72 protein-coding genes, 2 tRNA genes and 1 pseudogene are annotated in these 91,954 nt (G+C 45.8%); 38 read left to right on the top strand and 37 right to left on the bottom strand.

The window, feature by feature from the left end:
* Positions 1–163: 163 nt before the first annotated feature.
* A tRNA-Pro gene (locus CLV42_RS30880) sits at positions 164–237 on the bottom strand.
* 193 nt (positions 238–430) lie between these two features.
* Here CLV42_RS30880 and CLV42_RS30875 point away from each other — a divergent pair.
* From CLV42_RS30875 to CLV42_RS30860, 4 genes are all read left to right on the top strand, one after another.
* Positions 431–2,884 carry a glycoside hydrolase family 2 TIM barrel-domain containing protein gene (locus CLV42_RS30875; protein ID WP_170117716.1) on the top strand — a complete coding sequence of 818 codons (2,454 nt, stop codon included), beginning with the start codon at positions 431–433 and terminating at the stop codon, positions 2,882–2,884.
* Between the two features lie 142 nt (positions 2,885–3,026).
* Positions 3,027–4,268, top strand: a complete 1,242-nt coding sequence (locus tag CLV42_RS30870; RefSeq protein ID WP_245901778.1) for a multidrug effflux MFS transporter — start codon at positions 3,027–3,029, stop codon at positions 4,266–4,268.
* Between the two features lie 32 nt (positions 4,269–4,300).
* Entirely contained in the window at positions 4,301–5,053 is a 753-nt protein-coding gene (locus CLV42_RS30865; RefSeq protein WP_106605795.1) for a hypothetical protein, read from the top strand.
* A 78-nt stretch (positions 5,054–5,131) separates the two neighbouring features.
* A complete protein-coding gene (locus tag CLV42_RS30860; protein ID WP_106605805.1) occupies positions 5,132–6,193 on the top strand; it encodes an ATP-grasp domain-containing protein in 1,062 nt (353 codons plus the stop codon).
* Between the two features lie 51 nt (positions 6,194–6,244).
* Here the strand turns inward: CLV42_RS30860 and CLV42_RS30855 are convergent, their stop codons facing one another.
* The 15 genes from CLV42_RS30855 to CLV42_RS30780 form a co-directional block, all read right to left on the bottom strand.
* Positions 6,245–6,541, bottom strand: coding sequence for a hypothetical protein (locus tag CLV42_RS30855; protein WP_106605794.1), 297 nt, complete (start codon positions 6,539–6,541; stop codon positions 6,245–6,247).
* A 29-nt stretch (positions 6,542–6,570) separates the two neighbouring features.
* A complete protein-coding gene (locus CLV42_RS30850; RefSeq protein WP_106605793.1) occupies positions 6,571–7,056 on the bottom strand; it encodes a hypothetical protein in 486 nt (161 codons plus the stop codon).
* A gap of 508 nt (positions 7,057–7,564) precedes the next feature.
* The gene (locus tag CLV42_RS30845; RefSeq protein ID WP_106605792.1) at positions 7,565–9,004 is read right to left on the bottom strand and encodes a sigma-54-dependent transcriptional regulator; all 1,440 of its coding nucleotides are present in this window, start codon (positions 9,002–9,004) and stop codon (positions 7,565–7,567) included.
* A 1-nt stretch (position 9,005) separates the two neighbouring features.
* A complete protein-coding gene (locus CLV42_RS30840; protein ID WP_170117715.1) occupies positions 9,006–11,000 on the bottom strand; it encodes a tetratricopeptide repeat-containing sensor histidine kinase in 1,995 nt (664 codons plus the stop codon).
* Between the two features lie 94 nt (positions 11,001–11,094).
* A complete protein-coding gene (locus tag CLV42_RS30835) occupies positions 11,095–12,501 on the bottom strand; it encodes a sensor histidine kinase (protein ID WP_106605790.1) in 1,407 nt (468 codons plus the stop codon).
* A gap of 179 nt (positions 12,502–12,680) precedes the next feature.
* A complete protein-coding gene (locus CLV42_RS30830; RefSeq protein WP_106605789.1) occupies positions 12,681–14,948 on the bottom strand; it encodes a tetratricopeptide repeat-containing sensor histidine kinase in 2,268 nt (755 codons plus the stop codon).
* A gap of 126 nt (positions 14,949–15,074) precedes the next feature.
* Positions 15,075–15,533, bottom strand: coding sequence for a thioredoxin family protein (locus CLV42_RS30825; protein ID WP_106605788.1), 459 nt, complete (start codon positions 15,531–15,533; stop codon positions 15,075–15,077).
* Positions 15,533–17,824, bottom strand: a complete 2,292-nt coding sequence (locus CLV42_RS30820) for a TonB-dependent receptor (protein ID WP_106605787.1) — start codon at positions 17,822–17,824, stop codon at positions 15,533–15,535. The genes CLV42_RS30825 and CLV42_RS30820 overlap by 1 nt, the downstream gene beginning before the upstream one ends.
* A 165-nt stretch (positions 17,825–17,989) precedes the next feature.
* Positions 17,990–18,982: a hypothetical protein gene (locus CLV42_RS30815; RefSeq protein ID WP_106605786.1), complete on the bottom strand. Its 993-nt coding sequence runs from the start codon at positions 18,980–18,982 to the stop codon at positions 17,990–17,992.
* A 515-nt stretch (positions 18,983–19,497) separates the two neighbouring features.
* Positions 19,498–19,821: a hypothetical protein gene (locus CLV42_RS30805; protein WP_245901777.1), complete on the bottom strand. Its 324-nt coding sequence runs from the start codon at positions 19,819–19,821 to the stop codon at positions 19,498–19,500.
* A 75-nt stretch (positions 19,822–19,896) separates the two neighbouring features.
* On the bottom strand, positions 19,897–20,250 hold the full coding sequence (locus CLV42_RS30800) for a hypothetical protein (RefSeq protein ID WP_106605785.1): 354 nt from the start codon (positions 20,248–20,250) through the stop codon (positions 19,897–19,899).
* 36 nt (positions 20,251–20,286) lie between these two features.
* Entirely contained in the window at positions 20,287–21,039 is a 753-nt protein-coding gene (locus CLV42_RS30795; RefSeq protein WP_106605784.1) for an SDR family oxidoreductase, read from the bottom strand.
* A 50-nt stretch (positions 21,040–21,089) separates the two neighbouring features.
* The gene (locus CLV42_RS30790) at positions 21,090–21,830 is read right to left on the bottom strand and encodes an SDR family oxidoreductase (protein WP_106605783.1); all 741 of its coding nucleotides are present in this window, start codon (positions 21,828–21,830) and stop codon (positions 21,090–21,092) included.
* A 94-nt stretch (positions 21,831–21,924) separates the two neighbouring features.
* A complete protein-coding gene (locus tag CLV42_RS30785; RefSeq protein ID WP_106605782.1) occupies positions 21,925–22,872 on the bottom strand; it encodes a helix-turn-helix domain-containing protein in 948 nt (315 codons plus the stop codon).
* A gap of 75 nt (positions 22,873–22,947) precedes the next feature.
* Positions 22,948–23,244 carry a putative quinol monooxygenase gene (locus tag CLV42_RS30780; protein ID WP_106605781.1) on the bottom strand — a complete coding sequence of 99 codons (297 nt, stop codon included), beginning with the start codon at positions 23,242–23,244 and terminating at the stop codon, positions 22,948–22,950.
* Between the two features lie 442 nt (positions 23,245–23,686).
* On the opposite strand from CLV42_RS30780, the gene CLV42_RS30775 reads away from it, so the two are divergent.
* Positions 23,687–24,724, top strand: a complete 1,038-nt coding sequence (locus tag CLV42_RS30775) for a DUF6340 family protein (RefSeq protein ID WP_106605780.1) — start codon at positions 23,687–23,689, stop codon at positions 24,722–24,724.
* Positions 24,725–24,792: 68 nt separating this feature from the next.
* Here the strand turns inward: CLV42_RS30775 and CLV42_RS30770 are convergent, their stop codons facing one another.
* Positions 24,793–25,482 carry a DUF2461 domain-containing protein gene (locus CLV42_RS30770; RefSeq protein WP_106605779.1) on the bottom strand — a complete coding sequence of 230 codons (690 nt, stop codon included), beginning with the start codon at positions 25,480–25,482 and terminating at the stop codon, positions 24,793–24,795.
* Between the two features lie 188 nt (positions 25,483–25,670).
* Between CLV42_RS30770 and CLV42_RS30765 the strand changes: the two genes are divergently transcribed.
* The 3 genes from CLV42_RS30765 (at position 25,671) to CLV42_RS30755 (ending at position 27,890) form a co-directional block, all read left to right on the top strand.
* Entirely contained in the window at positions 25,671–26,171 is a 501-nt protein-coding gene (locus CLV42_RS30765; protein WP_106605778.1) for a hypothetical protein, read from the top strand.
* A gap of 89 nt (positions 26,172–26,260) precedes the next feature.
* Positions 26,261–26,827, top strand: coding sequence for a Crp/Fnr family transcriptional regulator (locus tag CLV42_RS30760; protein WP_106605777.1), 567 nt, complete (start codon positions 26,261–26,263; stop codon positions 26,825–26,827).
* 88 nt (positions 26,828–26,915) lie between these two features.
* The gene (locus CLV42_RS30755) at positions 26,916–27,890 is read left to right on the top strand and encodes an MBL fold metallo-hydrolase (RefSeq protein ID WP_106605776.1); all 975 of its coding nucleotides are present in this window, start codon (positions 26,916–26,918) and stop codon (positions 27,888–27,890) included.
* Between the two features lie 52 nt (positions 27,891–27,942).
* On the opposite strand, the gene CLV42_RS30750 is transcribed toward CLV42_RS30755, so the two are convergent.
* Positions 27,943–29,475 (bottom strand): aminotransferase class V-fold PLP-dependent enzyme, encoded by a 1,533-nt coding sequence (locus CLV42_RS30750; RefSeq protein WP_106605775.1) that lies wholly within the window; start codon positions 29,473–29,475, stop codon positions 27,943–27,945.
* Positions 29,476–29,477: 2 nt separating this feature from the next.
* A complete protein-coding gene (locus tag CLV42_RS30745) occupies positions 29,478–30,140 on the bottom strand; it encodes a DUF4395 domain-containing protein (RefSeq protein ID WP_106605774.1) in 663 nt (220 codons plus the stop codon).
* A 197-nt stretch (positions 30,141–30,337) separates the two neighbouring features.
* Between CLV42_RS30745 and CLV42_RS30740 the strand changes: the two genes are divergently transcribed.
* The 5 genes from CLV42_RS30740 to CLV42_RS30720 all read left to right on the top strand — a co-directional run bounded on the left by CLV42_RS30740 (position 30,338) and on the right by CLV42_RS30720 (position 35,129).
* Positions 30,338–31,375 carry a sensor histidine kinase gene (locus CLV42_RS30740; RefSeq protein ID WP_106605773.1) on the top strand — a complete coding sequence of 346 codons (1,038 nt, stop codon included), beginning with the start codon at positions 30,338–30,340 and terminating at the stop codon, positions 31,373–31,375.
* On the top strand, positions 31,368–32,045 hold the full coding sequence (locus tag CLV42_RS30735; protein WP_106605772.1) for a LytR/AlgR family response regulator transcription factor: 678 nt from the start codon (positions 31,368–31,370) through the stop codon (positions 32,043–32,045). Before CLV42_RS30740 ends, CLV42_RS30735 begins: the two co-directional genes overlap by 8 nt.
* Before the next feature lie 274 nt (positions 32,046–32,319).
* The gene (locus tag CLV42_RS30730) at positions 32,320–33,075 is read left to right on the top strand and encodes a hypothetical protein (protein WP_211303563.1); all 756 of its coding nucleotides are present in this window, start codon (positions 32,320–32,322) and stop codon (positions 33,073–33,075) included.
* 388 nt (positions 33,076–33,463) lie between these two features.
* Positions 33,464–33,997 (top strand): carboxymuconolactone decarboxylase family protein, encoded by a 534-nt coding sequence (locus CLV42_RS30725; RefSeq protein WP_106605803.1) that lies wholly within the window; start codon positions 33,464–33,466, stop codon positions 33,995–33,997.
* A 295-nt stretch (positions 33,998–34,292) separates the two neighbouring features.
* Positions 34,293–35,129, top strand: a complete 837-nt coding sequence (locus CLV42_RS30720) for a helix-turn-helix domain-containing protein (protein WP_106605771.1) — start codon at positions 34,293–34,295, stop codon at positions 35,127–35,129.
* A gap of 235 nt (positions 35,130–35,364) precedes the next feature.
* Here the strand turns inward: CLV42_RS30720 and CLV42_RS30715 are convergent, their stop codons facing one another.
* On the bottom strand, positions 35,365–35,979 hold the full coding sequence (locus tag CLV42_RS30715) for a protein rhiA (protein ID WP_106605770.1): 615 nt from the start codon (positions 35,977–35,979) through the stop codon (positions 35,365–35,367).
* A gap of 330 nt (positions 35,980–36,309) precedes the next feature.
* Here CLV42_RS30715 and CLV42_RS30710 point away from each other — a divergent pair, with 330 nt between their 5' ends.
* The 4 genes and pseudogenes from CLV42_RS30710 to CLV42_RS34480 all read left to right on the top strand — a co-directional run bounded on the left by CLV42_RS30710 (position 36,310) and on the right by CLV42_RS34480 (position 39,488).
* Complete coding sequence (locus CLV42_RS30710) at positions 36,310–37,143, top strand: phosphatidylinositol-specific phospholipase C/glycerophosphodiester phosphodiesterase family protein (protein WP_106605769.1); 834 nt, start codon at positions 36,310–36,312, stop codon at positions 37,141–37,143.
* 241 nt (positions 37,144–37,384) lie between these two features.
* Positions 37,385–38,377, top strand: a complete 993-nt coding sequence (locus tag CLV42_RS30705; RefSeq protein WP_106605768.1) for a PDDEXK nuclease domain-containing protein — start codon at positions 37,385–37,387, stop codon at positions 38,375–38,377.
* A gap of 160 nt (positions 38,378–38,537) precedes the next feature.
* Positions 38,538–38,915 (top strand): annotated as a pseudogene (locus CLV42_RS34485) (DUF1016 N-terminal domain-containing protein); the annotation flags it as partial.
* Positions 38,904–39,488, top strand: coding sequence for a PDDEXK nuclease domain-containing protein (locus CLV42_RS34480; RefSeq protein WP_317048024.1), 585 nt, complete (start codon positions 38,904–38,906; stop codon positions 39,486–39,488). The pseudogene CLV42_RS34485 and the gene CLV42_RS34480, both read left to right, overlap by 12 nt.
* 83 nt (positions 39,489–39,571) lie before the next feature.
* Here the strand turns inward: CLV42_RS34480 and CLV42_RS30695 are convergent.
* Positions 39,572–39,660, bottom strand: a tRNA-Ser gene (locus tag CLV42_RS30695).
* A gap of 134 nt (positions 39,661–39,794) precedes the next feature.
* Between CLV42_RS30695 and CLV42_RS30690 the strand changes: the two genes are divergently transcribed.
* The 5 genes from CLV42_RS30690 (at position 39,795) to CLV42_RS30670 (ending at position 46,994) form a co-directional block, all read left to right on the top strand.
* Positions 39,795–40,871 (top strand): fatty acid desaturase family protein, encoded by a 1,077-nt coding sequence (locus CLV42_RS30690; RefSeq protein ID WP_106605766.1) that lies wholly within the window; start codon positions 39,795–39,797, stop codon positions 40,869–40,871.
* 112 nt (positions 40,872–40,983) lie between these two features.
* Positions 40,984–42,246: a beta-ketoacyl-ACP synthase II gene (gene fabF, locus CLV42_RS30685; protein WP_106605765.1), complete on the top strand. Its 1,263-nt coding sequence runs from the start codon at positions 40,984–40,986 to the stop codon at positions 42,244–42,246.
* A 413-nt stretch (positions 42,247–42,659) separates the two neighbouring features.
* Positions 42,660–45,533 carry an excinuclease ABC subunit UvrA gene (gene uvrA / locus CLV42_RS30680; RefSeq protein ID WP_106605764.1) on the top strand — a complete coding sequence of 958 codons (2,874 nt, stop codon included), beginning with the start codon at positions 42,660–42,662 and terminating at the stop codon, positions 45,531–45,533.
* Between the two features lie 125 nt (positions 45,534–45,658).
* On the top strand, positions 45,659–46,135 hold the full coding sequence (locus CLV42_RS30675) for a DUF6452 family protein (protein WP_106605763.1): 477 nt from the start codon (positions 45,659–45,661) through the stop codon (positions 46,133–46,135).
* Positions 46,101–46,994 carry a DUF6048 family protein gene (locus CLV42_RS30670; RefSeq protein WP_106605762.1) on the top strand — a complete coding sequence of 298 codons (894 nt, stop codon included), beginning with the start codon at positions 46,101–46,103 and terminating at the stop codon, positions 46,992–46,994. Before CLV42_RS30675 ends, CLV42_RS30670 begins: the two co-directional genes overlap by 35 nt.
* Here the strand turns inward: CLV42_RS30670 and CLV42_RS30665 are convergent.
* Positions 46,991–47,446, bottom strand: coding sequence for a GNAT family N-acetyltransferase (locus tag CLV42_RS30665; protein WP_106605761.1), 456 nt, complete (start codon positions 47,444–47,446; stop codon positions 46,991–46,993). The genes CLV42_RS30670 and CLV42_RS30665 overlap by 4 nt on opposite strands.
* A gap of 672 nt (positions 47,447–48,118) precedes the next feature.
* Here CLV42_RS30665 and CLV42_RS30660 point away from each other — a divergent pair.
* The 3 genes from CLV42_RS30660 to pbpC all read left to right on the top strand — a co-directional run bounded on the left by CLV42_RS30660 (position 48,119) and on the right by pbpC (position 57,752).
* Positions 48,119–49,615, top strand: coding sequence for an ATP-binding cassette domain-containing protein (locus tag CLV42_RS30660; RefSeq protein WP_106605760.1), 1,497 nt, complete (start codon positions 48,119–48,121; stop codon positions 49,613–49,615).
* Between the two features lie 147 nt (positions 49,616–49,762).
* The gene (locus CLV42_RS30655) at positions 49,763–55,264 is read left to right on the top strand and encodes an alpha-2-macroglobulin family protein (RefSeq protein WP_245901776.1); all 5,502 of its coding nucleotides are present in this window, start codon (positions 49,763–49,765) and stop codon (positions 55,262–55,264) included.
* Positions 55,265–55,367: 103 nt separating this feature from the next.
* On the top strand, positions 55,368–57,752 hold the full coding sequence (gene pbpC / locus CLV42_RS30650) for a penicillin-binding protein 1C (RefSeq protein WP_106605758.1): 2,385 nt from the start codon (positions 55,368–55,370) through the stop codon (positions 57,750–57,752).
* Here pbpC and CLV42_RS30645 read toward each other — a convergent pair.
* Positions 57,746–59,005, bottom strand: coding sequence for a replication-associated recombination protein A (locus CLV42_RS30645; protein ID WP_106605757.1), 1,260 nt, complete (start codon positions 59,003–59,005; stop codon positions 57,746–57,748). The genes pbpC and CLV42_RS30645 overlap by 7 nt on opposite strands.
* A 37-nt stretch (positions 59,006–59,042) precedes the next feature.
* A complete protein-coding gene (locus CLV42_RS30640) occupies positions 59,043–59,573 on the bottom strand; it encodes a hypothetical protein (protein WP_106605756.1) in 531 nt (176 codons plus the stop codon).
* A 142-nt stretch (positions 59,574–59,715) separates the two neighbouring features.
* Here CLV42_RS30640 and CLV42_RS30635 point away from each other — a divergent pair, with 142 nt between their 5' ends.
* The 4 genes from CLV42_RS30635 to CLV42_RS30620 all read left to right on the top strand — a co-directional run bounded on the left by CLV42_RS30635 (position 59,716) and on the right by CLV42_RS30620 (position 63,005).
* Positions 59,716–61,776: a M13 family metallopeptidase gene (locus CLV42_RS30635; protein WP_106605755.1), complete on the top strand. Its 2,061-nt coding sequence runs from the start codon at positions 59,716–59,718 to the stop codon at positions 61,774–61,776.
* A 174-nt stretch (positions 61,777–61,950) separates the two neighbouring features.
* Positions 61,951–62,184, top strand: coding sequence for a hypothetical protein (locus CLV42_RS30630; RefSeq protein ID WP_106605754.1), 234 nt, complete (start codon positions 61,951–61,953; stop codon positions 62,182–62,184).
* Positions 62,185–62,212: 28 nt separating this feature from the next.
* The gene (locus CLV42_RS34230; RefSeq protein ID WP_211303562.1) at positions 62,213–62,518 is read left to right on the top strand and encodes a YHS domain-containing protein; all 306 of its coding nucleotides are present in this window, start codon (positions 62,213–62,215) and stop codon (positions 62,516–62,518) included.
* A gap of 79 nt (positions 62,519–62,597) precedes the next feature.
* Positions 62,598–63,005 (top strand): hypothetical protein, encoded by a 408-nt coding sequence (locus CLV42_RS30620; protein ID WP_146154530.1) that lies wholly within the window; start codon positions 62,598–62,600, stop codon positions 63,003–63,005.
* A 365-nt stretch (positions 63,006–63,370) separates the two neighbouring features.
* Here the strand turns inward: CLV42_RS30620 and CLV42_RS30615 are convergent, their stop codons facing one another.
* On the bottom strand, positions 63,371–66,607 hold the full coding sequence (locus tag CLV42_RS30615) for a TonB-dependent receptor (RefSeq protein WP_106605801.1): 3,237 nt from the start codon (positions 66,605–66,607) through the stop codon (positions 63,371–63,373).
* Between the two features lie 469 nt (positions 66,608–67,076).
* Positions 67,077–67,598: an Lrp/AsnC family transcriptional regulator gene (locus CLV42_RS30610; RefSeq protein ID WP_106605752.1), complete on the bottom strand. Its 522-nt coding sequence runs from the start codon at positions 67,596–67,598 to the stop codon at positions 67,077–67,079.
* 179 nt (positions 67,599–67,777) lie between these two features.
* Between CLV42_RS30610 and ppsA the strand changes: the two genes are divergently transcribed.
* Entirely contained in the window at positions 67,778–70,207 is a 2,430-nt protein-coding gene (gene ppsA / locus CLV42_RS30605) for a phosphoenolpyruvate synthase (RefSeq protein WP_106605751.1), read from the top strand.
* Positions 70,208–70,262: 55 nt separating this feature from the next.
* Here ppsA and CLV42_RS30600 read toward each other — a convergent pair whose 3' ends face one another.
* The 5 genes from CLV42_RS30600 to CLV42_RS30580 form a co-directional block, all read right to left on the bottom strand.
* The gene (locus CLV42_RS30600) at positions 70,263–71,360 is read right to left on the bottom strand and encodes a M57 family metalloprotease (protein ID WP_106605750.1); all 1,098 of its coding nucleotides are present in this window, start codon (positions 71,358–71,360) and stop codon (positions 70,263–70,265) included.
* Between the two features lie 199 nt (positions 71,361–71,559).
* A complete protein-coding gene (locus CLV42_RS30595) occupies positions 71,560–72,993 on the bottom strand; it encodes a hypothetical protein (protein ID WP_211303561.1) in 1,434 nt (477 codons plus the stop codon).
* 125 nt (positions 72,994–73,118) lie between these two features.
* Positions 73,119–75,890 (bottom strand): TonB-dependent receptor, encoded by a 2,772-nt coding sequence (locus CLV42_RS30590; protein ID WP_106605748.1) that lies wholly within the window; start codon positions 75,888–75,890, stop codon positions 73,119–73,121.
* 229 nt (positions 75,891–76,119) lie between these two features.
* Positions 76,120–76,530 (bottom strand): hypothetical protein, encoded by a 411-nt coding sequence (locus CLV42_RS30585; RefSeq protein ID WP_146154528.1) that lies wholly within the window; start codon positions 76,528–76,530, stop codon positions 76,120–76,122.
* A 140-nt stretch (positions 76,531–76,670) separates the two neighbouring features.
* Positions 76,671–77,507 carry a UDP-2,3-diacylglucosamine diphosphatase gene (locus CLV42_RS30580; RefSeq protein WP_106605746.1) on the bottom strand — a complete coding sequence of 279 codons (837 nt, stop codon included), beginning with the start codon at positions 77,505–77,507 and terminating at the stop codon, positions 76,671–76,673.
* Positions 77,508–77,756: 249 nt separating this feature from the next.
* Between CLV42_RS30580 and CLV42_RS30575 the strand changes: the two genes are divergently transcribed.
* The 8 genes from CLV42_RS30575 to CLV42_RS30540 all read left to right on the top strand — a co-directional run bounded on the left by CLV42_RS30575 (position 77,757) and on the right by CLV42_RS30540 (position 84,847).
* Entirely contained in the window at positions 77,757–78,410 is a 654-nt protein-coding gene (locus CLV42_RS30575) for a DUF47 domain-containing protein (RefSeq protein WP_106605745.1), read from the top strand.
* A 50-nt stretch (positions 78,411–78,460) separates the two neighbouring features.
* Positions 78,461–79,465: an inorganic phosphate transporter gene (locus tag CLV42_RS30570; RefSeq protein WP_106605744.1), complete on the top strand. Its 1,005-nt coding sequence runs from the start codon at positions 78,461–78,463 to the stop codon at positions 79,463–79,465.
* 187 nt (positions 79,466–79,652) lie between these two features.
* The gene (rfbA, locus tag CLV42_RS30565; RefSeq protein WP_106605743.1) at positions 79,653–80,522 is read left to right on the top strand and encodes a glucose-1-phosphate thymidylyltransferase RfbA; all 870 of its coding nucleotides are present in this window, start codon (positions 79,653–79,655) and stop codon (positions 80,520–80,522) included.
* Positions 80,523–80,680: 158 nt separating this feature from the next.
* On the top strand, positions 80,681–81,709 hold the full coding sequence (gene galE, locus CLV42_RS30560; RefSeq protein WP_106605742.1) for a UDP-glucose 4-epimerase GalE: 1,029 nt from the start codon (positions 80,681–80,683) through the stop codon (positions 81,707–81,709).
* Positions 81,710–81,754: 45 nt separating this feature from the next.
* Positions 81,755–82,717, top strand: coding sequence for a transketolase family protein (locus tag CLV42_RS30555; protein WP_106605741.1), 963 nt, complete (start codon positions 81,755–81,757; stop codon positions 82,715–82,717).
* Positions 82,718–82,794: 77 nt separating this feature from the next.
* Positions 82,795–83,346 carry an RNA polymerase sigma factor gene (locus CLV42_RS30550; RefSeq protein ID WP_106605740.1) on the top strand — a complete coding sequence of 184 codons (552 nt, stop codon included), beginning with the start codon at positions 82,795–82,797 and terminating at the stop codon, positions 83,344–83,346.
* A gap of 102 nt (positions 83,347–83,448) precedes the next feature.
* Entirely contained in the window at positions 83,449–84,369 is a 921-nt protein-coding gene (locus CLV42_RS30545) for a hypothetical protein (RefSeq protein WP_106605739.1), read from the top strand.
* Between the two features lies 1 nt (position 84,370).
* Positions 84,371–84,847: a hypothetical protein gene (locus tag CLV42_RS30540; protein ID WP_106605738.1), complete on the top strand. Its 477-nt coding sequence runs from the start codon at positions 84,371–84,373 to the stop codon at positions 84,845–84,847.
* Positions 84,848–84,924: 77 nt separating this feature from the next.
* Here CLV42_RS30540 and CLV42_RS30535 read toward each other — a convergent pair whose 3' ends face one another.
* From CLV42_RS30535 to CLV42_RS30510, 6 genes are all read right to left on the bottom strand, one after another.
* Positions 84,925–85,671, bottom strand: a complete 747-nt coding sequence (locus CLV42_RS30535; RefSeq protein ID WP_245901775.1) for an MBL fold metallo-hydrolase — start codon at positions 85,669–85,671, stop codon at positions 84,925–84,927.
* 17 nt (positions 85,672–85,688) lie between these two features.
* Positions 85,689–86,978, bottom strand: coding sequence for a rod shape-determining protein RodA (gene rodA / locus CLV42_RS30530; protein ID WP_106605737.1), 1,290 nt, complete (start codon positions 86,976–86,978; stop codon positions 85,689–85,691).
* A 6-nt stretch (positions 86,979–86,984) separates the two neighbouring features.
* Entirely contained in the window at positions 86,985–88,940 is a 1,956-nt protein-coding gene (gene mrdA, locus CLV42_RS30525) for a penicillin-binding protein 2 (RefSeq protein ID WP_106605736.1), read from the bottom strand.
* 201 nt (positions 88,941–89,141) lie between these two features.
* Positions 89,142–89,651 (bottom strand): rod shape-determining protein MreD, encoded by a 510-nt coding sequence (locus CLV42_RS30520; RefSeq protein ID WP_106605735.1) that lies wholly within the window; start codon positions 89,649–89,651, stop codon positions 89,142–89,144.
* Positions 89,648–90,535, bottom strand: coding sequence for a rod shape-determining protein MreC (gene mreC, locus CLV42_RS30515; protein ID WP_170117712.1), 888 nt, complete (start codon positions 90,533–90,535; stop codon positions 89,648–89,650). The genes CLV42_RS30520 and mreC overlap by 4 nt, the downstream gene beginning before the upstream one ends.
* Before the next feature lie 65 nt (positions 90,536–90,600).
* Entirely contained in the window at positions 90,601–91,623 is a 1,023-nt protein-coding gene (locus CLV42_RS30510) for a rod shape-determining protein (protein ID WP_012787871.1), read from the bottom strand.
* Positions 91,624–91,954: the final 331 nt, after the last annotated feature.

The raw sequence follows: 91,954 nt of genomic DNA, 5'->3' as shown, positions 1-91,954 counted from the left end.
TCCACTAATGCGAAATAGCCGTCCTGTATGGGTCCTTTCATCCTAACGCAAAATTAGAAAAATTCGTCTCGCTTCACAACTTTTGGCCTTGATCCGTAATCCATGCAATTGCTACAAAATGTAGCAAAAACAAAAAAGGAGATCATTTCTGATCTCCTTTCTGTCGGGGCGGCAGGATTCGAACCTGCGACCTCCTGCTCCCAAAGCAGGCGCGATACCGGGCTACGCTACGCCCCGAACCCGTTAAACATCTCGCTTTGTTGCCATCGCTTTCGATGTTTGGGATTGCAAAGGTAGATGATTTTTTGATATATCCAAAAATGATTCAAAAAAAATATCAGATTTTTTAAAATAACTTTCGGACGTGGTCAGTGACATGCATCCCCGGAAAGAGGAAATGCGCATCTGCACTGGAGAAATGAAGAATACTATGAGCCTTGCGAAACTTTTATGGCTGGGCAGCCTGATGCTCGCCCTGCAATCCTACGGACAAACAAAAAAACTGCCGCTGGTAAGAGAACAGCTGTTCGACGACAACTGGCGGTTCAAAAAAGATAGTCTGACCGGAGCGGAACAGCCTGACTTTCCCGACGCCGGCTGGCGGACCTTGCACCTTCCGCATGACTGGGCGATAGAAGATCTTCCTGGCCAAAACGATAGCACCATCATCGGCCCTTTTTATAAATACAGTCCGGCAAAAGAACATGGCGCCTATGTCGTAGGTGGCACGGCCTGGTACCGCAAGCCATTCACTTTACCTGCCCTTCCGGCAGGACAAACCGTTGCCATCCGCTTTGACGGCGTATACATGGACAGCGACGTCTGGATCAATGGACACCACCTGGGGAACCACCCCTATGGTTATACGCCTTTCACCTACGACCTGACGCCTTACCTGGCTACTCCCGGACAAAAGAACGTCCTGGCCGTCCGGGTAAAAAATGAAGGACTTAACTCCCGCTGGTATACCGGGGCAGGTATCTACCGGCACGTACACCTGGTCATGGCCCCTCCCGTACACCTGATAAAAGACGGCATCTTCATCACCACTCAGGAAGCCGGCAAACAAAAAGCGGTGATACAGATAGCCACTGCAGTGACGGGCAGCGTGACAGGTGCCGCTCAACGCCTGCTGCAGATCCGGCTGAAAGATAGTACCGGCCAGGTGGTTGCATATGCATCTCAGCCGGTTAACATTGCCCCGGGCGATACAACTACGGTCATCAGGCAACTCACTGTGAACAACCCGGCCTTATGGTCGCCGGGAAGGCCCTACCTCTATACCACGGAGATCCGACTAATGGATACCCTTAATGTAAAGAACACTGCCACCGCAGACCGGCTTGAGATCAAAACAGGTATCCGGCAGATCAGGATCAATGCCACCAGGGGGCTGACCATCAATGGTGAGAAGGTTCTGCTGAAAGGCGGTTGCCTTCATCATGACAACGGCCTGTTAGGTGCGGCGGCCTTTGACCGGGCAGAAGAAAGGAAAGTGGAATTGATGAAGGCTTACGGATTCAACGCCATCCGCACCAGCCATAATCCCCCTTCTGAAAAATTCCTGGAGACCTGCGACAAACTCGGCATACTGGTCATCGACGAGGCTTTTGATATGTGGGAAGACCAGAAGCAGCCGCAGGACTACCACCGTTTCTTTAAAGCATGGTGGCAGCGCGATCTGCAAAGCATGATACTGCGCGACAGGAACCATCCGAGCGTCATTATGTGGAGCATTGGCAATGAAATACCTGAACGGGCGGATAGTGCAGGACTTGCGATCACCCGGCAGATGGTGAAGGCAATACACCATATGGATAGCACCCGGGCTATTACAGCTGCCGAGAATGATTTCTGGGAAAGACCGTATAAATGGACGGCTACAGATGCCTCATTCGCCCTGCTGGACGTTGCAGGATATAATTACCAGTGGCGTAGTTATGCTATAGACGAAAGACGTGTGCCCGGTCGTGTGATGTTCGGATCGGAAACCTTCCCGGCAGATCTGTATCATGCCTGGAACCAGGTGCAGGGACTCCCCTTTGTAATCGGCGACTTCGTCTGGACGGCTATGGACTACCTGGGAGAAGCGGGTATAGGACACAGCACCTATACCGGCAACGGCACAGGAAGACGCACCCATCCATGGTTCAATGCATGGTGTGGCGATATAGACCTTATTGGCAATAAGAAACCTCAATCTTATTTCCGGGATGTGGTATGGGGCAGAAGCATGGTGGAAATGCTGGTACATACCCCCATCCCCGAAGGAACGAAAGAAAAAGTAAGCCGCTGGGGATGGCCGGATGAAGTACCTTCCTGGACATGGCCGGGCATGAACGGTAAAAATATGCAGGTACGGGTCTTTACAAGAGGAGAGAAAGTCGAGCTCGTATTGAACGACTACCGGGTGGCGACAAAAACCGTATCAGACAGTACACCACTTACGGTGACATTCAATATTCCATATACCCCAGGCGTGCTGACGGCCTTTGTATACGACAGCAAAGGCAATGAGATCGGCGTCAAAACGCTGGCGCTGGCTAATCCTCCGCAGGCCATCAAATTAACGGCCGACCGTACACAAATTACTGCAGACGCAAATGAACTTGTGTACGTGAATGTGGATATTGTGGATAACCTGGGAAGGATTGTTCCTGATGCCAATTTACCGTTAAAGATCAGCGTCAGCGGACAAGCCACCCTGGCAGCTGCAGGTAGTGCCTGTCCGGACTGTCCGGCAAGTTTCCAACAACCGGCGCTGACCACCTTCAGAGGACGCGGATTAGCCATTTTAAGAGCCAATGGGCGGTCAGGCAATATAACACTCCAGATCGAAGGGCAGGGGCTTAAAACGGCTAAAATTGACATCCGGGCAAAATAAGCCTGCTTGTTCTCTCCGTCTTCTCTGCTTCTTCTCTGCTTGTTCTCTCACTGTACTCTCCCCTTCCCTCATCCTATCTTGACATAGTTAGATTGGGATTTCCCGATATGTTTAGATAATTTTGCACCCTTAAATACGAATAATGGAAGCTACTATGACAACCCGCCGGTATTGGTCACTGATACTTATATTGGGAACAATGACGGCACTGGGGCCATTTTCAATCGATATGTACCTTTCCGGCTACCAGGCTATTGCGATAGACTTGCACACGACGACAGCCAGGATCGGACTTTCCCTTGCCAGCTATTTCATCGGCATATCTGCCGGACAATTGCTATATGGTCCACTTCTGGACCGCTTTGGCAGAAAAAAACCGCTTTACGCAGGCCTGGTCGTTTACATCCTGGCTTCTGCCGGTTGTATCGTGGCGAAATCACTGGATTTCTTTGTGGCGGTACGTTTCATCCAGGCTATCGGTAGCTGTGCCGCTGCAGTAGCCTCTGTTGCCATGGTACGTGACTTCTTCCCTATAAAAGACAGTGCAAAAGTATTTGCCCTGCTTATGCTGGTAGTGAGTGCGTCTCCGATGCTGGCACCGACTATCGGCGGTTATATCACAGCGGCCTGGGGCTGGCAGATCATATTTGTTGTACTGGGTCTTATGGGATTTTTCCTGATGCTGACTTGTATTTTCTTTCTGCCGGAAAGCCATCAGCCGGATACCTCCATGTCACTGAAACCAGCTCCGATTATTAATGGCTTCTGGGCAGTTATGCGGGAGCCACAGTTTTACACTTATGCGTTGACGGGAGCACTTGCCTTCTCCGGATTATTCGTATATGTGTCTTCCTCCCCGGTCGTATTCATGGACATCTTCCATGTATCTGAAAAGCATTTCGGCTGGATCTTCGCAGGCTTGTCAGTCGGACTTATTGGCTCCAGCCAATTGAACAGTCTGACCTTACGTTATTTCCGCAGTGAGCAAATTATCCGTGTAGCCCTGCTGGGACAAACACTCGTAGGCGTTGCGCTCTGTTTTGGAACCTATATGGGATGGCTGGGATTAGGCTCCACCATTTTCATACTGTTCCTTTTCCTGAGTTGTCTCGGATTTGTTTATCCGAATGCTACTGCACTTAGTATTGCACCTTTTAAAAAGAATGCGGGAAGTGCGGCTGCACTGATGGGCGCTCTGCAGATGGGCATTGGCGGACTTGCCTCTACCATCAGCAGCTTGTTTGATATGACCACCGCTGTACCTATGACCGTTATTATGGCGGCTACAGCTGTGCTATCACTTACGATGTTACTCATAGGACGTACACGCATCACGAATCCTGTTTTGCTGCAGGAAGCTGGTGAGGCTGCGGTCATTCACTAAAAGATGCTATCTTGCAGTCAGCCATATATCCTATGAAAAAGACTTTCTTATTTCTGCTTGCCCTTCTGAGCTTTCAATGCAACAGGCATTCTGCCAATAAGAACTTCGATCTGAAGATCAATGTAGATATTGGTAACTACAAGTATACACGTCATCCTATCACGGAAGCAGAGTTCCATGTGTTGAAGACGAATATCACGAAGACATGGCCTCAGCAGATATTAGCCACCAGCAGAAGTACGACGGGAAGCGATCATGAAGCAACACCGGTGTTGCAATCAAAGTATTCCGCAGAAGAATATATCCGCATCGCTAATGATATGGAAACCTTCAAAAAAACGCTCCTTGCTCCCGGTCAATACCTGAAAACAACTGCGGCTTCACCGGAAATAGCCGTGCTGGAATATAACAAGGTCTTTGCGCCATTATCTGATGAATGCATCGCCGAACCTGTGAACTATAGTGATCTGATCACAACCGCCATGCAGGGTATTCTGGCCGACAATAATATCAAACTGGAGGTCTGTTATGGTTTCAAACAGACCTCCACCTTTGAAACCAAGTATACGATCTACGCCAAACTGGATCACACACTGCATACGGTTACGTTCTCCAATACCAAAGGGTGCACTCCCGACAACACCGCCATTTACCTCTTACTGAATAAAGTACTGATGAGCACTGATATAAAAGAGCGGCTGGTCAGATACAGCGATCATAACAGCCTGATATTTGTGCAGCCGGCCAGGTATGAAAGACTGACAAGAAGACTTGCACAACCCTGATAACGCCGGACCTACTGCAGCCAGATGAATGTAAAATTTTATACATTCACGTTATAAACACGTTAGAAAAAGATGACCATGTCAATAACCGGAACCCCAGTCGCCCTGCTCTATCAGGCGCAGCAGCCACCTGCCAGGAATGGCATCCTCAAGCCTATGAAACCCGGAGGCTATTCAGACAGTGGTGCAGACATTGCCTATGCGCTACGTGAAAAACAAGTGCTGGTAAGTACACCTGTGACCCATCCGCAATTGGCTATCGACCTGGATTGGGTATTCCCCGACACGGAAGCGGGTATACTGCATGCCCTGGCTAAAGGGGCACAGGTATTGTGGCTGAATACGATCTTATACAATGGGCATCCTGTGGAAGCGTTTCTGAAAAAAGGCATTGCCGCAGTAGGGCAACTGCCCCGTAATACAGACCTGTACGATGATAAGTGGATCACCAATAAACTGCTGCAAAAAAACAATCTCCCTATTCCACCGGCCGTTCTGATCAGCAAAGACAACATGTACGATTACCAGCTGCCCTTTTCCTTTCCGGTAGTGGCTAAACCCATACGTGGCAGGGGAAGTGAGGGTGTACGTGTTGCTGATACCCAGGAAGAACTGGACGCAATACTAGGAGAGATGCTGGCGGTAGAAAACTACGGCAGCGCCGTTTATGTAGAAAAATTCCTGCAAGGACAGGAAGTGACAGTTACGGTGATGCCACCAGGTAAATATGAGTTCAATGGCCTATGCCAGGAAAAGATCAACTACTGGAGCCTGCCGGCCGTAGAACGTTTTAATCACCAGGACGGCGTAGCCCCCTACAACGGAAGTGTTGCAGTTGTCCATAACAGCAGGGTGCTGGACGATGCACAACTGCAATCACAAAAGGTCATTGCTCTCTGTAAACAGTGCGAATCTGCTGCGGCGTTAGTAGGTGCAAAAGCTCCTGTGAGAATAGATTGCCGGCAGGATGAGCAGGGGAATTACTTCATCTTCGATCTGAATATGAAACCTAATATGACCGGCGCCGCCCGCCCGCACAGACAGGATCAGGACAGCTTATCGGCATTGGCGGCACGGAAAATAGGCTGGACCTTTCCAGATCTGCTGGTGAACATGCTGCGACAGCAATGGCGTTTGTAACACACCTGCCAGCGCAGCAGCTATGATGTTTACATGTTATCTACACGGAGACTATCTGATCTTCAGCTTTTCCAGCATTTCTCCGGTAAAGGCATCAGAGGAAGCACCGTAACCCGTTACCAGTATACCTTTGATACCATTAGTAGATTCAATGGCATATACGGCTGCTTCATCTGAGGGATCAGTATTGCCTTCATAACGATACACGTCTACAATGCTGAAATCACTTACGCCTATCTTATTTCCCTCATTTACCAGGTAATTTCCTTCCAGGTTAAAATCAACGGTAAATCCCTGCCGTTTCAGGGAATTAATGGCATTGGAGACGGTGTCATAATGGTGTTCCATATCTGTTATTTTGAATGATAGAAATATAATTATTTATAGCCCGCCGGGCTTTTCTTCCATATTGCCTGCATCTTCAACAGCTTAATCAGATAGATGATCAGTAAAACAAGTTCCACTCTGAAAGAAGCGATATAACTACCGGTGCCGAACATGGTATACAAACCTACAAACAGGCAGACCAGAATACCTATCGCCGCGTCAACCAGGCCTACTTCGATCGCCCATTCCTTTTCAAGCAATAAGCCATAAGCCACCACTCCTTTTAAGAGGAACAACACGACTACTGCCAACATAATGAAAGAACGTTTGTCTGAGCTTTCCAATCCATACAAGGACACATGATAGTCGTTCTCCAACAGGAACATCATCGGGTACATTGCCAGCGCAGCTATTCCCGTGAATAAAAAGAGATAACTGAATATCTTCAACCACCAGGTCAACAGTGTTCTTCTTCTCGGCAACAATAGTTCCTCCAGATCATCCAGCTTGTCTGCTATAATAGATTTATCTTCCATATGCGCAGGTATTAAGGGTTAGTCCAGACAAATATACGAACTACCGCTGCAGCCTCCCGCAAAAAAAGGACCGTTCCTGGAGAGAAACGGCCATTAACAATCAAGCTCCACTGTATGAATAAAAGGAAGGATATACTTTGAAATTAATATCGCAGCGCATCACATTCCATGTTAGCATTCCATAGTCGATAGACGAATAGTTCATAGTAAATCACCGGTTCGTATTCCTGGCTGGTTAACTATGTCTGATTGGGCTGATGTTCATTTCCAAGCGTTATCTTCTATGAACTATTGCCTATCGTCTACAGATTGCTCACTTTCCTTATAAGCTGCTGACTGATTGCTGTCGCACCCTGTCAATACACACGTTCATCCTCTTTACCTATGAGTATCCTGTCCGTTGATCCCTGTCTTTTACTGTTTGTTGATTTCTCTACAAAACTACCCTCATAGCACCTGAATGTCAATTGCCTAATCACCTGTTCTGTTGTACTTTTTATGGAGAACGCTATAATGTATGTCTTTTCACAATACCCAGTTTCTTCATCTTTGAAGCCAGTGTAGAAGGCGGCAGATTCAGTAATTCCGCCGCTCCACCCGGACCGGATATTTTGTGATTACACTTCTTCAGTACAGTAAGTATATGTTCTCTTTCTAATTCTACAATTGTCTTAATATCTTTTTCAGCACTCACCACGACCGTTTCTTTCTTGGCAGATGTAGGCAGCGATACTTCTTTGATCGTGCTTTCGCGCGCCAGCAGCACGCTTCTCTCTATCAGGTTTTGCAATTCACGCACATTGCCCGGCCAGCTGTAGTCCATCAGTTGCTTCAATACTACCGGTGTTACATCTTCTACCATCTTTCCTGTAGCAACAGCATATAAACGGATGAAATGGGAGATGAGTAATGGGATGTCTTCACGGCGTTCGCGCAGGGCTGACAGCATAATAGGGAATACGTGCAACCTGTAATACAGATCGAGGCGGAAACGTCCTTCAGCGATCTCTTTTTCCAGGTTACGGTTAGTAGCGGCAATGATACGTACATTCACTTTCAGCGGTCCGTTACCACCAATCCTTTCAATTTCCTTTTCCTGCAATACACGCAATAGTTTCACCTGCAGGTCTGCCGGCATGTCGCCTATTTCATCCAGGAAAATAGTACCGCCATCTGCCCTTTCAAACTTCCCGATCCTCTTCTCTAATGCACCTGTAAAGGCGCCTTTCTCATGACCGAACAGCTCTGATTCTATCAGGTGCGTGGGCAGGGCAGCACAGTTCACTTTCACGAATGGCTTTGCTTTGCGGGGCGACAGCTTATGGATACAATTTGCCACACCTTCCTTACCGGTACCGGTTTCTCCCAATATCAGCACAGAAGTATCCAGCGGAGCTACCTGGCGGATCAGCTCAAACACACGTAACATAGGATTGCTTTGCCCGATAATGCCTTCAAAGTTGGGAATAGACGGCAGATTGTTATGCTGTGCCTCTATCACTTTATCTGGCAGGAAAACGGGCAGACGTGAAGGCTCGGCCTGCTGTTCATTATCTGGCTGTATTTTTAGGGCGCGATGATGCTCGTAACGGTAGCGGGCAATATCCAGTGTCACCAACAGATCTTTCTCCCTGAACGGTTTCACAATAAAACCGTAGGGCTGGGTTACTTTTGCAGCCTCCAGCACCTGGCGGTTGCAATTGGCAGAGAGGTATACAAAAGGGATGTTTACTTTATTCAGCTCAACGGCCAGATCTATACCAGTCTGGTCTCCCTTCAGATAGATATCCAGCAATACAAGGTCTGGCCTTTCCGTTTCTATGATCTCCAATGCCCGGTGTACAGAACGAGCCACGCCTGAGACCTTATAGCCAGCACGCTCCAGCGTCAACCGTATATCGCCCGCAACAATCAGCTCGTCTTCTACGATCATAATTTTTTCTTCCATACTAAGCAGTTTTGTTTACTAATTTCAGTAAGCCGGGAACCTTTTCCCTGGTGTGTTGTGGTTTAAATATCATAACGACGGTTACTCCATCCTTATTCTTAACAGATAGCTTTCCCTCCAGTTGCTCGCTCAATGTTTCCATGAGAACGATGCCCATGGAAGCATGTCTTCTTATTTCAAAATCTGCCGGTAGTCCTTTCCCGTTGTCTTTCACTACCAGCAGGACATTATTATCTGCGCTATGGTGCAGGTTAACTGTTATGGTTCCTTCACTACCGGCCGGGAATGCGTATTTGAATGAATTGGTGATAGCCTCATTCAGGATCAGTCCGATGGGAACTGCCTGACAAACCTCCAGGTAAACATTTGCTATTTGCAAATCAAAAGAAATCTGCTGTAATCCGGCAAAGCTATCTTTAAAATATGCAACAAGTTCCCTGATATATATATCCATATCAACTACCGCCGTACTTCCGGACAGGTACAATTTCTGATGAATGAGAGAAATAGCCTGCATCCGGTGCCGGCTTTCCTGGATGGCAGCCAGCGCATTTTCATCGTCCAGGTGAGCCGCCTGCGCGTTCAGCAGTCGCATGATGATCTGCAGGTTATCCCTCACCCGGTGATGGATCTCTTTTACAAGCCACTCTTTCTCTGCCACCAGTTTTCGTTGTGTACAGAGTAGTACATGCAGGGATTTATGCTGCTCATGAATCTCATGCTGCTGCAACTGCAATTGCCGGTTGACGTTTTGTTTCAGCTGATAACGGTTATAACCCAGTATCAGCAATACCACCAGCATCAATGTCCCTCCTATGATCACATTTCCTTCCAGGCGGGCCCGCTGCAGATCGCTCTTTTGCAGGAGTCCCTGACGGGTCAGTATTTGTATGCGCTGCTCTTTCAGCAGCAGGTCCTGATCCTTCTTTTCAATATCATATTGCATCTGGAGCTGTACGATTTCCCTTGTTTTTTCTTCCCCATAGAGGGAGTCCTGCAGTAATTTATATTGCTGATAATAGACAATCGCATCAGGATAATTTCCCAGGGCAGAATCTGCCCGGAAAAGATACCGGTAGTCATTTAGCAGCTCCCTGGCATATCCTCCTTTTTTACAATAGCGCTCATAAAGCTGACCATACCATTTCACATTATTATAATCCTTTATTGCCAGGAAATAGTTGATTACAGCATTATATATTTGATCCTGCATATAATGGTCAGGGCCGAATGCTTTGGATAAACAATGCAATCTTTTCACCTGAACATACGCCTCTTCATAGCGCCCCAGACTGACATAACCGGCGGCCAATCCTGCACATAGGGTGATCCTGTCTTCGTCGGAACTGATCTTGTACCGTTGCTGCATATCCTTCAGTATGTAGATCGCCTCTTCCGGCCTTCCCAGTTGTTGCAGCGTATTGGCTACATTGGGAAGCAGGGTAAGAATGGATGTGGTATCGTTCCACTTTTTCGCTACACCCAATGATTTCTTAAAATATGTCAGCGCCTGTGCATAATCTGCCAGGTGATAGAAGGTAAGTCCCAGCCGATTGTAAATCGTGCAAAGCATCAGTGTCGTATCCTGCTGCTTTTCTGCAGTTCTTACCGCCAGGAAACCATTCTTCAATGCAATTTTATAATCACCCATCTGGCTATTCACATTTCCCAGCAGGTCATAAATACCCTGCAATGCGGGATACTGGATTTCCTTGTAAATGGTCAGGGCCTCTTCCAACGTCGACAATGCCGGCAGCAGTACTCCCTGGTGATTATAGCAGTCGCCCAGTATCTGTAATGCCATTGCCTGCTTAAGCGGATTGGCAGCCATCTTATACAACGGAACGGCCCTTTCATAACAGGCAATTTTCTGCGTCAGCCCCTCCTCCGAATAGGTATCATACCCTCTACCAAGTTCCATCCAGGCATCTCCGATGCCTTCGGGAATGGGATACTGTACCTGCTGCCTGGAAGAAAGCGACTGGATCGAGCTCATTTGCGCAACTGCTACAGTGGGGCATGAACACAATATCACAAAATAGAGCCGCAATACCCATGTACAGCAAGCGCTAATATGATCCCCATTTTTTTCAGGCATAATTCGTGATTTCCTCCTTAAATTCCAGCGGTCCGGTAAAAGCTTGTTTTTCCCGGTATTTAAAGTTGACAGTAATTATTACACCGTTATGGCGCTGTATGTTCAATGTTCCCTCCAATTGTTCACTTAAAGTATTAATCAGTGTCATTCCCATTGACTTTTTACGGGGCACTCCATCCTCCGTCTGGAAACCATTGCCGTTGTCTGCAACAACAAGTGTCAGCTGTTGATCGCCTGTCTGCTGCAGGGAAACGAGGATAGTACCATTGCCTGTAAAAGCATATTTAATAGCATTGGTAATCGCTTCATTCAGGATCAGTCCTACGGGTACTGCCTGCGATACGTCCAGCTTTACAGGAGCGATCTGCAGGTTGAAACTGATCGTGTTCATGCCGGTGAATCCGTCTTTGAGGTATATCACCAGCTCATGGATGTAGGCATGCATGTCTATCAGCGCCATATTCTCCGACTGGTACAGCCTCTGATGGATCAATGAGATAGCCTGCATCCGGTACCTGCTTTCCCTGATGGCATTCAGGGCATCTTTATCGTCCAGGAAGGCGGCCTGTGTATTCAACAGGCTCATAACGATCTGGAGGTTATTCTTCACCCGGTGATGGATCTCTTTCAGCAGCCATTCCTTTTCCTCCAGCAGTTTATCCTGGGTGCTGATCAGCTCCTGCAGGGACAGGTTCTGCTGATAAATTTCCTCCTGCTGCTGTTTCATCTGTTTGTTGCTGCGCAATTTCAGCTGGTACCGGTTATATCCCAGCAAGAGCAATAGCAGCAACATACCCGCTCCGCCAATGATCACGTTCCTGATAAACCTGGCGCTTTGCAGCCTTGCTTCCTGTAGCTGTGCTTCGCGCGTCAGCAGTTCGATGTTCTGTTGTTTTAGTTTCAGCGTCTGATCCTTCTGTTCCGTTTTAAACTGGACCTCCAACTGGTTCAGTTGATGGTGTTTTATGATATTAAATAAGGAATCATGTAACGCTTTATATAACTGGTAATGCCGGATGGCATCCTCGTAACGCCCCATGGCAGAATCAGCCTTAAACCAGGTAGCATAACTCCGGGCAAGCACCTCCAGCCGGCCATCCCTTTCTGCGGCTGCCGCTAATGCAGCAGCATATCGCCGAACGGCCTCGTATTGTTTTTTATGCTGATAATACCTGATCAATCCTGTATATATGGTTATGCTATCTGTCACTTCGTTTTCCATCTCTGTAAAGGATGCATGGCGGGTAGCTGCCCTTGACAGGGCAATATCATTCCCGGCATCTGACACCTTATTTAAAAGCTGTTGCAGCTTTACTTCTGATGGAAATAGCTTGTTCAGTGCCATGCACTGTAACAGACAGCCCATCATGCAATAGGAAAGCAACAGTAGCCTATTCATAAGTTAATTATTTTAATACGTCTCTCCTACGACCTATGTTTGCTGTTGTTAGTGCTAATTCTTCTTGTTCTATATCGGAACGGCTAGCTGGCATTATATTTTAAAGATTGGCTTGATTGCTTGAGGGACAGGAAAAATACAACTTTTTTTACGTCCAGGCAATGTCTGACATGACTCTCTTATCCGATTTGTTGTTTAAATGACACTATTACCGATACTCCTTCGTCCTCCTGGATGCTAATAGTACCCTCCAGTTGTTCTGCCAGTGTTTCCATCAGACGGGTGCCCATAGAGCCTTGTGTAAACACATCAAATCCCGGCGGAAATCCCTGTCCGTTATCAGAAACACTGAGTATTAACTGATCCTCCGGTTGACGAAGCAAAGATATAATAACAGTCCCCTGCCCGTTCTTATTAAACGCATACTTAATAGCATTTGTAAGGGCTTCGTTGAGTATCAGTCCGACCGGTACTGCCTGGGATACGTCCAGTTGTACTGGTGTAATCTGCAGATCAAAATAAATCCGCTGTACCTCCTCAAAATTATCTTTCAGGTAACCAATCAACTCACGGATATAGGTTGGCATATCTATCAATGCCATATTTTCCGACTGATATAATTTCTGATGGATCAGGGAAATAGCCTGCATCCGGTGTTTGCTTTCACTAATGGCCTTCACAGCGTCTGCATCGTGCAGGTAGGCCACCTGGGTATTCAGCAGGCTCATAACAATCTGAAGGTTATTCTTTACCCGGTGGTGGATCTCTTTGACCAGCCATTCTTTTTCCTCCAGCAGTTTGTCCTGCGTGGTGATCAGGCGCTGCAGAGCAAGGTTCTGTTGATAGATCTCATCCTGTTTCTGCTGCAGCTGTTTATTGTTCTGCTGTTTCATCAGGTAGCGGTTGAAACCAAGCACCAGCAACAGCAATAGCATAAAGGCACCGGTGATGATCACATTGCGCGTAAGCCTGGCCTGGTTCAGTGCTGACTGTTGTAATTGCCCCTGCCGGGTCAGCAGTTCAATATTCTGTTGTTGCAGTCGGATATCTTTGTCCTTTTTATCGATGTCAAACTGCACCTGTAACCTGGCAATCTGACCTGCCTTTGCTACATGAAATATTGAATCATTCATGATCTTATACTCCTGGTAATGTTTGATAGCGGCAGGGTAATTCTTTAATGCGGAATCTGCCTGAAACCAGCGTAAATAGTTCTGGGATAGCACATTGACCAATCCTATATTTTTACATACGTTATCCTGGAGTGAACAATAGTAGGAGGCCTCAATGTATTGCCGGGTGGCGAGGTAGTATTGGACCAATGCTTCATAGATCATGGTCTGATAATAATTATATGCTGACATCTGTCGCGAGAGGCTTTGCAACTGCGGAATAAAGGCCTTTGCCTTATCATACTGATGCATTGCCGAGTAACATTTCACCATATTGGCAGAGATCCAGAGGCGATCTTTAAAGATGGGTTGCCGGTATATTTCAACGATTTTATTCAATAATGCGAGCGCCGCTTCCGGTTGTCCGGTTTTGAGATAGGTGCCAACAATATTAGTGCTTACCATCAGGAAAGAAACAGTGTCTTTATAGCGATTGGCAATTTTCAGTGCCTTGCGCAGGCTCTCCTGTGCATGTGTATAATCGCCCAGCTGATAATAAGTAATACCCAGCCTGTTGTAAATAGTACAGAGCTGCAGGCTGCTGTCATGCTGTTCTTCCGCCGTTTTTACCGCCATCAGCCCATAGGTCATTCCCAGGCTATAGTCGCCGGTACCTGTGGCAATAATCCCCAGCAGATCATACACACCTTGCAGGTCCTTTCTTCCTGTTTCCTTATACAGTGCGAGCGATTTATTTAAAAGGACCAGTGCCTCTTTGAATTTCCCCCAACAATGGTAGCAATCGCCGGTCATTTTCAGGGCATAGGCCTCCTTTTTCTTATCACCGGTTCTGTGGTACAGCTCTCCCGCCTGCTCATACAAGCGGATTTTCTCTTTCAGTTGTGATTCTTCATCAATTGAATAACAGTCGCCGTATTCCATTAATACATCACCCAGATCGCCCGGGAGGTCGGCAGGCTCTAAGATGGTCCGTGCTTTCAGGAGGGCCGTTTTCCCTTCATCAAACATTCTCTTTTCCCGGTAAGCTTTGGCGTAATAATAATAGCACCTGGCCTCCCAGCGAGGGTCTTTCACACGATAATTGATCCGGGCGGCTTGTCCTATATATAATAGTCCGCTGTCCAGATCAGCGGTATTTTCACCTTTCTTACCCACGTAAACATCGGCAAGCTGTAATAATATGTTGATCTTTTGTGTATCGGCATTGGCGTTCAACAGCTTATGCTGTAATATAGGGACAGAGGTATCAGGCTGGCCCATACACGATAGTATGCCCCAAAGCATCATAAGGAAGACCAGCGCTAGCCTATACATAAGTTAAATAGTTTTTGTCCCTGCAGCTGTAGGCCGATACAATAATCCGATATTGTTTTTAATAATTCTTTCTATTCGATAATATGTACAAGAGAACCGATAAAAGGGCAATTGGCGGGCGGGGATTTATTCAATAGTATGAAGAAACGCAAGCAGCGATTTGTCTTTCAACATGCCAGTATAAAAGGCTTTCACCCTGTAGGAAGTATCCAGCACTACCCAGGCAGGATAGGCTGCATGATGCTCCATCAGCTTCACAGCCAGGGCATGTATGCCCTGTGTACCGTAGGGAATAAAGGAATAGGTAGTATCGTTAAACACAATGGGTTGACGACTTTCCGCATTCAGGGTTACGTAATAATATTTCTCAGACAGCAGTTGTTGTAGCGCAGGAGAACGTTTGATCTGCATGTCCTGCATCTTACAATAGCTGCACCAGTCGGTATAGATCTTTATGACAATGGGTTTCGGATGTATTGCCATATTATCCTGCAGATAGGTAAAGGTAACCGGCCCCTGTTGTGCAAGGACCGGTGTTGTTAGCAATGTGCTATATATGATGCAGATGAAAAACGCTCGTATCATTATTTAAACAGATTATATCTCACACCCAGAAATCCCCTGGCGCCCTGCAATGGAGCATAGTTGTATTGAGTGTCGAATGTATATCCGTTGGGATTATTCACCGGATCATTCACATGTTTATCGAAGGGATCAAAAGGTCTCATCAATGCATATTTAGGTACGTAGTTCAGTAGATTCTTTACACCACCGTAGACCTCCCATCCTTTGGCAAACTTCTTAGTGACCTGTGCGTTGGCCAGCAGGAACCAGGGGGAGTATTCGGGTCTGTAGTCTTTAGGTTGTATGGGCAGGCGCATGGGGCCATTCCAGTTGCCGGTAAGATCTACTCCGAAACCTGCGGGCAGGCTATAGCTGATAGTAAAAGTACCGGCCCATTTAGGAGCATCTATTTGCCTGCTTTTTAGCGGGATACCTGCCGCATTTTCATCCACCTGGTATACGTCCATGTAGGTGATACCAGCCAATACTTTTAGCGGAAAGGCAAAGGCGGCATCCACATTCAGCGAGACACCCTCTGATACCGCATGCCCCCGCAGATTATTATAGATGATCTTATCGGGATCGGTATCAAAATCGCCTGTGATCTTGTTGGTGAAATAAGAATAGAAGCCGGTAGCATCAAGGTTGATGAAAGCAGTATTCATCGGGATCTTCAGCACATAGTTCAGGTTGGCATTGTAAGACTTTTCAGGCTTTAGTGCTTCGGCGATGACCACCTGCCGGGAACCAGTCAGTGCGGCATGGTCTTCCGTAAACAGGTTTACTACACGGAAGCCAGTACCCAGGCTGGCCCTGAGGGTATTATTTTCATTGGGCGTCCACTTGTAGGCGATACGGGGAGAATGGATGCTACCGTGATTTTTGTCATGGTCGTAGCGATAACCCAGCAGGAATTTATGCTTCCTGGCAAACGACCATTCGTCCTGTACGAAGGCGCCCGGCAAAGGTGTTTTAGCAGGCATATTGATCTTGCCATCCTCCGAAAGAGTACCAGGTGTATTGTCGTCATACCAGGTATAGCGGAAAGAGATGCCTGTCAGCAGGTTATGTTTTTCACCCAGTTGTTTATCCCAGTAAAGCTGCGTAAATCCTACATGCTGTGTAGCCATGTAGGGCATCTTACCATAGTAGGAGTTCTGCTCATGCCTGTTGTAGGAGTATTGCAGCATGATCTTTTCTTTTACCGGGAGCTGGTACATCCCGATCAGTTCCACTCTTTTGGTATAAATACTTTCTCCGTAGATGCTGTCGCTACCACGCCAGGCTTTGCTCCATCTCATGTCGCCACCCCAGCGGTCCTCATATACATATCTGGCAGCGATACTGGCCTGCCGGTTTTCCTTCCGACGGAAGGCCCACTTATTAAAGAGGGAGATACGGTTCTGTAAGGTCAGGTCGGTGAATCCGTCACTGTTATTATCTTTTGGGTGCTGGTAATTAAACCAGCTGAGGCCAAACAGTCCGGAGGCACTACCTGCTTTCACCTTCATGGCAGCGTCTATATTATACTCTCCCCAGCTGGAACTAAATACGTCTGCGCTGATGACGGGCGCGTTTAACGGATTTCTCGTGATTACATTCACGATACCTCCCATTGCTTCAGAGCCGTACAAGGAAGAGCCGGGGCCTTTTACCACTTCTATGCGTTCCACCATGCTCATAGGAATGCCGCTCAGGCCATATACGGTAGACAATGCGCTCACAATGGGCATGCCGTCTATCAGGATCATGGTATAGGCGCCTTCCATCCCGTTGATGTGAATATCGCCCGTGTTACAAACATTACAGTTCAGCTGGGGTCTTACACCATTCACCATACCGATGGATTCCAACAGGGAGGGAGAAGGATTTTTCTGAAAGTATTTAGGGGTGTACACTTCCACGGGTATAGGACTTTCCGCCCTGCTGACGGGCTTCAGGGTACCGGTGACTACCACATCATTCAGTTTGGTGACGTCCTGTTGTAGTCTTATATGTAATGAGATCTTCCCACCTGCGGTAACAGTCACTTTCCTGGAATAGGCCGTAAAGCCGGTAGCGGAGGCTCTCAGTGTATAAGTACCTGCTTTCACATTATTCAACCTGAAAAAGCCGGTAGAATCGGTGGCCGCACCTGCTTTATTTTCTGCCAGGTAGACATTGGCCAGGAATACTGGTTGTCCGTCGGATAGTACATATCCGCTGATACTGCCATTAGGAGATTGCGCCATCCCTGCCGGGGGAAGCACCAGGCAAACAACGGATATCAATAAAGATATTTTTAAATATACGAAAGTATAAGTACGGATCATTTCTTAATATTATTTAGCCTTGTCTAAATTATTATTTTAGACAAATCTAATTATTTATTCGGAAAATGGCACTCCTTAAGTTAATAATCCGGGAAAGTAGATTGAATATCAATCCCTACCGATATAAATATACCGGCAAGTACAAGGCATTTAAAGTGGAATGTGTTATTTCCTGCTCAGCAATTCCTGGACTAAAGGAATGTAAGCGCTCTTGGGAAAGTTGGTTTTGAAGTAATAAAAAAGTTCAATCTGGGTACCATTTCCCTTATAACGGTCAGGGATATTGGCCAGGAACTCATTACCTGCCATCATTTCGTGTAAGTTGATGGGGGCATAGGCGTAGAGCTTATAAGGCTCATCGAATCGACGCCAGAAATCTGTCATAGCAGCGTCCCCCCTGATATATCCTTTTTTGATGAGGTAGCACTTTTTAGCGATCAGCTGCTCCACACCGGGGCTGGAAACGTATTTTACATCAAAGGGATCGTATAGGTCTGTGGCGTCCTGGATAAGCTGTTTCAGTTCTTTTTCGTTCAGGGACTTGTTTTTCCTGTTAGCAGGATCCTCCAGGTATTTGCCGGCGCTGTTTAACAGGCAGTATATCAGCCGGCTTTCGAGGGTGGTCACCATACTTTCATAGAATCCTACTGAGACCTGTCCCTTTCTGAGGTGTACCAGCAGGGGCGCTTTCAGGTCGAAGAGGGTTGAGCGCATCCCCCAGAGGGCCCCGTTGACAGATCTGGCCGTATCCATGACATGGTCCATAGCGCTGCTCAGCTGGTCTGGCGAAAAGGGCGTATTATTATTGAACAGGTCATGCCCGGCGGCATTGTTGCCTGAATAGATCTTTTTATCTGCGCTGCCTTCCCGGCTGATGCCAATATCCACAGAATCGCCCGGTTCTACATAGAGGACGGATTTTACGTATTTATTCTCTATGGTGATATAACCTGGTGCCTCCATCGGCACTGTCAACGTAAACTGGTGATTGGTTACTTTGCCCGCGCTTTGTTTATAAAGTGAATTGAAATAGGTTCCTATAGGCTTGTAGACAAATACATCTATACTATCAGGAGCATCCGGTACCTTTCCTGTAATAACAACCTGTTGCGCGAATGCGGTGAATGGAATCAATAGGATAAATAGTACTTTTCTCATATCATTTTCTGCTTATCAAATCGGACCCTCTAAGCTGCCGGGTAACATTTCAGTTGGCCATTAATTTACACAAAAAAAAGAAATCCCCGGGATGAATATACCGGGGAGCCTGCTTTTTTTCTAATCCTTCATCATTTTTGTCTATGGAAACTTCTGCATCGATGGAAAATAAAGCAGGAAGGCATAGGGCATAGGATAGATATAAGAGCCTTGTTTTGAATGCGAATTAATTATAATACAAAGCTACATCCCCGCTGCATTCCGGATACTGACAACCATCATCCGTTGTTGTGATACTGGTCTGGCCATCCGGCTCCTTCCGGAGTCAATAAAACAGTATAGGATGAATACCGGCCGGGGGGCTCATGATAACTTTAAGGCTATAATAGGTTTGGGAGGGGTATCTGGTCGCGGGGAAGGCGGAAAAGGTAAAAGCACCCCTTATAAAGGAATGCTATGTCAATTTTACGGGGAAGGTGATTGACAAACACCTGTTATCGAAGTATGAATGGGGATTAGTAGCTGGCTTGTCCGATATCCAGCCTGTCGATCTTTCCCGCTGCATTGATATGGAACTTAAAGTAGGTCTTGAAATCGCCCCACTGATCGCTATGAAACCTGCCATAGAGGTCCAGCCCATTGTTTTCCACCTTATCGATGCTGGTGAAGCGTTCATGTCCGATTGCTTTTTCAAAGAAGCTTTTGAAGTTCATTTTATTACCATCGTCATATAGTGCAGCGTCTGTTGTAAATAAAGCGAACCATGCTTTGCTGTCGGCAGCTTGCAGTGCGTCGATCGCATTTTTAACGGTGGTATTGGTCAGTTTATCCGTGTTCATTGTATTGGATTTACTTTGTGCCTTAGTGGTTAATACGCATATTATCAATGCCATTGTATAGATGAAGGTCCTCATTTAGTTGGTTTTAGCGAGTGGATGTTGTAAAAAAATAACGACAAGGTTCATCATGAGGAAGGGCAGTTCTATAGCAGCGCCTTTCAGGTCTTTTAAAGATAACTGCAGACAGAGTATCAGTAAAATAGCAGCTGCCATGAGAAAGTTTCCTGTTACAAAGGTTCTTGGGAATAAGATCAACACTGCGCTTAACATTGTCACGATCCCATTGACTAATACAGCGGGCCTGTTGAACTGAAAACGGCTCAGCATAGTTGTCATTTCCGGTTTACCGGAGATCATTGCCCATCCCTGCTTTATCCCCATGAACACTATCACCAGGACCAACGCTGTACTTAATATTTTGACGAACATAGTAGCTGTTTTTTCAAGTGAATGGCGAGCGGAGTCTTAGTTTGTGGCGCCACCGTTTACTAACAGATGTTGACCGGATACGAAAGAAGACAGATCACTCGCGAAGAATTCAGCAATATTAGCCACATCTTCTACTTCTGCCAGACGGCCCATCGGACAGCTGTCCAGCAGTTGTTTCCTTAATTCAGGATATGATGCAGGATCTGCGAAGATGCCGGAATGGTCTACTGCGAAAGGAATGATAGAGTTCACGGTAACCCCTCTGTACCCGATCTCTTTAGACAGAATATCTACCAGGTAACGAGGAGTTGTTTTGCTACCGCCATATACAGCCATACCTGGAACCGGGAAGGAAGTGGTGCTGGATGCGATATAAATGATACGTCCATTATCTTCTACATGTTTTGCAGCCTGCTGCATCGTGAAATAGGAACCTTTGGTATTGATAGAGAATACACGGTCAAACTGTTCTTCTGTAAATGCTGTTACCGGCGTATCTACCAGTTCTATACCTGCGTTTGCCACTATGATATCGATCTTTCCGAAAGCAGCTTTTGCTTCTGCGAACAGGCGTTCTATATCTTTTACTTTACTCACATCCGCCTGTATAGCGATCACATTAGCGCCCATGGCTTTGATATTGCTGACTACTTCTTCTGCAGATGCTTTATCCCGGGAATAATTGATGACGATGTCTGCGCCCAGTGCCGCATAACGCTCTGCGATGGCCTTACCTAATCCTCTTGCTGATCCTGTAATGAGTGCTACTTTACCTTTTAAGCTATTCATGATTGACATTTATTTAAAGTGTTATTGTTTATTGTTAATCGATATTTTAATTAAGCCATACCACCGTTTACGCCTATGTTTTGTCCGGTGATCCAACTTGCGGCATCACTTGCCAGGAACGCCACTACTTCTGCGATTTCTTCAGGCTTACCGATACGGTTAAAAGCAGCCATAGATGCCAGCCGGTCTATCACTTCCTGTGATTTTCCATTCATAAATAAGTCGGTGCTGGTTGGGCCAGGAGAAACAGAGTTCACATTGATACCTCTGGCGCCCATTTCTTTTGAGAATACACGGGTTAATTGTTCTACGGCTGATTTAGTAGCTACGTAGGTAGCGTAGGTAGGTATCATCACCCTGTTCACGGTAGTGGAGAAGTTGATGATAGATCCATTATCCGCCAGTCTGGTGGCTGCTTCGCGGAGTGTATTAAATGTACCTTTTACATTGATATCAAACTGACGTTCGAATTCTTCGTCTGTCGTATCCTTGATGGGTTTAAGGATCATGACGCCGGCGTTATTCACCAGTACATCGATCCTGCCGTAATGTGCGATAGCTGCATCGAACAGGTTCTTTACATCTGCACTCTTGCTGACGTCCGCCTGCACAGCTATAGCGTCGCCACCTTTTTCTTTGATGTCTGCTACAACCTGATCAGCGGCATCTTTACCACCGGCATAATTGACAATAATTTTCGCTCCTTCTGATGAAAGTTTGCGGGCAATGGCAGCGCCGATACCTCTTGAAGCGCCTGTTACTAAGATTACTTTGTTTGTTAGTGTGTTCATGTTGCTCTGTTTTTGTTTGTCGTTGTTGACATAACAAAGATGGAACATAAACACGCCCTAAAATTGCAAGATGTACACTATTAGTTGCAAAAATCTAAGACACCCCTGTTCCGAGGTGTTTTCTATATAAAACGGGGGTGGTATCTGTATATTTCTTAAAGTAATTACTAAAATGCGCCGTCTCTGCAAACCCAAGCTGATCAGCGATCTGCTTAATAGGGGTAGCAGAATTCTGTAGTAATGATTTAGCTTCTGTAATGGTCTTATCAATGATCCAGGTGCTGACGGATTTACCCGTTTTCGTCTTGATCACGTTATTCAGGTAGTTGGGATGCAGGTTTTGTTCGTTGGCGTAGTCCTGCGCCCGGAAAACACGTTTAGCCTTTCCTGTGCTTAGCTCACGGTAATGTTTTTCCAAGGTTCTTTTGAAGTTCTTCACGATCTGGGAGCTACGGTTACCTTCGTAGATCGGGTTGTAATCTTCCCAGAAGTATTCTTTGATCTTTAATAACAACACCACAAACAGGTTACCGATTATCTTATTCTTATAAGGAGAGTTCGAGAAGTACTCTTTATAAATCTGCAGGTATAGCGGTTCAAACTCCGCAAATACGGCCGGCTCCAGCACCCTCGCAGGGACCGTTTCTGCCAGCAGGAAAGGAAACTCCTCAAATATATTGGCGTGGACGTTTTCCTTTAAGAAAGACTCGCTCATGGTCACCAGGTAGACTTCCTTCAAACAATACCACTCAAAGGACTTGTAATGCCCCGGATTGGTAAAATATATAGTATTGGGCTTCGTATTAAACTCCAGATCGTCCGTGGTATATCTCCCCTCCCCATCCTTTATAAACAGAAAAGAGTAAAAATTGGCCCGGTATACGCAGGATTTAAAGGGCAGTTCCCCATGGATGTCCATCAACTTGTGGATCGTAAAGTCATTCTTTGGGTCGATCAGGTCCACCGGCAACCCGAGATACTCATAATTCTCGATCAGATTGTTAAAAACGGGGGGCCTGTCTGTTGCTTTCTGCCTGGTCATGGTAACGGAGGAGGTTTAGATGGGGTTAAAGTTACAAAACGTTTGCGCCATCTTGCAACATATAACCCCTAATCATTATAAAACCTCTTTTGCACTGGCTGCCAGGGTCAATACTTCAATCTGGGGAGGGAGTACAAGGCCGCTATCATCCCGCTGCTGCTGGAAGGCCTTGAAGGAGGGTGTATTTAACACCGCAGCCTGGATGTCTTCATTTTTGTAGTGGGAGATGTGGGTGAAGATGTTTTCGTTGGTGTAGACGGTGTATTGAAAGTCCTCCATTCTCCGGAAATCCTGCATAAAGGTTTCGATATTCTGCAGATTCTGTGCTACGAAGGAAGGCTTTACGGTGTAAGTTACTTTTACTGCTATCATGGTTTTATACGTTTTATATAGAGATAGACAGTCGGGGGTATAAAAACGTGACGGGATCTCCAAAGTTTTATTGCACTCTCCTAACAGTGATCATTTACCGCTGAGTTAAATTGCGGGCATATTGCAGTAGATCGCATAGTTTACCTGTAGACCACTGCCCTATATACAGCTTTTTTCGCTAAAAGAGTTCTGTCTGCGCAACAGAACTCTTTTGGTTTTTTATATGGATCGGTTGCTATGGTTTTTATCCGTGATCTTCAAAGTTTGAGGGCCCATTCTCAAGCATTACTGGTGTTGTGCCCCCCAACCCATAAACCACCTCATATACACATATTCTAATATTTATTACTATCTTGGCAGAAATGCAATATCAACTATCGTAAACGGGGTCATTAAATATTTCACTATCAATTAATTAACGTTCGGGAGAAATCACCTATCTATGAAAAAACTATTCGCTGTTCTTGCGACTTCGGTCGCACTTTATTCCTGTAGCTCAACAAATCTCGTCTACATCAGCGTTCAACAGCCAGCTCCTGTCACCATCTCTCCAGATATCAAAAACGTAGGGATCGTTAACAGAAGTAACGTTGCAGACAAAAACAAAGCCCTGGACATCATCGACAAGGTACTTACAGTGGAAGGCGATAGCCTTGACAGACAAGCCGCCCAGGCAGGCGTGATCGGATTGGCGGATGAACTGATCAAAAATAACAGGTTCAACAATGTGACCGCTTTTAATAGCATCGACCTGAGAACAAACGTCCCTGGACAATTCCCCACTCCTTTAACATGGGACGTAGTGGAGAAGATCTGCCGGGAAAAACATCTAGATGCATTGTTCTGCCTGGAAATGTTTGACACAGATTCAAAAGTGAGCTATGCCGCAGTTCCCATATCAATGAAAACACCGCTGGGCAATATCCCCGGTATCGAACACCACGCTAACATGCTTACTACTGTGAAAACCGGTTGGCGGATCTACGATCCCGTTGAAAGACTGATACTGGATGAATACCCTATTACCAAAGACGTTTCATTCACCGGTAAAGGCATCAACCCTGTAGCTGCTGCCGGCGCCATTATCAACAGGAAAGAAGCATTGCTCGACGTTAGCAGAAAAACCGGGCAGGATTATGCCATGAGATTAGTCCCCTATTGGATAAGAGTGACCAGGGACTATTATGTAAGAGGCACCGATAACTTCACCATCGCTACACGTAAAGCGCGGACAGGCAACTGGGATGGTGCTGCCGAATTATGGAAGAAAGAGACCAACTCCTCCAGCAGGAAGGTTGCCGGCAGGGCATGTTACAATATGGCCATCATCTGTGAAATAAACGGTCAGCTGGACAAAGCCATAGAATGGGCACAGAAAGCCTATGAGAACTATAACAACCGCCTGGCACTGAGGTATGTCAACATACTTAAAAACAGAAAGGCGAATAATAATGTGTTGCAATATCAGCAACAAAGCTAAGGTGCAAGGTCTATGGGAAAGCTGACTTTCCCATAGACCTGTCCTTTTGAACCTAAAACAGCCCCAGACTATAATGCTTCCCCATTAATATCCGTCGTCAGCACATCACTCATATAATCGAAAAACGGGCGCATATGCTTGAATGTCTGATTCGCTTCTTTCAGGAACTCACCACTCAACACCACCTCGTCCGGAAAATGCCGGACCAGCAGAAATTGCTTATAGCGTAACAGATCGATCCCCTCATGATCAGCAGCAAACCCTTTAGGCGCAGTTTTCAGCTGCTCACCTTTCAGCTCTCCAAATGTCGAAACAAAGGATTTGGCTTTCAGAATTTTCCGCAGCGGAGCCGGGTCAAATGCAATGTCTTCCCTGATCCGTTTAAGGTCTTCTGTACTGGGACCAAAGAAACCACCTGCAACAAAGCTATTTCCAGGCTCAATATGGAAGTAATACCCACCCCGGCGATACTTGGTCGCACGCTTGAAGCTACCGCTCCAATGGGTCTTATAAGGCGTTTTATCTGCAGAAAAACGGGTGTCTCTATAAATACGGTACAAACTTTTCTTACCCGAAGGCGTTTCTATTTCATCATGTGCGTTAAGTGCCTGTAATAATGCTTCGGCGAAGTTTTCTACAATGGCCACCTCCTGCAGAAAAGTATCCTTATGCGCATTGAACCATTCCCTGTTATTGTTCTTCTTTAGTTTATTCAAAAAATCAAAGCCTGATGGAAGTAATAATGCCTGCTTGGCCATAATATCCGGTTTAAATTTCCCTGCAAAGATACTAACACAAAAAACGATATTTCGCGAATCTGCATCCCATTAGCGATATATCACTAAAAAACGCTTTTCAAAAAAAGCACTATCTTACTGTCTGACAGCCATTTAACCAAATGGCATTCCCCTTGTCATCCTTTCCCGAACTCCTAATACTTACAACTATGATTCAGCTCACCACATTAGGCTACATCCACACAATCATCGGTGTATTGGCCCTCATCCCCGCATTCATTTCACTATTTTCATATGGCGTGATCGCCCCCCAGAAAAGAGCCGGGAAAATCTATATTACACTGACGGCATTAGCCTGTCTGACCTCCTTCCCGATCATGAAGAGTGGCCATTTATCTCCCGGACATTTCCTGGCTATTATGATCCTGGTGATGCTTCCGCTGGCGTATTATGCCTCTTCTATAAAATTATTCGGCCAAAAATGGCAGTACATCCAGGTGGTCCTGATGTCGCTCACATTGTTTTTCTCACTGATACCTGCATTCGTAGAAACGCTTACACGGCTTCCATTAGGGCATCCATTTGCATCCGGACAGGATGACCCTGCACTTAAACCTGTACTGGGAGTATTGGCCCTTATTTTCGTCGTAGGTATATGTTATCAGCTATATAGGCTGAAAGCACAAAACAGGGGACTTCAATCAGTATAGCCATTCATAGCAGTAGCAGGCAGCACTACCTGCTACTGCTATGAAACAACCCAACACGACATAATACAGGTATTCTTTAAATTTGTAGGATGTCGCACCCTTTAAGAACACACATAGAAGCTGTTTCTAAACTGACAGATGAAGAATTTGACCATATTCTATCTCACTTTACCCCTGTAAAACTCAAAAAGCACAGTTCATTGGTAAGGGAAGGCGATCTCGTAAAACACGAATATTTCGTATTGAAAGGCTGCCTCAGATCGTATATCACCGACAACACCGGGAAGGAGTTCACTTATCAGTTTGCGGTGGAAACCTGGTGGATCTCAGAAAGGGAGGCCTTTATGAAGCATACGCCGGCATCTACTGCTATTGAATGCCTGGAGGACTGCCAGCTGCTGGCTTTATCATATGAAGACCGCGAAAAACTGGGCAGGGAACTATGGAAATACGAGCACTATCTGGCTGTCAAATCCAACATGGGATATGTGGCATTGCAAAAGAGATTACAACTGATGATCATGGGCAGCGCTAAGGAACGCTTTGAAAATTTCGTCCACCAATATCCACATCTGTACAACCGGATCCCTAAAACGCATATCGCCTCTTACCTGGGCGTTTCAAGAGAAACCATAAGCCGTTTATACCGGAAATAACGGCACATTTGTCACAATTTTTAAGTGACAAATGTCCTTTCACCCCGGAGATCACTACAGGAAATTTGTGTTCTAATTTTTAAAGACAATGAAATTTCTAAGTGCATTTTCCTTGAAAGGATTTTTAGCGTTATCACTACTGAGTGTCATATTTGCGGCTAAAGCCCAGACAACAAGTTCCCAGCTTCCTGAACAGCCAGGCTTCTACCGCATGCAGCTCGGTGACTACCAGGTCATCGCGCTTTCCGATGGCACCATTCCCCTGAACCTGAAAACCCTGTTACATGAAACCAAACCCGGAGAAATACAGGAATTGCTGCGGAATAACTTTCTTGATACTGTTGCCGAAACTTCCATTACCGGTTTCCTTATTCTGGCAAACAACCAACAAATACTCATTGACGCCGGCTGCGGCAGCTTCTTCGGCCCCACCCTGGGTAAATTAAAACAACATCTCATTGACGCAGGCTTTCATCCTGAAAACATCACCGCTGTACTGCTCACACATCTGCATACAGATCATGTAGGAGGACTTATAGAAGGGGATAAAATGGTCTTCCCCAATGCGACTATTTATATCAGCAAACAAGAAGCAGCATTCTGGTTAACAACTGGCAATAAGGAAAAGGCCAACAAAAGGGCACAACCGTTCTTCGATCCGGCGCAGACTGCGATCTTGCCTTATCAGAAAGCCGGCAAGGTAAAGACTTATGATCCAGGAGCACAATTGTTTCCAGGCATCACATCTATCAACGCTACCGGGCATACGCCCGGGCATAGTTTCTATATGATAGCAAGTAAAGGACAAAAGCTCATGTTCTGGGGAGATGTGATACATGCAGGAGCCGTTCAATTCTCAGATCCTGCTGTAACAATTGATTTTGATGTCGACCTGTCTGCTGCTGCAGCTGCCCGTCGCAAAGCATTCAATGAAGCCGTTAAAGATGGCTATTGGATTGCGACTTCGCATCTTTCCTTTCCAGGAATCGGACATTTAAAAGCGGTTGGTAAACAGTATGAGTGGGTGCCAGCTAACTATACGACAATATTTACAGATAAATAAAATAAAGAGGGAGCACCTTGGCTATTGAAGTGCTCCCTCTACTTTAAAGCCCCTATACGGCGATATCCATCCACCGTGCAACATCAAACCAGTCTGCAACTTTCTTGTGTTCCCAGCCCGCATCTCCTTTAAAGAAATACTCATTTGAACTGCTATCATAATAATAATCCTTCTCCCATTCCTGGATATTAGCGACAGTGATCTCAATAGCATCAAGTATAAAGTTTATCTCGGCATTCGTCATGGTAGGATGTATGGATAGCCTGACCCATCCGGGCTTACATGATAAATCTCCGGCACGGATTGAATCGCGTATCGCATACGACCGGGCCTTGTCAACATCCAGCAGCATATGTCCGTAGGTTCCTGCGCAGGAGCATCCACCCCTCATCTGAATCCCGAATCTGTCATTAAGCAGCCTGACCACCAGGTTATAGTGTGCCCCGGTTACCATAAACGAGATCACGCCCAAACGTTTTGTTACATTAGCCTGCAATATCTGTATATGCTTCATATCAGATAATCGCTGGAAAATAACCGCCAGCAGTTCCTCTTCCCGCTTCAGCATATGGGCTACGCCCATTTCTTCCTTCAACCGGATACACATTGCGGCCTTTATTCCCTGCAAAAACGGAGGCGTTCCGCTATCTTCGCGTTGTTCGATATCTGTTACATATTCCCGCGCGCCCCAGGGATTGGTATACTTAACAGTCCCTCCTCCCGGTTGATCAGGGACCGCGTTACTGTAAAGCTGTCTGTTAAAGAGCAATACACCAGGCGTACCCGGTCCGCCCAGGAACTTATGACACGAAAAATAGATCGCATCCAGGTGCGCACCACTTTCAGCAGGATGCATATCTATCTCACAATAAGCTGCCGAACAGGCAAAGTCTACAAAGCACCATCCACCATGTGCATGAATAAGTCGGGCAATTTCATGATAGTCAGTCCGGATACCCGTAACATTAGAACATGCTGTTACAGCTGCAATTTTATACACGCGGTCTTTGAACTGCTCCAGTAAAAAACGGAAGTGTGCCATATCCACATGCCCGTCTTCTCCCATCTGAATGATCTCTACTCTTGCTATTGTTTCAAGCCAGCTGATATGATTGCTATGATGCTCCATGTGTGTCACGAAAACTACAGGCTGCAATGCTTCATCGCATGATAGCCATTCCCCACCTGTATACGTAGCAATGCGCTCCGGTACTCTCATGCCTAATATACGTTGCAGTTTGTTTACCGCTGCTGTCATTCCGCTGCCGCAAAAGAGTAACACATCATCTGCACTCGCGTTAACATGTTTTTTAATGACGTGTTTTGCTTCCTCATAAGCGTTGGACATCGAGCTTCCGGTAACAGTAGTTGTTGTGTGGGTATTACCAACGAAAGGAAGTATTTCCCGCTGTATATAATGTTCAATAGGACCATAACACCTTCCGCTGGCAGTCCAGTCGGCATAAATGATCCTCCTGATGCCAAATGGCGATTCAAAGTGCTGTTGAAGACCAATGATATTCTCTCTGTAAGAAGAAAAGTAATCTTCCAGTCCGCTTTCACGGCTCATAGATAACGGTACCATATCTACCTGATTTTAGCGGTGGCAGGGGTTTTAAACAGATCGTGCGGTGGCTTGCTATAGCGGGCATTGAGTTGACTGGATGCAAAGAAGATCAGGCCAATAAATAGCAACAATACGGTCAACTGTACTACAGACACTTTCTGTATTTCCTGCCTCGACCTGACATCGCACACTTCCCCCGGGCAATGCTGTACTTTCTTCCTGTTAAACCACGGATAAATCTTGCAACCGAGACAGATACCAAAAGCCGCCTCGAAAAACAGGAATAACAGGCAAACCATGCAAACCGAACCGGTAATAACGCTGTAGGCATTAACAATGATGAAGAAATAGAACATGGTCGCCGATAGAACAATCCCAATGATCCAGGCGAATCTCTTTTGCGGCGCACCAACGTATTCAGGTACCTGATTACGGACTATCAGACGTCCGGCTATCATCAGAGGGGAGAACCTGGGATTGATCAATACACGAATCAGCAAGTCGAGTAAGAAAAATGTGAGCACATACTTTACAAGTATGAAATTGCCGTCAAAGAGGATAAACATCAATGATGTATAAACGGCCAGGAACAGGATGCCTGCTGCCGCCCTGATCTCTCTTTCGTTCAGAACAGGAATATCGTATCCTTCTACTATTTCTCCGAATTGTAAGAACTTGTTCATGTTTTAATTAAATTGAAGGTGAGGGATGGAGTTGTCAGCCATTGACGATACAAGAATAGCCAATCGGGCTGATTGGTGTAATGCCCGGTCAATGAACAACGCCTCGTGGTCAACGAACGACAGAATTGGGTCAATTATCCCTGTGGAGTGATGAAAGCAAGAACATTTTATCGACATTTACCCCATCAAACTTCAATATGAAGCTCCTATCCGGCATAAAACGATCTGAATTATACGTCTGGCTGGTGCCCGCATTTTTATTACTGAACCTCCTGGGCAGCATAGCAGGACACAGCAGTCAGTTACTACCAAGGGCTGTCAATGAAACCTGGTTAGCATGTTATGTGTCTGTGCTGAATTATCGCCTGCTGGAACATACTATACCAGGTATGAGCCTGAAAAGGTTCTTCCGGTCATTCCTGCTCGTGCTGCCGTATTTCTTTGCTTACTCCCTGGGTATTTTTCTCTGGAGAGCATTTGGAGTAGGATTACATATTTATACGGTGTTGGACAACACACTTACGACAGACAAAAGGATCGGTGAACTGACAGGATATAGTATTGGATCAATTATATTTTTCGGCGTAATCAGGCATCTTTTCAATTATATAAAGCTGAAGCAATCAGCGCAGCAACTACAGATAGCAAGCCAGCAGGCAGAGCTTAATTATCTCAGGTCACAAACCAATCCCCATTTCTTATTCAATACACTAAACAATATCTATTCGTTGGCCAGAGATAAGTCAGACCTGGCGCCTGAGTCTATTTTGCGATTATCCAAGATCCTGCGATATATGTTATATGAAACCAGCGCACCATACGCCGCTATTGAACAGGAGATCAAAATTATTGACGATTATATTGAGTTGGAGAAACTACGCTACGACGAATCACTGCATGTTAATTTCAATCATGATCTGGAAGACAGGAAGCAAAGCATTCCCCCACTGTTGCTGATCCCGCTGGTTGAAAATGCCTTTAAACATGGTGTATCAGAAACCAGGGATCGTCCATCGGTCACTATCCATCTCTCTGTAAAAAACAGAACACTGCTTTTTACTGTTGAAAATTCAACCGGCGAGCTGGCAGAAAATAATAAAGTGAAGGAAAATATCGGGTTGTCCAATCTGCGTCGCCAGCTGGCATTGTTATACACCAATTACAGTCTTGATGTACAGTCCGGAGATTTTACGTTTACAGCTACCTTGAAAATAAATCTCGACAGTCATGTCTAAAATAAAGTGCATTATCATCGAAGATGAGCCGCTGGCAGCAAAGGTGCTAAGCGACTATATATCAGCCGTTCCGTTCCTGGCATTACAAAGAACTTTTAAAGATGCGATCCTTGCTGCTGAATTCCTGTTACACAATGAGACAGACCTCATTTTCCTGGATATTCATCTGCCAAAGCTAAAAGGCATGGCTTTTCTGAGAACACTTGTCAATCCGCCATCTGTAATAGTTACCACCGCCTATCATCAATATGCTGTAGAAGGGTTTAACCTGAATGTAACAGATTACCTGTTGAAGCCTTTTGAATTCGAACGCTTCCTCACTGCTGTGAATAAAGTAAATGCCGAGTATCGCCGGACAGCAGGGGATACCAAAGATTTTATTTTCGTGAACGTACAAAAGCGGAAGGTCAAAATATTGTTCTCGGAGATTTTGTATATCGAGAGCCAGCGCGAGTACATTAAAATCGTTACGACCAAAAGTGAGTACCTGTCCAAGATGAGCACTAATGAGATCGAGGAGGTACTACCGGAGCATCTTTTTAAGCGCATCCATCGTTCTTTCATTGTATCCGTTAACCAGATTGATTCATATACTGCCGAAGTGGTGGAAATAAAAGGGATACCGATTCCTATTGGGAGAGGGTATAAGGACGTTATTGATAACTTATAGTATAACCGGCACACCTGTTTAAACATCGCATCTCCACCACGGCATCAATCCTGCCCCCTGTTATTATCAGGCCCCATCTTAATACACGGTGAATATCTTTTTTCGATATTCTCTAAACCTTATTCGACTCGCATTTGCCATTGTCAAATGCCACCCGAATTATCATTGAATGCTATACAATTCCCCTCGTCTCCGTCTTAGATAACCATTAATCTATCCCGAAAATGCGGTCGACAAGTTATATTACTTTTATATCTCATCAAAATCATCTCAAATGGCAAAACAAACATCTATCATTCCTTTTACCGGTAAACTCGGTAATCTCATCGGCTATGAGCGCAACGGTGAATACTTCCTGCGTAGCATGCCTGAAATAGTACGACAAACCCATGCCACCCGGCGTGCTGCCCGGCGCTTTGGCATGGCCAGCAGGAAAGCTGCGCTGATTCGCCATGCTTTCTACGACGATCTGGATATCCGTTGTGACAGCGGCCATATCAATCGCCTGAACAAAGCACTCATCGCAGCAGGAAGCAATCATGCAGCTATCACAGGCTTCCGCTTTAATCAGCATACGGGAGCTGACCGTTTCTTTACTGTGGCGCCCACGCTTTTCCGGAATGGTACTTTGCATATTCCATCCCAAACCATCGCTCAATACAAGGGCATCGCCGCACTGGAAGTAAAAGTGATCGCGGCGCGTATTGATTTTATCAGAGGTCAGGTTACGGGTACAGCAACGGCTACCCTGAGGATCAATCCGGATATGCTTTTCGAAGAAACAAATATACCACTGGATGTTCCCGGAGCGGGAACGCTTGTAGTCACCTTGCAGGTGAGAGGTATGCACAAAGACTGTGTATCAGGTAACAGGCAATACCTGGCAGCCGATATTATTGCTGTGGCAGCGGCGCAAACACAGAAGTGCTTTAGTAAACCCACTTACCCCAGGAAGACCTTATTGCGGGTGCAAGCAACTCCAGATTATATATACGCACATGCCCACCCGTCCCTAATTCAGCGTGAATAAACGATCCCTGCCACCTGGATGTATTTTGATGAGCAAAACCCTATACCCCATTTAATATCATATCTCGCCCCACAGCCGCAGTTTGCCCCTGCAGTAGACCGGCTATTACCGGATCTTCCCTCAATCCTACTTCTGCTTAAATTCTACCGCAATTATACAACCGGAGATCAACACCGGATCAACTCCACCTCTAATCCTGTGTTACTATATACTTACTCCCTTCTTCACAGGTAGCTCCCCCTGTTAAACAGCCATTCAATCCACACGACCTAACCTGTCTATCAGCGAGGTTGCTGGTATTAGGAAAATTGGCAAGTCTTAGGGAATTAAATACATTTTTCGGAGGGTGAATGGAATGCAATTTTGTACTGTCAATAAATACAAAGCAATGAAAACATTTAAAGTACCAACCCGCGAAGAAGTCAGCCCTGCCAACCAGGTCATATTTGATACTCTTAAAAAGAAGTTAGGCCGGGTTCCTAATAGTTATGCGTTCATGGCAAGTTCCGAAAATGGCTTGGCTACCTATCTTGCATTGTCTAATGCAAAGAGTTCCCTTACCATCCAGGAAAAAGAAGTTATTAACCTTATGGTTAGCGCTATAAACGGCTGCCATTACTGTATCAGCGCCCATACGGTGGTTGGGAAACTAAACGGCTTTACAGATGAACAAATCCTGGAAATACGTCGTGGTAACATAAGCTTTGATGCAAAGCTCGATGCATTAGCCCAGTTCGTGAAAGAGGTGACCAACAAAAAAGGGAATGCCAGCCAGCAAGCTATTGACAATCTTTTTGCGGCAGGGTATACCAACGAAAGCCTTGTTGATATACTAATGATTATCGCTGAAAGAACATTTAGTAATTACCTGAACGCTATAGTGAAGGTCCCGATCGACTTTCCTGTTGCACCTGAAATTTAAGACAATTGTTGTGTGTAGTTGTACTGAGAGATACCGGTATCACCCGGATATTATTCAGTGTCTTACAAGGCCGGCTTTTATAAGCTGGTCTTGCAAGACATATCGCGGTTGCCGCTATCTTTTCTGCACTGCTTGCGTAAAATATTTTAATGCCCTGGAATGTTAAATTCCACCATGAAAACGGTGAAAAACACCATATCATGGATATGGGATATCCTAACTTTATAGGAGCTTATATCATTCACTGAAGCCGAAGTTATAGATAAGCTGAAAATTTTAAGGATAACATAAGCTAATGAAGTTTTCACACATTGACCAAAGATCAGGCGGCATAATTCACTTGTTGGAAGATGAAGTATTTTCTGGCAAGAGAACAGAAGCAGCGGCAGACCGGCTTTTTACAATTGCCTTAAATAGCGGTCCGGCCCAGCAGGTATACATTGACAACATTGCATATATTTTCCCCTCGGGGTGCTTATTGCCCCTGTTTTCAAATCAGTCATTCACATTTGAAGAACCCCGGCAGATTACCGCCTGGCAGTATAACCGGGACTTTTATTGTATTGTTGATCATGATAATGAAGTAAGCTGCGCAGGTTTTTTATTCTTTGGATCTTACGGCCAGCTATTTATTACGCTGGATAAATCTAATCAGAGAAAACTCGAAATACTGAAAAGCATCTTCATCGAGGAGTTCGAAACAGACGACAGTACAAAATCGGAGATGCTAAAAATGTTATTAAAAAGGTTAATTATCATTGGTACAAGATTAGCCAAAGAACAATACATCAAAGAGCAGCCGGTTGAATCTGATAATTTCGACATCGTAAGAAAGTATAATTTATTAGTAGACAGGAATTTCAAAACACAACACCAGGTACAGTTCTATGCCAATGAGCTAAATAAATCCCCCAAGACATTATCTAATTTATTCGCACGTTATCATTATAAATTACCATTACAGATCATTCATGACCGAATAATTGACGAAGCAAAAAGATTATTATATTACACCGATAAGTCAGCGAAAGAAATTGCCTATGAACTTGGCTTCGAAGACGCGGCACATTTTAGCCGGCTCTTTAAAAAGATAACGGGGCAAAGCATATCGGAGCATAAAAAGGAGAGATGATGCCATTTCCAATTCCATAACATTCCCTATTACCCGAAACCGTTTCCACATGATTAAAGCATCTTATTACCTGATCACATCGGTTGGCCAACCACGTTTTTTCCTGATCGTCAGAACTATTAGCTAAAAAAACTGTTCTCTGTTAAAAAAAGCGTATAATGGAACCCTTCTTATGTAAGCGGCTATTTGTTCTGACAAAGGTTATGATGCAACATCTAGGCTTACCAATAACCCTTTAATCCTGGCCCTGGGAGATGGTCCAGGTATTATCCATATTAAGCGTTACATCCATTGTAAAAATACCATACGGAAAATCAACCTTCACCGGATTGATAAATTCGGTAGGATCCATCACCTGCCCTTGCTGAAAGTCACCAAATGTTACCCAATATTCTGCACCAGGTGAAAACAAAAAAGTCATATTAGGCTGGGCCTGTACAGCAAACGTACCTGCACCTGACATACCTATTCCCACGCTGGCCTGGTTAATGGCAGTAATATTGTCGGCGGTAACGCTAAGCATGCCCTGCTGGTGCCAGTTCTTCTGACCTGCAAATTTGTAATTGCCGCCTTCTTTGGTGAGCGTTACTGCGTTATTTTCAGTCATACTTGTCGGTAAAGCCTCACCGGCATTAAAGATAACTCCCGGCGCCAGTATGCCGGTTTTAGCCCAGAAAAAATAAACATCGGTATTCCAGGAAATGGGCAGCTTCGAATGTGAGTTGGCGAATTGAACAAGCCACGCGAGAACGAAAACACCATGGTTTGGACTGTTTGGGTCTCGCTGGAAGATGCAAAAATTGCCGGGGGAGTCAGTGTTGTTGTCAAAGTTAATGGTGTAAGTGGCCATGGTGAATGATTCGTTTATGGATAAAAGATAGGTAAAAAATCTGGGCAATAGCGCTTTTGATGGCGTTAACGCGGTTCCCGACCTCCCCCACACAAGGCATACCCCCTCTGGCCACATAATTTAAAAAATAACTTATGTAATATCATTGCTATGTTTTATCTTAACGATGTTTGGGGATAAACGCAATTGATCGTTGGTATTTATGACCTACCCGGGATAGCTGCTAACATTAATTTAAGATTTCCATAACTATAATTTCACGAATGATCGGTGAATACCATTCATTCAAAAGGTAAGTTTGCGTAATATTTATTAAACCTACAACGTACAATGACTGCATTCAAAAAAATGGGGCCATTCAGCATATTTATGCTGTGGATGTCAATGCTTCTGCCCCAAATATCCCTATCCCAGCATGTAACTGTCCTTGAGAATGCATACGCTCATAATGATTATTGGCATAAGCGCCCTGTGTTCGATGCCCTGGACAATGGGTTCACTTACATGGAGGCAGACATATACCTTAGGAAAGGGCAACTTGTGGTAGCGCATTTTTTACCTTCCTTACAGCCGTCCAGGACAATAGACAAATTATACCTTGATCCATTGAAGTCTTTTTTCGAAAATGACACGATGGGGCTTACGCATCCGCCTATTACGCTGATGATAGATATAAAAAGTAGTCCGGAAAAAAGCTATCGCTCACTGGCGCTGTTATTACAAAATTACAAACCGCTGTTATCCTATTATGAGAATGGAACGTTATGCAAACGTGCTATTACTGTTGTAATAACCGGCAGGAAACCTGTCTGGACGATAGCGCACCAGGATTGCAGATATGTATTTATTGACGAAAACCTCATACAGATGGCTAAGGAGAAGAATTCCGCAAATCTATGCCCCATAGCCAGTTGTCATTATAATCGGATATTTGGCCGGAATGACCGGGAAACGATATCAAAGAAGGAAAAAGATGCGCTTTGCAGGTATGTGCAAATAGCACATCAAAATGGCAAGAAAGTAAGGTTGTGGGCCTCCCCTGAAAATGTTGGTGTCTGGAAAGAGCTCTTGAATTGTGGGGTAGACCTGATTAATACAGATAACCTGGTTGAACTGAAAACCTTTTTATTGAACAGATACCAGGACTTTGCCAGGACGAAGTAGATAAAAACACCACAATATTCCTTAAACAAAAAAGCCTTCGGAAATATCTGAAGGCTTTTTTGTTTCTGCAAGCTGCGGCGGACAGCTTTCGAACCGATTCAATAATTATCTTTTTGATATTCAGTATTTTATGGCTTTAATTATATCTCCCTCGACTTGGTAATTGTTAATAAATAAAATAATTTCGTTAATAGTATTTCAATGAAGACTTTTGGGAAATCATGGTAAAACAGCGTAATAGATGAGTCGTAAAATTGAGAATCTGAATCATTCTTTGTACGATGCTATTGCTCGTACAATCGCAGAAGCAAGGAAAACTGTTTATAAGAGTACTAATACGATACTGCTGAAAACGTATTGGGAAATTGGACGACTCATAATTGAAGATGAGCAGAATGGCGAAAATAGAGCTGCGTATGGAAAGGCGGTCCTGAAAAGTCTTGCCTCCAGACTTACATTAGAGTTTGGAAAAGGTTTTGATGAGAGCAACCTTAGAAATATGAGGAATTTTTTTCTGGCATTTGAGATTTGGGACGCAGTGCGTCCTGAATTGAGCTGGACTCATTATCGCATAATAAGCAGAGTTGAAAATCAGTCACTTAGATCGCAATTGATTAGCCATGCTATTGAAGGAAATTGGAATAGCCGCACACTACAACGCAACATTGATAGTCAATATTTAGGAAGGCTGCTTAAGCTTCCTGAAAATAAACCTACAGAGGCTGTACATTTTATAAAGGACCCTTATCTATTTGAATTTTTGGGGTTACCGCTGGATAAAGAACAAACGGAAACTAAAATAGAATCTGCACTTATCAACCACTTGCAAAGATTTTTAATGGAGTTAGGTAAAGGTTTTGCATTTGTGGCCCGCCAACAGCATATTGTAACTGATACCTCTGACTTTTATATTGACCTTGTTTTCTATAACTATTATTTAAAGTGTTTCGTATTACTTGAGTTAAAGACACATAAACTTACTCATGAGGCCATAGGTCAGATGGATATGTATGTAAGAATGTACAACGATTTAAAAAAAGGAAATGATGATAATCCCACGATTGGCATTATTTCATGTACAGAAAAGGATGAAACTATAGTAAAATATTCTGTACTGGCAGAGAACCAGCAATTATTCGCCAGTAAGTATAGACTTTATCTTCCTGATGAAAATGAGTTAAAGCAATTAATCGAAGAAGATAGGATTAAGCTTGAACTTGATAGAGAGAAGTGACATATTTGATTTGTTATTGAACCCACTTTAGAAGGCAATTCACAAACTTCCGTTCTACTCTAAGTACTTCAAACATATCGCTGAGCGTATCCCCTCCAGGCAAAGCTCCATGTATTAGATCCATTAAGAATTCGAACCTTCTTAATAGTCATATGGCCAAAGACTTTATAAAGAGATTGCTGCAAATCTGAAAAATGGAGGTGTTACTTCTCTTAGGGAAAGGCATCTCTACATTTGTAAAGACTTTTATAAGGTATATTCCGACATTTTGCGGACACCGTCCGCAAAATTGTATTTATCTGATTCACATGGTGTTAGGATTTTGCGCTTATTGTCCGCAAAATCGATAGGAACTCAATCTGAAGCATCAGGAACAGATAATAAGTCGGCCTCAAATCTGTTATTAGAAAGACTTAGTTTTTCTCATTTCATTGAACTGCTTAAATTGGATACTACGTTGAAACGTGAATTTTATGAAGTGGAAACAATTAGAAATAACTGGAGTGTACGCGATCTGCAACGGGCAATGAACAGTATGCTATATGAGAGGACTGGACTAAGTACTAACAAACATGCCGTATTAAATAGCAATGTGAAACAAGCGGATTTGAAAGCTGAGAATATATTTCGTAACGCTTACATGCTTGAGTTTTTAGGTTTCGAAGAAAAAGATATATATACTGAATCAGACCTTGAACATGGCATAATTACTCATCTGCAAACTTTTCTTTTGGAATTGGGTCGGGGCTTTTGTTTTGAAGCCAGACAAAGACGTATAACTTTCGATAATACACATTATCGTATAGATCTGGTATTTTATCATCGTATATTAAAGTGTCATGTCCTTTTAGATTTAAAGATTGGCGAATTTACACACGCAGATGCCGGCCAAATGAATGTCTATCTGAACTATTACAAGGAGAATGAAATGAATGAAGGGGATAATCCGCCGGTAGGCATCATACTCTGTGCAAGCAAGAACGAGAACCTGGTTAGATATGCGACCTCCGGTTTACCACAGCAAGTTTTTGTATCTAAGTATCTTATTAATCTGCCCAGTGAAGATGAATTGGCAAAGATAATAGAAGAAGAGCGAAGGAAATTGGGATAGTCTAAAACTGGCAAAATATCACTATAAAAAAAGTGGGTACAATTAAGCGCTTTTGCTCGATTATACCCACTTTTACTTAGTTGCGGTGAGAGAGGGATTCGAACCCTCGGTACAGTTTAACCCGTACGACGGTTTAGCAAACCGTTCCTTTCGGCCACTCAGGCATCTCACCGAATCAATTTCCCCGTTAGGGGTTGCAAAAATAGGAATTATTTTATCTTATCCAAAAGTTTTTTGTCATAAGATTTATTCAATTTATTCGTTTACCTTAATAGAACCAATGCGATCAGACCTAAACAACTGTTAATGAAAACATTCACAGGTGTACTCACCGATCCTGTATACGTTAGCCCGAAGGGGCCGGACAATACCTTCCAGAGATTCCTCAAATCCATGATCCGCGATGAACGCGATCTGCCCTTCGTTTACCTGACACTGGAACTGACATTAATATTACTGCCCCTGGCCATTATTTTATACCTGCCAGTCCCTGGATGGTTATGGTGGACCGCCGCCATTGTTTATCAGGTACTGAACAATTTTAGATACAAAGGCTCCTTCGGACTGATGCTGCACTGTACCAGTCACCGGGCATTCTTCAATAAAAAATACGGCTTTCTGAACCATTACCTCCCCTGGGTGATAGGACCATTGTTCGGACAAACGCCGGAAACTTATTACAGCCACCATATCGGTATGCACCATCCGGAGAACAATATGCCTGAGGATGAAAGCAGCACCATGGCTTACCAACGTGATTCCTTCAAAGACTTCGGCAAATACCTGACAAGTTTCGTATTTACGGGTATCATCACCCTCTGCCAGTATTTTATCCGCAAGCACCGCCAGAAACTGATGGTCAAAGCCGCCAGGGGAGAGCTGATCTTTTTCCTGGGCTGTATCGGACTGTCCTTTATCAGCTTCCCGGCTACGCTAACGGTATTTATCATTCCCTTTATTATCTCCCGGATCATTATGATGGTGGGCAACTGGGCGCAACATGCCTTCATTGACGCCAGTGAGCCCGAAAACTCATATAAAAACAGTATTACCTGTATTAATACCAAATACAACCATACATGCTGGAATGATGGCTACCACATCAGCCATCATGTAAAACCCTCCATGCACTGGACGGAACATCCGGTTTTTTTCCGGGAAACACTGTCTGAATACATCGCCAATGACGCTATCGTATTTGACGGCATCCACTTCCTGCACGTCTGGGTCTACCTGATGAGAAAACGCTATGACCTCCTGGCCAGGCATTTTGTGAATATCGGGAACCGATTTAACACAGATGAGGAAATTATCATATTTCTCAAGGCCCGTACACAAAAAATAGACCTGGCAGCAGTGCCCCTAACCAGCGCCGCGGCCTGATAAATTGCCTCCCTTTTTATTTATATGACACATAAATCTTATGAATATGCGTAATCATAAGAATAAGTGACTAAATTTGCGCTCTAACTTTCGATTTTAAAGTCAAAGCATTATGCGCACTGTTACGTTAAAAAGGGTTGTGGTTACCGGGCTGGGGGCCTTAACGCCTATCGGAAACGATGTAAACACATTCTGGAATAATCTTAAATCGGGTACCGGTGGTGCTGGTCCTATTACCCGTTTCGACACTACGGAGTTTAAAACCAAGTTCGCCTGCGAATTAAAAGGTTTTGATATAGAAAAATTCATGGAGAAGAAGGAAGCCCGTAAAATGGACATGTTTACGCAATATGCCATGGTGGCTGCCCAGGAGGCTGTTGAACATGCTGGTCTGCACCTGGATGGTGTAGACAAGACACAAATCGGTGTGATCTGGGCGTCTGGAAACGGTGGTATGCAGACCTTCGAAGACCAGATCGTTGAGTTTGCTCAGGGCAACTTCATTCCTAAGTTCAATCCTTTCTTTATTCCGAAATTGATCTCCGATATCGCAGCAGGTCAGATCTCCATGAAATATGGTTTCATGGGTGTGAACTACTGTACCGTATCTGCCTGCGCTTCTTCCAGCAGTGCACTCGTAGATGCGTTCAACTATATCCGCCTGGGTAAAGCAAATGCCATCGTAGCCGGTGGTTCCGAAGCACCTGTTACCCGCGCCGGTATTGCTGGTTTCAATGCCCTCAAGGCACTGTCCACCCGTAATGATGATCATGCTACCGCTTCCCGTCCGTTTGATACAGACCGTGATGGTTTCGTAATGGGTGAAGGCGCTGGTGCGATCATCCTGGAAGAGTATGAGCACGCTGTGAAAAGAGGTGCTACCATCTATGCAGAAATGGTAGGTGGCGCTATGACCGCTGACGCTTATCACCTGACCGCTACCCATCCTGAAGGCCTCGGCGCCCGCCTGGGTATGCAAAGAGCACTGGAAGATGCTGAGCTGAAACCTGAAGATGTTGATTATATCAACGCACACGCTACTTCTACCCCACTGGGTGATGTAAGCGAACTGAAAGGTATCACCGGCGTATTCGGCGATCACATTACCAAAGTGAACATCAGCGCTACCAAATCAATGACCGGTCACCTGCTGGGTGCTGCCGGCGCCATTGAAGCGATCGCTTGTATCAAGGCAACGCAGTTCGACCTGGTCCCTCCAACCATCAATACTTCCGTATTGGGTGAAGGTATCCCAACCAACCTGAACCTGACCCTCGGTAAGGCACAGGAACGTACCGTAAATGTTGCCATGAGCAATACCTTCGGTTTCGGTGGTCATAACGCGATCGTAATATTCAAAAAATACAAGGCTTAATTAAGCCCGATCATATTAATAATGGAAGAGCGAATTACGTCTGTGATTCGCTCTTTTCATGTCTCACGCTCTCAACGCCTGGTATACGTCTGGTATACGGCATGTATAAAGCGTACTTTTTCTTTTCCCTTCGGGGAAGATCTGGTAGTCAACGCCTGATAAAACAAACATTCAACCTACCACCAGACAAGGCCGGCCCTCTCAATTCCTCATTTAGCCCCTCAGATCACCCTTTTCAAGACAATTTTTTTCACCACTTCCATATATCCACCATTTTGCACTTCTCCTGATATTCAATCCCTTACTGCTGATGCACACTAAAATTTTTAGTAAACTCGTAATTATGCCGTAGTTTAGTAGTCTAAAATAGTCCGTAGCACACCTCCCGGTGAACCACGGCTTTTTAAACCGATATGGCAAAGAAGAAAGAGAATGTAATAACGCCCGACCCGGCACCGGTCACGGCAGATGACCATATAGCAGTGTTCGGCGCCAGGGCACATAACCTGAAAAATCTGGACCTGCAGTTACCCAAGAATAAACTGGTAGTGATAACGGGCATCAGCGGAAGCGGAAAATCCTCCCTTGCGTTCGATACCATTTATGCTGAAGGACAAAGGCGATACATGGAGAGCTTCTCCGCCTACGCCCGCCAGTTTATCGGTGATATGGAAAGACCCGACGTGGATAAGATCACCGGCCTCTCCCCGGTCATCTCCATCGAACAGAAGACCACCAACAAAAACCCCCGTTCTACGGTGGGTACCATTACGGAGATCTATGACTTCCTCCGTCTGCTTTACGCACGTGTAGGCCTTGCCTATTCATATAATACCGGCAAACGCATGACCCGCTTCTCCGAAGAAGAGATCCTGGACCATGTGTTCAAAAACTTTCCGAAGAAAAAGCTGGTAATTTTGGCTCCGTTGATCCGTGGTCGTAAAGGACACTACCGCGAGCTGTTCGAACAACTCCGTAAACAGGGCTACCTCAAAGTACGCGTCAACGGCGAGATCCTTGACCTGAAAGAACGTATGCAGGTAGACCGTTACAAGATCCATGACATTGAACTGGTAGTAGACCGCATCCAGGTACAGGATGATGCCCGCACCCGTATCAGCCAGAGCGTACAGAAAGCCCTGCAGATGGGTAAAGGCCTGCTCTTCATCATGGACAACGACAGCGGAAAGGTCAGCCAGTACAGTAAACAACTGATGTGTGAGGATACCGGCCTCTCCTACGAAGAGCCATCTCCCAACACCTTCTCCTTTAACTCCCCCTACGGAGCCTGCCCCCGCTGTAAAGGACTGGGCACCATCTACCAGATAGATATGGATACCATCATTCCAGATCCTGCCATTTCTATCAATGACGGTGGATTAGCACCCCTCGGTGAAGCCCGCGATACCTTTACCTTCAAACAGGTACAGCAGCTGGCGCGTAAACATAAATTCTCCCTGACAGTACCCATTTCCGAACTGCCGCAGAAGACCTTAAACCTCCTGCTGTTCGGCGACGAGAACGGTAAGCTGGAAATGGACATGGAATTTGGCGACGGCACAGAAACGTACAACGACGAGTTTGAAGGAGTGATCAATACCGTACGCCGCTATTTCAACGATACCTCCTCCGACGCTGTACGTAACTGGGCCGAAAGCTTCATGAAGCTGCACACCTGCCCGGAATGTAACGGTACCCGCTTGAAAAAGGAGAGCCTCTTCTTTAAGGTGGATGAGCGGAATATCGCGGAACTGGGCAGCATGGACCTCGACAAGTTACAGGACTGGTTCAAAGACCTCGAAAAACGCCTGGATAAGAAACAGAACGTTATCGCCAAAGATATCCTCAAAGAGATCCGTGAGCGGCTGGGCTTCCTGCTCAACGTAGGCTTGAACTACCTCACCCTCTACCGCTCCACCCGCACACTGAGTGGTGGCGAGAGTCAGCGTATACGCCTGGCTACACAGATAGGCTCCCAGCTGATGGGCATCACCTACATCCTCGATGAACCCAGTATCGGGCTTCACCAGCGGGACAACATGCAGCTGATCGATGCCCTCCGCAACCTGAAAGAGATGGGTAACACGGTAATAGTTGTGGAACACGATAAAGATATCATGCTCCATGCCGACTACCTGGTGGACATTGGTCCCGGCGCTGGTGTACACGGCGGACAGATCATCGCCCAGGGCACGCCTGCGCATATATTAAAAATGGACACGCCTACCGCCGGCTACCTGAACGGTAAACGCGTAGTACCGGTACCGGCTGAACGCCGTAAAGGCAATGGTAAGGTGCTGGAACTGAAAGGCGCTACGGGCAATAACCTGAAAAATGTCAGTGTGAAATTCCCCCTCGGAACATTCATCTGCGTTACAGGCGTATCCGGTAGCGGAAAGTCCACCCTGATCAACGAAACACTGTACCCTATCCTCAGTAAACATGCCTACGACTCCAAGATGGAGCCAATGCCTTACAAAAGCATCAAAGGCCTGGAGAACATTGATAAGGTAATAGAAATAGACCAGTCCCCGATCGGACGTACCCCACGGAGCAACCCTGCTACCTACTGCGGATTCTTCACGGACATCCGCCAGCTGTTCTCCCAGGTACCGGAAGCCAAAATCAGGGGTTACAATGCAGGCCGTTTCTCCTTCAATGTGAAAAGCGGACGCTGTGATGTTTGTGAAGGCGGCGGCATGCGCGTGATTGAAATGAACTTCCTCCCGGATGTATACGTACACTGTGAGAAATGTAACGGACGCCGCTACAACAGGGAAACACTCGAAATCCGGTATAAAGGGAAATCCATCTCCGACGTACTGGATATGACCGTAGATGAAGCCGTGGAATTCTTCCAGCCTGTCAACTACATCTACCGCAAGATCAAAACCCTCCAGGATGTTGGCTTAGGCTACATCACCCTGGGGCAATCGGCAGTAACACTTTCCGGAGGGGAAGCCCAGCGCGTGAAACTGGCTACTGAACTTTCCAAGAAAGATACCGGCAAAACCATCTATATCCTGGACGAGCCTACTACAGGTCTTCATTTCCAGGATATCCAGTTGCTCCTGAACGTTCTCAATAAGCTGGTAGACCGGGGTAACACGGTGCTGGTAATTGAACATAACCTGGACGTGATCAAAATGGCCGATCATATTATCGACCTGGGGCCTGAAGGTGGCGCCGGCGGAGGTACGATCCTCTGCAGCGGTACACCTGAAGAAGTGATCAACTGCAAGGACAGCCATACTGCCCGCTTCCTGAAGCCGGAACTGAAAAATTAACAGCCGGCCTACCATATTTATTACTTCCGCCTTCTCAGGCAGATATGATATAACTCCCTTTCCGCGGGTGATTAATTTCACCTGCGGAAAGCGGAACTTGTAAAGGGAACTCGTAATTTGCAGGCATGAAATACATTTCTGGGATTATAGCAATACTACTCTTGTCAGTATTTGCGGCCTGTGAAGATGAAACCAAAAGTTGTGACCAGACCCTGATCAGTTCTCTGGGCATGAACTTTAAGAAGGACACATTGCAAGGCTTTTTAGTGAAAGATACCATCTGGCCAAAGGTGACCCTGTTTGCACTGGGAAAAGACTCTATCGTCAGGAAACAGCCAAGATCGAGCGTGTTTATGTCATTAGATCCACTGGCAGACAGCAGTAGGTTTTACCTGAAGCTGGATTCCACCATGATACCCGACACCCTGACCTTCCGATATAAAAGGAAAAAGAACTTTGTGTCGCCGGGATGTGGATTTGCCACTTTCTTCACCATTGATACGGTGATCACCACTTTTCACACCATCGACTCTTTACATATTAATAACAGGGAAGTAAACAGCACGAATGATACGCACATTTCTTTATTCTTTATCTATTAGTCTGGCCGGCCTGCTCACACAAGCTGCTCAGGCTCAGGTAAAACCTGCGGGAGATACCAGTATCAAAAAGACGGCTGTTGATACCTCTGCTCCCAAGCCCGCGCAACGTCCGGCAACAGCTGCTCCCTTAAAAGCTGCTCCCTTAAAGAAGGCAGTGGACACCTCCGGACATAAAACAGCGCAACGTCCGCCGGCAACTCCTGTTCCGGCAAAGAAACCGGATTCCATCTATTACGTTCCCGGCGGCCTCCGTCTGGGTATAGATATCAGCCGTTTTGCCCTGCACTTCTTCCAGCCCTACAGAACTGATGTAGCCGTACAGGCAGACGCACGTATCAATAAAAAGCTCTATGGCGCCTTCGAGCTCGGTTATAACCGTACCTCTCACAGCGACACCAGCTATACCTATAAAGGTAGTGGCGCATATGCCACCGTCGGTGTAGATTATGATTTCCTGAAAAAGAAAGATCCTTCTGAAAAGAATATGGTATACGGCGGTATCCATTATGGCTTTGCCCGTAATACTTACGAAGTGCCTGCCTTCAACATCCACAATAAATACTGGCAATCCGTAACACCCGGCTCATTCCCTAAAACAAACATGACCGCCCACTGGATCGAGCTGACATTCGGTATGCGTGTGGAAGCATTGCCGAACTTCTTCCTGGGATGGGCAGTACGTGAAAAGATCATGCTCAGCAACAATGCCGCCGAAGGTTTTGACCCTATTGTCATTCCGGGCTTTGGCAGCGGCTCTAAGAGTTCGCAGTTCGATCTGACTTACACGGTATCTTATTACCTGCCGCTGTACAAATTAAAGATCCGCGAATCCAGGGAGCCTAAAAAGAAGAAGGACTAAACTTCCCTGATCATCTCAATATGCGGGATGTTATCTTCCAGGTACATCTCGCTGCTTTGTTTGAAGCCTAAAGAAGCGTAGAACTTCTCCAGGTATTGCTGTGCACCTATTTTAATAGGTACCTTGCCAAACCGTTCTTCCACAACAGCGATAGAATGTTCCATCAGCTTTTTGCCAAAACCGGACCTTCTGGCGCGTGGAGATGTTACCACCCGTCCAATAGAACACATGTCAAACTTGATACCCGGACCAAATACACGGGTATAGGCTACCAACTCATTGTCCAGTTCATCATCGAATCCCATGATATGCACAGCCAGCTGGTCGGCATTATCCATGTCCTGGAAAACGCAATTCTGCTCGACCACAAACACCTCACTTCTGAGGCGTAATACGGCATACAACTCCTGCGTGGTTAACGCTTCAAATGTCTTGGTAATCCAGTGTATCATAAGATTGTTGTTTATTGATTTGACAGCCTACCCTCCTCTATCAAAAATCGCGTGTTCACAAATGTAATTAACAAAACACAATAGGACTCCGCAGGAGTCCCGTTGTTTGTAGCGCGGGGTTGAAAACCCCGGGGATACGGGGTTGTAAACCCGGGGATGCGGAATGCCAACAAAACACAATAGGACCCCATAGGGGTCCCGTTGTTTGTAGCGCGGGGTTGAAAACCCCGGGGATACGGGGTTGTACCCCCCGGGGACGCGGAATGCCAACAAAACACAATAGGACCCCATAGGGGTCCCATTGTTTGTAGCGCGGGGTTGAAAACCCCGGGGATACGGGGTTTACAACCCCGGGGGATGCGGGATGCCAACAAAACACAATAGGACCCCATAGGGGGCCCGTTGTTTGTAGCGCGGGGTTGTAAACCCCGGGGATACGGGGGTGAAAACCCCGGTGGATGCGGAATGCCAACAAAACACAATAGGACCCCATAGGGGTCCCATTGTTTGTAGCGCGGGGTTGAAAACCCCGGGGATACGGGGTTGTAACCCCGGGGATACGGGGGTGAAAACCCCGGGGATGCGGGAGGGGTCCCGTTGTTTGTAACGCGGGGTTGAAAACCCCGGGATAAAATAATAATTTAGCCCCGAATTTCGAGAAACAACAACATCATGAGTACCCATGCCATTCCATTCCTATCGCTTGAACACATCACTGTTCGTTACCTGGATAAAACCCTCTTCACCGGTCTGGACTGGCATATCAATGCAGGAGAACAATGGGCGATCACCGGCCCCAGTGGCTCCGGTAAATCCGCCCTCCTCAACACGATAGCGGGTAAGTTCAACGTGATCAATGGCAGTATCCATCATCATTTCAGTGAAACCTACCGCCGGGAACATACCATCACCGACCCATACTTCAGCTACAGGGACCTGCAGGCGTTGGTGGGACACCATCATACCTTCAGGAACCGCTCCAATACTACGACCGATTTCTACTACCAGCAGCGGTTCAACAGTATGGACTCTTCGGATGCGCCTACCGTACGGGAATACCTCTACGGAGAATCTGGCGGTACACCCGAACAAACGCCCATCCTGGAACCGCTGAAGATCCCGGCATTGATGGATAAGGAGCTGATCAAGCTCTCCAATGGAGAAACCCGCCGTGTGATGATTGCCAAATCATTGTTAAAACAGCCGGTATTGCTGATGTTGGACAATCCTTTCAGTGGTCTGGACGTTCAGACAAGAAAGCATTTCAGTGATATGGTGAACAGGATCATTGCTGGAGGTACAACCGTATTGCTGGTCACTTCCCCTACGGAAATACCGGAAAATATTACCCATGTGCTGACGCTGGACGAAGGCCGTATAACAGGAAAGTACACACGGGAAGAATACGGGAAGATACCCCAGGCGGCTACGGCCCAGGGTTGGCAGGTAGATGAGGAAAAGATCAGGGCGATTGTGAAAAACACGCCATCGCCATATGACACCATCATCAGGATGGAGCACATAAAAGTGCAGTATGGCGAACATTTGATCCTCGACGATGTTAACTGGATAGTAAAGCCGAATGAAAAATGGGCTTTACTCGGTCATAACGGTGCAGGGAAATCGACCTTGTTAAGCCTGATCAATGGCGATAATCCGCAGGCCTACGCACAGGAATTGTATCTGTTTGACAGGAAGAGAGGCAGCGGAGAAAGCATCTGGGATATTAAAAAGAAGATAGGCTTTGTATCACCCGAATTGCACCAATACTTCCAGGCTGGCAGTAATTGCCTGCAGGTGGTCGTATCAGGATTCTTTGATATCATCGGCAGCAACCGCCAGGGCACTGCCGAACAACAGGAACACGCCGCTGCGTGGATGGATATACTGGACATTGCAACATATGCAAACCAGGCTTTTAAAGGAGTTCCCGAAAGTGTACAGCGACTAACCCTCCTGGCCCGCGCCCTGGTAAAAGAACCCCCATTACTCATTTTCGACGAACCCTGCCAGGGATTGGACCAGCAACAGAAGGATCACTTCAAACATGTTATCGATATCCTATGTGGTGTGATGGATCTGACCCTTATATTCGTTACGCACTACCAGGAAGAGATCCCGGCAGCAGTAACCAATGTACTAAAACTGGAGAGGGGAAGATCCATATAATTAAATAATAATACATTTAGTTTACCTTTATATCTTAAACAGCATTTAAACCTCATGGGTCCCAAAAAACGTTTGGCGGTCGTCTCCGCCTTCGCTGTATGCCTACTCATTACTTGCATTACAGCCTGTAAAAACACAAAAACAGTCATGAACCCTGCCCTGGCCAAATACATTGAAGCCTATACTGCCGGGGTTATTTCGAGGCAAAGTACAATCCGGGTACAACTGACCAGCAATGTGAATGTTACTCATACGCAGAATGAACCTGTGGAAGAGGAACTCTTCGATTTCAGCCCCAACATCAAAGGAAAGGCTTATTGGGTAGATGCCACTACGGTCGAGTTCAGGCCCGATGCCAATCTCGAACCCGGCAAGAACTACAAGGCTACCTTCAAGCTGGGTAAGGTCATGAAGGTGGAAAAAGACCTGAAGGAATTCGACTTCGAATTCCTCGTCATCAAGCCTTCTTATGCCATAGAAGAATATGGCCTGAAAGCGGCAGGCAGCAACGTCCTGAATAAAATGACCTTCTCCGGTGCTATCAGCACTGCCGATACCGAAGATCCACAAAAGATCGAAAAGGTGGTAAATGCGACCTATGAGGGTAAAAAAGTAGCTATTACCTGGCAGCATAATGCGGCCGATAAAGTATCCACTTTCACCATCGAGAACCTGGTACGTGCAGATAAAGGTGGTGGCTCCCGTAAACTGGAACTGAACTGGGACGGTAAACCACTGAACGTGGACCTCTCCGGCAAAAAGACAATAGAAGTACCCGCCATCTCCGACTTCAAAGTGCTGGACGTACGCGCAGTGGCCGAAACAGAACAATACATACTCGTACAGTTCTCCGACCCTGTGAGCGTTGCACAGACACTGGATGGTCTTATCGGTGTGAGCGGTGTGAGCGATCTCCGCTTCTCCATTGATGGTAGCGAGGTGAAAGTGTTCGCTCCTAAAAGACTGGAAGGCGACTATAACGTCGTAGTGAATGAAGGTATCCTGAATGTGGCCGATAGCAAACTGGAACAGAGCTTCTCTGCCAATATCGTCTTTGAAAATACCCAGCCTTCCGTGTCCATCCCCGGCAAAGGAGTGATACTACCGGAAAGCAATAAACTGGTAATGCCTTTCGAAGCAGTGAACCTCAGTGCGGTAGACGTTACCATCATCAAAATCTACGAGAACAATATCCCGCAATATTTACAGCAGAATAGCCTGGACGGTAGCGCGGAATTACGCCGTGTTGGACGTCCGGTAGTGGAAAAGACCATCCGCCTGGATGCTGATAAGTCACTCAACCTCCACAAGCGTAACCGCTTCTACCTCGATATGGAGAAACTGCTGCGTACAGAACCAGGAGCTATCTACCGTGTGACCATAGGTTTCCGGAAATCCTACTCCCTCCTCGGATGTTCTGCCGCGCAAACTGAAGATGGTACCAGCCGCGAAGCTGAAAGCGATGAAGAATATTATAGTGGTTATTACGATAACGAAAAAGTGGATGAAGACGACGATTTCTGGCGTCGCTACGACAACTATTATCCATTTGGTTATTCCTGGGATGAGCGCGATGATCCTTGCTCCAACTCCTACTACAATAAAGACAAATGGGCTTCCCGCAACGTCTTCTCCTCCAATATCGGCCTTACTGCCAAAAGAGGAAATGACAACAGCATGCTGATTGCCGTAACAGATATCCGCGATACCAAACCAATGATCGGGGTGGAACTGGAACTACTCGACTATCAGAACCAGGTCATCTTCAAAACCAAGAGTGATGGTGACGGTCTCGCTACTTTCGATCTGAAACGTAAGCCTTATCTCCTCGTCGCCAAAAAAGATGATGAAAGAGGTTACCTGAAACTGGATGATGGAAACTCTCTGCCACTAGGCCGTTTTGATGTGAAAGGTGAAGAAGTACAGAGCGGTATCAAAGGCTTCCTGTATGGTGAACGTGGCGTATGGCGCCCAGGCGATACCCTGTTCCTGACCTTCATCCTGGAAGATAAAGAACAGAAACTGCCACCTAATCACCCGGTAACACTGGAACTGTACAATCCTAAAGGACAGTTATACAGACAGCTGAACGGGCTGCAGTCTGTGAACGGCTTCTACCGCTTCACTACCGCTACCTCTCCGGATGATCTAACCGGTAGCTGGACAGCGAAAGTAAAAGTAGGTGGTGCCGTATTCACCAAGAACCTCCGCATAGAAACTGTTAAGCCCAACAGGCTGAAAATAGATCTCAACTTTGGTAAGAATACGACCCTCTCAAAGACTTCTCCGACTGAAGGTACATTGAATGCACGCTGGTTATTCGGCGCTGCTGCACAGAACCTGAAGGCGAAAGTGGACGTATCCCTGACACAGCAGGCTACCAGCTTTAAGAACTTCAAGGATTATCATTTCGATGACCCTATCACACACTTTGAAGCGGAAAGCAAGACCATTTTTGAAAGCAGCCTGGGTGAGAGCGGCACTGCACCTGTAAAGGTGGACCTGCCACTCGGAAAACTGGCGCCCGGTCAGCTGAAAGCCAGCTTCGAGATCAAAGTATTTGAGCCAGGTGGCGATTTCAGTATCGACCACTTCTCCATGCCATACAATCCGTTCGCGTCTTATACCGGTATCAAAATGCCGGAAGGCGACCGTATGACAGGTATGCTGCTGACCGACAAAGCACATCCTGTCAGCATCGTGAACGTAGATGAAAATGGTAACCTCCTCAGCGGTAACCAGGAAGTACAGGTAGAACTGTACAAGATCCGCTGGCGCTGGTGGTGGGATGAGAACAGTGAAGATGAGTTCAGCAACTTCACACAGGATAGCTACAACCAGCTCCTGAAGAAAGAAACAATGACGCTGCACGGCGGTAAAGGTACCTGGAACCTCCAGATCAACTCTCCTGACTGGGGCCGTTACCTCGTACGTGTAAAAGACCTGAAAAGCGGTCATACCAGCGGTCAGGCAGTATATATCGACTGGCCGGGATGGGCTGAAAGGGTGCAGAAAGAGAATCCATCCGAAGCATCTATGCTGGTGTTTACATCAGATAAAAGCGACTACAATGTAGGCGAAGATATCACCCTCACTATTCCGAGCAGCGAAGGCGGCCGCGGACTGGTCAGCATAGAATCTGGCAGCAAGGTGTTGAAAACCTTCTGGATCGAGACACAGAAAAGCCAGACCGTTTACAAGTTCAAGGCAGAGAAAGAAATGGCGCCTAACATTTATGTGAACGTCAGCCTGCTACAGAAACATGCCAACACCAAGAACGACCTGCCGATCCGTATGTATGGCGTGATCCCGATCACTATCAATGATGCGAATACCATATTACAGCCGGTGATCACCATGCCTGACAAACTGGAGCCTGAGCAAAATGCCAGCATCACCGTATCTGAAGCTAAAGGAAAGGCCATGACCTATACCATCGCACTGGTGGATGAAGGCTTGCTGGACCTGACCCGTTTCAAAACACCAGATCCGCACAGTGCCTTCTATGCACGTGAAGCGCTGGGTGTGAAAACATGGGACCTGTTCGATTACGTGATCGGTGCATGGGGTGGCGACTTAGAACGCATCCTGAGCATTGGTGGTGACGAAGGACTGAATAAAAATGCAGGTAATGCGAAAGCCAACCGCTTCAAACCTGTTGTGATATACATGGGGCCATTCACACTGAAAGGTGGCAAACAAACCCATAACTTCAAACTGCCTCCATATGTCGGTTCTGTGAAAGCAATGGTAGTAGCAGGTCAGGATGGTGCTTACGGTGCTGCTGAAAAAGTAGTGGCTGTGAAGAAACCGCTCATGCTGCTGACGACACTGCCACGTGTACTGGGACCTTCAGAAACGATCCAGTTACCGGTAACTGTTTTCGGACTGGAAAACAATATCCGTTCTGCAAAAGTAACGCTGGCTACCAGCGCGCTGCTGGAAGTAGTAGGCGAGCGTACCAAGACGGTTACCTTCGCTCAGCCAGGTGAACAGATCGTTTATTTTGATGTACGTGTAAGACCACAGGTAGGTATCGCTAAAGTGAAAGTAACTGCTACCAGCGGTGCTGCAAAAGCAGAAGACGAAACCGAATTGGAAATACGTAACCCGAACCCGGTCATTACTACTATACAGGAAACAACCCTGCAGGCAGGTCAGAGCTGGAGCACTACCTATAAAGCTGCGGGTATGGCCGGCACCAACACCGGCGTACTGGAAGTATCCACCATTCCGGCATTGAACCTGGCGAAACGCCTGAACTACCTGATCCAGTATCCGCATGGATGTGTGGAACAAACCACTTCCAGCGTATTCCCTCAACTGGCATTGAACCAGCTGATGGACCTGAAGCAAAGTGAACTGGCAAATGTTGACCGTAATATCAAAGCAGGTATCAACCGCCTGAAAGGCTTCCAGACTTCTGATGGAGGTATGAGCTACTGGCCGGGTGAAGGACAGTCAGACGAGTGGGGTACCAACTATGCCGGTCACTTCCTGGTGGAAGCACAGGCGAAAGGTTATGAACTGCCTGCCGGTATGCTGGACCAGTGGAAGAAATACCAGCGCAACAAGGCTGGTTCATGGGCGCCTTCTACTACCAACTTCTATGGTGGCGACCTGACACAGGCTTATCGTCTGTACTTGCTGGCATTGGCTAAAGTACCGGAACTAGGTGCAATGAACCGTCTGAAAGAATTCAAGTACCTGTCTAACGAAGCGAAATGGAGACTGGCAGCAGCCTATAAACTGGCTGGTCAGCCGGAACTGGCCAATACCCTGGTAAGGACATTGCCTACAGAAGTGAAGCCATACAATCAACTGGGCGGCACCTTCGGTTCCGACCTGCGCGATAAAGCCATGATACTGGAAACGCTCACCATCCTGGGACAGCGTGCACGTGCCAATGAGCTGCTGAAACAGATAGCGTCTAACCTCGCACAGGATAGCTGGTACAGTACGCAGACCACCGCTTATGCGCTGATTGCTGTTGCCAAATATTGTGGTGTGAACAGCAGCGGCAATAAGATGACCTTCAGTTATACACTGAATGGCGCCAGCAATACTGTCAACGGTAGTTCTTATGTAGCACAGGTACCTGTCAGCTTCGCCAGCATGGCAGATGGTAGCGTAAGCATCCAGAACAAGGGACAGAATGTACTGTATACCCGCCTCATTCTCCAGGGCCGTCCGGATGCGGGTCAGGAACCAAATGTGCCTAACAATCCTGATGTATTGGATATCCAGGTGAAATACAGCACCCGCGATGGTAAAGTCCTTGATCCGGCATCGCTGCGCCAGGGAGCAGACTTCCTGGCTACTGTCACCATCCGTAACCCGGGTAAACGCGGTTATTATGAGCAGATGGCATTGACAGAGGTATTCCCTAGCGGATGGGAGATCATCAATACCCGTCTGATGGACAATGACAGCACCTTCCGTTCATCACCATATACCTACAAGGATATCCGTGATGACAGGGTATACACGTACTTCAATATTGAAGAAAACAAAACACGCACCTACAACGTGCTGCTGAATGCGGCCTACCTCGGCCGTTATTATCTGCCAGCCGTATCCTGCGAAGCGATGTATGATAACACCATACACGCCTTCCTGCCGGGCAAGTGGGTGGAAGTGACGAAATAAGGAACTAACACTTTGAAAGCCGTTTAGTGAAGTGGAAGGAGCTGTAAACAGCTACCGGAAACTTAGCTAAACGGCTTTCTCTTTAAATCCCTAATTTTACCCCATGTGGTTCCGAAAACGAAAATGGTGGCTTCTTGCTACAGCCCTGCTCCTTATCCTTTATATCTTTTCCATACCTTCCCGTCTCTTCACTACGCCTACCTCATTCGTGATCGAAGACAGTAACGGAGAGCTGCTAAGTGCTACTATTGCCACAGATGGACAATGGCGTTTCCCCGCAGACAAACAGGTACCCGACAAATTTGCCAAATGCATTGTAGCCTATGAAGACAAACGTTTCTATCATCATTGGGGGGTAGATATACTGGCATTAGGCCGTGCTATCAGGCAAAACATCAGCAGGAAAAGAGTGGTCAGCGGTGGCAGTACGCTTACTATGCAGGTGATCCGCCTATCGCGCAATCAGCCCCGTACACTGCTGCAGAAGCTGATAGAAGCCATCATGGCTACCCGGCTGGAATTCTCCTATTCGAAGAAAAGTATCTTATCATTATACGCAGGCAATGCACCTTTCGGCGGAAACGTAGTAGGACTCGAAGCTGCGTCCTGGCGCTATTATGGCCGTAGCGCCGCACAGCTGTCCTGGGGAGAAACAGCAGCGCTGGCGGTATTACCCAACAGTCCTGCACTGGTACACCCCGGCCGTAACCGGCAGATCTTATTGCAGAAACGTAATCAGCTGCTGGATAGATTACAGCAGAACAAAACAATTGATAGTGAGACCTGTCAGCTGGCCAAGCTGGAACCCTTGCCTGATCAGCCGAAGGCATTACCACAGGATGCACCTCACTTACTGGACCTGTTCAGAAAAGACTACCAGGCCCAAAAGGATAATGAAGCCGTTACACGGATCAGAACAACACTGGAAGCATCGCTGCAGCGGAATGTCAGCAATATCGTAGAACGTTATCATAGCATCTATAAAGCGAATGGCATTAACAATGCTGCCGCCATTGTACTGGATGCAGAAACCGGCAATACACTGGCTTATGTGGGCAATGTGTATCATCCGGAAGATCCTGAAACGGAAAGCCATGTGGATATTATCCAGGCCCCACGTAGCCCCGGCAGTACACTGAAACCCTTCTTATATGCCGCCATGCTGAATGATGGGATGATATTACCGCATTCCCTGGTACCAGATGTACCTACACAGATAGCCGGTTATACACCGCAGAACTTCGACCTGGGGTACGATGGTGCAGTACCTGCCAGCAAAGCCCTTGCACGTTCACTCAATATTCCGGCGGTAAGAATGTTACAGCAATACCGTTATGAAAGACTACATGCATTGCTAAAACAGATGGGAATGACCACCCTGACGCAGCCTGCTGACCACTATGGCCTTTCGCTCATCCTGGGAGGTGGCGAGGCTACCTTATGGGAACTGTCTGGTATGTACGCCAGCATGGCCCGCACACTGTTGCACCTGGATCAGTATAACGGGAAGTATGATGCAGATGATATCCATCCACCAAACTATATACAAGGCACTAAACTGGTATCAAAACATGCGCCGGCAAACAGTGGTGTGCTGGATGCAGGCGCTATCTGGTATACCTTTCAGGCAATGGAAGAGGTAATGCGCCCGGGAGAAGAATTACTCTGGCAGCAGTTTGCCTCTTCACAACGTATTGCATGGAAAACAGGCACCAGCTTCGGTTTCAGGGATGGCTGGGCGGTTGGCGTTACGCCACAATATGTGGTAGGTGTATGGGTCGGTAATGCAGACGGTGAAGGCAGACCAGGACTGATAGGTGTGTCCACAGCGGCACCGATACTCTTTGATGTGTTCCGCTTATTGCATACGGGTAGCTGGTTTAACACACCTTACAATAAATTGCAAAAGATAGAAGTGTGCAGACAAAGTGGCTACAGGGCCAGCGATCTTTGTCCGGAGAAAGATTCTATTGCAGTACCTGTCAGCGGACTACGTTCAGGTTTATGTCCTTATCATCAACTGGTGCATCTTGATCATACAGGCAAATGGCGCGTTACAGCAGATTGTGAACCACCTTCTCAGATGCAGCACGTTCCCTGGTTTGTATTACCGCCAGCCATGGAGTTTTACTATCGTACGAAACATAACTACCTGCCACTGCCGCCGTACAAAGCAGAATGCCTGGCCACACTCAATGCCGACAAAGCACCGATGGAGCTGATCTATCCAAGACCGAACGCACGCATTTATGTACCTGTGGAAATAGACGGTACGCCGGGAGAAGCCGTATTCACTGCTACGCACCGCAATACGACAGAGAAGATCTACTGGCACCTGGATAACAATTACATTGGTACCACACAGGAATTCCATCAGTTAGCACTCCACCCTCCGGCGGGTAAACATACCATCACATTAGTGGATGAGCAGGGAGAGCAGATACATGTATCGTTTGAGATATTGGAGAAAAAAGGAGAAGATCAGTAACCGTACTTCTCCTTCCATAAGCTGCGCAGGTGTTTTCTCATTTCATCCTCTCGTGCATTCTTACCGGGATCATAGAGCTTCATGCCTTTGATCCTGTCGGGCAGGTACTCCTGCGGAGAGAAGTTGTTCTCATAATCATGGGAGTATTCATATCCCTTATGATAGCCCATGTCCTTCATCATCTTCGTAGGCGCATTACGTATATTCATGGGCACCGGCAAATCGCCGGTCTGTGATACGACAGACATGGCATTATTGATGGCCATATAGGAAGCATTGCTCTTCGCAGAAGAGGCCAGATAGGTAGTACATTGGGACAGGATGATCCTTGCCTCCGGATAACCGATCATGGTCACCGCCTGAAAACAACTGGTAGCCAGCAATAATGCATTAGGATTGGCATTGCCGATATCCTCAGATGCCAGTATCACCAGGCGCCGGGCAATGAATTTTACATCCTCGCCTCCCTCTATCATTCTAGCCAGGTAATATACAGCAGCATTGGGATCGCTTCCGCGGACAGATTTGATGAATGCAGAGATGATATCATAATGTTGTTCACCTGTCTTATCATAGATGGCCACACGCTGCTGTGCAATGTCCATTACCTTCTGATCGGTAATGACAATGGGCATTTCATTCTGCAGCGTATTTACCACCAGCTCAAACAGGTTAAGCAGTTTACGGGCATCACCACCGGAGATATTGAATAAGGCCGCGGTTTCTTTCAGTTCTATCTGTTTGCTGCCCAGCCACTCATCCTGTTTCATAGCCTGATGTAACAGCTGTAGCAACTCCGATTCGCTGAGTGGTTTGAGTACATATACCTGGCTACGCGACAGCAACGCGGAATTCACTTCAAAGGAAGGATTCTCTGTAGTAGCGCCAATCAGGGTAATGATACCTTTCTCAACAGCGCCCAGCAGGGCATCCTGTTGCGATTTATTAAACCGGTGGATCTCATCAATGAACAGTACTGCATAGCCCTGTTTGCGGGCTATCTCGATCACTTCACGTACTTCTTTTACACCAGCAGAAATAGCACTCAGTGTATAAAAGGGTACATCCAGCGTATGTGCAATAATGTTGGCAATGGTGGTCTTACCCACACCGGGAGGGCCCCACAGGATCATTGAAGGGATCTTTCCCTGCCGCAGGGCGGTACGTAATATACTATCCTTACCGGTCAGGTGTTCCTGTCCCACCAGCTCATCCAGTGTCTCCGGTCTTATTCGCTCAGCTAATGGTTCCATTATACAGTGATATTAAATGTTTTGGATGCTGATGATATCAGGCATCCAGGTCAAGGTCAATATGTTTATCATCTTCCTGCTTTTTCTTCCATTGTTTCAGGAAAGACAGGGATAACAATGCATTCGTTACAATAGAGCCGCCGTACAAGAGCAGAAAGATCTGCATGCCAGTGATTATTTTCCCCATTAACCCCTTCATGGAGTCGAGTTGGCGGAGCTGTTCGTCAGACATCTGGCTGCTTATTTCCTGTATGTACAGGTCTTTATATACAGAGATGGCAACGGAGCCGATCAGCATAAAGGCGCCTATTAATATCGAGTAACCACCCATAATACGGATACCGCCGGGTGTATTTTCTTTCAATGTAAAACCGGGTTCCTGGAGGCTCCTTTGCAGATAAGCTGAAAGGATGCCATGGATAAAAACCCCGCCGAACATAACAATGGAGACTAATCCCTGGCCGAATGCACCCATCAGCATGGAGGTGAAATTCAGCAACAGAAAGAATCCCGTGATGAACAAGTTAATCCCTGTCAGCGCTTTAAACAATTTAAATCTAAAAGTCATGTATTCCATTTTTACAGATTACAAACCTACTAAACAACCGGCAAACCACCCAGTATACTACCATACCTGCTGCCGTCTATAAAAAAGCGGTGCGTCCGCATGGGATGTTTTAGTTATATTGAGCTACTAAACCTGTTTACATATGAAGAGCACATACGCTTTACATCTTCCATTGCTGGCAGCTGTATCCCTTATGGCGGCATGCAACACCAACACCACAAAACAGTCGCCGGCAGGAGCAGACACAACCAAAGTCCCCGCTTTCGAAGTAAGTTCAATTGACTCAACCGCAAAGCCTTGCGATGATTTTGACCAGTTTGTAAATGGCAACTGGAAGAAAAACAACCCCATTCCCTCTACAGAAAGCCGTTGGGGTGCTTTTAACGTACTTGATAAGGAAAATAAAGAAGTGCGCTTAAAAGGTATCATCCTTGCCCTGGCAGAGCAAAAAGACCTCAAAAAGGGAACGGAAGAGCAACAGATCTCCGACTTTTATCGCTCATTCCTGGACACCGCTACTATCGAAAAACTGGGTATTACGCCCCTGCAGCCTTACCTCGATAAGATTGATGGCATCAAGGACCTCAAAGATTTTGCAAAAGTATCCGGCGAGTTTGAAATGATCGGTATTCCCGGCGTTGTGAACTTTGGCATCGATGCAGATGGCCGTAACAGTAAGATGAATGCGGTATACCAGGTACAGGACGGTTTAAGTCTTGGTGAAAGAAGCTATTATGAAAGGCCAGACTCCAGCACTGCTGAAGTGCGTAATGAGTTTGTGAACCACATCAACAAGCAATTCTCACAGGCAGGATTTAAAGACGCCGACCCGGGTAAGACCATCCTGGATTTCGAAACCAAAGTAGCTAAGCTCCAGCTTACCAACGTGGAACTGCGCGACCCTGTTGCTACTTACAACAAAGCGCCCTATAGCGAATTAAAGAAACTGGCCCCGGATTTTGACTGGGATGCATTTACAGGCGCACAGAGTATCAAAACTGATACTATGATCCTGCAGAACAAAAAGTACCTGACAAGTATATCCACGCTGTTAAAGGGCACATCTCCTGAAACACTCAAGACATGGCTGCGCTGGCAGGTATTATCCCACTTCGCAAGCTATCTGCCTAAACCAATAGACGACGAAAATTTCCACTTCTTCGCTACTGTAATGCGTGGCGCTAAACAACAGCGTCCCCGCCTGGAACGTGCTGTCCGTGCTACTGATGGTATCATGGGTATGCCGCTGGGAAAAGTATTTGCCAAGAAATATTTCCCTGAAAGCTCCAAACAGAAGGTGTCTGAAATGATCGAGAACGTACGTGCCGTATACGGACAGCGTATCGACAGCCTGACCTGGATGAGTGCTACTACCAAAGAGATGGCGCACAAGAAATTGGCGTCCTTCACTTATAAGATCGGTTATCCTGATAAATGGAAAGATTACTCTACCATTGATATCAAACCAGGTAGCCTGATTGAGAACCTCGTTTCTGCCGCTCACTACGGCCATAAAGAGGCGCTCGATAAGATCGGTAAACCAGTAGACAAATCTGAGTGGGGCATGACACCTCAGACGGTGAATGCATACTACAATCCGCTGAACAACGAAGTGGTATTCCCTGCAGGTATCCTCCAGCCGCCATTCTTCAATGCAGATGCTGATGATGCTATCAACTATGGTGGTATCATTGCGGTGATCGGTCACGAGTTCACCCATGGCTTTGACGACCAGGGTTCTCAGTACGATGCAGAAGGTAACCTGAAAAACTGGTGGACAGATGCTGATCGTAAGAACTTCATGGCACTGGCACAGCGCTATATCAACTATTTCAACAGTATTGAGGTGCAGAAGGGCTTCTTCATCAAGGGAGCACTCACCATCGGTGAAAACATTGCCGATCTGGGTGGTCTGACCCTGGCCTACAGCGCACTGGAGAAATCGCTGAAAGGCAAACCTGAACCAGCCAAGATTGATGGATTCAACTGGAAACAGCGTTTCTTCCTGGGATGGGCGCAGGTATGGCATGCCAATAGCACAGAGGCAGCCCTGCGCAACCAGATACTGACAGATCCGCACTCTCCTGCCAGAGAGCGTATCAACGGACCGCTGCCTCACCTGAAAGCCTTTTCTGATGCCTGGGGTTGTGCCCCCGGTAGCAAAATGTGCCTGACTGATGATAAACGTGTGGTGATCTGGTAAACTACCTTACTTGAAATAATAAGGGGGGCTCGTGTAAAACCGGGCCCCCTTTGTCTTTTTAAGTAAGATCACTGCATTTATGCAAACCGGCCATCAATCTCCGGGATTTATACAACACTTTCTATTCATTATGTCTTAATTTTGTCTATTATTCACCGGATTAAATCAGTAACAATGACCGGCATTTTGAAACAATATCGCATAGAGATCCGTAATATATTGATCCTCGCCCTGGTGGTGATGCTCCTGCCATACTTACCTAAACTGGGAGTCTTCCTGACAACCACCACTACAGGCGCTATCATTGCCCTGAGCCTGGCAGGCAGTTTAGTACTGGCTTTCACGCTGAAAATATACTTTCGCATATTGGTAATGCGTATTAATAAAGACAACGAAACCGTTGCCTGATTCTTTTTAAACGCAACCCGATATGACGATGAAACAACTACTCAATATCTCCTATACACTTTTCCTGGCAGCATTGATGACTGCCTGTGGTAATTCCGGTACAAAGCCGGCTAAAGACAGTGCGTCTGTTGCTACTCAACCTGCAGAACAGGCGCCCGCCCAGGATGCTGCTATTGCCGGTAAATTGCCAGATCCGGTATGTGGTATGCCTTATGATACCATGTATAAGGAATGGACCGTATATCAGAACGATACTATTCATTTCTGCTCCCCGACCTGCAAGCGGGTGTTTGAGAAGAATCCGGAGAAGTATGCAGGCAAGCTGGGACTGTAATCGACCGTCGGCCCTTTTTTATCTCTTACCCAATGTAACTTAGTTCAGTTTTTTGCGTTCTAATTACAAACTCCTATGCATGAGATCACTATTAACCAGCTTGCTGCTACTCATGTTATTTTGCAGCTGCGAGAAAAATGACGTAGAACCCACGCCTGCGATAGACGTCACCGGCGCCTGGCAACTGTCCCAACAGTTATCAATGCCAGATACCGTTTGGCAGGATATCGCCTCCGGAGATTCCGCTTATTATGTCTTCGGAGCCAATGGCCAGTTCGTTTTTGAAGCCAAAAGTTACCACCTCACAGGTACCTATACAGTCATCCCTTCCGGCGATAAGATAAAACTGATCGTTACCGGCAAGGATTCCGTTTCCCAATATCTCCTGGTGGAAAAACTAAACGATACCAGCATCCGGATAGATGACTGGTTAATTGGTGTCAACAGACAGCAGACCAGCCGCAAATTCATCCTCATCAACAAGTAAATCACTCATAAGCAATACAATATAAAAAAAGTCCCGGGATAATTCCCGGGACCGTCGATTAAAACAGCTTATGAAAATCTACGCTTACGTTCAAATTATATTATAAAGTTACCCCCCTGGTGTTACGCGAGTGTTATGGGTACATTATCAGCGTATTAACAAATTTAAAGAAGGCCTTAGCTCCTGAGAACCAATGCCCCTGGCTGCATTTTCCACACAACACTTCTCCTCCAATATATCACGCCCGATTGATGCCGAAGCGCCCAATATAGCGACCGGAATAATGTCTGTATTTCCCTTAAAACAAATCAGGGATAACGCATCGCTGCATTATCCCTGATTTCCAATTATTAATTGCTAATCGCTTAGAAACTATATCTTAAGCCCAGCTGCATCTGGTGTCTGCTACCAAAGAAATCTCTGGAGTAAGGCGTACCAGGGTTAGACCAGGTATATACCGGATAAGCGGTTGGAGAACCTGCAGCCTTGCTGCTCAGACCCACGCTTGAAGTAGAGTTGAATGCATTTGAAGTGAAGTACTGAATACCCCAATCCTTGTTCAACAAATTGGTCAGGTTGATGATATCGTAAGTCAGGGTCAGGGTATGAGTAGTCTTACCTGCCTTGAAGTTGAAGTCCTGAGTGAAACGGAAGTCAGCTTGTGTATTCCATGGAGTACGGACGCCGTTACGCTCTGTAAACTGTCCTTTACGGGTGCTCAGGTATTTATTGCCTTCTACGTAAGAGAAGAACGCATCAGCCATGCCCTGGTTTTCAGGAGTGAAGAACTTACGGGCTTCAGCCTGATCTTTCGGAATATATACTAAGCTAACCTGCTGTGGTGTACCCTGGATGGTTGCATTCACGAAACCATAAGAGAATGGTGTACCAGAAGAAGTATTGAAGAACAGGGCGAAGTTAGAAATGAAACGGCCCTTGTGTTCCCAATCCAGTTTATAGTTAGCAGTAGCCACGATACGGTGACGGATGTCGAAGTTGGAGTAAGCCAGTTGCGGATTGTTAGGATTCAGCGCCTGGTTCAGCTGCCAGTTAGACTCCATAGAGTTACGGATACCGTTGGTGATGTCTTTAGACTGACCATAAGTATACGCTACGGAGAAATTCAGACCAAAATCAAACGCCTTGCTCGCCTGACCGGTTAAAGCATAGCGGTAACCTTTGTGTGTGTTAGACAGCAGGTAAGCATTGGTAAACTTAGGATTGATCTTGCTACCGCTAAAGATAGGCTGTTGCTTCTGTGTATCGTAGATGTTATAAGTAGGATTATCTACCAGGTTAACCTGCTGGAATTTCAGATCATTGATAGTTTTGGTATAGATACCTTCTACTGTGAATTTCCACCTGTCTGCTGTAGAGTAATCCAGCGCCAGGCTGCTTCTCCACATCTGCGGCATCTTAAAGTTGTTGTCGATCAGGTCCACCTGTGTAGCGCCGGTTGCATCGTGTACGTTAACACCCTGTGCAGCTACGAACTGTGCACCACCCTGTGGATCAACTTTCACCGGATTGCTACCTGGGGCAGGAGTGGTGGCTGCGTTGAAACGTTTGTCATATGCACCATAGGTAGTACCGTTGTTGTAGTAAGCATAACCTAACCATGCGAAAGGAATACGACCGGTGAACAGGCCAGTTCCTCCACGCAGTACCAGGCTCTGATCACCATTGATGTCGAAGTTGAAGCCCAGGCGTGGGGAGATCTGGATGTTATTCAGGTATTTATTGTTGATATTTTTAGGCTGTGTGTAGCTATAGGTAGTACCGAAGTTAGGATCTACCGGAGCACCTGTAGTCTTATCGCTCAGGGCCTGTTTGTTAGGCAGGCTGGTATAATCGAAACGGATACCAGGAGTCAGTTTGAAACGGTCAGTTACCTGGATCTCATCCTGTGCATACAGGCTGTACATACCGATCTTGAATTTCGCAGGAGGATTCGACATGATATAATCACGGGAATTGTCTGTGTAATTAAAGTTAGCACGTACACGGCTCGGCGCATCAGCCAGGAAGGCATTGATACTATCATAATCCACACGGCCATTCCATGAGTTCACAAAACCATAAGTGATGTTGTACAACTCATTGTGCGTACCGATGGTGATGTTGTGGTTGCCTTTGAGGATGCTCACGTTATCGGTGAATTCAAAAGTCTTCTGTTTCATGTTGAAGACAGCTGCCTCACGGTCTGTACCTAAGAAGATAGTACCACCTCTGGATTTGATCTGGATCTGTGCCAGGGATGGATCAGAAGTCGGCTCACGATAATCATGAATACTTGAATAACCGATGATCAGGCTATTTGAGACAGTATTGCTGAAACGGCTTTTCAGTTCCGCCACGGTAGAATTCTGATTATTCACCTGTTTGTAGTCGATACCGCTGAAACGGAAGTTCTGCTGGTCACGCTCCAGGTTAGTGGCCTGTGAAGTGATGGTATTGTTACGCAGTGACAACTGGTGTTTATCATTGATGTTCCAGTCCAGACGGTTGAAGAACTTATTGGAGTTAGCATAAATAGATGTGTTGCCATAAGTTCCGGGATCGTATTTACCAGATTTAGTCACATCAAGGCTCAGCATGTGCTGACGGATCTGTTCTGCTTCCTGCACGGTGATTATTGGCATATCCGCGGAACCTGCACCCAGGATAACCGGGTCACGGCGGCGTGCAATTTCTTCGTTCGTAAAGAAGAATAATTTATCCTTGATGATAGGGAAACCTAATCTTACACCAGTCTGGTAGTCATGGAAGTCGGAAGGCAGTTTGGAACCATCACCGGCATTGTTCTTACCGATCAGACTAGCATTACGGCCGAAACCGTATACTGAACCATGGAACTCGTTAGTACCGCTACGGGTTACCGCGTTGATACTACCACCCAGGAAGTTACCAATCTTCACATCGTAAGGAGCCAGGTAAACCTGGATATCCTGGATCGCATCCAGTGATACCGGGTTAGAACGGGTGCTGCTACCAGGCTGACCAGAGCTGTTAGACTGTCCACCCAGTGAAGGGCTGAAGCCGATCGCATCGTTGTTGATAGCACCATCCAGTGTTACGTTATTATAACGGTAGTTGGTACCCAGGAAGGAGTTGTTGTTACTCTGTGGAGTACCACGTGTAAAGTCCTGGAAGCTACGGTTAATGGAAGGAAGGGTTTTTAACTGGTTCTGGCCTACTTTAAAGCCAGCACCTGCTTTGTTGGCAGTATTGCCTTTTACCACTACTTCGCTCAGCGCAGTAGTAGCGTCAGTCAGCTGAAAGTTGAAAGTGCTGCTACCCAGTGACAGGTTCAGGTCACGACTTTCTTCTGTTTTATAACCAATGAAGGAAACTGTTATAACATACGGGCCACCTGGATTGATGTTGTTGATCAGGTAACGGCCATCCGCGTTGGTCTGTGATCCATAACGCGTTCCGGTTGATGTGTTCACCGCCAGTACTGTTACACCTGGCAAGGCCTCGCCTTTACTGCTTACTATCTTCCCGGAGATCTGGGAAGTAGTGATCTGTGCTCTTAGGTTGGCTACAGACAGTACAAGGATACTTACGAATAACAATAATGAATAGAATTTCTTATTCACGTCTTTTGAATTTTGACGCAAACGTATCCCTGCTACATTACGCATATGTTAACACAATATTAAATTAATGTTAACACACAGACGCACGTATCATATTCAATGACTTACGAATTAAGTCATTGAACTATGTGAGCAATATTTCTGTCCGGCTTGTTAAATTTTCTACTCGTTTTCCAGGTATAGATACAGGAAGCATGAGTTATGAAACAGACAATGTTCTATTCATACAAGCTTATCAGCATGCAGTAACAAAAGAAGGGAATTCGCAATAGGTCTCCATTTTGTTCGCATATTCTCCAAAAATAAAATTCGTGTGTTAAGCGAGTGTTACCGTAATATTAACTTTCACAATCAAGTATGTTAAGATTTTCATAATGTAACCTTTCTTTTCCCGTAGCCGTTTTACATACAGCATCTCTTGCATATGAAAACAATCTTTAAAGCCTGACCTATATACTGTACTGTGGCATCAACTGCCCCCTTCATCTTTTTTTCCTGGCTTTGTTGTTTTGATGATCTGCCCTGTGTTTAGTGACAGGGCAGTTTCATGTTTAGGTTCTGCTATTACAAAAAGGCTGTTGATCCGGCTAACGGCATCCAGCCGGGAGAGCTTGTTGGTAATAAACATTTCGTATTCTTCCAGATCTGCCACCATTACTTTCAGCAGATAATCATACGGTCCGTTGATCTTATAACATTCCATTACTTCCGGGAAAGCATTCACTTTTGATTCAAACAGCAGAAAGATATCATGCCCATGCTCCTTCAGGGTGATATTTGCAAAGGCCGTCACATGTTTTCCCATCCGCTTCCTGTCCAGGATAGCTACATATCCCTTTATATATCCTTCACATTCCAGCCGCTTGATCCTTTCAAAAATGGAGGTGACTGATTTTCCCAGCCTGGCCGCTATTTCTTTATTGGTGAGACGAGCGTCTTCCTGTAACAGATCCAGTATGTGCAGGTCGGTTTCATCTAACGTGAAATGCATTGGGGAATATTTTACTAAAAGTACGTAGAATAAAGACACTACTTCAGAAAAAAAATCATGATTCACAACCCTTTATAGATTTGTTTTCGCCTTTAGCAGGCATCTGCATTTCTAGTTGCAATAATGATGACCTTTATCCTGACGCGCCAACTAATCATACACCAAAATTTATCTCATTAATGGAAACAAGAATTGTGATTCCTCTACAGGCATTAGGCCTGGAGGATATCCCTATCGTAGGCGGAAAATGCGCCTCGTTGGGAGAGATGATCGCCAACCTTTCAAAAGCAGGTATTAATATTCCCTCCGGATTCGCTATCACTACTACCGCATATTATCAATTCCTACGTCAGAGTGGCCTGGAAGAATATATCCGCGAGCAGATCGAAGGCATTGATTTCGATTCACTGGTTACATTACGCCGGGCAGGCCAGCGGATCAGGCAGGCCATCAGCAACACCAAATTCCCGCACGAACTCAGTACAGAGATCATCAGCGCTTATATGGACCTGTCAAGAGAATACGGACAGGACATCACTGACGTAGCCGTGCGCTCTTCTGCCACCACAGAAGATCTTCCAGACGCCTCCTTTGCCGGTCAGCAGGAAACGTATCTGAATGTACGTGGACCTGCCGCACTTATAGATGCAGTACGCAACTGTTTTGCCTCTCTCTTTACAGACAGGGCCATCAGCTACCGTCAGAACTTCGGATATGATCATTTCAGCATCGGCCTCTCCGTCTGTGTACAGAAAATGGTCCGTTCTGACCTTGGCGCTGCAGGCGTAGCCTTTTCCCTGGATACAGAATCCGGATTTAAAGATGTTGTGGTGATCAACGGGTCATTCGGTCTGGGAGAAATGGTTGTACAGGGAGCCGTATCTCCCGATGAGTTCATCGTATTCAAACCCGCGCTCAATGGTAAGTTTACCCCTATTATTGAGAAGCGCCTGGGCATCAAAGACAAAATGATGATCTATGGGGAAAGTAACGACCAGCGTACGAAAGTGATACCCGTTGAAAGAGGCAATCAGCAGCGGTTTTGCCTGAGAGATAAACAGATCATGCAGCTGGCAGAATGGGTATGTAAAATTGAAGACTACTATACACAGCTTAAAGGTAAATGGTGCCCGATGGATATCGAGTGGGCCCAGGATGGATTGAGCAATGAACTGTTCATTGTACAGGCCCGTCCGGAAACTATCCATTCCCAGAAAGAACATCACACCATTACTTCATATGCTATTGAAAGCAATGCCACGCCCTTGTTGAAAGGGATAGCGGTAGGAGATAAGATCGCCTCCGGAAAGGTCAATATCCTGTTCTCTCTTGACAAACGCGTCACGGAAGGAACAGAATTCAAAGCCGGTGATGTGCTGGTAACAGACATGACCGACCCTGACTGGGAACCTATTATGAAAATGGCGGCGGCTATTGTTACCAATAAAGGCGGCAGGACCTGTCATGCAGCGATCGTAGCCAGAGAAATGGGCATCCCGGCGATTGTTGGCTGTGGTAATGCAACAGAATTACTATCCACCGGACAGGATATCACTATCAGCTGTGCGGAAGGAGACGAAGGTATTATCTATGACGGCCTGATCCCGTTCAAAGAAAACTCCCTCGACCTGCGGGAACTACCTGAGATCAAAACAGCACTGATGCTGAACGTAGCATCGCCCGCCATGGCGTTCCAGTTCTCACATCTGCCCAACAAAGGTGTAGGACTGGCCAGGGAGGAATTCATCATTAACAATTACATAAAGGTCCATCCCCTTGCACTGCTGCATCATAAGTCACTGAACGATGCAAACCTGACCGCTGATATCATGCAGCTGATCAGAGGTTATGATAATGAGGAGGCTTACTTCGTACAGAAGCTCGCTTATGGCATTGCCAAGATTGCAGCAGCTTTCCATCCGGGGAAGGTCATTGTACGCTTCTCTGACTTTAAGAGCAATGAATACTACAATCTTTTAGGCGGCAAATATTTTGAACCTAAAGAAGAGAACCCGATGATCGGCTGGCGTGGTGCATCACGATACTACTCCGACAAATACAAAGCTGCCTTTGCATTGGAGTGTAAGGCCATCAAGAAAGTAAGGGAAGAAATGGGACTGAGGAATGTCGTGGTAATGATCCCCTTCTGCAGAACTGTAGAGGAACTGCTAATGGTGCTGGACACGATGAAAGAGTACGGTATAGAAAGAGGTCGGAATGGACTAGAAGTATATCTCATGGCAGAAATACCATCCAATATCATGATGGCGGAAGAATTTGCCGCACATATTGATGGCTTCTCCATTGGTTCCAACGATCTTACACAACTCACACTAGGCTTGGATCGCGACTCTTCACTGATCGCAGGCCTGTACAATGAGCGTAATCCTGCCGTGTTAAGAATGATCAGTATGCTGATCACTGCAGCAAAAAAACAACATGTCAAGGTGGGCATCTGCGGGCAGGGTCCATCTGACTTCCCGGACTTTACAAAGTTTCTGGTGGAACAAGGTATTGACAGCATTTCAGTAACCCCTGATGCGCTGACTAAAACCGTGAAAGCCATCCATGAAGCGGAAGAAATGAAAGAGCAGATCCCTTACATATAGTCTATATAAGCAGAACAGCGGGCACTGTGATGGTACCCGCTGTTACTGCGCCTATCTATTGAATAGTGATTGTCTTGCTTGCCCAACTGCTTACACAGTTAGCCGTGGTAATCCTCGTCTTGAACACATAAGTGCCGGGCGCCAGGCTAGGCACCTGGAACTCGATATCAGAATCGGTCGAGGTATAGTTATAACCGGTGGCGCTATTTGTGATCTGCCATTCTATAAAATTAATTGGCCCCCTGTACGAAGGATACAGTGTACCGGAAGCTTCTCCTGAAGAAACTACAGATGGTCTGTTGATGAATGTCTGCAGATTACAGGAATTAAGCGGATACAATGTATTTACCGCTAACTTGTCATAAGAGCTTAACAGTACATTACCATTATTGCTGGTATTAAAGGCTGCCCTCATAACAGAATTAGGATCCTGTACAGTAATGTTAGGGAAATAATTTGCTCCGACATAATAACCATCCTGACTGTTAGGTTCCCCGTTAATATCCCAGTCAGTGTGACGTAATCCCAACATATGCCCCATTTCATGTGTCAATATCCAGCTGATCTGGTTTGAAGTTAAACCCAATGCATTAATATAGTTCTGGTTGATAAGTATGTTGTAACCTGGTACACCGTTCAGATCCGGTAGTCCGGGGAAGTCAGCCGATCCCAGCGTAGTTCCTGGCAGGGACATAAAAATAAGGTTCCAGTCATATCCCTGATCCGTTTGGAACAGCATATGAAAATTTAGGTTGGAACCTGCCGAGTTCCACTCATACAATGCCCTGTTCAAAGCAGAATAGTACGTACTATTAGACCACCATGGCTGTGATGTATATATCCTGATGTTGTTAAACGATAATGACTGGTCTGAGTGAGCATGACGGTCATTGGGATTTACAACAGGAATGTGGAATGTGTCCAGGAATTTCTTTGCAATTATGATGTCGTTTTCTACAACAAAGATTGAATCATAGCATCTTACAGAAGATCTTTTAAATCCTAGTTTCTCAATCTTTGCAAGGTACTTTTCATCAATACGTTCCTGGTCTTCTTTTGGCGTTGCGGTCTGAGAGATGTCGTTTTTCTTACAGGCTACAAAACAGAACAAGAATAAGAGCGCTACAGTCAGTAGCGAAGAAGTGATTTTCATCTGAGGGCTCAATTAAAAGTTAACAAAATAAATTAGGGTATATCACTAATTAAATTAGCGTATATCCATTAAAGCGAATATTAAGAAATCGTTAAGACACATCGGAGAAAGCGGATATCAGGATAACGAGATAGGGTATTAACAAAAAAGAGGGACAGACAAAAGTCTATCCCTCCTGATAAGCAGTTATATACAAAGATTACTCTTTTACGTATACTGTTTCGTTTGGAGACCAGTTGATCCAGGATTGTTTAGTCCAGGGATTAGCAGGATCTACCGCACCAACATAGTTCACTTTATCGAAGAAAGAATCGAACTCAGTACCGAATACAGCAGTTTTTGCAGTTTTCAGTGCGAATTCAGTGTTGGTAGCTTTGTAAGAAGCAGCAGCTGGAACTTTGGCGAATACATCACCCAGTGTTTTCAGTGTATCGTTCTTGCTAGCTGTAGTCATGATCAGGTTCAGGATAGCAGTACCATTCAGGTAGCTTGCATCTTTGGTATCAGCATCGAAGAATACAGGACCGATAGCAGCTGCACCCGCACCACGAGCACTAGATATAGGGCTTACGCCACCCACCTGGAATATAGAGTTAGTGATTTTAGAGTTACCAGCAGCCAGAGAGTCCTGAGCAATTTTACTTTCAACATCATTTGCAACCGGATAACCAGAGAATACAGAGTTAGCTACAGTAAAAGTAGTACCTCTTCTCCATCTTGCACCAGCATAGAAATAATCGCCGTTACCGGTAGCAGCACCAGGACCAACGATAGTCAGGTTAGAAATGATTGGGTGAGTGAAAGGAGTGCTGGTGTTTGCACCGTTCAGGTTATCAACTTCCAGACCGTTTGACAGACTTACTACGTCAGAAACAGCTGGATCCAGTAAAGCTACGCAGAACTGCAGTTTACCTTTGAAACCGCTATCCATATCGAAGTTATCATCCAGTGTACCGTAAGCAACCAGGTATTTACAGTTTACATTACCACCGAACCACTCGAAAGCATCATCGCCGGAGTAGCTAACCTGTACGTGGTCAACTGTAGTACCAGCACCAACAGCGTAGAAAGTAACACCGTTTACTTCGCTATCAGGAGTGCTGGACAGTGCGATACCACCAAATTCAACCCTAACATACTGGAGAACACCAGAGTTGTCATTATCATCACCCTGAGCAGCACCGGTAGGGTTACCATAAGTCAGGCTAACAGTAGCATCAACTTCCTGTAAACCTTCTACGTTTCTTTTATCGATAGCTCTGTTTGTACTTGCTTTACCTAACAGGATGATACCACCCCAGTCACCTTTCTTACGTGCACCTGGAGCCTTAGCAGAAGTGAATACGATCGGAGCATCAGCAGTACCTTTAGCGATCAGCTTAGCACCTGCAGTGATGATCAGTGTACCACCGGTAGTTGTAGTAACAGTTCCACCGAGAATGGTTGTACCTGGCTCGATAGTCAGTGTAGCGTTGTTTACAACATACACGTATTCCTTCATCAGGTAAATAGTATCTTTTGAAAGAGTTCTGTTGGCAGAAATTTTACCTTTTAATTCAACGGTTGATTTCGGTTTTTCCGGTGTTGGATTTACTTTATCATCGTCTTTACATGCTACAAAAGTTGTTGCCATTGCAGCGGCCATAAGCAAAACCGACGTTTTCATTTTTCTCATAGAATTTGAAATTAAATTTTTACCAAAAAAATAGATTAAATGTTATAGGAATATTAGCAGTGTGTTACTAAATAATCAACTTATTAATGGAATGTGTAAGAGAAACTCAATGAGAAGTTTGTCCCATATTTGTATGAATAGAATACATAGTCTGTCCCCTTTGAATAGCTCTTCTTGCTGTCCCTGTTCTGGTATAAGAGATATGGGTTGTTCAATATATCAGAGATATTCAATTTGATTTCTGCATTCTTCTTAAACAGGCGTTTGCTCAGTTGCAGATCGAGCAGGTTCCTTGAATTTTCAAAGATATCCAGCTTATTGCTGCTGTCATCTCCCACGATAGTGATCCTTGGACCGATCCTGTTATACAGGATGGTCACGCCCATATCATTATTAGGATTGTTGATCTGTAAGCCGGCATTGATCAGGTAAGGAGACTGACCAGGCATACGTCTCGTTTCACCGTTGATGTTACGCACTGTCTGGCTGGGATTCTTGATAGAAGAATGGATGTATGCTCCGTTTGCAAACACATATGAATTCTTTCCCCAGTTGCCCATAGCAAACTCAAGGTTCTTACGTACTTCCAGTTCTGCACCAAAAGTATTTGCATCATCCAGGTTAATATAAGTACGATCGTTGTTATCGAGACTATACCATGACTCAGAAATAGGATTCTTGAATTTCTTATAGAAAACAGCTACTGCAAAAGTCTCTCCGGCTTTAGGATACAACTCGTAACGCAGGTCGATGTTGCTGATACGCGTCTGCTTCAGTTTTGGGTTACCGAAAACTGCGGCAGTATTCTGAAAATCGAAGAAGCTGAAAGCTGCGATCTCTCTAAACTCTGGTCTTGCAACCGTGTTGGAATAGGATAACCTCAGATTTGATTTATCATTCAATGCATATACGAAGTTAGCAGATGGCAGGAAGCTGCTGTATGTAGTATCTGTAGTATAAGCGCCGGAACCTACAGTAGTTTTCGGTTTCAGCTGCTGGTTGTAAGACTCGTAACGCAGGCCCCATATTACTCTTAACTGTTTTGTAATGAAGTTATCGAACATGAAGTATCCTGCTGTCAGATTAGAATGTGCATCGTAGATACCGGAAGGAGAAGTATTATCCAGCAGATAAATACCATTACTGCCCAGGTTCTCGTTAGAGAACAATTCGTAAGGCTTAGCAGCCAGTTTATCATATGGGAATCCTGGTGCAGATTGATATGATAATGGTCTGTAGCTGGAGAAGCGTTTCCTGTATTGTTCGAATCCACCGATCTTCAGAGAATGGTCCTTGTTATCTTTTAACAGGGGGAACTGATAAGAAGCACCAGCATTGAAAATATCGTCGTTCACTTTGAAGTAACCACGGGAAGAACCACCATTTACCGGCTGATTGATGATAGCATGACTATCAGTATAGTTGGAGATACGGATGTCTGGCTCCTGACGGTTGGTGTTGGAATAGTTCAGCATCCATTCCAGTCTTCTGTTATTGCCCAATCCGTGTTCACCCTGTAATGTAGAAGACAGGATATAACGTTGCACGAGGTTCAGCAGGTAAGACTGTGACAGATAGTGGAATGGAGGATTAGGATCTGTAGCCACCTGGCGCAGCACCGTATTATTATCAAGAATACGGTTATACAGGTTCTTGAAAGAGATCTTGCTGTTCTTGTAGCTGTATGCAAAGTTTGCCACAGCACCTAAAGCACTTGAATATTTATTGCTGGTATCAATGTTATGACGTTTATAAACGTGGTTGTCTATATCATAATCATTACGTTCTGCAAACTCGTTACGTTCACTGTGCGTGTGTGTAACAGAGAATATATAACCCAGCTTACGTTCGCCATAGTATTTGGTATTACCTGCGGTCAACTGTAAGCTTGTACCAGGAGCAACGGTAGTCTTATTTACTTTCCAGTTGTTATTAAAAGACTTGTTCAGATCATCCTGTGCTTTTCCTGATACATTGTTAAAATCTTCAGCAGTAGCGGGAACGCCTGAAGGCAGTTTTCTTGCACTGTTACCCAATGTCCAGTAATCACCGGAACCTCTCATACCTGACTGTGCATCTTTAAATGTAGACAGTGTATTTACTGACATACCAATAGAAGCGGTAACAAATTTCTCATCAGGGAAATCTTTTGTATTCACCTGGATCAGACCACCTGCAAAGTCGCCTGGTTTATCAGGAGTAGCGGTTTTGTTGATCACCATGTTATCGATAAGACCAGAAGGGATGATATCGAAAGAGAAAGATTTTCTGTCAGGTTCTGTACTTGGCAGCAGTACATTGTTCATAGTAGCGTTGTTATAACGGTCTGTCAAACCACGTACTACTACGAATTTATTATCCTGTATACTAGCACCACTTACACGTTTTAGTACTTCACCAGTATTTTTATCAGGAGATGCTTTGATCTGTTCTGCAGAGATACCGCTGGATACAGCTACGTTGTTCTTCTGCGCAACATATAAAGCATTGATGGTTTCCTGTTTGAAAGAACCTTTGATCACGACTTCCTTCAGGTCCTTTGACTTAGGTTCATCCATGATAATGGGTAACACGGTAGGAGCACCGGGTTTTATCACCACCTCGCTTACCGCTTTAGTCTGATAACCCATGTATTTAAATTCCAGCGTGTAAGTACCCGGAGCGAGACTTAAGGTATAACGGCCTTCCACATCGGTAACCGCACCTGTACTTGTACCTTGTACAATAACGGTAACGCCTATGAGGGCTTCACCAGTTTTCTGGTCAGTTACTTTACCTGTGACTTTGCCATTATCTACAGCAAACGCGGAAAGGAAGGAGCTCAAAAGAAGGCACACACACAACAGTGCAGACATAGAATGTTTCACGATATAGCTGATTCTGTTAGTTGATAGAATTACTGGCGCAAAACTATCGTGGGTGTGTTACCGCAGTGTTACAGGAAGGTTACCAGAATGTTAATTGTTAAGGAATAATTAAAAAATAGTTAAGGCGTTCAGGTTAGTATAGATAGTTTTAGGATAGTCAAGGTTCATAGGATAGTAATAATAAATAAGTTAGGGACGGTAATGCTACAACATCGGCCTAGCAGGCAATCTGCTGAGGGCCCTGACGATTATTATTCAATAACCTTTCAAGCGTGATATCAAGCTGCGCGTTATATTCATTATTATGTGTTCTTCCATCAGAAAAAGAAGCAATTAACTGGAACAGGTGCATACTTTTATTTGTAAAAGGCTTATTGTCCTTATTACAAAGCTCCAGTGTAAAATTGAATTTATCTTCCAGTTCTTCTTCAAACTCTCTCAGGCTTAAAGTTTCATCTATCGGAAATTCAATCAGCATTTCTTCATGGAAGCCGGCTTCTCCCAGGGTATCAAATGCGTTCGCCGGCGAATTACGCATGTAAACAGCAATGTTACAGGAGAGCAGTCGTTGGAACTGCATCTGTAACAGTGACACTGTCATTAGAGGATGTAACTTCAATACTTTCATCTTACTATTTATGTGAGCATTACCAGTCGGATCACTGAATATTATAATGTTACAAACTTAATAGCTCAGTATTAAGTGAATATTAAGCAGTTGTTATTATATCATAAATAAATGTTAAATAACAAGCATTTATATATGAGCTATTGTTGAGGGAAGCTGATTGCCTTGGAAATATCTCCCCAGGGCATATTTGAGGCTTCATCTTCTTCTTCCGGTAATACAACACGGGTTTTTGATACGGGGTATTGGTAGAGCGACCACTGGCCATTGGTATATTCCAGCGAGGTGAGACTTTCCACCCAGTCGCCGGAGTTCAGGTAGGTAACGTTTTTACCATTATGCTCCATTTCTTTGATGATCGGCTGATGGATATGCCCGCAGCACACCACATCGAATCCTTTATCGATCGCTATTTCGGCAACCACCTGCTCAAAATCGGAAATAAACTTCACCGCCTGTTTTACACCATGTTTCACCTTTTTGGAAAAGCTCATCTTTTCCCTGCCCATACGCTCTAATATATTATTAACCAGCCTGTTAATAATTATCAGCAGATCATATCCCTTTCCACCCAGTTTAGCCAGCCACTTTGAGTTCTTCATAGTCACGTCATATACGTCTCCATGGAAGAACCAGTGTTTTTTGCCATCCACCTCAAGGATCAGTTTATTGTCGATAACCAGGTTACCCAGCCCGAAACCGGCGTATTTTCGCAGGGCTTCATCGTGGTTACCTGTCAGGTAGTATACTTCAGTACCCTTTCCGGTCATTTTCAGGATCCGGCGGATCACTTTGGTATGCGCTTTAGGAAAATAACGCTTGCTAAACTGCCAGATATCAATGATATCCCCGTTCAGTACCAATATCTTAGGATCGATACTATCCAGGTATTGGACCAGTTCTTTAGCATGACAACCGTAGATTCCGAGATGTACATCAGATATTACAACAATATCAAGTGGGCGCTTATCAGACATTTTTAATGAGGATTGAACCGAAAAAACCGGGCAGTTGTTAGGTTTAGTGAAAAATAGTTTAGTCCGCTGAAAACGGCCACAGGTGTAGGAATAACCTCTTCACAAGCAGCCTTTTTTCACAATACAAAGAAAAAATTGCTATATTACTTTTATATTAATCCAGTGTTAAGGAATCATTAAGGATAATTTTTTCTTGGAGGTATTGCCTACGGAAAGCTATTTTTGCGGCAAATTTTTCAAACAAAGAGTATGGGAGGCTTCAATTCTTTTGTAAAGTTATTTATACCAAAAGACAGGGTTTTTTATTCGTTATTCGAGGATGTAGCTGCCAATCTGGTGGAAATGGGAAAAGTGCTGGTTGAACTGGTTTCTGCTACAGACATGGCGGTACGTAAGGACAAAACCCATCTGATTGAGCGGCTCGAGCACAAAAACGATGATTTTACGCATCGCATCTTTGTGGAACTGGGGCAGAACTTCATTACTCCATTTGACCGTGAAGACATTCACCACCTGGCGGCTACGCTGGATGACGTGGCTGACTATATCCACGGTTCTGCCAAAAGACTGGACCTTTATAAAGTAATGGAAATCAACGATAGTGTTCGCAAATTGGCTGAACTGATCTACCAGGGCACCCTGGAACTGCATAAAGCCATCCCTGAACTGCGTACTATGTCCAACATGCGTAACATCACGGATGCCTGTGTAAAGATCAACAGCCTGGAAAACCATGCGGATGATATCTATGACATGGCCATCGCAGATCTGTTCGAGAAAGAAGCCAACAATGCAGGAGAATTGCTGAAAATGCGTGAACTGTACCAGGCCCTGGAAATTGCCACAGACAAATGCGAAGATTGCGCCAATGTGATTGAGTCAATCATCATAAAATATGCTTAATCAATAGATTAAGCATATCCGCCTGCCTATTTAATGCAAACTACTTTCTAATGACCTTACTTGTCTCGATCATTATACTGGCGTTCATATTTGATTATATTAACGGCTTCCATGATGCGGCTAACTCCATAGCCACCATCGTATCCACAAAAGTGCTGACACCTTTCCAGGCAGTACTGTGGGCCGCAGTATTCAACTTCGCAGCTTTCTTTATTTCCAAATACGTTTATGGTGAGTTTAAGGTAGGTAATACGATCGCTAAATCGGTTTTTGAACAGTTCATTACCCTGAAAGTGATTCTTTGCGGCCTCATAGCAGCCATTACCTGGAACCTGCTGACCTGGTGGTATGGTATTCCTTCCAGTTCTTCACATACCCTTATCGGTGGTTTCATAGGCGCAGCCATAGCAGCTGCCCATGGCTCTTTCGATGTGATCAACTACGCCAAGGTAATGCCTATCATTTACTTCATTGCCCTCGCCCCCTTCATAGGGATGCTGGTAGCGTTTATTATCACCATAATTATTATGAATGTTTGCCGTAAGGCAAATCCATACAGGGCTGAAAACTGGTTCAAACGTTTACAGCTGCTCTCTTCAGGCGCCCTTAGCCTGGCACACGGTGGTAACGATGCCCAGAAAGTAATGGGTATCATCGCTGCCGCACTGGTGGCCCATGGTACTATTGCTGATATTAAGGATGTTCCGAACTGGGTACCATTGTCCTGCTTCATGGCCATAGGCCTTGGTACGATGAGTGGTGGCTGGAAGATCGTTAAAACAATGGGCTCCCGTATCACCAAGGTGACACCGCTGGAAGGTGTAGCTGCGGAAACTGCGGGTGCGGTTACACTTTATCTCACCGAAGCACTGGGTATTCCCGTGAGTACTACCCACACCATTACCGGTTCCATTATCGGCGTAGGAGCTACGAAACGTCTCTCCGCCGTACGCTGGGGCGTAACAGTGAGCCTGCTCTGGGCATGGATACTGACCATTCCTATCAGTGCATTACTGGCTGCTTTTGTTTACTTTGTAGTCAATCTTTTCATCTAACAGACGGTTTACTACTTATTATAATAAGCCCTCCGGCATCGCCCATTACCAATGGAATGACCGGAGGGCTTTCTCTTTTAATGCAACTGCTTTTTCAGTTTTTTCCTTTTTTTTATCACAGAGCCCCCTATTTTTGTAAGGCTTTTTGAAGAACCTATTTCTATTATTCATTTTTATAATAAATGCTATGAAAGGTATTATACTGGCCGGAGGTTCCGGGACGCGTTTACACCCCATTACCTATGCCATCAGCAAACAAATCATGCCGGTCTATGATAAGCCGATGATTTATTACCCACTTTCCACATTGATGCTGGCCGGTATAAAAGAGATACTGATCATTTCTACCCCTCACGACCTGCCTGCTTTCAAAAGATTATTTGGCGACGGTACGCAACTCGGTCTCAACCTGAGTTATGCGGAACAACCGCTTCCCAATGGCCTGGCGCAGGCATTTGTTATAGGCCGTGACTTTATCGGAGACGACAATGTAGCATTGGTACTGGGTGATAATATCTTTTATGGCGCCGGCCTGGGTACACAACTGGCTAACAACGTAAAACCAGAAGGAGGCATCGTATACGCCTACCAGGTATCTGACCCCGAACGCTATGGCGTAGTGGAGTTTGATGACAAGATGCAGGCGGTATCCATAGAGGAAAAGCCACAACAGCCCAAAAGCAGTTATGCCGTACCGGGATTATACTTTTACGACAACGATGTGATCAACATAGCAGCAGCATTGAAGCCCAGCCCACGTGGTGAATACGAGATCACCGATGTGAACAGGGAATACCTGCGCCGCGAGAAACTGAAAGTGTCTATCCTGCCCCGCGGTACTGCCTGGCTGGATACCGGTACCTTCGACTCCCTGATGCAGGCATCACAGTTTGTACAGGTCATCGAGCAACGCCAGGGTATTAAGATTGCCTGTATAGAGGAAATTGCTTACAGACAAGGTTTTATTTCCCGCGAACAGTTACAGACGCTTGCCAAACCCTTGCTGAAAAGCGGTTATGGACAATATCTCGAAAAGATCATTGAACATAAGATCTGAACAATGAAAAATTAAGAATTAAGGATTAGGAAACGTACATTCGTAACTCAATTGATCAAAATCAGCATTAACGGGACCTAAATCCCGATCCTTAATTCCAGGTTCTTTGCACATCTGATTGTAATTAATCCTAAAACATTCAAAAAAAATACACACATATGAAGGTTCTTGTTACCGGTGGTTGTGGTTATATTGGCGCGCACACTATCGTAGATCTGATTAACAATGGCTTTGACGTAGTTTCAGTAGACAGCAACATCCGTAGCAGCACACAACTGCTGGACGGCATAGAAAAAATCACAGGCAAAAAGATCCGTAACTACAAGGTAGACCTCTGCAACCTCGAAGATACACATGCCGTATTCCACGAAAACCGTGATATCGTAGGTGTGATCCACTTTGCAGCACTCAAAACAGTTCCTGAATCTGTAGCTGATCCTTTACTTTATTTTCATAATAACCTCGCTTCCCTGGTGAATGTACTGAAGTGTGTGAAAGAGTTCAATGTCCCTAACCTGGTATTCTCCTCTTCCTGCTCTGTATATGGTAACGCTACAGAACTGCCCGTAGTAGAAGCCACTCCGCTGGGAGAAGCACAGTCCCCATACGCCCGCACCAAACAAATGGGCGAGCAGATGATCCAGGACTATAGCCGGGTAAATGATACCCAGTCCATCCTGCTGCGTTACTTTAATCCGGTAGGCGCACATCCGTCTGCACTGATCGGGGAACTGCCACTGGGCCGCCCAGACAACCTGGTACCGGTTATTACCCAGACAGCTATCGGCAAGATCCCTAAGCTGACCGTGTTTGGCCATGACTACGACACCCGCGATGGCTCCTGCATCCGCGATTATATCCATGTAATGGATATTGCCAATGCCCATACAAGAGCCCTGCAGTACCTGCTGGACCAGAAGAATACCGACAATTGTGAGGTCTTCAACCTGGGTACCGGCAACGGCGTGACCGTACTGGAAGCTATCAAGGCGTTTGAAAAGATCTCTGGCGTAAAACTGAACTATGAACTGGGCCCCCGTCGCCCGGGCGATGTGATCGCTATCTATGCTAATAATACCAAAGCCAAGGAAGCACTGGGCTGGGAACCGAATATTGGTATAGAAGACATGATGCGTACTGCCTGGCAATGGGAAGTCGCTTTAAGAGACAGGGTTCTTAGCAATTAAAAAGTTTATTTCTTACATTTACTACTCAATTCTTAATATAAGGCTATGGTAAAAGATATTAAACCGTTAAATGAGAAAGAGACACGCGCAGGCTTTGGAGAAGGTATATTAGAAGCTGGGCGTAAAAATCCAAATGTAGTAGCACTGACTGCCGACCTGTTGGGTTCTATGAAACTGAATGCCTTTATTAAGGAGTTTCCTGACCGCTTTGTACAGGTAGGTATCGCAGAAGCAAATATGATAGGTATCGCTGCCGGTATGACCATCGGTGGTAAAATCCCTTATACAACTACGTTCGCGAACTTTTCTACAGGCCGTGTATACGACCAGATCCGCCAGTCTGTTGCCTATTCCAACAAGAATGTAAAGATCTGCGCATCTCACGCCGGTTTAACACTTGGTGAAGATGGTGCTACCCACCAGATCCTGGAAGATATCGGTATGATGAAAATGCTCCCGGGCATGACCGTAATCGTTCCATGCGATTTCAACCAGACTAAAGCTGCTACTATCGCTGTTGCTGATTACGAAGGACCAGTATATCTGCGTTTCGGCCGTCCGAAATGGCCTAACTTCACTGCAGAAGATCAGAAATTCGAAGTAGGTAAAGCTCAGGTACTGCATGAAGGAACAGATATTACCCTGTTTGCCTGCGGTCACATGGTATGGTTATCTGTTGAAGCAGGTAAGATCCTGGAAGAAAGAGGTTACAGTGTTGAGATCATCAATATCCACACTATTAAACCGCTGGATGAAGAAGCTGTACTGCGTTCCATCACTAAAACCGGTTGCGCTGTAACTGCTGAAGAGCATAACGTACTGGGTGGTCTGGGCGACAGCATCGCACAGGTAGCGGCTCGTCACAATCCAATTCCTATCGAATACGTAGGTACAAACGATACTTTCGGTGAAAGTGGTAAACCACTGGACCTGTTGAAAAAATATGGCCTGGATACAGATCATATCGTTGCTGCGGCTGAAAAAGCAATAGCAAGAAAGAAGAAATAATCTGTACCGGATTAAACTTTACATAGAAAAAACCATCTTATAGGTGGTTTTTTTTATGTAAACCATTTAACCTAAGAATGAGCATACATCAGGATGATAAGACATTATTGGCTATATACAGGGATCCCGCCACAAAGGAGAAGGGTTTTACCTGTATCATCCAGAAATACCAGGAAAGGCTTTACTGGCATATCAGAAGGCTGGTACTGGACCATGATGACGCCAATGATGTATTGCAGAATGTGTTTGTAAAAGTCTGGAAGAACCTGGAAGGATTCCGTGAAGATGCCCAGCTGTATACCTGGCTCTATAAAATAGCCACCAATGAATGCCTCACCTTCCTGGAAAAGCAAAAGAAAAACAATGCTGTATCACTGTCAGATGTAGAAACAGGCCTTAGCAATACCCTGAAAGCAGATGCACAATTTGATCCCAACAAACTGGAGTGGAAACTGCAAAAGGCAATTCTGGCACTTCCTGAAAAACAAAGAATTGTATTTAATCTGAGGTACTATGACGAGATGCCGTACGAAGAAATGAGCCGTGTGCTGGATACCTCCGAAGGCGCGCTCAAAGCCTCCTACCATCACGCTGTAAAAAAGATTGAAGAGTTCATCCGTAATAGCTGAAAATGCGACATCTTCGTACTTTTATGAGGTGAATTGCATTTTTTTAGAGACGAAACTACCACCTGTTTAAACTATTGTTATCTTCCACTGTCTAAAATCTGTATGAGATCCAGAGACAACGATATTGCGAACGAACTGCGGGAGATCATCCCTGATGCTCAATGGACTACGCTGAACCCCTCTTTTGGAGGTGTGCCCGCTGGTTATTTCGAGCAGCTGCCCGGACAGATCCTGCAAAAGGTACACACAGCCGAAGTACAGGAAGAGCTGGAAACGCTCTCCCCACTGCTGGCCGGAGTACCTAAGTCCCTTCCCTTATCCGTACCTCCGGGTTATTTCGAACAACTGTCACAACAGATCCTGCAAAATATCACCGCAGCACAGCAGACACTGCCAGATGAAGCAACATCTTCCTTCCTGGCAGATATGCCAAAAGTATTCCCCATGTCTGCGCCTGCCGGTTACTTTGACCAGCTGAGCGCGGTAGTAATGGCCCGTATAGCAGAAACAGAAGGCACTACAACTGCCCCATCTGCTACAGCGGTACAGGAAGAACTGGCCACCTTGTCTCCTTTGCTGGCAGGTATCCCTAAAACGATGCCTTTATCGGTGCCCGCCGGTTATTTTGACCAGTTAAGCACTGCTGTAATGGCTGACATCAACCATGTATCAGCACCTGTCCACGCCCCGATCATCCGCAGGATGAATACCCGCAGGTATATGGGATGGGCCGTGGCTGCTTGCCTGGTAGCACTGGTCAGCGTGAGTACCCTGTTCTTTATCAAGAGCAACTACCGCGGCGCCAATATGATGGAAAAAACCCTGGCCAGCGTCAGCGACCAGGAGATTATGGAATACCTCCAGTCCCATACGGACGTTTTTGATAAGGAAGAACTCAGCAGCAATACACCATTAGTAGAAGAAAATAATGCGATTCCGGGAGTAGAAGAGTTACCAGCAGAAGCCATACAACACTATTTAGACAACACCGGTTTGTTAAACGAAAGCATAACAGACAACTGAGATGAAAAAACTTTACACATTATTTATACTTATCGCACTCTCATTGTTTTGCCACCCTCCAGTCAGTCAGGCACAACAAGGTAGCAGCGACAATGAAATAAAGGATCGCATCCGCGCAGCGGAAATAGCATACCTTTCACAAAAGCTGGACCTTACCCCTGATGAGGCACAGAAATTCTGGCCGCTATATAATCAATATACCAAGGAAGTGGAGATCCTCATCGCGGAACGCCGTATGAAGAATAAGATGCCGCAGACAAACCAGCAGCCTGCTGATGATAAGGAATTAGGGTATGAACGCCGTATGCTGGATATCAAAACGCATTACAGCCAGGAATTCCAGAGAGTATTGCCTGCTGCTAAAGCGGGGGTTGTATTCAGATCAGAACGGGAGTTCCGTAACCAGCTGATCCGGACCATAAAAGACAGGCAAGCCAGAAACCTGGGTGGCCCCGGCGCAAGAAGATTCAGACAATAAATACCATATCGGACGATAAAAAAGTAAGGAGCACAGACGGTGCTCCTTATTTTTTTATTTATAGTACTCTTACTTCATCAGAGCTTCCCGAAGGGCAGCCTGGTGTCATGATAATAAAGGAAAGTCCATCCGTCGCGGGCTGCACGCTGCTTAAACTGCTCCCGTAGCTCCATACTCCGCTTCCCGTCATAATCATATTTGGCTGCAAAACGGCGTTTCATATATGAAACCTGGGGCGCTTCGTCCCCTCCGAAGAATATCTTATCGTCGCCGGTATCTATCAGAAAGACCTGATGATAGGGACAATGTCCCCCGGTCACTTCATAAGTGATGTAGTCGTCAATGGAGCCATTCCCTTCTGTGAAAATGACATTATCCCGTTCCCGCAGGATGCGGACGTCTTCTGCATGATAGGATTTTCCGTCATGCTCCAGGGCGTAATCCATTTCATGCCTGTTCACATAATAGGTGGCCTGCGGAAAACTCAGGCTTCGCTCTCCGGTTACAGGATCTACGATGGAGATCCCACCGGAATGATCTTTATGTAAGTGGCTCATCAGCACTTTGGTGATCTCCATGGGATTGATCCCGTTGTCGATCAGGTGCTGGTGTATCTGTAAAACGCCATCCGCGTTACGATAGCCCAGGCCAGCGTCCAGCAGGATATAATCCTGGTCTGTGATCACTAGAAATGGTTGAATTTCTACCAACAGCGAGCCACCGGAGCGCTGCTGCATTGAATCCGTATCAGGATTAAAAGGAATAAATTTCTTTGTCCCGTCTACTGTAAAAGCCCCTTCTGATAATGGTATAATACGTGCCATTCCCCAAAGATATGCAACTATCGTAATACCATCTGCCTGTCGGCATCCAGTCGCAGCATGATAAAAATTAACATGGTAAATGTCATCAGGGAGGAACCACCGTAACTGACCAATGGAAGCGGGATTCCGATTACCGGCGCCAGACCGATGGTCATGGCAATATTAATGAACATGTGGAAAAAGACAATACTGGCCACCCCATAAGCATATACACGGCTGAATGTCGATCGCTGTCGCTCCGCCACAAAAATGATCCGTAAGAGCAGGGCCACATAAAGACCAATAAATATGAGAGAGCCCAGGAAGCCGAAATCTTCACCTATCGTACAGAAGATAAAGTCAGTACTCTGTTCAGGCACGAAATCGTAACGGGTCTGGGTACCTTTCAGATACCCCTTTCCAATAAAACCACCGGAACCGATAGCGATCATACTCTGGCGGGTGTTGTAAGTTGCTTTCGGATCATTCTCTTTACCCAGCATTACCTCAATACGGCGTACCTGGTAATCTTTCAGCACTTTAGTGAAAGCAAACGGCACTACAAACATCACAAACACGGAGCAGAATGCCCAGATACCCAGTATCAGGGCCAGCCTGGACCGGTTACGCTTTATTTCCCGGCGACTGAAGTAAATCACCAGTACCGTGATAACGGAGAATATGATAAAGAGGATATTCTTATCGACAAGCAGGGCCGACAATACCAGCACGATCCCCGAGAAAGCGATCACCAGCAATACTCCCGGCAGGCCTTCCCTATACATCACAAGGAAGAAGGAGAAATATACCAGCGCCAACCCGGTTTCTGATTGCAGGATGATGATCGCACAAGGTACCAGCGTCAGGGCAACGGCGATCAGCCTGGAGCGCAGTTTGGTAAAATCAGTTTCTATAGAGGAGAGATATTTGGCCAGGGCCAGGTTGGTACAGAGCTTCGTCAGTTCCGCCGGCTGAAACTGGAAACCGCCAATTACCAACCAGGAACTCGATCCCTTAACATCTTTACCGATGCCCAACACAAGTAACAGTAAGAGCAATCCACCGGCATACAGCAGGTTGGCCGTAGCAGTAAAGAACTTACTGTCTGTCAGCCAGATGATAGTAGCCAATACGGCTGATACACCCAGCCACATCAACTGGCGGGAGTAGTTCTTGTTCAGGTGGAGGATATCATTCCAGATATTATCTCCCTCCCTGTACTCAGCTGCGAAGATAGATAACAACCCCACAAACACGATCCCCATATAAAGGCCCATAATAGGCCAGTCAATACCTTCTGTCAATTTTATTTGCTGCCGACGGTTCATAACTGATTAATCCCGGAAATAAAGTTTAAGTATCTCGTCTGATGTCATTTTTGCGCTGGCTCCATTCAATGAGTCAAGCTTGGACTTTTCCCTTACAACAGGGTCCAGTGTGTTGTATTCCAGCAATGTTTTCATTTGTGGCTTACGCTTCACGGAGATCGTATCATGCAGGTATTTCTCCATGATCAGACTCGCGATAGGCGCTGCATAAGTAGCACCGAAACCGGCGTTCTCCACGATCACGGCAATAGCGATCTTCGGATTATCCCTTGGGGCAAACGCCACAAATACGGAGTGGTTCTTCAGTTTTGCTAGCTTTCCGTTCACGATGGCATTATTCTCAGCCGTACCTGTTTTACCACACACGATCTCACCTTCTATTTTGGCAGATTGACCTGTACCTCTTTCCACCACGTCCTCCATACCGTATATCACCGGCATATAAACAGAGTCGGATACGTGCGCTACGGTATGTTTCTCTCTGAATTTTGTCAGCAGTTCGGTGTTGTCATTGTCGATCTTATCCACGAAATGCGGCAGATAGTAATAACCTTTATTGGCGATAATACACATGGCATTCGCCATCTGCATAGGCGTAGCAACTACCTGGCCCTGGCCCATACCTACGTACAGCTCTGAGCAGGAGTTCCATTGACCGCGGTAAAGTTTATTCATACCGGCGGTATCAATCGCCTTACCCGGAGATTCACCCGGGATATCCACGCCCAGTCTGTGTCCAAGGCCGAAAGTGGAAATATAGTCATGCCATTTCTGATGTCCTTTCTTCACACCACCCCATTTGGCGGCATCCACCTCCATACGGTACAGGTGTACGAAATAAGCGTTACAGGAGTTGGCAATGGCCAGTCGCAGGTTGGCTGCGTGCCCTGCATTATGGTGCGTACAGGCAATTGGCCGGCCGCAATAGGTATAAGCGCCGAAACATGGAAAACCAAAGCTAGGCGTGATCACACCTTCATCCAATGCGATCAGGGCGGTAAGCGGTTTCATGGAAGATCCCGGTGGGTAACCAGCCTGTATGGCGCGGTTAAAGAGTGGTTTTGTTGTATCGGCAAACAGTCTGCTGAAGTTACGGGCACGGTAAGAGCCTGTCAGCAGGTTCGGGTCGAAGGTAGGAGCGCTCACCATAGTCAGAATACCTCCTGTTCGGGGGTCGATCGCAACGATACTGCCGATCTTATTACGCATCAGGTGTTCACCCAGTACCTGGAGATCAACATCCAGTGCCAGGCGGAGATTCTTACCGGCAATAGCTGCAGTATCGAACTCGCCTTTTTCATATGGCCCCTGCGGGCGGTTCAGGTTGTCTTTTACGAGATATTGTATACCACGCTGTCCCATCAGCACACTTTCGTATGTTCTTTCCAGACCGGTCATACCCAGGTAGTCACCCTGGTTATAGGCGCTGTAGGCTGGTTTCTGCAACATCTGGGGAGATACCTCTCCGATATAACCGAGGATGTTGGCAGCAGCATTGAAGGGGTAGGAGCGGATCTGGCGTTGTACCAACTCGAAGCCCGGCTGGAACATATACATACTTTCCTGCAGGCGGCCGAACATCTCGGGTGGCAGCAGGGAAGCAAATACGGATACACGACGGCTACCGTTCTTAATGATAGCGCTGGTGATACGTTTTCTAAATTCTTCCTTATCGATCCGGAGGATCTCACACATGTAAGCCGTATCAATGTTCTTCACGTTGATAGGCGTTACCACGAGGTCATACATCGCATCATTGCTGAGGATACTCCTGCCTTTGCGGTCATAGATAATACCACGGCTGGGATATACCACTTTGCGAAGTACCGCATTGGCATCCGCCAGCTTGGAATATTTCTTTTCCACTACCTGCAAAAAGAACAACCTGGTAATAATTACTAATACCATTCCAAGGATGATAAACTGTATTACTCTTTTCCTGGGCTGATTATAGACAGACATTTCCGCTGAAATAATGTGGCCACTTCACGGCCTCTCCCACCGTTCCGGCAGAAAGATGAAGCAAGCGACCTGTTGCTTTATAATGTGACGTTCAATTTGTTTCTAAAGTTAGAGATTACGTTCTGTGCTATCTGTTCTCATTGTTGATTTTAACAAAACATAATCATCTCATAAAATATGGTCTCTGGACTAATTCTCCGCCTACTTCCTGGAAAAGAACAGTAACTCGTACAACACGATCAGTACGATACTGGCCGCTGTTGATAAAAGGATTTTCAAGAGCAGATAGAAGAAGCTCGCAAAGCTGAATACCTCCAGCGGGAAATACACGAGGTTATGCAGGAATACCAGGATTGCGATATAGGTCAGGAATTGGGACACTCCCATGCTGGTCATGGAAGGTGTTTTCTGGGTTGTTTCGAAACCACCCTGCGGAGACAGTACATTGATGATGAACGGGCGGAGGTACGCAATGAATACACAGGCAGCAGCGTGCATACCCATAGTATTCATGAACATGTCCAGGCCAAGGCCCATCAGCAATGCCAGCAGCATCAATGCGGGGCGGGGCATATTGAAAGGCAGCAACAATACGAACAACATGTACAGGTTAAGACCTACCAACTGGTGTAACCGAATATCCTGCAGTACAAATACCTGCAGGAGCAGTAAGAGCACGAAACGGATAATATTTCTTAACAGTATACTCATTTAATCAGCCTGTAGGTTGAGTCTTCCAAAGATTGTTGTTGTTCTTTCAGCAGGTTGTCTATGACATAGACATACTGAAGATTATAAAAGTTGGTGGCCAGTTTGATCCTGATGGTATAGGAAGTGCTGGATTTATCTGCCAGGGTATAAGATTCCACGTAGCCGATGGGAATATTTTCCGGGAATAAGGCAGAATAACCACTTGTTACGACGGTATCTCCTTTGATCAGTCTTACACTTTTAGGCACATCTTCCATCACTGCATATCCTGCTTCACCACCATACCAGCGTACGGTACCCATTTCTTTACTGTAGCTCAGGCGGGCGCTGAACCCGAAGCTGCGACCTTTGGACAGCAGGGAGAGTACTACGGCGTAGTTGTCGTTCACGCTACGTACCACACCTACTACGCCACTGGGGCCTACAACACCCATATTGGGTTTAATGCCGTCTGCGCGGCCCCTTCTGATGGTAATATAGTTAATGGGATTACTGATACTGTTGTTCACCACCTTTGCTTCTTTGTACAGATAGCGGCGTACTTCAGTGCCGATCACTTTACGGGTGGTGTCGGTGCTGTAGTGGCGGATGGTGTCTACTTTCACAAGGTTGTTAATGGAAACGCTGTCAAAGCTGGTGCGCAACATATTATGGAGGCGGGCATTTTCTTTCACCAGGCTATCATTGGTAGCTTTCAGGTGGAAGTAATACTCCACATTGTTGTAACGTTCGTATAACCTGGCGCTGAGACTATTGGCGGAGTTGAGGTAGGCTGATTTCTGCAGATCGTTGTTCCGGAATACCAGCACAATGCAAATCACTTCCAGCAGCAAAAACAGAAAAAAGTTAAAATAGCGCCTAAAGAAAATGATGAGATTACGCACAGGATATATTTTCTTGGTAGAAAGTGTACAAGGCAGTTACGGGCTGCCTTGTACATTTCCTGATATTATTGCATTAGGAACGGATACTTACCTACGTGTTTCAGTGCTATTCCTGTACCCCTTACCACGGCGCGTAACGGATCGTCAGCAACGTGTACGGGCAACTTGATCTTCTGAGTAAGACGTTTATCCAGTCCGCGGAGCAGCGCACCACCACCGGTCAGGTACAATCCCCTGCGGTAGATATCTGCAGCCAGTTCCGGAGGTGTAGTTTCCAGTGCTTTCAGGATAGCCTCTTCGATCTTGAAGATGGATTTATCCAGGGCTTCTGCTACTTCCTGGTAAGATACCATGATCTGTTTAGGAATACCTGTTACAAGGTCACGGCCATTCACAGCTACATCATCTGGTGGATTATCCAGTTCTTTCAGTGCGGAGCCGATCTGGATCTTGATCTGTTCAGCGGTCCTTTCACCGATCAACAGGCTATGGTAGCGGCGCAGGGCTTCCATGATATCAGCGGTGAATTCGTCACCGGCAATACGGATACTCTGGTCACAAACGATACCTGCCAGGGCGATCACGGAAATACCGGTGGTACCACCTCCGATATCGATGATCATGTTACCTACTGGTTCTTCCACGTCAATGCCGATACCTAAGGCAGCAGCCATAGGTTCATGTATGAGGAACACTTCCTTCGCGCCTGCCTGTTCGGCAGAGTCGCGTACGGCGCGTTTTTCTACTTCTGTGATACTGGAGGGTATGCAGATAACCATACGCCAGCTGGGGGAGAATAAGGGCTTTTTGGGATACACCAGTTTGATCATCTCGCGAAGCATCCCTTCAGCTGCATTAAAGTCCGCGATCACACCATCTTTCAGGGGGCGGATCGTACGCAGGTATTCGTGTGTCTTCTCGTGCATCATCATGGCCTTCTTTCCTACAGCCACGATTTTACCGCTTGCGCGCTCTATAGCTACAATGGAAGGTTCATCCACCACCACCTGGTCGTTGTGTATGATCAGCGTGTTAGCTGTACCTAAGTCAATCGCTATTTCCTGTGTTAAAAAATTAAAGAACCCCATTGCTTAATATGGTCAAAATATTATTGTGTGCAAAAATGAATAATTCCAACGAATATACAATCTAAAAATTGTTTGTTTTCTCAATAATACAACTAAATATTAAAAAATCTTCTTTATTGTATCTGTTGTATCTGCTGAGCCGGTTAATAAGTTGCAACATTTAATGGCAAGGTATACAGCCGGCATAGTAATGACTCTCGAAAACGCTTAAACGAAAAATGGCTTGTGTTAATTGTGTACTCTATATGAATGAGTTATACACTCTCCGGTCGTCCCCACGACCCTTCCCGACACTTAAACGGGACACTGGTCCAGACTACACTTTTCGCGC

The sequence above is a fragment of the Chitinophaga ginsengisoli genome (genome assembly GCF_003014595.1).
Classification (GTDB): Bacteria; Bacteroidota; Bacteroidia; order Chitinophagales; family Chitinophagaceae; genus Chitinophaga; species Chitinophaga ginsengisoli.
This window is presented reverse-complemented; position numbering and strand designations above follow the sequence as displayed.

Coding starts and splice junctions, on each gene's coding strand:
- CLV42_RS30715 (WP_106605770.1), bottom strand. CDS start 35,979: ATGGCCACTTACACCATTAACTTTGACAACAACACTGACTCCCCCGGC.
- CLV42_RS30875 (WP_170117716.1), top strand. CDS start 431: ATGAGCCTTGCGAAACTTTTATGGCTGGGCAGCCTGATGCTCGCCCTG.
- CLV42_RS30665 (WP_106605761.1), bottom strand. CDS start 47,446: ATGATACACTGGATTACCAAGACATTTGAAGCGTTAACCACGCAGGAG.
- mrdA (WP_106605736.1), bottom strand. CDS start 88,940: ATGTCTGTCTATAATCAGCCCAGGAAAAGAGTAATACAGTTTATCATC.
- CLV42_RS30775 (WP_106605780.1), top strand. CDS start 23,687: ATGAAAAAACTATTCGCTGTTCTTGCGACTTCGGTCGCACTTTATTCC.
- CLV42_RS30780 (WP_106605781.1), bottom strand. CDS start 23,244: ATGATAGCAGTAAAAGTAACTTACACCGTAAAGCCTTCCTTCGTAGCA.
- ppsA (WP_106605751.1), top strand. CDS start 67,778: ATGGAAACAAGAATTGTGATTCCTCTACAGGCATTAGGCCTGGAGGAT.
- CLV42_RS30510 (WP_012787871.1), bottom strand. CDS start 91,623: ATGGGGTTCTTTAATTTTTTAACACAGGAAATAGCGATTGACTTAGGT.
- rodA (WP_106605737.1), bottom strand. CDS start 86,978: ATGAACCGTCGGCAGCAAATAAAATTGACAGAAGGTATTGACTGGCCT.
- CLV42_RS30585 (WP_146154528.1), bottom strand. CDS start 76,530: ATGAAAGTATTGAAGTTACATCCTCTAATGACAGTGTCACTGTTACAG.
- CLV42_RS30540 (WP_106605738.1), top strand. CDS start 84,371: ATGAAAAAACTTTACACATTATTTATACTTATCGCACTCTCATTGTTT.
- CLV42_RS30570 (WP_106605744.1), top strand. CDS start 78,461: ATGACCTTACTTGTCTCGATCATTATACTGGCGTTCATATTTGATTAT.
- CLV42_RS30595 (WP_211303561.1), bottom strand. CDS start 72,993: ATGGCAACAACTTTTGTAGCATGTAAAGACGATGATAAAGTAAATCCA.
- CLV42_RS30730 (WP_211303563.1), top strand. CDS start 32,320: ATGGCAAAACAAACATCTATCATTCCTTTTACCGGTAAACTCGGTAAT.
- CLV42_RS30610 (WP_106605752.1), bottom strand. CDS start 67,598: ATGCATTTCACGTTAGATGAAACCGACCTGCACATACTGGATCTGTTA.
- CLV42_RS30785 (WP_106605782.1), bottom strand. CDS start 22,872: ATGACCAGGCAGAAAGCAACAGACAGGCCCCCCGTTTTTAACAATCTG.
- CLV42_RS30555 (WP_106605741.1), top strand. CDS start 81,755: ATGGTAAAAGATATTAAACCGTTAAATGAGAAAGAGACACGCGCAGGC.
- CLV42_RS30795 (WP_106605784.1), bottom strand. CDS start 21,039: ATGAATAGCTTAAAAGGTAAAGTAGCACTCATTACAGGATCAGCAAGA.
- CLV42_RS30675 (WP_106605763.1), top strand. CDS start 45,659: ATGAAATACATTTCTGGGATTATAGCAATACTACTCTTGTCAGTATTT.
- CLV42_RS30620 (WP_146154530.1), top strand. CDS start 62,598: ATGAGATCACTATTAACCAGCTTGCTGCTACTCATGTTATTTTGCAGC.
- CLV42_RS30720 (WP_106605771.1), top strand. CDS start 34,293: ATGAAGTTTTCACACATTGACCAAAGATCAGGCGGCATAATTCACTTG.
- CLV42_RS30710 (WP_106605769.1), top strand. CDS start 36,310: ATGACTGCATTCAAAAAAATGGGGCCATTCAGCATATTTATGCTGTGG.
- CLV42_RS30865 (WP_106605795.1), top strand. CDS start 4,301: ATGAAAAAGACTTTCTTATTTCTGCTTGCCCTTCTGAGCTTTCAATGC.
- CLV42_RS34480 (WP_317048024.1), top strand. CDS start 38,904: ATGAACAGTATGCTATATGAGAGGACTGGACTAAGTACTAACAAACAT.
- CLV42_RS34230 (WP_211303562.1), top strand. CDS start 62,213: ATGAAACAACTACTCAATATCTCCTATACACTTTTCCTGGCAGCATTG.
- uvrA (WP_106605764.1), top strand. CDS start 42,660: ATGGCAAAGAAGAAAGAGAATGTAATAACGCCCGACCCGGCACCGGTC.
- CLV42_RS30845 (WP_106605792.1), bottom strand. CDS start 9,004: ATGGAAGAAAAAATTATGATCGTAGAAGACGAGCTGATTGTTGCGGGC.
- CLV42_RS30705 (WP_106605768.1), top strand. CDS start 37,385: ATGAGTCGTAAAATTGAGAATCTGAATCATTCTTTGTACGATGCTATT.
- CLV42_RS30870 (WP_245901778.1), top strand. CDS start 3,027: ATGGAAGCTACTATGACAACCCGCCGGTATTGGTCACTGATACTTATA.
- CLV42_RS30575 (WP_106605745.1), top strand. CDS start 77,757: ATGGGAGGCTTCAATTCTTTTGTAAAGTTATTTATACCAAAAGACAGG.
- CLV42_RS30520 (WP_106605735.1), bottom strand. CDS start 89,651: ATGAGTATACTGTTAAGAAATATTATCCGTTTCGTGCTCTTACTGCTC.
- CLV42_RS30790 (WP_106605783.1), bottom strand. CDS start 21,830: ATGAACACACTAACAAACAAAGTAATCTTAGTAACAGGCGCTTCAAGA.
- CLV42_RS30580 (WP_106605746.1), bottom strand. CDS start 77,507: ATGTCTGATAAGCGCCCACTTGATATTGTTGTAATATCTGATGTACAT.
- CLV42_RS30660 (WP_106605760.1), top strand. CDS start 48,119: ATGAGTACCCATGCCATTCCATTCCTATCGCTTGAACACATCACTGTT.
- CLV42_RS30545 (WP_106605739.1), top strand. CDS start 83,449: ATGAGATCCAGAGACAACGATATTGCGAACGAACTGCGGGAGATCATC.
- CLV42_RS30670 (WP_106605762.1), top strand. CDS start 46,101: ATGATACGCACATTTCTTTATTCTTTATCTATTAGTCTGGCCGGCCTG.
- pbpC (WP_106605758.1), top strand. CDS start 55,368: ATGTGGTTCCGAAAACGAAAATGGTGGCTTCTTGCTACAGCCCTGCTC.
- CLV42_RS30740 (WP_106605773.1), top strand. CDS start 30,338: ATGAAGCTCCTATCCGGCATAAAACGATCTGAATTATACGTCTGGCTG.
- CLV42_RS30535 (WP_245901775.1), bottom strand. CDS start 85,671: ATGGCACGTATTATACCATTATCAGAAGGGGCTTTTACAGTAGACGGG.
- CLV42_RS30630 (WP_106605754.1), top strand. CDS start 61,951: ATGACCGGCATTTTGAAACAATATCGCATAGAGATCCGTAATATATTG.
- CLV42_RS30600 (WP_106605750.1), bottom strand. CDS start 71,360: ATGAAAATCACTTCTTCGCTACTGACTGTAGCGCTCTTATTCTTGTTC.
- CLV42_RS30765 (WP_106605778.1), top strand. CDS start 25,671: ATGATTCAGCTCACCACATTAGGCTACATCCACACAATCATCGGTGTA.
- CLV42_RS30835 (WP_106605790.1), bottom strand. CDS start 12,501: ATGAATAGGCTACTGTTGCTTTCCTATTGCATGATGGGCTGTCTGTTA.
- rfbA (WP_106605743.1), top strand. CDS start 79,653: ATGAAAGGTATTATACTGGCCGGAGGTTCCGGGACGCGTTTACACCCC.
- CLV42_RS30645 (WP_106605757.1), bottom strand. CDS start 59,005: ATGGAACCATTAGCTGAGCGAATAAGACCGGAGACACTGGATGAGCTG.
- CLV42_RS30635 (WP_106605755.1), top strand. CDS start 59,716: ATGAAGAGCACATACGCTTTACATCTTCCATTGCTGGCAGCTGTATCC.
- CLV42_RS30760 (WP_106605777.1), top strand. CDS start 26,261: ATGTCGCACCCTTTAAGAACACACATAGAAGCTGTTTCTAAACTGACA.
- CLV42_RS30830 (WP_106605789.1), bottom strand. CDS start 14,948: ATGTATAGGCTAGCGCTGGTCTTCCTTATGATGCTTTGGGGCATACTA.
- CLV42_RS30805 (WP_245901777.1), bottom strand. CDS start 19,821: ATGAACACGGATAAACTGACCAATACCACCGTTAAAAATGCGATCGAC.
- fabF (WP_106605765.1), top strand. CDS start 40,984: ATGCGCACTGTTACGTTAAAAAGGGTTGTGGTTACCGGGCTGGGGGCC.
- CLV42_RS30820 (WP_106605787.1), bottom strand. CDS start 17,824: ATGATCCGTACTTATACTTTCGTATATTTAAAAATATCTTTATTGATA.
- CLV42_RS30750 (WP_106605775.1), bottom strand. CDS start 29,475: ATGGTACCGTTATCTATGAGCCGTGAAAGCGGACTGGAAGATTACTTT.
- CLV42_RS30855 (WP_106605794.1), bottom strand. CDS start 6,541: ATGGAACACCATTATGACACCGTCTCCAATGCCATTAATTCCCTGAAA.
- CLV42_RS30590 (WP_106605748.1), bottom strand. CDS start 75,890: ATGTCTGCACTGTTGTGTGTGTGCCTTCTTTTGAGCTCCTTCCTTTCC.
- CLV42_RS30550 (WP_106605740.1), top strand. CDS start 82,795: ATGAGCATACATCAGGATGATAAGACATTATTGGCTATATACAGGGAT.
- CLV42_RS30825 (WP_106605788.1), bottom strand. CDS start 15,533: ATGATACGAGCGTTTTTCATCTGCATCATATATAGCACATTGCTAACA.
- CLV42_RS30745 (WP_106605774.1), bottom strand. CDS start 30,140: ATGAACAAGTTCTTACAATTCGGAGAAATAGTAGAAGGATACGATATT.
- CLV42_RS30690 (WP_106605766.1), top strand. CDS start 39,795: ATGAAAACATTCACAGGTGTACTCACCGATCCTGTATACGTTAGCCCG.
- CLV42_RS30800 (WP_106605785.1), bottom strand. CDS start 20,250: ATGTTCGTCAAAATATTAAGTACAGCGTTGGTCCTGGTGATAGTGTTC.
- CLV42_RS30770 (WP_106605779.1), bottom strand. CDS start 25,482: ATGGCCAAGCAGGCATTATTACTTCCATCAGGCTTTGATTTTTTGAAT.
- CLV42_RS30860 (WP_106605805.1), top strand. CDS start 5,132: ATGTCAATAACCGGAACCCCAGTCGCCCTGCTCTATCAGGCGCAGCAG.
- CLV42_RS30655 (WP_245901776.1), top strand. CDS start 49,763: ATGAACCCTGCCCTGGCCAAATACATTGAAGCCTATACTGCCGGGGTT.
- CLV42_RS30840 (WP_170117715.1), bottom strand. CDS start 11,000: ATGAGCTCGATCCAGTCGCTTTCTTCCAGGCAGCAGGTACAGTATCCC.
- CLV42_RS30850 (WP_106605793.1), bottom strand. CDS start 7,056: ATGGAAGATAAATCTATTATAGCAGACAAGCTGGATGATCTGGAGGAA.
- CLV42_RS30755 (WP_106605776.1), top strand. CDS start 26,916: ATGAAATTTCTAAGTGCATTTTCCTTGAAAGGATTTTTAGCGTTATCA.
- CLV42_RS30735 (WP_106605772.1), top strand. CDS start 31,368: ATGTCTAAAATAAAGTGCATTATCATCGAAGATGAGCCGCTGGCAGCA.
- CLV42_RS30725 (WP_106605803.1), top strand. CDS start 33,464: ATGAAAACATTTAAAGTACCAACCCGCGAAGAAGTCAGCCCTGCCAAC.
- CLV42_RS30815 (WP_106605786.1), bottom strand. CDS start 18,982: ATGAGAAAAGTACTATTTATCCTATTGATTCCATTCACCGCATTCGCG.
- CLV42_RS30640 (WP_106605756.1), bottom strand. CDS start 59,573: ATGACTTTTAGATTTAAATTGTTTAAAGCGCTGACAGGGATTAACTTG.
- galE (WP_106605742.1), top strand. CDS start 80,681: ATGAAGGTTCTTGTTACCGGTGGTTGTGGTTATATTGGCGCGCACACT.